The following is a 113829-nucleotide window of genomic DNA, read 5'->3' on the forward strand; positions in this document are numbered from 1 at the left end:
GGGTGAGTCGATGCGTAAACTGGCGCAAACCGATCAGACGAGTTAAAAACAAGAGTAAGAAATAAACAGCGCGAGAAGAGCGATCGGAATCGCCGGAATCACTGATCGAAATCATCGGAATACACAGTATTAGCTCCAAAATAATCCCCATAATGAATTAATTATCATGTACATACAGTGTGCAGCAATCATGCGCATGATAGCAAAACATTCATTATCTGGTGATGATTATTGGCTAAAACCCGGCCACTCATCGAGTGGAAGATATGAGAACGGCTGGTCGCCAAATATTATTGTCGCCCCTCGCGTCAAGGCTTTTAGCTCCCAGCGCTCGGCAGTAATGCCATGCTGCGCCAGCTCAAGCCGGATTTGCGGAATCCTTGCTCGTTCTGCCGGTGTCAGACGTGCCGATGGCGCATCGTTCCAAGATTTTTTCCGATTCCGGGCGATTTTTTGGTGATTATCCTTCGTTGACTGCCCCCTTATCGCGTCTCTAAGCGTCTTGGCGACGTCTGCGTCATCCCAGCTAACATCCCCGCTATCAATCAAATTCATCACCGCCGTGACGTACTCAGGCGGTGTATCTTGCATAACTGCGTCTGGCTCTCGCGGAGCCTCCCCACAGTTATTGACAGGACTCCGAGGCGCGCCAGAGGCGCTTTTTAAAGTCAAAGGATCAACGTCAAGGTCAACGGCCTTGCGGACAATGCGCCATTCTGTTGTCCGGGTTTCGTGAATATGACCCACGCCAAGGTGCGGCGCAAAAATGCCGACAACCTTTTGCACCTCTTCGTCATAAGCGTTCGGCTCATCAGCCACCTTGCGCGCAACTCGCACGGTCTGCACGTCGCGCGGGACGTTTGCGCCTCCCTGTCCAGCCATATAGGCGGCAAAATTTCCAGCACTGGCAGCCGCACGCACGGCCTCGACACGCTCGTCAAAAGTTTCAGCAAGGCTGATGTGGCGGAGGCAGGCGGCCCGGCATTCACGATAAGCGCCCATGGTAGGGATTCCGATAGCCTTGAACTGAGGGATGCGCCATGTTGACGCCCATGAGGTCACCGCAGCAGCCATATCGCGTAACGGTTTCCCGGTGTCGTGGTCAATCTGGCCGTCGAGCGCATAACCATCGATATTTTTAGCAATGTATTTAGCGATATACCCCGCCGCGCCGCCCTTATTCATATGCTTGGCTTCAAATCGGTTCTTTGCTGCACCGCGCTCATCGCCATCCTCTTTCAATGCATAGCGACGCATGATGTCGATGACGTCCTGACGTTGTTTGCGCTCGCAAAACAGCATCATATGCCAGTGCGGCGTCCCGTCATGGTGAGGTTCAACGACACGCATACCGTAAACGCTCAGGCCGTTATCTTTAAACGCGGTGCGCATTTTGCTCCAGATGCGCACCAGATAACGCTGGCCGTCTTTCGGTGAAAAAGCCTCTGAATCCCAATTGTGGTTAAACTGGACTTTTTCAGCCCCTTCTTTGCCAACAACGCGCGTCGGGTGATATTTAGACGGGGTGGTGATAGTGATAAACATGCCGACGTGCCTCTCGCTGGCAGCATATTTTTCTATCCCTGCGATGGTGCTCATCAGCTCCATGCGGCGGATTTCCGGATTAGAAATGCTCGCCATGACCTTATCAATCAGGTCGACACGTTCACCGGTGGCGACATTCTCCAGATCGCACCCTTTCAGATAATCCATATTGGCTAACCGCCGGGCCTGCACATCCCTAATCGCCTGCTTGCTCGCGTATGGATATTTCTTTAGGTTTACTTCACCGGCGGCAATCAGTAACGCCTCACGCCAGCGTGTGCGCTGCACTTTCAACTGGCGTTCCCACCACTCCGCGTTAGCCAGCCGTGACAAACTGGCAACAGCCGAAGACGCGTCCAGCTTACCTTTGCAGTATTTTCTCCAGTGCATTGGCGTGATATTAAAGGCTCGCGCCATGCGGGCGATGCGCCCATAAAACACAGCCTGTACGCCGTTACTCAGCAGTAAAGAATTATCCCCGTCATTGGCGGCGAGAAACTCCTCACAATAGCGGTCATAATTTTGCAGCAACTGCCCAGCGATACGGTCAGCAAAACGCCGCAACTCCTTATCTTCCATGCCCGGCAGACGTGCATAATTATCCACCTCAGCCATAAAGCATGGCGAGGCGTTAAGGTTCATCGCATTTTTCTCATTAACGATTTCAATGCGCGGCCAGATGCGGCGCTCAAACTGGAGCACAAGCCACTTATTAGCAGCGTGCAGCCCCTGCTCTTTCAGCAAGAAAGAATGACGCCCAAGAAAGATACTGCTGAGGAAATGCGGTAAGGCGTGAATTTTACGCAAAACGGCTTGCCCCTGAGCGTATTGCTCACGGGTAAGCGGTCTTTCTTTCCCAATAGCGGATTTTGGTGCGTTCCATGAATGAACGCCGACGAAGGGCTCGCCGGAAGTTGCTGCAAATGGCGGTGGTGGTGAGGGGGCTATGCGCCCCCGGGCTGATACAGTCATTTATCCTCTTTATTTATCGCGGAAAACGCCTCTTGGCACAGCTCGCCAATGCGGCCAATCTCAGCGGCCAAACCTGCGATACTGGTAACGGTTGAGTCACGGACGTGGTGATGCACCAACCCGGAAACCAACTGCGTGACCGTCGGGTAATAACCGACGGCGTCGAGCCACTCCTCGCCCGCCTTACCACCGGTTTTAACCAGCTTCTTTTTGTTCAAAATGAACTGATTGGCATCACTGGTGATAACCCAATCCTTACCGACAGGAATGCGCAGCATGATTACCCCCTGAAATGCTTGGTTTGTTGTTCGTGGATGGTCTGGCATGACACGCAACGGGTCACACCGGCAAAGGCTGCACGGCGTGCAGCGGGGATAGCTTGGTCACACTCTTCACAAATTGACGCAGACACCCCGCCCTTTATGCGCGCAGCATTAACTTGTGCGGCGAGAGTCTCCTGCTGGCGCTGCTGCACCAAGTCCATTAAATCCGGCATCGTTATTGCTCCGATTCACTATTCAGTTTATTGAGTACCTGCTGAGCTAATTCTGCGATGCGATGCGACTCCTTCATCAGCTCGCTAATACTGGTAATGGTTTTAAGAAAAACGCCGCGCTTTACCGACAAATTAATAAGGTCAGCAACCAGCTTTAACTCATTCGAGTAAATAGCTCTGGTCTGGTAATATTTTTCTTTTGTCTCTTTATCTGTTTTTACTTCGGCTAAAATAAAATCGCCCTCATCCATTTTCACGATGGCGAATACGTTATTAATTTCCACATACTCCCGCTCAACCATGCTTCAACTCCTGCTTGTGCGCCTGTCCTTCGTGGTCAAACTTCTCCGACTCCTGACGCAACAGCTCGATGATTTCCACACATGAGAGATGATTAACCGCCGCATGAGTCGCCAAACGGTCAAGGTGAGAGGAGAAACTAACGGCCGCATCTGCCTTTGCTTCCGCACGAGCGTTGTTCAGCATGAAGTTACGCAAATCTGCATCAGCCTTATTTCGCATTTCTTGGCCAACGGTTTTATACATGTGCATAGAGAACTCCAGATAAAAGGATGCCCGACGCAATCAAGCGCCTTTAAATTTAAAGCGAGTTAATTAATGAAAATACGCTTCAGGTTTAACTGACGTTAATATGGTTGGTGCATATTCGAATAAATTAAACAGCTCACGCAGCGCCCTGAATAACTCCTCGCGCCATTTACAGGACTCATCATCAATACGCCAGTACGGCTGATTAAACTCGACCTCAGTTAACCCGGCATGTAGGAATAAAGTGCGGCGCTGGCTTATGGTTAATCGGCCAATGAATCCAGATTTACTGATACCGTGCTTACGATAAGTAGCGAAAGCGCTGCGAAGTTCATCAATGGCGCACACAAGACGCTCGCGCTCGCTGTCATTCATTTCCTCTAATCGCATAACAGCATACCGCTGTTTTAACTGCGCATGGAAACAGATGGTCAGGCGCTCGCGCTCCATCATCTGATTATAAAAATCGCAGGTGCTTCTCCAGCGAGGGGCGGCGAGGCGCTCCCCAACCAAAGCACGCAGCCCGGCGGGCTGGTTGCGAACAATACCGGCGGTGATAGCTGTCATTTTGAAAAACCCCGCATTGCTGATTTGATGGAGGAGATCCAGCGGCTGGCCGAGCGTGTACGAATAACGATTCCTTTCCGGCCTTTACCGTGGGTGATGGTGATATCAAGCTTGCGCCCGGTTTGGTGGTTCCAGAGCAGCGAGGCGATTGATATAGGTTGCGGATTAGGCTGCATTATAGCTGCGCCCCCTACCCGGCTTACTGGTGCTGATACGGTCTTTCCACCCGTGCCATTCTTCTGCCGCATCTTCAACCAGCTGATCAGCGTACTTGTCCCACTCTTTGCGGTTAACCCACAACTCAGCTTTGCTACCCGGTTTCAACGGGTCAGCCATGTAAAACGCAGGGAGTTTCCCTGCTTTAGCCATCGCAACGATGGCCGCCGGAGTTTTTCCCACATAAAGAGCGAAACCCTCTTTCGATAAAAGTGCAGACGGTTGTGGAGAGAGGGAAATAGCTCGTTTTTTACCGCCTATATTCGTATCGGTTTCGTCTTCCTGAGTATTGGTTTTAGCTTCGTCACGCATTTGCTATCCTCCGCGTAGGTTTACATACTTTCTATGTAGAACCACTTAGAACCAGCCAAGTCACACATGGCTGCATTGAATTTACGCACAAGATAGTGAGATTAAATGCAAGTGTCAATATCGATAGCAGAGAAGATAAAACTCATCCGAGAATCAGAACGACTAACCCAACGCCAAATGGCTGAATTAATTGGAATTCCTCATGGTTCATTCTTTCAATACGAACAAGGACGCAGTAAACCCGGCTTAGAAGCCACTATAAAAATTTTCCAACATCCACAATTCCGTAAGTATCGAGACTGGTTCATGTTTGATGAGGTTAACCCCGAGGCCGGTCAAGTTGCACCGGCTCTCGCACACTTTGGGCAAGACTCAACAACATCACCCCAATCCGGCCAAAAGAGTGGCTAACTGTTTATAAAGAATACATTTTCACAATTTATTTCCAAGACGACGAATACGTCGGAGGGCTGTCTTATGTCGATTAAGAAGCTCGATGATGGTCGTTATGAAGTGGACGTTAGGCCGCAGGGTTCCGAAGGGAAACGGATCAGGCGGAAGTTCGACAGTAAGGGTGAGGCATCCGTTTTTGAGCGTCACATACTGGTCAACTATCACAAGAAGGATTGGCTGGAAAAACCAGCAGACCGTCGCAAGCTAACCGCCCTGCTCGATCTCTGGTGGGTGTTCCACGGTAAAAGCCATAACCGTGGTGAAATCGAGCGCGGCAGGCTTACCGCTATCATGGCCATACTGGCAGAAATGGGCGTGGTGCGAGCTGACCAACTGACCAAAAAAGCGATATTGAATTATCGCGTCCACATGCTCAATGAAGGGTTGAAAGCATCAAGTGTAAACCGCCACCACGCGATATTGAGCGGGATGTTTACTAAGCTGATTGAAGCGGAAGAGTATCATTCCGAACACCCGTTCAAAGGGATAAAGCAGCTTAAAGAGGCTCAAACCGAAATGGCGTTCCTCTCGATTGAGGAAATCAGCACTCTTATTGATCTGCTCGACGGTGACGATCGCAAAGCTGTATTAGTCTGTTTAGCTACTGGTGGACGTTGGGGTGAAGTTGCCACATTGAAGGGTGAACACATCATAAACAATATGCTGACGTTTATGAAAACGAAGAACGGCAAACGACGCACTATCCCAGTGTCGGACGAGTTAATACGTCAGGTGAAAGTAAAGACTACCGGTCCGCTTTACGCACCTAACTATGACAACGTCCGCAACGTCTTGAGAAAGATGAAACCGGATTTGCCAGAAGGTCAGGCCGTTCATGTGTTCCGGCATACTTTCGCCACACACTTTATGATGAATGGAGGAAACATAATCACTTTACAGCGGATTTTGGGGCATTCAAAAATACAGCAAACCATGATTTACGCACACTTTGCACCGGACTTCTTGCAGGATGCTGTAACACTAAATCCGCTCAATGGAGTGTCCATATAATGTCCACCAAACAGCACTAATTAGCACTATTTGAGACTATGCAGATATGACAACAGATTGTATTACAAAGAATTTCCCTGCTACCGAGGGGGAGCGAAAGTCAGTAACTGGTCGCATCCACTCCTTCGAATCCTGCGGCACCGTCGACGGGCCCGGGATCCGCTTTATCGTCTTCTTCCAGGGCTGCCTGATGCGCTGCCTCTATTGCCATAACCGCGACACCTGGGACACCCACGGCGGCAAGGAAGTGACCGTCGAAGAGCTGATGAAAGACGCGGTAGCCTATCGCCACTTCATGAACGCCTCCGGCGGCGGCGTGACGGCGTCCGGCGGCGAGGCGATCCTGCAGGCTGAATTCGTGCGCGACTGGTTCCGCGCCTGCCATGCCGAAGGCATCAATACCTGCCTGGACACCAATGGCTTCGTGCGCCGCTACGATCCGGTGATCGACGAGCTGCTGGACACCACCGATCTGGTGATGCTGGATCTGAAACAGATGAACGACGAGATCCACCAGAACCTGGTCGGCGTCTCCAACCACCGCACGCTGGAATTCGCTCGCTACCTGGCGAAGCGCAATCAACGCACCTGGATCCGCTATGTGGTAGTGCCGGGTTGGTCAGACGACGATAAGTCGGCGCACCTGCTGGGCGAGTTCACCCAAGACATGACCAACATCGAGAAAATCGAGCTGCTGCCCTACCACGAACTGGGCAAGCACAAATGGATAGCGATGGGGGAAGAGTACAAGCTGGACGGCGTACACCCGCCGAAGGCCGAGACCATGGATCGCGTCAAAGGCATCCTGGAAAGCTACGGCCACAAAGTCATTTACTGATTGGCGCAGCGCCAAAGAAAAACCGGCTCATGGCCGGTTTTTTTTATGCTCAGGCGGCGGCGAACGGCGTGTGATGGTGATCCGGCTTCTGCTTCTTCAGCAGCATCAGCAGGTAAACCAGCGCCACGGCGGCGATCATCACGAACAGCACGCGATCGGAGTAGTTTTGCATCAGCAGCGCCGTCATCGACGGGCCCAGCAGGCTGCCGATGGTGTAACTCATCAGGAGCGCCTGGTTCATCGCCACCAACTCGTGCGGCAGCGCCTTCTCACAGGCCCAGGACATCGCCACCGGGTACAGGGTAAAGCCGGCGCAGCCGAGGATGAACAGCGAAGGCGCCATGGCGTAGTTACCGAGCATCGCCACGCTGGCGAGGATCACCACGAACACCTGAATGCGCAGCACCAGCAGGCGCCCGTAGCGATCGGCCAGGCGACCGACCGGCCATTGGCCGACGATGCCGGAGCTGACCAACAGTGCCATCCAGTAACCGACGTTGGCATCGCTCATGCCCTGATGAGAGAGGTACAGCGGCATCAGGCCGTACAGCGAACCGAGCACGATGCCGGAGATGATGCAGCCATTGATGCCAAGGCGTGCGCTGCGGCGTCTCAGCATTGTCCACACCGCCGCCTGCTGCGGCTCGTCTTCATGGCGGTTGACCCGCGCAAACAGCATCGGCAACATCGCGCTGATCACAATGGCGGTCACCCACGGCACCACGTGTAGCAATTCCGTCGAGGTCATGCTCAACAGCAATTGGCCGGTCACCGTACCGAGGTAATAGACAATCATATAGGCCGCCAGCAGCTGGCCACGGTTGCTTAGATTGCCGCTGCGCAACAGCGCGCTTTCCACGATCACCCAGATCCAGGCGCAGCCGACGCCGGCGAAGAAGCGCCAGCCCAGCCAGCTCCAAAAATCGATCGACAGCACCATACCAGCGGTTGCGGCGGCGAACACCAGACAAGAAAGATGATAGCTGCGGGTAAAGCCGACGCGCTGGATCAGTTTGCCCGCCACCAGCGTGCCCAACAGGTTGCCGCTGAAATAAGAGGAGCTGACCATTCCCACCTGCCAGGTCGACAGCTGAGCATGGGTTAACCAAAGAGGCACGAGCGTATTCAAAACGGCAATAGATACCGTGAGCAGCAAGAGGCCGCAGAGCAATAAGAGCACCGGGCGGGAGTATGCGGACATAGTGAAATTGTGACCGAACGCGCAATGAGAGTGCGCGCATCATGCCACTGGCGATAAAAAAGTCAATCGCCTCTTATCATTCCAGCGCACGATTTGTTTCCAGCTAACCGGCTGACAGACCGTCATCATCAGCTCCAAGGCAGCGGCCAGTATCGGCGGCACATTCAGCTCCACTCACCCGCCGAGGTGAAAAACAAGCATCTGGTCGACTACATTCAACAGGCTTACACGCTGGCAACGGACTGAATTTTCGACATAAAAAAAGCGCCCGCAGGCGCTTTTTCTCGTGGTTTGCCGTTCAGCCGATGTATTCCAGGCCGCCCATATATGGACGCAGCACTTCAGGTACCTGAATGCGGCCGTCGGCCTGCTGGTAGTTTTCCAACACCGCCACCAGCGTGCGGCCGACTGCCAGGCCCGAGCCGTTCAGGGTGTGAACCAGACGCGGTTTCTTGTCGGCCTTGCTGCGGCAGCGCGCCTGCATGCGGCGCGCCTGGAAGTCCCACATGTTGGAGCAGGACGAGATCTCGCGGTAGGTATCCTGCGCCGGCAGCCACACTTCCAGATCGTAGGTTTTGCACGCGCCGAAGCCCATATCGCCGGTGCACAGCAGCACCTTGCGGTAAGGCAGGTTCAGCAGCTGCAGCACTTTTTCCGCGTGGCCGGTCAGCTCTTCCAGGGCATCCATCGAATCTTCCGGGCGAACGATCTGCACCATCTCGACCTTGTCGAACTGGTGCATGCGGATCAAACCACGGGTGTCGCGGCCGTAAGAGCCGGCTTCCGCACGGAAGCATGGCGTGTGCGCGGTCATCTTCAGCGGCAGAGATTCCTCTTCCACGATCTCGTCGCGCACCAGGTTGGTCAGCGGCACCTCCGCCGTTGGGATCAGCGCATAGTTGCTGCTGTCGGCTTCTTCTTCCAGCGGACGGGTATGGAACAGATCTTCGCCGAACTTCGGCAGTTGGCCGGTGCCGTACAGCGTGGCGTGGTTGACCAGGTAAGGCACGTAGGCCTCCAGGTAGCCGTGCTGCTCGGTGTGCAGATCCAGCATGAACTGGGACAGCGCGCGGTGCATGCGGGCGATTTGCCCTTTCATCACCACAAAGCGCGAACCGGTCAGCTTAACCGCAGCGGCAAAATCCAGCCCGCCGGCCATTTCACCCAGATCGACGTGATCGCGCACCGCGAAGTCGTACTGGCGCGGTTCGCCCCAGCGGGTCACTTCCAGGTTTTCGCTGTCGTCTTTACCATCCGGCACCGCGTCGTCCGGCAGGTTAGGCAGCGTCAGGGCGTAATCGCGGATCTCGCTTTGCAGCGCATCCAGCGCCGCCTTGGCGGCATCCAGCTTGTCACCCAGCTCGTTCACTTCGCGACGCAGTGGCTCGATGTCTTCCCCACGCGCTTTGGCCGCGCCGATGGATTTCGATCGGGAGTTGCGTTCCGCTTGCAGCGTTTCAGTTTCTACCTGCAGAACTTTGCGGCGTTCTTCCTGCGAACGCAGCAGATCCAGATCGAGTTTAAAGCCTCGGCGAGCCAGTTTGACGGCGACTGCGTCTAGCTCATTACGCAGCAGATTGGGATCGAGCATGCTAATCCTGTGCTTGTTGTTATTGAAAGAAGTGTTGTTGTTCTATGCGGCTGATTTATAGCCGCATAAAAGAAGAGTGATACCCGCTAACCTTACCGCAACGGCCTCGCTAGCGGTAGCGTTTTGTCGGGCTATTTTGATCCTGCTCAGCCAGCCATGCCAACTTTTCGCCGATTTTCCCTTCCAGCCCGCGCGAGGTCGGTTGATAGTAGCGCGTATGGGCCATTTCGGGCGGGAAATAGTTCTCGCCGGCGGCGTAGGCGTTGGGTTCATCGTGAGCGTAACGGTATTCCGCCCCCAGCCCCATCTCCTTCATCAGCTTGGTTGGCGCGTTGCGCAGGTGCTCCGGCACGTCATAATCGGCCTGCTCTTTGGCGTCGCGCATGGCGGCCTTGAATGCGGTGTAGACCGCGTTGCTCTTCGGCGCGCAGGCCAGATAGACGATCGCCTGCGCGATGGCGCGCTCGCCCTCTGCCGGCCCCACGCGGGTAAAGCAATCCCAGGCGGCGATCGCCACCTGCATGCCGCGCGGATCGGCGTTGCCCACGTCTTCAGAGGCGATCGCCAACAGACGGCGCGCCACGTAGAGTGGATCGCCGCCGGCGGTAATAATGCGCGCATACCAGTACAGCGCAGCGTCCGGCGCCGAGCCGCGCACCGATTTATGCAGCGCGGAAATCAGGTCGTAATAACGGTCGCCCTTGTTGTCGAAGCGCGCACTGCGTTCGCCCGACACCTCTTTCAGCAGCTCCGGCGTCAGCACCCGCACGCCTTTGGCGTCTAACTCCGCCATATCCGCCATCATCTCCAGGCTGTTCAGCGCCCGGCGCGCGTCGCCGCCCACCAGCTCCGACAGCAGGCGGCGCGTTTCCGCCGGCAATTCGACATTCTGGCCGCCAAAGCCGCGCGCCTTGTCGCCCATCGCCTGATCCAGCACCTGGCCGATGTCTTCGGCGGTCAGCGCCTTCAGCAGATAGACGCGGGCGCGAGACAGCAGCGCCGAGTTCAGCTCGAACGACGGGTTTTCGGTAGTGGCGCCGATAAAGGTGATGGTGCCGTCTTCAATGTGCGGCAGGAAAGCGTCCTGCTGGCTCTTATTAAAGCGGTGCACTTCGTCGACGAACAGGATGGTGCGGCGGCCAGCGTCGCGGTTTTGCCGCGCCCGCTCGATCGCCTCGCGGATCTCCTTGATACCGGAGGTCACGGCGGAGATCCGTTCGACATCCGCCTGACCGTAACGGCCGATCAGCTCTGCCAGCGTCGTCTTCCCGGTGCCCGGCGGCCCCCATAAAATCATCGAGTGCAGCTGCCCGGCCTCGATGGCGCGCGGCAGCGGCTTGCCGGCGGCCAGCAGGTGCTGCTGGCCGATATACTGCGCCAGCGTAGTCGGCCGCATACGCGCGGCCAACGGCTGGAACTCGTTTTGGGAAAAATCGAGCGACAGATTATTACTCACTTGCACCTCACTGGCGCTGGTCGTCCAGCGTCACCCCCTTCGGCGGGGTAAATTTGAATTTGGCCGGATCGGCAGCGACGTTCTGCTGGCTTTTCAGCGTGTAGGAACTGCGCTGGCCATCCTGCTCCACCGCAGCGAAGCTGCGAATGGTACCGCTGTTGGTCACGCTGATGGCGAACTGCTTCAGGTTGCCGCTGGCGGACTTCGGCGTCAGCTCGAAATCATCGCCCTTTTGCTTCACGTTGTACTGTTTCCAGTCGCTGGCATTATTGCGGGTGATCAGCATAAACGGCGTATTGCCGGTGGCGTTCTTCAGCCAGGTCGCCGTCACCTGCTCCACGAACGGGTTATAGAACCACAGGGTCTGGCCGTCGGAGACCAGCACGCTCTCATCGGGCGAGGTCATGTGCCAGTTGAACAGGTTTGGCCGCTTCACCCACAGCTCGCCTTCCCCCTGTTGCACCGCGGCGCCGTCGGCGCTGGTCACGGTTTGCGAGAAGCTGGCGTGGAAACTGTTCACCTTCGCCAGGCGACTTTGCAGATCCTGTGCGGCATCGGCCAGCACGGAGGTAGAAGCGAATCCCGAAAGCAGACAGCAGGCAACTAACAGTTTTTTCATTATTCCAGATACCTTATGAAATGCGTTAACCGCAGGGCGACGCCGTGCGGGTCAAATCAACCCTTTACCCGCTTACTTTACCCGAAGCCGGCGATCGGCCGGTAGGCCAATGTTCCGAGAAGAAACGGGTTTACGCTTCTTTGCACAAGGGCCGCTTAAGCGGCCCTTTCTTATTGAATTGCAATGGCTAAACGACCATCAATCGTGCCGCGGCGGCGCCAGCACCTCGCGGTTGCCGTTGTGCCCCTGCTCGCTGACGATGCCCTGCGCTTCCATCTGTTCGATGATGCGCGCCGCGCGGTTATAACCGATGCGGAACTGACGCTGCACGCCGGAGATGGAGGCGCGGCGTTTATCCACCACGAAATCCACCGCCTGGTCAAACAGCGGATCCAGCTCTTCGTCGCCGTCCATACCGCCGCCGGCACCGCCCTCGCCGTCTTCGCCGCCGCTGAGAATGCCCTCTTTATATTGGGGCCGCTCGCGCGCTTTCCAATCCTTGACCACCGCATGCACTTCCTGATCGCGCACGAATGCGCCATGTACGCGCACCGGGATCGAGGAGTTCGGCGCCAGGTAGAGCATGTCGCCCATGCCCAGCAAAGATTCGGCGCCGCCCTGATCGAGGATGGTGCGCGAGTCTATCTTGCTCGATACGGTAAAGGCGATCCGCGTCGGGATGTTGGCCTTGATAAGACCCGTGATCACATCCACCGACGGACGCTGGGTCGCCAGCACCAGGTGGATACCCGCCGCACGCGCTTTCTGCGCCAGGCGAGCGATCAGCTCCTCGACCTTCTTGCCCACCGTCATGATCAGATCGGCGAATTCGTCGACCATCACCACGATGTACGGCTCTTTCTCCAGCACCGGCGGCGTGATGTCCATGCTGTCGGTCGGCTTCCAGAACGGATCCGGGATCGGGCGCCCCATCGCTTCGGCCTGATCGACGCGCTCGTTGTAGCCGGCCAGGTTGCGCACACCCAGAGCAGACATCAGCTTGTAGCGGCGTTCCATTTCGCCCACGCACCAGCGCAGCGCGTTAGCGGCGTCTTTCATGTCGGTGACCACGTCGGTCAACAGGTGCGGAATGCCCTCATAAACCGACAGCTCCAGCATTTTCGGGTCGATCATGATAAAGCGCACTTCTTTCGGCGTGGCTTTATACAGGATGCTCAGGATCATGGCGTTGACCCCGACCGACTTACCGGAACCGGTAGTACCGGCAACCAGCAAGTGCGGCATTTTGCCCAGATCGGCCACCACCGGTTCGCCGGAGATATCTTTACCCAATACGATGGACAGCGGCGACGGGTTGTCACGGAAGGCCGGGCAATCCAGCACTTCGCGCAGATACACCGTTTGGCGCTTGGTGTTCGGCAGCTCCAGACCGACATAGGGCTTGCCGGGGATCACTTCCACCACGCGCACCGCCGACGTCGACAGCGAGCGCGCCAGATCGCGCGACAGGTTGGAAATGCGCGCCGCTTTAACGCCCGGCGCCAGATCCAGCTCGAAACGGGTGATCACCGGCCCCGGCAGGATGTCCACCACGTCGGCTTTCACGCGGTAATCGGCCAGGCTGGCCTCCACCAGACGCGCCTTCTGTTCCAGCGCGAAGGTATCGACCGGCTCCACTTCCCTCGGCGCTTCGGCCAGCAGATCCAGCGTCGGCAACGGCGTGGTCGGCTTTTGCAGCGGCTGATCGTTGCGCATCAGGAACGGGTGAATCAAGCTGTCCATCGCCGGATGTTGCTCGGCCTGAGTTTGCTGAGGCTGCTGCTGCACCGGTTGCTGCGGCGGCTGATATTGCGGCTGCGACGGCTGCTGATACGACTGCGGCGGCTGTTGGTATTGTTGAGGCTGCTGATTCTGTTGCGGTTGCTGATATTGCTGTTGAGGCTGGGCAACCGGCGCCGCAGGCTCAAACTGGCCGAACGGCACATCGTCCTCTTGCTCGCTTTGCTGTTCAATGCGCTCTTCAAGCTGCGGGGACAGCGTGAACATCGGCTCGCTCGGGCCATCGTCCACTAAATCCGCCATCGGCGAGAAGCTGAAAGCATTGCGGGTATCGACCGGGCTGGCCGCCGGCGCCTGCGGGGCCGGTTCTTGCTGGCCGTAGCGCGCCTGCTGCTGCTCGGCGAACGCCTGACGCAGCGCGGCCTCTTGCCGCGCTTCTTCGTCGTCCATCTGATGGCCTTCGCCGTAGCGTTGGCTCTGCTGCTCGGCGAACGCCTTGCTCAGTTCGGCTTCCTGCAAGGCGCTCTCATCATCCTGCTCCGGCGCGTAGCTTTCACCATAGCGCTGGCTTTGCTGCTCGGCGAATGCCTGGCGCAGCGCGGCTTCCTGCAGCGCCTCTTCGTCCTGCGGGCTCACCGCCGTCGGCTGCTGAGGCTCCGCCTCGGCCTGGCGCTGCTCCTGCTCGGCCGCACGCTGCGAAGGCAGCTTGATGCCGTAAGAAGCCAGCTCGCGACGGGTCGGAATACGTACCGGATTCGGCCGCGGCAGCTCAGGGCCGATGCCTTGTTTAACCTGCGGATTGCCGTCGCTGGTTGCCGTGAAAGCCGGCATGAAGGTGGCCGCTGCGGCGCCCGCAGCGGCAGCCGCTGCCGTATCCAGCTGTGGCTTGGCGCCGGTGGCGCTGAAACCACCCGCGCCGCTGACGTCGGCACTGTCGCGCTGCGCGGCGGTAAAATCAAAGGGAGAACGCGCCGGCGGCTGCGGCGCAGCCGGCTCTTGCCAATTGCCCAGGCGCGGTTCATCGTCTTCCTGATAAGGATCGACAGGGCGCGTCGCCTTCGGCGCAGGCGTTTCTTCCGGAATTTCGAACGAGTACAGCGGCGGCGTGGCGTCTTGCGCCGGGGCGCTTACCGGATGCTGATTGACCGAGGCCGGTGCGGCCGGCGCCACCGTTACCGACGGCGCCTGTGTGGCGATCGGTGCGGCAACGGGCTCGTGGATCGCTGCCGTCACCGCCGGTGCAGGCGAAGCCGCCGGCGCGATTGGCGCCGCTTCAGCTTCAACCTCGTCATCGGCAGCACGCAGGCCGCTGAGCAACGGATCGGCGGCGTCTTCCGCCGCCGCTTTGGCACTTTCTGTAACCGAAGGCGCGGAGAACAACACGTCGTCATCGGCGGCTGCGGCGCTGGTGGCAACCGCGGCGGCGGCCCCCTTCCCTGCCTGCTCAGGCTCGTCGTCAACGTAACGCTCGTCATCCTCGAAATAGCGCTCTTCGCGGCGTGAGCGATTGGTCATCACCGTCGCGACGCCCAGCACCGCCCCGCCGATCTTCTCGGCGATCACCAGCCAGGACCAGCCGGTAAACAGCGTCAGCCCCGCCGCCCACACGCACAGCAGCGCCAGCGTGGCGCCGATGCCGTTGAACCACGGCAACATGGCGTTGCTCAGCAGGCTGCCGATCACGCCGCCGGAAGCGAAGTAATAAAGATCGTCAACGTTCAGCGCCGCCAGCCCACAGGAGGTGAGCACCAGCGCCAGAGTGCCGATAAGGCGCAGTGAGAGCGCGAAATAGTCGACGTAGTCTCGGTTGCCGCGTTGGCGATAAGCCGCCCAGCACAGAACCAGCATGATCGGCGGGATCGCGTAGGCGAGCACCCCGAAGGTGAAGAACAGCGTGTCGGCCAACCAGGCCCCAACACCGCCGCCCAGGTTGTGAATCGGCTCATGCCACGCGGTCTGCGACCAGCTTGGGTCAGACGGATTGAAGCTGACCAACGCGGCCATGAGGTAAACGGCAAAAATCGCTACCACGATAAGCACAGCTTCCAGCAAACGCCGGCCACTGCTGAGTCTTTTCAGGGTAACTTCTTTATCTTCTGTATATTCCTGGCTCAAGAAAGGCTCTCCAGGTTCCTGTTAGCTGACATAGCAACAGCGCCGAGAAGCTTCCCCGGCGCCGAAACTGTATGAATAAACAGGAGTGTAACCAATTTAATCAGGTTTTGCACCTGCACCTTACCGTGTTTTGATAACCAGACGGTTACTCTGTTTCACTTCTTCCATCACTACGTAGGTACGGGTGTCGTTAACCCCCGGCAAACGCAGCAAGGTTTCGCCCAGCAGTTTGCGGTAAGCCGACATGTCCGGTACGCGGGTTTTCAACAGGTAGTCGAAATCGCCGGAAACCAGATGACACTCCTGAATCTCTTCAAGCTTCTGCACTGCCGAGTTGAATTGCTCGAACACATCCGGCGCGCCGCGGTTCAGCGTGATCTCCACGAAAACCAGCAGGGACGCATCCAGATAATGCGGGTTGAGCAATGCGGTATAGCCATGAATGAAACCCTGGCGCTCGAGACGGCGCACGCGTTCTAAACATGGTGTCGGGGATAACCCCACGCGCTTCGAAAGCTCGACGTTCGAAATACGCCCATCCTTCTGCAGCTCATTCAGGATGTTGCGGTCGATACGGTCAAGATCTTTACCCGGGCGTTTCTTGTTGTCTGCCATTATTATTGTCTCTCTTATTTTCTTCCGTGCACTTGCCACACCCTAGCCAACGTCAATGTGTAAGGGTTCGTTCCAAGCGAAGACCCGATGCCTGTCATATGCTTCTTCACTACCATCATTCCACGCCGCGCAGCCTGTCTGTCCAACCCCGCGCAGCGCCGGTAACGACGTTTCGGTCGAGAAAAAATCAGCAAACGCTTGCGCGCCCTGCTCCGCACACCTGGTGCGTATTGCCGCCTTACGGCGTAAATACGTACGATTTGCTGGTGTTACGGGGATAATTTCTTCTTCCTATGATGTTTTCGCAAATGCGCAGCGGATTGTCAAAGTAAAAGAAGCAAAATCAGAACAACGTACCGTCACGAAAAGTCTGCATCCCATTTTTGGTTATGAATCGCTGGCAGATAAACCCCGGCAGCGAGCGGCTGAAGTCGCAGAATGCGCCGTTTTTGCGCGGTTGGCGATTCGGCAACCGAAAGCGGCTTTGATAAGGTAAATTTCTGCGTTCGGCGTACGATTTGCCGGCAGCGGGTGCATTAATAGGCGACAACTATCATACAAATCGTTAACAACGTCGCCCGGCGCTTTTTTTACTGCGCCATTTTCCCTACAATCGGCTTCATTGTCCGCCATTGTGGAATAAAGAGGTTATTCATGGGCACGGCTAAACATAGCAAATTACTGATTCTGGGCTCCGGCCCGGCCGGTTACACCGCCGCCGTCTACGCGGCGCGCGCCAACCTGAACCCGGTGCTGATCACCGGTCTGGAGCAAGGCGGCCAGCTGACCACCACCACCGAAGTGGAAAACTGGCCGGGCGACGCCGAAGGCCTGACCGGCCCGGCGCTGATGGAGCGCATGCGCGAGCACGCGGAGAAGTTTCAGACTGAAATCGTCTTCGATCACATCAACAGCGTCGATCTGCAGCAGCGTCCGTTCCGCCTGTTCGGTGACAGCGGTGAATACAGCTGCGACGCGCTGATCATCGCGACCGGCGCCTCCGCCCGCTACCTTGGCCTGCCTTCCGAAGACGCTTTCAAGGGCAAAGGCGTTTCCGCCTGCGCGACCTGCGACGGTTTCTTCTACCGCAACCAGAAAGTCGCGGTGGTCGGCGGCGGCAACACCGCCGTTGAAGAAGCGCTGTACCTGTCCAACATCGCCGCCGAGGTTCACCTGATCCACCGCCGCGACAGCTTCCGTTCAGAGAAGATCCTGATCGACCGGCTGATGGAAAAAGTGAAAAGCGGCAACATCGTGCTGCACACCGACCATACGCTGGACGAAGTGCTGGGCGATGAAATGGGCGTGACCGGCGTGCGTATCCGCAGCACCAAAGCGGAAAACGAAACCCGTGAACTGGAACTGGCCGGCGTGTTCATCGCCATCGGCCACAGCCCGAACACCGGCATCTTCGGCGGCCAGCTGGAGCTGGAAAACGGCTACATCAAGGTGCAGTCCGGCATTCACGGCAACGCGACCCAAACCACCATTCCCGGCGTCTTCGCCGCAGGCGACGTGATGGATCACATCTACCGCCAGGCGATCACCTCCGCCGGCACCGGCTGTATGGCGGCGCTGGACGCAGAACGTTACCTGGACGGCATCGCCGGCGCAGAAGTCTGCTAAGGCTTTCTCGCCACCAGCAAAAAGCGGCTCTCGGGCCGCTTTTTTTGTCTCTTTCTTCAGCAGTCCCCTTCTCGCGTCTGTTATAGCCATATTTGGCCGCTTTATTCTTTTCAGTCTGCCGGGTGACGAGGTAACATGAGACCTCGCTTGTTTGTCGCCGATTGCGTCAAACACTATTATTTAACAGTACGTTAACCCAGCCTGTAACAAACGGGCGCCGGCGACGCAGACGCATATCTGATGAAAAAAACCAGACAGCAACAGTTAACCCGTTGGCTTAAAACCCAGAGTTCGTTAGCGCAGCGTTGGCTGCGCCTTTCCATGCTGTTGGGGCTGTTCAGCGGCCTGCTGATCGTGGCTCAGGCCTGGCTGCTGGCCAGCCTGCTGCACGCTCTGATCATCGAACATACCCCGCGCGAACAGCTGCTCCCTTCGTTTATCTGGCTGGCCGCCGCGTTCGCGCTGCGGGCGCTGTTGAGCTGGCTGCGGGAACGGATCGGTTTCCTGTGTGGCCAGGTGATCCGTCAGCGTATGCGCCAACAGGTGCTGGATAAGCTGCAACAGCTCGGTCCGGCCTGGATCCAGGGCAAACCGGCCGGCAGTTGGGCCAGCATCATCGTCGAGCAGATCGAGGATATGCAGGACTATTACTCGCGCTACCTGCCGCAGATGTATCTGGCGGTCTTCATCCCGCTGCTGATCCTGATCGCCGTTTTCCCGATCAACTGGGCCGCCGGCATCATTCTGCTGGCGACCGCGCCGCTGATCCCGCTGTTCATGGCGCTGGTCGGCATGGGGGCCGCCGATGCCAACCGCCGCAACTTCGTGGCGCTGGCGCGATTAAGCGGCAACTTCCTCGACCGCCTGCGCGGCCTGGACACCCTGCGGCTGTTCGACCGCGCGCAGGCCGAAACCGCGCAGATCGCCAAATCCTCCGAAGACTTCCGTAGCCGTACCATGGAAGTGCTGCGCATGGCCTTCCTCTCTTCCGGCGTGCTGGAGTTCTTCGCTTCGATTTCCATCGCCGTGGTGGCGGTGTACTTCGGCTTTTCTTACCTCGGCGAACTCAACTTCGGCAGTTACGGCCTTGGCGTCACGCTGTTTTCCGGTTTTCTGGTGTTGATTCTGGCGCCGGAGTTTTTCCAACCGCTGCGCGATCTCGGCACCTTCTACCATGCCAAGGCACAGGCGGTCGGCGCGGCGGAGGCGCTGGAAACCTTCCTCAGCGCCGAAGGCGAGCAGATGGGCAACGGCATGCGGCAACTGCCCGCCGGTCAACCGCTGACGCTCCAGGCGAACGAGCTGGAAATCCTGTCGCCGAACGGCGTGGTGCTGGCCGGGCCGCTGAGTTTCACCCTGCAACCGCAGCAGCGCGTGGCGCTGGTCGGGCTGAGCGGCGCCGGCAAAAGTTCGCTGCTCAACCTGCTGCTCGGCTTCCTGCCCTATCGCGGGTCATTGACCGTCAACGGCATCGAGCTGCGTGAACTGTCCGCCGAAACCTGGCGCCAGCAGCTGAGCTGGGTCGGCCAGAACCCGCATCTGCCGGCGCAAACCTTGCGCGCCAATATCCTGCTGGGGTGCCCGCAGGCCGACGAAGCGCAGCTGCAGCAGGCGGTGGAACACGCCTACGTCAGCGAACTGCTCCCCTATCTGCCGCAGGGGCTCGACACCGAAGTGGGCGACAACGCCGCCCGCCTGTCAGTCGGCCAGGCGCAGCGCGTGGCGGTTGCCCGGGCGCTGATCGGCCCGCGCCGCCTGCTGCTGCTGGATGAACCGGCTGCCAGCCTCGATGCCCACAGCGAACAGCGGGTGATGCAGGCGCTGAACGCGGCTTCGCATCAGCAAACCACCCTGCTGGTAACGCACCAGTTGGAAGATACCGAAGACTACGATCAGATTTGGGTGATGGATAACGGGCGCATCGTGCAACAGGGCGATTACGCCACCCTCAGCGCCCAGCCGGGCCTGTTTGCCACTCTGATCGCCCATCGCCGCGGGGAGCTTTGATCATGCGCGTTTTATTGCCGTTCTTGGCGTTGTACCGCCGCCATAGCCTGCTGATTGGCCTGGGCATCCTTTTGGCGATCGTCACCCTGCTGGCCAGCATCGGCCTGCTGACGCTCTCCGGCTGGTTCCTGGCCGCCTCGTCGCTGGCCGGATTGGCGGGCCTCCTGACCTTCAACTACATGCTGCCGGCCGCCGGCGTGCGCGGCGCGGCAATCTTCCGCACCGCCGGGCGCTATGCCGAGCGCGTAGTCAGCCACGACGCCACCTTCCGCGTGCTGTCGCACCTGCGGGTGTTCACCTTCAGCAAGATCCTGCCGCTCACGCCGGGCGGCATCGCCCGCTTCCGCCAGGCCGACCTGCTCAACCGCCTGGTGGCGGACGTAGACACGCTGGATCATCTTTATCTGCGGGTGATCTCGCCGTTGATCGGTGCGGCAGTGGTGATCCTGGTGGTCACCTACGGCCTGAGCTGGCTCGATCCTGCGCTCGCCCTGACGCTGGGCGGCATTCTGTTGCTGCTGTTGCTGCTGGTGCCGCCGGTATTCTATCGCGCCGGCAAACCGATCGGCGGCCAGCTCACCGCTCTGCGCGGCCAATACCGCACCGACCTGACCGCCTGGCTGCAGGGGCAGGCGGAGCTGGTGGTGTTCGGCGCCGTCAACGACTTCCGCCAGACGCTGAACGCCACCGAACAGCGGTGGCAACGCCGTCAGTGGCAGCAGGCTTCGCTGAGCGGCAAGGCGCAGGCGCTGATGATCTTCGCCAGCGGGCTGACGGTAACGCTGCTGCTGTGGCTGACCGCCGCCGGCGTCGGCGGCGATACCCAGCCCGGTGCGCTGATTGCGCTGTTTGTCTTCGCCGCGCTGGCGTCGTTCGAAGCGCTGATGCCGGTCGCCGGCGCCTTCCAGCACCTCGGCCAGGTGATCGCCTCCGCCACGCGGGTCAAACAGATCATCGATCGCCAGCCGGAAGTGACCTTCCCGGCCACCGGCCCGGCCGCTGCCGCCCGGGCTCAGCTTAGCCTGCAGCAGCTGAACTTCACCTACCCCGACCAGCCGCAGCCGGTGCTGCGCGACGTCACGCTCGAGGTCGCGGCCGGCGAACACATCGCCTTGCTCGGCCGCACCGGCTGCGGCAAGTCCACCCTGTTGCAGCTGCTGACCCGCGCCTGGCGCACCGACGGCGGAAAAATTCTGCTCAACGGCGAGCCCCTCGAGGATTATGATGAAACCACGCTGCGCCGGATGACCACGGTCGTCAGCCAGCGGGTGCATATCTTCAGCGATACGCTGCGGGAAAACCTGCGGCTGGCCGCGCCGGATGCCGACGACGCTCGCCTGCGCGAAGTGCTGCAGCAGGTCGGGCTGGGCAAGCTGCTGGACAGCGACGGCGGGCTGAACGCCTGGCTGGGCGAAGGCGGCCGCCAGTTGTCCGGCGGCGAGCAGCGCCGCCTGGGCATCGCCCGCGCGCTGTTGCACCCTGCCCCGCTGCTGCTGCTCGACGAACCCACCGAAGGGCTGGACGCCGAGACCGAACAGCAGATCCTGGCGCTGCTGCGCCGACATTGTCAGGGCAAGACGCTGATCCTGGTGACCCACCGCCTGTACGGCCTGGAGCATCTCGACCGCATTTGCGTGATGGACGACGGCCAGATTGTCGAACAGGGCGATCACGCCACCCTGATGCGCCGGCAGGGGCGCTATGCCCGCTTTCGCAACCGTATCAGCAACCTGGCGCCGTAATCGGCCCGTAGAGGACGCAGAGACCCTGTATGCGCATCGTTAAGCTCTCCCCACAGTCGTTGGCATTTCCCTCGCCTGAGGGCGCCCTGCGCGATCCCAACGGCCTGCTGGCGATCGGCGGCGACCTAACGGCGCCGCGGCTGCTGGCAGCCTACGAGCGCGGCATTTTCCCCTGGTATTCGCCAGGGGAAGCGATTCTGTGGTGGTCACCCGATCCGCGTGCGGTGCTGTTCCCGGCCGAGTTTCATCTCAACCGCAGCCTGAAACGCTTTTTGCGCCACGATCCGTTTCGCATCACGCTCAATCACGATTTCGCCGCGGTGATCGCCGCCTGCGCCCACCGGCCGGACGAAGGCACCTGGATCGGCCCGGAGGTGCAGCGCGCCTATCAGCATCTGCATCGTCTCGGTTACGCGCACTCGGTGGAGGTATGGCAGGAGGATCAGCTGGTTGGCGGCATGTATGGCGTGGCACAGGGCGCATTGTTCTGCGGCGAATCGATGTTCAGCCGCGTCGCCAACGCCTCCAAATGCGCATTGATGGCCTTTTGCCGCCATTTTGCCGCTTATGGCGGGGAATTGATTGACTGCCAGGTGCTGAACGCTCACACTGCCCGCCTTGGCGCGCGTGAAATTCCGCGCCGTCAATTTTTGCAGCAGCTCAGCACCCTTCAACGGCAGCCATTGGCGCCGGCGTGCTGGGAGCCGCAAGTCATATCCCCACAGCCGGTTGAACCGCCCTCCCCAGCAAACTAATTGGTGGAAACGGTGCAATGTTCACCGACACATCTTTACATAATGGGGGTTTTTCGGCATTATCTTGCCGGTTAAAAACTAAGGTAGTTAGACCTAGAGGATTCGATGGCCAAAGAAGACAATATTGAAATGCAGGGCACCGTTCTTGATACGCTGCCGAACACCATGTTCCGCGTTGAATTGGAAAACGGGCACGTGGTAACCGCACACATCTCCGGTAAAATGCGTAAAAACTATATCCGCATCCTGACGGGCGACAAAGTCACTGTAGAGCTGACCCCGTACGACCTGAGCAAAGGCCGCATTGTCTTCCGTAGCCGTTAATCGGCTCATCGCGCGCCACACGCTGGCGGCATCGAGGATGTAATCCCTCGGGAGCCCTTTCCGTTTACCCCCGCAGCGACGTTACACAACGGGTTGCAGGTGCGCAGGTAAACTGAGAGGGCTCACTCGTTTCTGTTGTACGGTGAATCTCACCCATAAAAAAAGCGATGCCGAAGCATCGCTTTTTCTTTGCCTGAAGCAGCCTTAGTGCACCGCGCCCTCGTCCGCCTTGCGCTTGGCGGCGCTGAGGAAGTGGTAGGTCAGCTGTTTCTTGTCCTTGTCCAGCTCGACCTTCACGGAACCGCCGTCCACCAGCGAACCGAACAGCAGTTCGTTGGCCAACGGTTTCTTCAGGTTTTCCTGCATGACGCGCGCCATCGGGCGAGCGCCCATCGCACGGTCGTAGCCCTTCACCGACAGCCAGTCGCGCGCTTCGTCGCTCACTTCCAGCGAGACGCCCTTCGCATCCAGCTGCGCCTGCAGTTCGACGATAAACTTGTCGACCACCTGCTGGATCACCTCGGTAGACAGATGGTTGAACCAGATGATGTTGTCCAGACGGTTGCGGAACTCCGGCGTAAACACCTTCTTGATCTCTTCCATCGCGTCGGTGCTGTTGTCCTGTTGCACCAGGCCGATCGATTTGCGTTCGGTTTCCCGCACCCCGGCGTTGGTGGTCATCACCAGGATCACGTTGCGGAAGTCCGCCTTGCGGCCGTTGTTGTCGGTCAGCGTCCCGTTGTCCATCACCTGCAGCAGCAGGTTGAACACGTCCGGGTGCGCCTTCTCGATCTCATCGAGCAGCACCACCGCATGCGGATGCTTGATTACCGCATCGGTCAACAGCCCGCCCTGATCGTAACCGACATAGCCCGGAGGCGCGCCGATCAGACGACTGACGGTATGCCGCTCCATGTACTCGGACATGTCGAAACGCAGCAGCTCGATATCCATCGCCTTGGCCAACTGTACGGTGACCTCGGTTTTCCCGACCCCGGTCGGCCCGGCGAACAGGAAGGAACCGACCGGCTTGCGCTCGTGCCCCAGACCGGCGCGGCTCATCTTGATAGCTTCTGTCAACGCTTCGATCGCCTGATCCTGGCCGAATACCAACATCTTCAAACGATCGCCCAGGTTTCTCAGCACGTCGCGATCGCTGGCCGACACAGTTTTCTCCGGGATGCGGGCGATGCGCGCCACCACGGATTCGATATCGGCCACGTTGACGGTTTTCTTGCGCTTGCTGGCCGGCATCAACCGGCTGCGGGCGCCCGCCTCGTCGATCACGTCGATCGCCTTGTCCGGCAGATGACGATCGTTGATGTATTTCACCGACAGGTCCACCGCGGCGCGGATCGCCTTGGCGGTATAACGCACGTCGTGGTGCGCTTCATACTTGGCCTTCAGGCCGTTGATGATCTGCACGGTCTCTTCCGCCGTCGGCTCGGTGATGTCGATCTTCTGGAAACGGCGCGCCAGGGCGCGATCCTTTTCGAAGATATTGCTGAACTCCTGGTAGGTGGTCGAGCCGATCACCCGGATCTTGCCGCTCGACAGCAGCGGCTTGATCAGGTTGGCGGCATCCACCTGCCCACCGGAAGCCGCGCCGGCGCCGATGATGGTGTGAATTTCATCGATGAACAGGATGCTGTTCTGATCCTGCTCCAGCTGTTTGAGCAGTGCCTTGAAGCGCTTCTCGAAGTCGCCGCGGTATTTGGTGCCGGCCAGCAGTGAACCGATATCCAGCGAATACAGCGTGCAGTCCGCCATCACTTCCGGCACGTCGCCCTGCACGATACGCCAGGCCAGGCCTTCGGCGATGGCGGTCTTGCCGACGCCGGATTCGCCGACCAGCAGCGGGTTGTTTTTACGACGGCGGCACAGCACCTGAATCGCGCGCTCCAGCTCACGATCGCGGCCGATCAACGGATCGATGCCGCCCACACGGGCCAACTGATTGAGGTTGGTGGTGAAGTTTTCCATACGGTCTTCCCCTCCGGACTGCTCTTCGTTCACCGGGTTTTCCGCATTCGGCGCTTGGCCCGGCTCGTCTTTACGCGTGCCATGTGAAATGAAGTTCACCACGTCGAGACGGCTGACGTCGTGTTTGCGCAGCAGATAGGCCGCCTGCGACTCCTGCTCGCTGAAGATGGCTACCAACACGTTGGCGCCGGACACTTCGCTGCGGCCGGAAGATTGCACATGGAAGACCGCGCGCTGCAACACGCGCTGGAAGCTGAGCGTCGGCTGAGTGTCGCGCTCTTCTTCGCCGGCGGGCAGCGTCGGTGTGGTTTGTTCGATGAAGGCTTCCAGCTCCTGGCGCAACGCGGCCAGATCCACCGTACATGCCTCAAGCGCTTCTCGCGCGGCAGGGTTGCTCAGCAATGCCAGCAACAGGTGCTCCACGGTCATAAACTCGTGTCTGTGCTCACGCGCCCTGGCGAAAGCCATGTTGAGACTGAGTTCCAGTTCTTGATTGAGCATAAGCACCTCCCCAATAGATTGCCTTATTCAGGCTTTTTCCAGCGTACAAAGCAACGGATGCTCGTTCTCCCTTGCGTACCGGTTCACATGGACGACTTTGGTTTCCGCCACCTCGGCGGTAAAAACACCACAGATCGCCTTGCCTTGATAGTGGACCGTGAGCATCAGTTGCGTTGCGCGTTCAATATCATAAGAAAAGAACTTTTGCAGAACGTCAATCACAAATTCCATCGGTGTGTAATCGTCGTTGTTAAGTATAACTTTATACATAGACGGCGGTTTTACCGCATCGATTTGTTTTTCTTCGGCCAAGTGTTCAAAGTTTAGCCAGTCGTTGTTATTGCCCATCGCTGCTCATCTTCTCTGCTCTGCCCTCTTATATGGGGGCAGGTTTCGGTTATTCAAAGTGGGGGATAGTTACTATTTTATCATCTTCGGCATCGTCCCGCCGCACTGTAACGTGCGCAAAAAAACGGGCCAATTGTGACTGAATCGTGGCAATAGCGTTACCTGCTTCAAACTTTGATGAACTGCCCCCCGCCGACAAAAGCCGATCCCTTGACGCCCCGATCATTTGCTCTAGAGTGTAAATTCGTGGCTGGTGGTCTTTTAACCACCCTTTGTCCACCCTGCTACCCGCCTCCCGGCGGGTGCGAAATCAGTTATTCATCTCACTTAAAATAGCGTTGCGAGGGATGTAAAAGCATGGAGACGGGTACTGTTAAATGGTTTAACAACGCCAAAGGTTTTGGTTTCATCTGCCCAGCCGGCGGTGGCGAAGATATTTTCGCGCATTATTCCACCATCAAAATGGATGGTTACAGAACGTTGAAGGCGGGTCAGCAGGTCAGCTTCGACGTGCATCAAGGGCCAAAAGGGAACCATGCCAGTCTTATTGTGCCGGTGGAAAGCGAGGCACTGTCCTAAACGCTTCCGGGAGCGTCACGCTGCACTGACCGTGACTGCGATAAAAATGCCAGCCGCCGTGTGACTGGCATTTTTTATGCCTGTGAGTTACTCGCGCGCCAACGCATCGATCGGATTCAGCCGCGCGGCATTGCGCGCCGGCAGATAGCCGAACACCACGCCGATACCGGTGGAACAGAGGAACGCGCTCAGCAACGCCGCCGGCGGGAAGCTGATCTGCCAGCCCGGCAATACCAGCTGCACCGCCAGGCCGATGGCAAACGACAGCGTAATCCCCAGCGCCCCCCCCACCAGGCAGACCAACACCGCCTCGATCAGGAACTGCTGCAACACGTCGCCGGAACGGGCGCCCACCGCCATGCGGATGCCGATCTCGCGCGTGCGTTCGGTCACCGACACCAGCATGATGTTCATCACGCCGATACCGCCGACCACCAGCGAAATCACCGCCACCAGCGTCAGGAACAGCTGCAGCGTGCGGGTGGTTTTCTCGGCGGTTTGCACCAGGCTGTCCATGTTATAGGTGAAGAAGTCCTTCTTGCCGTGGCGTAGCGTCAACAGGCGCGACAGCTGCTGTTCCGCTTCCTTGCTGTCGTAGCCGTCCCGGATGCGCACGGTGATCGAATCGAAATAATTGTTGCCCATCAGCCGGTTGGCCATGGTGCTGTAAGGCACCCACACGTTCAGCGTCTTGCTGCTGCCGAACATCGACTGCTTCTCCTTGGCCACGCCGACCACCGTCGCCGGCATGTTGCCCACCAGGATCACCTCGCCCACCACATTTTTCTGGTGCGGGAACAGCCGCCGCTGGGTATTGGCGTCGATCACCACCGTCTGCGCCTGCGACTGCACCTGCAGCGGATCGATGCCGACGCCCTGGGTAAAGCTCATGCCGTACACGCGGAAGAACTGCTCGCTGACGCCGTTGACGTTGGCCGCCGCGTCGACGTTGCCCAAGCGCAGCCGCATGCTGCTGCTGATGCTCGGCGACAGCGCGCTGATATACGGTTGTTCGCGCAGCGCATCGAGATCGCCGTATTTCAACGATTGCCGGTAGGTCGGATCGTCATCGCCGAAGTCCTTGCCGGGATAGATATCGACGGTGTTGGTGCCGATGGATTTGATGTCCGCCAGCACCATCTGCTTCGCGGCATCGCCGATCACCAGGATAGACACTACCGAGGCGATGCCGATAATGATGCCAAGCATGGTCAGCGCGGTGCGCATCTTGTTGGCCGCCATCGCGCGCCAGGCCATCACCAGCGCCTCGCGGAAGCGGCCGCCCATCTGCCGCCAGGAAGCCGCCGCGGCGGCCAGCGCCAGCGGCTTGGCCTGCGCATTCTCCTGTGGCGCCGGACGCGAGTCGGCGATGATCTCGCCGTCGCGGATCTCGATGATCCGCTCCGCCTGACGCGCCACCGCCGGATCGTGGGTCACCAGGATCACCGTGTGGCCCTGGGTGCACAGCTGTTTGAGGATCGCCATCACTTCTTCACCGGAATGGCTGTCGAGCGCGCCGGTCGGTTCATCCGCCAGGATCACCTGCCCGCCGTTCATCAGCGCGCGGGCAATGCTGACGCGCTGCTGCTGGCCACCGGAAAGCTGGCTCGGCCGGTAGTTAACGCGCTCCCCCAACCCCAGACGCCGCAACAGCGTCTCCGCCCGTTCGCGCCGCGCCGCTTTGCCCAGCCCGGCGTACACCGCCGGCACTTCGACGTTGTGCGCCGCGCTCAGGTGCGGCAGCAGATGATAGCGCTGAAAGATAAAGCCGAAATGCTCGCGCCGCAGCTGTGCCAGCGCATCGTCGCTCAGCGTCGCCACATCCTGCCCGGCCACCCGATACACGCCGGCGCTCGGCTTATCCAGACAGCCGAGAATGTTCATCAGCGTCGATTTCCCGGAGCCGGAGGCCCCCATGATCGCCACCATTTCACCGGCGTCAATGCTCAGGCTGATCCCCTTCAGCACCTCCACCGTCTGCTCGCCGGAACGGTAGCTGCGGCGAATGCCGCTCAGTTGCAACAGCGCCGCCATCAGCCGGCCTCCACGCCGCCGCGGCTGACGATCACCTCATCGCCCGCCTTAAGCCCGCTGAGGATCTGCACCTCGATATTATTGCGCAGGCCGATAGCCACCTCGCGCTTCTCTTCCTTGCCCTGTTTCAGCACCGAGACGTGGTAGCGATTGTCGGCAATCTGATCGCCCAGTGCCGCCAGCGGGATCACCAGCGCCTGCTCGACGCCGGCCAGCTGAATATGCACCTGCGCCGTCATTTGCAAGCGCAGCAGCCTTTCCGGGTTGGGCACTTCGAAGCGCGCGTAATAGAAGATGGCGTTGTTGACCTTTTCCGGCGTCGGCTGAATGTCTTTCAACACGCCGTCGAAGCGCCGGGTCGGATCGCCCAGCACCGTGAACCAGGCCTTCTGACCCGGTTTGAGGTTAATGACGTCGGCCTCCGATACCTGCGCCTTCACCAGCATGGTGCCAAGATCCGCCAACGTCAGAATGTTCGGCGCCTGCTGGGCTGCGATCACCGTCTGGCCCTGCAGCGTGGTGATCTGCACCACGTCGCCATCCATCGGCGCTTCAATACGGGTGTAGGCGAGGTTGATCTTGGCGGTATCCAGGCTGGCCTGGTTCCGCGCGATCTGCGCATTGATGGTGCCCACCTGCGCCTTCTTCACCGCCAGCTGCGTCGCCGCCTGATCCAGATCCTGGCGCGATACCGCCTGCAGCTTGGCCAGCGCCTGGTTGCGCTGCAGCGTGACCGTCGCCAGCTGCTGCTCGGCCTGCGCCTGCAGCAGTTGCGCATGCAGTTCGCGCAGCGTCGCCTCGCCTTCGCGAATGCTGTTCTGCGCCTGTTGCGGATCGATAACCCCCAGCAACTGGCCTTTCTTCACCTTGTCGCCGATCTCGACATACAGCTTCTCCAACTGCCCACTGACCTGCGCGCCGACGTCAACCTTACGCACCGCGTCCAGTTGGCCAGTCGCCAACACGTTCTGCTGCAGATCGCGCTTGCTGACTTTCACCGTTTTGAAATCGGTTGGCGCCGGATGGCGAAAGTGCCAAACGGCCGCGGCGGCAAGCGCCGCAATCACCGCCAGAGCGAGTATCCAGCGGCGTTTATGTCCTTTAAACCCTGTCAAAATTGACCTGCCTGTGCTTGTGAATATCGACCGCCCATTGCGGCGGCGGTGCTAAATTAGCACGCACCGCAGTGAATAACTAAACCTTAGCTCAACACAATGTGGAGACACGCTTGGTTACAGTTCGGCATTGAACTCCCGTTTAGTGAAGCCTTGATGAAATAGCGCCATTCAACATAGCCAAGGATTTCATCATGTCACAGCTCAGCTACCCACTCGCCTCCGCTCAGCCGCTTAACGGCTGGCAACTGATGACGGCGCTGATCAATGGCGAAACGGCGCCGAGCAATGCCTGGAAAAAGACCTCGTTTCGCCTGAAGTTTCTCGGCCGTTCGCTGCTCAACTGGCGCACCACTCACGGCCTGCTCAGCGCCCTGGCCAGCAACCCGCTGCGGGAGGAGATCCTGAGCGCGCAGCCGAACCTGCCGTGCAAACTGCATCGCCCGTACCTGGCGGCAAACATGAGCAAGATCGAAGGCCTGTTCGCCCTGCGCGATCATTACGATCTTATCGTGCAGCGCATGCCGCTGAAGATGCGTCTCGGCCACCTCGGCCCGCAGCCTTTCGTGCTGGCCAGCGCGATGGGCAAGAACGAAGCGCCGATCGCGCTGGAGCTGGCGGCGATCGACAAGCTGAATAAGGAAGGGGAAACCACGCTGCTGCTGCGCAACGCCAACGGCGTGATGCTGGCGGAGATCACCTTTGCGCTGATGCATTATCAGCAACAGCCGACGCTGTTCATCGGCGGCCTGCAGGGCGCGAACCACGACGTGCCGCACGCCGAGATCCAGCACACGACCAAAGAGTGTCACGGCCTGTTCCCCAAACGGCTGGTGCTGGAAGGCATCTGCACGCTGGCGCGGCACCTCGGCATCCGCCAGATCGTGGCGGTCGGCAACGCCACCCATATCTATCAGAACTGGCGTTACCAGAGTAAGAAGAAGGACAAGCTGCACGCCGATTACGATCAGTTCTGGCTGTCGATGGGCGCCGAACCACTCGACAGCGGCTATTTCCTGCTGCCCGAGCGCATCGCCCGCAAGCCGATCGAAGAGATTGCCAGCAAGAAGCGCGCCGAGTATCGCCGCCGCTATCAGTTGTTGGACGAGCTGGAACAGGGATTGGCGGCGCATTTCTGCGCCCGATAACGCCCGGCGGGCCGTCAGTCCGCCCGGCCGCGCGCCAGCCAGATCACCCGTGAGAACATTTTCTTCAACAGCGGCGGCACCGAATCCGTGCCCCATTCGCCGGCCTGCATCGCGACCTCGATCGCCAGATCCGGCTTCGACGAGTGGTGGACCGCTTTCAGGATCACCTTGCGCACCGGCATCTGCGCGTTGAGCGGCACCGACGCCATCCGGTGATAAACCGGGCCGAACCCTTCGCGGAACATGAAGTGCTCCATGTCCGGCGCCGGCAGCGCGGTCAGCCGGTCGCGTTCATTGTCTTCATGATTGTCCAGCAGGCTGCGCACGGTATTGGCGTACTTTTTGCCCGCCTCGTCGCCGTCCACCAGCGCATGCCACTCGATGCCCATGCGGCGGGCAAAGCGCAGCAGCGGCTTCAGGCCGCACTGGGCGAATTCGATGACCCTCACCCCTTCCGCCTCGAAATGGTAGCCGCATTGGCGCGCCAGCTCGTTCAGCAGCCACACTTCGGTCTCACCTTCTACCAGCAGCCAGCAGCGGGCGAACAGTGACGACGGCCGGTTGAAACGGATGTGAAACGCGATGCGCCGCCCGTCTTCAGCACTCAGCCCGCGCGGCCCGAGACGGAAGGTCGCGACCCGCCCCGACTCGCGCACCAGCCGGCAGACGTGCTCCACCGGCACCAGCGACACCAGTTCGCTGGAGTTGGTGGTGGTGATGCGCTGCAGCGGCAGCTGATTGAGCAGCCCCCAGGCCACCGACAGCATGATCGGATGCAGGCGAGTTTCCGGGTCTTCCACCAGCAGCAGCGGCCGGGCATGCGGATCCAGCTTGACGTCGCCCTTGGCCTGCAACAGGGTGGAAAACATCCCGAGCAGGATCAGGCGCATACTGCGGCTGTTCGGCTCAGCCACCATGCGGTTGATGCCGTCCAGCGCACGCCAGGCATCCTGCTCCGGTTCGCCGCCGCGGCGGCGCGGCCGCGCCACCTGCGAACTCTGTTCGGCGAAGTAGTGCTCCAGCAGCTGCTGCATGGCCGCCAGGCCCTGGCGCAGCTCACCGTTGGTCAGCTTCTGCGGATTGCGCACCAGCTCGCGCGTCAGCTGATCCAGCTGCTGCGCCAGCGCCTGGGTATCGGGTTTGCGCTCATCACCGAGGCTGCTGGGGCGCAGGCGGCGAATAAAGCGCGCGTCGCGCAGGCGCAACACCGGGTGGATGCGGATAATCGCGTGGGCCAACTGTTCGATATGGTGCAGCTGAAAGGCGTTGCCGTCGGCGTCGAGAAAACCGCGCCAGGTACACACCGTGCCATCGTCGGCCAGCTCGCCCTCGCAGCGGTAATGAATGCGGCTCAGGCCATCTTCGCCCTTGACCCACAGCGGCGTCAGGTGACGATAGCGCGGCAGGTGCGCGTGGCCGACGTCTTTTTCGCAGAAGGTGAACACCACCTGCAGGTGGCGCTCTTTGGCTGCCTCTTCACCAGGGGGGAAATGGAAGTCGTGCGCCTCAAACCGATACAGCTTCAGCTCCGGCGCCAGCAGCAGCGTCAGCGCATCCAGCAGGCTGGATTTACCCCAGGCGTTTTCGCCGAGCAACAGCGTGTTGTCGTCCAGCATCAGGGACAGCCGATTAATACCGCGAAAACCTACAATTTCGATACGCTCCAAGAACATCCGCCGCCTCCCGTGCGCGCCGTCGCCTCTTCAATGAGGTGACCTTCACAGAGCATGGTCAAAAAACCCCTTGCAGGTCAAGCGGCCAACGTTAAATCTGCCGCTTTACTCCGGCCGGGCTTTTGGTTAGCGTGTGCTCCTTGCCGCCGTTCGGCGCGCTTCAAAACTCAAGGACACAAGCTGCACCATGTACTCAGGACTGTTGATTATTCTGTTACCGCTGATTGTCGGTTACCTCATTCCCTTACGCCATCGCCCGCTGCTGGTGCTGATCAACCGGCTGCTGAGCTGGATGGTGTACGTGATCCTGTTTTTCATGGGCATCAGCCTGGCGTTTATGGAAAATCTCAGCAGCAACCTGGTGCTGATCTTCCAGTACAGCGCGGTGTTCTTCTTCTGCATTCTCTGCGCCAACCTGCTGTTGCTGGCGCTGCTGGAGCGGCGCATGCCGTGGCGCAGCAGCCATAAACAGGAAAAGCTGCCTTCGCGCGTGCACATGGCGCTGGAGTCGCTCAAGCTGTGCGGCGTGGTGCTCGGCGGCTTCCTGCTCGGCCTGACGCAGTGGCAATGGCTGCAGTTCGCCCATAAAGGCAGCGAATATGCGCTGATCTTCCTGCTGTTGCTGGTCGGTATTCAGCTGCGCAACAGCGGCATGACGCTGCGCCAGATCGTGCTCAACCGCCGCGGCACGCTGGTGGCGTTGGTGGTGACCGTCGCGTCGCTGGCCGGAGGCGCGCTGGCGGCGCAGCTGCTGGGGCTGCCGGTCAAGGCCGGGCTGGCGATGGCCTCCGGCTTCGGCTGGTATTCGCTGTCGGGCATTCTGATCACCGACGCCTACGGCCCGGTGATGGGCAGCGCCGCGTTCTTCAACGATCTGGCGCGCGAGCTGGTGGCGATCATGCTGATCCCGACGCTGGTGCGCCGCAGCCGCTCCACCGCCCTCGGCCTGTGCGGCGCCACCTCGATGGACTTCACCCTGCCGGTGCTGCAGCGCAGCGGCGGGCTGGACATGGTGCCCCCCGCCATCGTGCACGGCTTCCTGCTGAGCCTGCTGGCGCCGGTGCTGATCGCCCTGTTCTCCTGATCCTTTCCCCTGGGGGCCGCCCGGCCCCCAAAGCGTAATAATTCCCATCCGCACGGCAAAATTGCGCTAAATCAAACTTGCCCGCAGTAGTCGCACAAAAGCCTTTTGCAACCCCGATCGCCGATCTATGCTTTTAAACAAGCATTACAAATGCAACTTTAAAAATACAAGGAAGCGACTATGTTCTGTGTGCAATGTGAACAAACCATCCGTACCCCGGCAGGCAACGGCTGCGCGTATGCCCAGGGCATGTGCGGCAAAACGGCGGAAACCTCCGATCTGCAGGATCTGCTGGTGGCGGCGCTGCAGGGGCTCTCCGCCTGGGCGCTGCAGGCGCGTTCGCTGGGCATCGTCGACCACGAGATCGACAGCTTCGCCCCGCGCGCCTTCTTCTCCACCCTGACCAACGTTAACTTCGACTCTCAGCGCATCATCGGCTACGCGCGCGAAACCCTGCTGCTGCGCGATTCGCTGGCCGCCCGTTGCCGGCTGCTGGACGCCGGCGTACGCGTCGATCACCCGATGGCGGCGCTGCAGCTGGCCGGTGACGATATGCCTGCGCTGCTGCAACAGGCAGCGCAGTTTGCCCTCGACAGCGACAAGGCCGAGGTAGGCGACGACGTCCACGGGTTGCGCATGCTGTGCCTGTACGGCCTGAAAGGCGCGGCAGCCTATATGGAACACGCGCACGTGCTCGGCCAGTTCGACGAGCAACTCTATGCCGACTACCACGCCTTTATGGCCTGGCTCGGCACCCGGCCGCGCGACGTCGACACCCTGCTGAACAACGCCATGGGCATCGGCAAGATGAACTTCAACGTGATGGCGATCCTCGATCGCGGCGAAACCCAGGCCTACGGCGATCCGCAGCCCAACGCGGTCAACGTGCGCCCGGTGGCCGGGAAAGCCATTCTGATCTCCGGCCACGATCTGAAAGATCTGCGCATGCTGCTCGAGCAAACCGCAGGGCAAAACGTCAACGTCTACACCCACGGTGAAATGCTGCCGGCGCACGGCTATCCGGAGCTGAAAAAATTCAAGCATCTGGTGGGTAACTACGGCAGCGGCTGGCAGAACCAACAGACGGAATTCGCCAAATTCCCTGGCCCGATCGTGATGACCTCCAACTGCATCATCGATCCGAATGTCGGCAGCTACGGCGATCGCATCTGGACACGCAGCATCGTCGGCTGGCCGGGCGTCAACCATCTGGAAGGCGACGACTTCGGCGCCGTGATCCGCCAGGCGCAGGGCATGAACGGCTTCCCTTATACCGAGATCGAGCACCTGATCACCGTCGGCTTCGGCCGCCAGACGCTGCTGAACGCCGCCGACACGCTGATCGATCTGGTGTCGCAGAAAAAACTGCGCCACGTCTTCCTGGTCGGCGGCTGCGACGGTAGCCGCGACGAGCGCAGCTACTTCACCGACTTCGCCCGCAGCGTGCCGCAAGACTGCCTGATCATGACGCTGGCCTGCGGCAAGTACCGTTTCAACAAGCTGGACTTCGGCACGCTGGAAGGGCTGCCGCGCCTGCTGGACGTCGGCCAGTGCAACGATGCCTACTCCGCCATCATGCTGGCGGTCAAGCTGGCCGACACGCTCGGCTGCAGCGTCAACGAGCTGCCGCTCAGCCTGGTGCTGTCCTGGTTTGAACAGAAGGCGATCGTCATTCTGTTGACGCTGCTGTCGCTGGGGGTGAAAAACATCGTCACCGGCCCGACCGCGCCGGGCTTCCTGACCGACAACCTGATGGCGATCCTCAACGAGAAATTCGGCCTGCGTCCGATCACCACCGTCGAGCAGGATATAGAAGCGCTGCTCGCCTGATGCCGTTACGTTATGGGGCCGCCTGCGCCGGCCCCTTTGCTTTTTGAGGTGCCCCGATGACTCAACCCACCCCGCTTTGCCCGAACCGCATGCAGGTGCATTCCATCCGGCGTGAAACCGCCGACGTCTGGACGCTGAACCTGATCTGCGACGTTTTCTACCCCTATCAGGCGGGCCAGTTTGCGCTGGTCAGCATCCGCAACAGCGAGGAGACGCTGCGCGCCTATACGCTCTCCTCCTCGCCCGGCCAGAGCCGCTTTCTCAGCATCAGCGTGCGCTGCCTGCCGGACGGCGTCGGATCGCGTTGGCTGACGCAAGAGGTCAAGCCCGGCAACACGCTGTGGCTGTCCGACGCGCAGGGCGAGTTCAGCTGCGAGCGCCACCCGGCCGATCGTTATCTGATGCTGGCCGCCGGCTGCGGCGTGACGCCGATCGTCTCGATGTGCCGCTGGCTGACCGCCAACCGTCCGGCCTGCGATATCGCCGTGATCTTTAACGTGCGCACCCCCGCCGACACGATTTTCGCCGATCAATGGCGCGCGCTGTGCGCCGCCCATCCGCAGCTGCACCTGACGCTGATGGCCGAGCGGGATCTGCAACCCGGCTATCTCAGCGGCCGCATCGATGAACAGACGCTGCGGCAGGCGGCGCCGGATATCGCCGAACGCACGGTGATGACCTGCGGCCCTGCGCCCTACATGGAACAGGTGGAGCAGCTGTGCCGCCGGCTCGGCGTGCCGGCCGAGCGTTTCCATAAAGAGCAGTTCCACACGCCGGTGGCGCAGGCCGATGCCACCGAAGGGCTGACGCTGCGCGCCGCCCGCCCGCTGCGCGAATTCCGCGTGCCGGTCGGCAGCACGCTGCTGGCGGCGATGGAGGCCAATGCCCTGCCGGTCAACGCCGCCTGCCGCGCCGGGGTGTGCGGCTCGTGCAAAACCCGCATCCTCGAGGGCAACTACACCACCACCAGCACCATGACGCTGAGCGCGGAAGAGGTCGCGCAAGGCTACGTACTGGCCTGCAGTTGCCGGCTGCAGGGCGACGTCACATTGGCGTGATCCCCAGGCCCCATCGCCGCGATGGGGCATTTATCGGCAAGTTCCCCCATCCCCGCCCGGTTACACTTTCCTCCGTCCTACGCTCTTTACCCTTCCTGACCGCATCTCGTCCACAGCCGGTAAGCTATGCTTGCAGTTGTTCTGCTGCCACTCACCGGATCGAGTACACATCGTTTTTCAAACCATGTTTGGGGGAACCATGAAGCAAACCGTAGCCACACTGATCGCCAAAACGCTGGATCAAGCCGGCGTAAAACGCATTTGGGGCGTGACCGGCGATTCGCTTAACGGCCTGAGCGACAGCCTGCACCGCATGGGCACCATCGAATGGCTGGGCACCCGCCATGAAGAGGTGGCCGCCTTCGCCGCCGGCGCCGAAGCTCAGCTCACCGGCCAGCTGGCGGTGTGCGCCGGTTCCTGCGGCCCCGGCAACCTGCACCTGATCAACGGGCTGTTCGACTGCCACCGCAACCATGTGCCGGTGCTGGCGATCGCCGCACACATTCCTTCCAGCGAAATCGGCAGCGGCTACTTCCAGGAAACGCATCCGCAGGAGCTGTTCCGCGAATGCAGCCACTATTGCGAGCTGGTTTCCAACCCGGAGCAGCTGCCGCGCGTGCTGGAGATCGCCATGCGCAAGGCGATCCTCAACCGCGGCGTCTCGGTGGTGGTCTTGCCGGGCGACGTGGCGCTGCGCATGGCGCCGGAAGACGCGACCCTGACCTGGCATACCCCGGCGCTGCCGCTGGTGCAGCCGCCGATGAGCGAGCTGAACAAGCTGGCGGAGACGCTGAATCAGGCGAAGAACATCACCCTGATGTGCGGCAGCGGCTGCGCCGGCGCGCACGATGAGGTGGTCAAGCTGGCCGAACTGCTGCAGGCGCCGGTGGTGCACGCGCTGCGCGGCAAAGAGCATATCGAATGGGATAACCCGTACAGCGTCGGCATGACCGGGCTGATCGGCTTCGCCTCCGGCTACCACGCGATGATGAACGCCGACACGCTGGTGCTGCTCGGCACCCAGTTCCCCTACCGCGCGTTCTACCCCACCAACGCCAACATCATTCAGATCGACATCAACCCCGGCAGCATCGGCGCGCACTGCCCGGTCAACATGGCGCTGGTGGGCGATATCCACACCACCCTCACCGCCCTGCTGCCGCAGCTGGAGCCCAAGCGCGACCGGGCGTTCCTCGACAAGGCGCTGGAGCATTACCGCAACGCGCGCAAGGATCTCGACGGGCTGGCGACCGCCAACGACGACCAGCCGATCCACCCGCAGTATCTGGCGCAGCAGCTCAGCCAGTACGCCAGCGACGACGCCATCTTCACCTGCGACGTCGGCACGCCGACGGTGTGGGCCGCCCGCTACGTGAAAATGAACGGCAAGCGTCGCCTGCTTGGTTCGTTCAACCACGGCTCGATGGCCAACGCCATGCCGCAGGCGATCGGCGCCCAGGCCACCGCGCCGGATAAACAGGTGATCGCCATGTGCGGCGACGGCGGTTTCACCATGCTGATGGGGGATTTCCTGTCGTTGGCGCAGCTCAAGCTGCCGGTGAAGATCGTGGTGTTCAACAACAGCGTGTTGGGGTTCGTGGCGATGGAGATGAAGGCCGGCGGCTACCTGACCGACGGCACCGACCTGCATAACCCGGACTTCGCGGCGATCGCCAACGCCGCCGGCATCAAGGGCATCCGCGTGGAAAAAGCCTCGGATCTGGACGACGCGCTGCAGGAGATGTTGGCGCACCCCGGCCCGGCGCTGCTGGACGTGGTCACCGCCAAGCAAGAGCTGGCGATGCCGCCGCAGATCAAGTTCGAACAGGCGAAAGGCTTCAGCCTGTACATGCTGCGCGCCATCATCAACGGCCGCGGCGACGAAGTGGTCGAGCTGGCGAAAACCAACTGGCTTCGCTAAGCAAGCTGCCCCCGGTAAAATAAGGGTATATGATGCCATGTACCCTTTTCCTCTCCCTTACATTCCAGGAACCCTATGCTTATCGATCTACGCAGCGACACCGTCACCCGCCCCAGCGCCGCCATGCGCCAGGCGATGGCTCAGGCAGAGGTCGGCGACGACGTCTACGGCGATGACCCGACGGTCAACGCGCTGGAGGCCGAGGCGGTGCGCCTGTCGGGCAAAGAAGCGGCGCTGTTTTTGCCCAGCGGCACCCAGGCCAACCTGGTGGCGCTGCTGAGCCACTGCCAGCGCGGCGACGAGTATCTGGTCGGCCAACAGGCGCACAACTATAAATACGAGGCCGGCGGCGCGGCGGTGCTGGGCAGCATCCAGCCGCAGCCGATCGAGGCCGACGCGGACGGCACGCTGCCGCTGGACAAGCTCGCCGCCGCCATCAAACCCGACGATATCCACTTCGCCCGCACCCGGCTGCTAAGCCTGGAAAACACCATCAGCGGCCGAGTTCTGCCGCAGGCCTACCTGCAGCAGGCATGGCAGTTTACCCGCGAGCGGCAGCTGGCGCTGCATATCGACGGCGCGCGCATCTTCAACGCCGCCGTGGCGCTGAACCTGCCGTTGAAAGCGATCGTGCAATACTGCGACACCTTCACCCTTTGCCTGTCGAAAGGATTGGGCGCGCCGGTCGGATCGCTGCTGTGCGGCAGCGAGGCCTTCATTGGGCGCGCGCGGCGCTGGCGCAAGATGACCGGCGGCGGGCTGCGTCAGGCCGGCATCCTGGCGGCGGCCGGTCTTTACGCTTTGGAGCATAACGTCGCGCGGCTGCGCGAAGACCATGACAACGCGCTCTGGCTGGAGCAACAGCTGCGGCAGATCGGCGTGGAGATCGCCGAACCCGGTGCACAAACCAACGTGCTGTACCTGCGCCAATCACCGGCGCTGGCGGCCAAATTCGGCCCGTGGATGCACGAACGCGGCGTGCTGATCAGCAGCGGCCCGCTGACGCGCATTCTGACCCACCTCGACGTCAGCCGTCAGGATCTGCAGCGGGTGGTCGAGCTGTGGCGGGAGTTCCTCCAGCAGCACGCCTGATCGTCTGGGGCGCAGGCCGCGCCCCATCATCAGAAGATCCAGCGGCCATAGGCCCAGTACCACAGCCCCAGCACCACCGCCAGGTTGAGCGCCACGCTGAGGATAAACCAGGTTTTAAACGGCTGTTTCTGGGTCTTGTGGCGAAACAGCTGCTGCGCCGCCAGTGCGCCCAACCACCCGCCCAGCGCGCCGAACAGCAACAGCGTCGCCTCCGGCACCCGCCGCCAGGCCTTGCGTGCCGCCAGCTTATCGCCGCCGTAGATCAGAAACGTCAGCAGATTGGCCAACAGCAGCCACATCCACACCGGATGCAGCGAGAACAGGCTGGCGATCAACGCCAGGCCCAGCAGGGCGTAACAAATCACATTAAGCTTCATGACATCCGGTTTTTCGTGCGATAAGGGCCGCGTAGTGTGAACCTGCGCCACGGCGGATGCAACCGGCTTATACCCATACAAAAAGTGCATTTAACCCCTGGATTTGGCATCCTGTCGTTCTGCCAATCCTCTACCGCACAAGGCGGCCCGATGACACCCCAACGCGTACTGGTTCTTGGAGCCAGCGGCTACATAGGCCAGAACCTGATCCCGCACCTGATCGAACAGGGGCACCAGATTACCGCCGCCGCGCGGCGCATCGAGTGGCTGCAGGAGCAGAACTGGCCGCAGGTCAACTGCCTGTATGCCGATCTGTATCGCCCGGAGACCCTGAGCGCGGCGCTGTGGGAAATAGATACGCTTTACTATCTGGTGCACGCGATGGGCGACGGCGACGATTTTATCGAGAAGGAGCGCCAGGCGGCGCAAAACCTGCGTGACGCGCTGCGCAACGCCTGCGTCAAACAGGTGATCTTTCTCGGCGCGCTGCAGCCGAACGACGACGGTTCGCCGCACCTGGCGGCCCGCCGCCTGACCGGCGAGATCTTGCGCCAGAGCGGCGTGCCGGTGACCGAGCTGCGCGCCGGCATCGTCGTCGGCCCCGGCTCGGCGGCGTTCGAAGTGATGCGCGACATGGTCTATAACCTGCCGGTGCTGACGCCGCCGCGCTGGGTGCGTTCGAAATCGTCGCCGGTGGCGCTGGAGAACCTGCTGGTTTATCTGGCCGATCTGCTGGCGCACCCGGCGCAGGAACACCGCATCTTCGACGTTGCCGGGCCGGAATACCTCAGCTATCAGGATATGTTCAAACGCTTTATCGCCCTCAGCGGCAAACGGCGCTGGCTGATCCCGATCCCCTTGCCGACGCGGCTGATTTCGGTGTGGTTCATCAGCCTGATCACCTCGGTGCCGACGCCGATCGCCCGCGCGCTGATCCAGGGGCTGAAGCACGATCTGCCCGCCGACGGCCGGCCGCTGCAGGCCCTGATCCCACAGCGGCTCTACACCTTCAGCCAGGCGGTCACCGCCACGCTGCAGCGCGAACAGGAGGTGGTCGATTCCGCCGACTGGGGCTACGATCCGGCGGCACGGGCCCGCTGGCGCCCCGGCTACGGCTACTACCCGAAACAGGCCGGTTGTTCGCTGGACACCGCCGCCACCCGCGAGGCCCTGTGGCAAACGGTGCAGCAGCTGGGGGGCGAAGAAGGCTATTTCTACGCCAATATTCTGTGGCGCATCCGCGCCCGCATGGACGACATGGTCGGCAACGGCGTGGTCTACGGCCGCCCGGCGCGCGCGACCCTGGCGCTGGGCGACGAGATCGACGGCTGGAAAGTCATCACGCTGAAGCCGCTGCGGCAGCTGGCGCTGCTGTTCGGCATGAAGGCGCCGGGGCTGGGGCGGCTGAGCTTCAGCATCACCGATCACGGCGATCGCCGCACGCTGGACGTGCGCGCCTGGTGGCATCCGGCCGGCTTCAGTGGGCTGCTGTATTGGTTCGCCATGATGCCCGCGCATCTGTTCATTTTTCGCGGCATGGCGAAGCGCATCGCCGAGCTTGCCGAGACCCTGGACCGTCAACGGCGCTGAACGCCGTTCATTTGTCGATCAACCGCACAGTTTGCCGCTGTGCTTCGGGGCTTTCCGATTGCATAGCGCACGAAATCACGGAAGAATGGCATCTTATTTGCTGGGAGCGCCGCAAGCGCCCGCCGGTATTCCGATTTTGGGTGAGAATAGAGTCCGTTATGAAGGTATTGGTCACCGGTGCCACCAGTGGGTTAGGCCGTAACGCCGTTGAATATCTGCGCCGCCAGGGCATCAAAGTGCGCGCCACCGGGCGCAACCAGGCGATGGGCGGCCTGCTGGAAAAAATGGGCGCGGAGTTCATTCATGCCGATCTCACCAATCTGATCTCTTCGCAGGCCAAGGCGATGCTGGCGGACGTCGACGTGCTGTGGCACTGCTCCAGCTTTACTTCGCCCTGGGGCACCGAAGAGGCCTTCGAACTGGCCAACGTCCGCGCCACCCGCCGCCTCGGCGAATGGGCGGCGGCCTACGGCGTGGCGCAGTTCATTCACATCTCCTCCCCGGCGATCTATTTCGATTACCACCATCACCGCAACGTGACCGAAGACTTCCGCCCGCAGCGCTACGCCAACGAGTTCGCACGCAGCAAGGCCGCCGGCGAGCAGGTGATCCAGCAGTTGGCGCTGTCCAATCCGCAGACCCATTTCACCATTCTGCGCCCGCAGGGCTTGTTCGGGCCGCACGACAAGGTGATGCTGCCGCGGCTGCTGCAGATGATCAAACGCTACGGCAACCTGCTGCTGCCGCGCGGCGGCGCGGCGATGGTGGACATGACCTACCTGGAGAACGCGGTGCACGCCATGTGGCTGGCGACGCTAAAAGAAGATACGCCGTCCGGCCGCGCCTACAACATCACCAACCAGCAGCCGCGTCCGCTGCGCACCGTGGTGCAGCAGCTGATCGACGATTTGGGCATGAAATGCCGCATCCGCTCCGTCCCCTATCCGATGCTCGACATGATGGCGCGCGGCATGGAGCGCCTCGGCAGCAAAAGCGAAAAGGAGCCGGTGCTGACCCACTACGGCGTCGCCAAACTCAACTTCGATCTCACGCTCGATACCACCCGCGCGCAGCAAGAGCTGGGCTATCAGCCGATCGTCTCGTTGGAAGAAGGCATCGCGCGCACCGCCCGCTGGCTGAAAGATCACGGCAAGCTGCACGGCCTGTAATCAACGCGCCGCGCCGTACTTCACCAGCAGCGCATCGACAATCGCCTCACTCTCTGCATCCGGCTCGCCGCGAATATCGTCGGGCCGAAAGTGCATCTGAAACGCCGCCAGCACATTGCGCTGCTGGCGCGCATCCCATGACGGATCGATCGCATAGCCGTAACGCGCCAGCTTTTCGAGCAGCGGCGCCATCGGTACCGGCGCATGGCGATCGCGCCCCGCCAACAAACGCTGCACCTCCCGCTCATCCGGCCAGGCGCCGATGCCGGCCTGGGCCAGCTGCCGCCAGGGGAACAGCGGGCCGGGATCCTGCTTGCGCTGCGGCGCGATGTCGCTGTGCCCCACCACGTCCTGCGGCTGGATGCCATAGCGTTGGATGATGTCGCGGCTCAGCGGGATCAGCACGGCGATCTGTTCCGCCGTATAGGGCTGCCAGCGGGTGAACAGCATGCTGCGGGTAAAGCCTTTGTTGACGATTTCGATGCCGATCGAGGTGTCGTTGAGGTTGCTGCGGCCGCGCCAGGCGCTGGCACCGGCATGCCAGGCACGCATCGCTTCCGGCACCAGCCGGTACACGGTCGGTTTGCCGTGTTCGCGCTGTGGGTGCGCCGGCAACAAGTAATGTGCGCTGACGTGTTCGTCGGTCAGCGTTTTCAGCGATGAATGGAAGTCTTCCGCCGTGTAGTGCATCACCAGAAACCGAATGCGCTGATCGGCGCCCTGCGCCTGGTGCAACGTTTCGAGTTGGTAAGCGCCGCGATCGACGAGGGTGTCCTGCTGCGGATTTTGGCACCCCGTCAGCAGCGCAGCGGCGATGATCCCTGGCCAAATTTTCACTTATCCTCCTGATTGTCGTCCGTGAAAGCGGTAACGCGACGCGATTACCCCCCACGCTCCTCGAGAAATGATGACAGACAGCGCCGATATGCAAGCGAGTGTTTCTCCCGGCTGGCGCCCTGCGCACCCCATGATAGTCTCAAAGTATCATCTGCGCTGAAAGAGCGGAGTCGAACATGTTCACGCCACGCTATTTATCCTGGTTGCTCTGTGCCGCCATGTTGCCACTCAGCGGCTGCGATCGGCAAAAAGTCGCCGACGTGATGGGCGGGAGCGCCCCGCCCCCGGCGGCGCCCGCCAGCAGTGCGAGTGCGCCGGCCTATACGCCGCTGACTGCCGATCAGCTCTACCAGTTGGTCAGCCCGGTGGCGCTGTTCCCCGACAAACTGCTGGCGCAGGTGTTGGCCGGGGCGGGCTATCCCGACCAAATCAGCGCCGCGGATGCCTGGCTGGCGCAAAACCGCGGCTTGCAGCCGGCGGCGCTCAGCTCGGCGGCCGACGCCCAGCCCTGGGATCCCAGCGTGCGCGGCCTGGTGCAATTCCCCGACGTGCTCGATCAGATGGCGAAGAATATCCCCTGGACCACCGCCCTCGGCAGCGCCTACCTTAACGATCCTACTGACGTGATGAACGCCATTCAGGTGATGCGCCAACGGGCAGCCAATCAGGGTACGTTGAAAAACACCCCGCAGCAGCGCATCGTCAAAACGCCCACCACTCGCTACGTTGAGCAGCAGTCCTACCCTCAAAGCGTCGTGGCGGCGCCGGATGAAACCATCGTTATCGAGCCCAGCCAGCCGGATACGGTCTACGTTCCGTATTACGATCCCTGGGTAGCCTACGGCACGCCGATCCCGGCCTATCCGAGCTATCAGTATCAGCCTGCGGGCTACAGCGGCGGCGATATGCTGGCAGCCGGTGTGATCAGCTTCGGCATCGGCATCGCGGTCGCCTCATTGTTCAATCAGCACGACAGCGGCTGGCACAACTGGAATATGCGCTGGGACGATCGACGCCAGCCGGTGGTCTACCGCAATGCGCCCTACGTGTCGCATTCCACCACCGTGGTAAATCGCGTCACCAACATCAACCAGTATAACAACGTCAACAATGTCAATCGCAGCAGTACGGTGAACAATTACAATACGGCGGCGCCACCACAGCCGCGCGTCGCCCCGGCGGCCTCTGCCGCCCACGCGCCGATGACCCTGCCGAACTTTGCGCATACGCAGCCGGTGGCGGCCGCACCGCACGTGCAACAGCCGATGACCATGCCGACGTTCACGCATACCGCACCGGCGGCGCCTCAGGTTCAGCGGCCGATGGCCGTACATGCAGCGACGGCACAGACGCATTCGATGCCGGCCGCCGCGCCGGCGCATCAATCCGCTATGCGGCCACAGGCCCAGGTGGCACCGCACGCCGCGCCGCCGACGGTGCGCGAACCGGCAGCGCCGCAGCATCCGGCGATAGAACGCCCGCCGGCGGTGCCGCAAGAGCGCGTCATGTCGCACCCAATCCCGGCGCCGCACGTTCAGCAGATGCAGATACAGCATCGCCAGGAATCGGCGCCCGCCAAACCGCAGGAACACCGCCCGTTGGTCGAACAGCATAAGGAAGGATAACGTCGGATGTCACCCCGGCAGCGGCCGGGGTGAGGGAGATGGCGTCAGCGGCTGACTTTCACCGCGGTGCCGCTGACGGTGACCATCAGCATGCTGCCGTCTTTGCCGACGGTTTCATAATCGATATCAATGCCGACCACCGCGTTGGCGCCCAGCTCTTTCGCCTGATCTTCCAGCTCTTCGAACGCGATCAGCCGCGCCTTGCGCAACTCTTTCTCATAAGCGCCCGAACGGCCGCCGACGATATCGCGCACGCCGGCGAAGAAATCACGAAAAATATTGGCGCCGAGGATCGCTTCGCCAGTCACCACGCCGCAGTATTCGGTGATGGTGAACCCTTCCAGGGTCGGGGTAGTTGAAAGCTGCATCAGAATTCCTTGTTTGATTAATTCAACGTATCTATGACCAAAAGATTGACGTTATGTTCGCTTAATCAATGGCACGCAGTACGAATGCAAGGCCAAAAAACGCATTTATACTGTAAGCTATCGGTCTTCATGGTAGAGACTTTCACATAAGGTAATAAGATGAAAACAAAAACGATTGCGGCTGTTTTACCCTTAGCGCTGTTGCTGAGTGCCTGTACCACGGTGGAACCGGCATACAAGGATATCGGCACCCGCAGCGGCAGCTGTGTGGAAGGCGGCCCGGATACGGTCGCGCAAAAGTTCTATGACCTGCGCATCCAGCAGGGCGCCGGCCTGCCGGACAGCAACCGCCTGGCGCAGCTGCAGCCTTACCTGAGCAAAGTGCTGTATCAGGATCTGGTCAGCGCCGGCCAGAACCCAGGCAAGCAGCAGATTACCGGCGATCTGTTCTCCGGCAATGCGCAAGGGCCAAGCAGCGCGTCCGTCGCCAGCGCCTCGACCATTCCTAATACCGATGCGAAAAACATCCCGCTGCGCGTAGCGTTGAGCTACCAAAAAGACGCCAACAGCACCGTGAACTGGCAGGACGAAGTGCTGATGATACGCGAAGGCACCTGCTGGGTGGTTGATGATATTCGCTACCTGAATGTTCCAGCCCACGCCACCAACGGCAGCGTGCGTCAGGTGCTGGAAAACCAGTAACCCGCATGCCCCGGCCGACGCGGGCTTGCCGCGTCGGTCATGCCCCCCTCGCCCCTGCCGCTCAGATATTGTCCAATAGAAAAAATTTCGCTACCGATCTCACAGCCTGCACCACAAATCCCCTCCCTCGGCTTGAGTCGCGGTATCTTGTGCTAATCTTTTACTGTCCCGCCGCACACTCATAAATTTTAACGCACAAAGATTGCATAAGTATTCTGTGGAAGTTAACATTTGCGGCATCAATGTCTATTCAATTCTGGCGCATGAGTATTCAACTTAACGGTATCAATTGCTATTACGGCGCTCACCAGGCGCTGTTTGACATCACGCTGGATTGTCCAGCCGGGGAAACCCTGGTGCTGCTTGGCCCAAGCGGCGCCGGGAAAAGTTCATTGCTGCGGGTGCTGAACCTGCTGGAAATGCCGCGTTCGGGCCAACTGCAGATCGCCGGCAACCAATTCGACTTCAGGCAGGCGCCGGGCGAGAAAGCCATTCGCGAACTGCGTCAAAATGTCGGCATGGTGTTCCAGCAATACAACCTGTGGCCTCACCTCACCGTGGTTCAGAACCTGATCGAAGCGCCTTGCCGCGTGCTGGGTCTGACCAAGGCTCAGGCGATGGAGCGTGCCGACAAGCTGCTCAAGCGTCTGCGCCTGACCGACTTCGCCGATCGCTTCCCGCTGCACCTTTCCGGCGGCCAGCAGCAGCGCGTGGCGATCGCCCGCGCCCTGATGATGGAACCGCAGGTGCTGCTGTTCGATGAACCGACCGCGGCGCTGGATCCGGAAATCACCGCTCAGATCGTCAGCATCATTCGCGAACTGGCCGGCACCGGCATCACTCAGGTGATCGTCACCCACGAAGTGGAAGTGGCGCGCAAGACCGCCAGCCGCGTGGTGTACATGGAAAACGGCCACGTGGTGGAGCAAGGCGACAGCAGCCACTTCACGCAGCCGCAGACCACCGAGTTTGCCAACTACTTATCACACTAACAATTAACTTGCTGTAATTTGGGGAGTTTGCGATGAAAAAACTAATAATCGCCGCCGTTCTGGCCGGCATCAGCGTTTCCGCCTCCGCAGCCGAAACGATCCGTTTCGCTACCGAAGCCTCCTATCCTCCATTTGAATTTATTGACGCCGGCAACAAGATTCAGGGTTTTGATGTCGATCTGGCCAACGCCCTGTGCAAAGAAATGCAGGCCGAGTGCACCTTCACCAACCAGGCGTTCGACAGCCTGATCCCGAGCCTGAAGTTCAAGCGTTTCGATGCGGTCATGGCCGGTATGGACATCACGCCGGAGCGCGAAAAGCAGGTGCTGTTCACCAAGCCGTACTACGATAACTCGGCGCTGTTCATCGCGCAGAAAGGCAAAATCGCCGACGTGGCGGCGCTGAAAGGCAAGAAAGTGGGCGTGCAAAACGGCACCACCCACCAGAAATACCTGACTGACAAGCACCCGGAAATCACCACCGTGCCTTACGACAGCTACCAGAACGCCATTTTGGATCTGAAGAACGGCCGCGTGGATGCGGTGTTCGGCGATACCGCGGTGGTCAACGAGTGGCTGAAGCAGAATGACGCGCTGGCGGCAGTGGGCGCCAAAGTGACGGATAAAGACTACTTCGGCACCGGCCTCGGCATCGCGGTACGCCAGAAGAACACCGATCTGCAGGGCAAATTCAACGCCGCTCTGGACAAGATCAAGCAGGATGGGACCTATGAAACCATCTACAAAAAATGGTTCCAGCAGTAATACGCCCCGATGAATGAATTACAACCTTTAGCAAGCGCCGCCGGCATGACCGTCGGCCTTGCCGTTTGCGCCCTGATCCTCGGGCTGATTCTGGCGATGCTGTTCGCCGTCTGGGAATCGTCCCGCTGGAAAGCGGTCAGCTGGCTCGGCACCGCCTGGGTGACCGTGCTGCGCGGCCTGCCGGAAATCCTGGTGGTGCTGTTTATCTATTTCGGCTCGTCGCAGCTGCTGCTGATGCTCTCCGACGGCTTTACCCTCAACCTCGGTCTGTTCCAGCTGCCGATTCAGTTGGCGATCGACAATTTCGAAGTCAGTCCGTTCCTGTGCGGGGTGATCGCCCTGGCCCTGCTCTATTCCGCCTACGCCTCGCAGACGCTGCGCGGCGCGCTCAAAGCGGTGCCGCAAGGGCAGTGGGAATCCGGCCAGGCGCTGGGACTCGGCAAGGCGGCGATCTTCTTTCGCCTGATCATGCCGCAGATGTGGCGCCACGCCCTGCCCGGCCTCGGCAACCAGTGGCTGGTGCTGCTGAAAGACACCGCGCTGGTGTCGCTGATCAGCGTGAACGATCTGATGCTGCAAACCAAGAGCATCGCCACCCGCACCCAGGAGCCTTTTACCTGGTATGTGATCGCCGCGGCCATCTACCTGCTGGTGACGCTGTTCAGCCAATACGTCATCAAACGTATTGAGCTGCACGCCACGCGCTTTGAACGGGGGCCGGTCTGATGATTGAGTATTTACCGGAAATCCTCAAAGGGTTGCACACCAGCCTGACGCTGACCGTCGCCGCGCTGATCGTCGCGCTGGTGCTGTCGCTGCTGCTGACGGTGATCCTGACGCTGAAAACGCCGCTCCTGACGCCGCTGGTCAAGGCCTATGTCACGCTGTTCACCGGCACGCCGCTGCTGGTGCAGATCTTCCTGATCTACTACGGCCCCGGCCAGTTCCCGGCGATCCGCGACTACCCGTGGCTGTGGAACCTGCTGTCGCAGCCCTGGCTGTGCGCAATGATAGCGCTGGCGCTGAACAGCGCGGCCTACACCACACAGCTGTTCTACGGCGCGGTGCGCGCCATTCCCGCCGGGCAGTGGCAGTCGTGCGAAGCGCTGGGCATGTCGCGCCGGCAGACGCTGCGCATTTTGCTGCCGTTCGCCTTCAAACGCGCGCTGTCGTCTTATTCCAACGAAGTGGTGCTGGTGTTCAAAAGCACCTCGCTGGCTTACACCATCACGCTGATGGAGGTGATGGGCTACAGCCAGCTGATGTACGGCCGCACCTATGACGTTATGGTGTTCGGTGCTGCAGGCCTGGTATACCTGTGCGTCAACGGCCTGCTGACGCTGCTGATGCGCTTGGTGGAGCGCCGCGCGCTGGCGTTTGAACGCCGCAACTGAAGCCTTTCCCCCATAAGCCCCGCCATTGCGCGGGGCTTTTTTTATCCCCACAGCAATACTTAATCATTTATATTGCATTTTAATTCACTCAATGGCAGGGTTATCAGCAGGCATACACGCAAAAATCTCTGGCGATTACCAGTAAAAACAAACGATAGCGAATAATCACTTTCAGGATTCAAACAGGAGCTCTACGCATGAAAAAACTGCTGCTTGCCGCGACGATGTTGGCCGGGATCACCTTTAACGCCACCGCGGCCGAGACCATCCGCTTCGCCGCTTCTGCCACCTACCCGCCGTTCGAATCGCTCGACGCCAACAACCAGATCGTCGGCTTCGACATCGATCTGGCCAACGCGCTGTGCAAGCAGATGCAGGCGCAGTGCACCTTCACCAACCAGGCGTTCGACAGCCTGATCGCCGCGCTGAAATTCAAGAAATACGATGCGGTGATTTCCGGTATGGACATCACGCCGGAGCGCAGCAAACAGGTCGCTTTCACCCAGCCTTACTACGCCAACTCGGCGATCGTGATCGCGCAAAAAGGCAAGTTCAGCTCGCTGGCGGATCTGAAAGGCAAAAAGCTCGGCATGGAAAATGGCACCACCCACCAGAAATACATGCAGGACAAGCATCCGGAGATTAACACCGTCTCTTACGACAGCTACCAGAACGCCATTCTGGAGCTGAAAAACGGCCGTATCGACGGCGTGTTCGGCGACACCGCCGTGGTGAACGAGTGGCTGAAAACCAACCCGCAGCTGGCGCCGGTGGGCGAGCACATCACCGATGCGCAATACTTTGGCACCGGCCTCGGCATCGCGGTACGCCCCGACAACCAGGCGCTGCTGGCCAAGCTGAACGCCGCGCTGGACGCCATCAAGGCCGACGGCACCTACAAGGCCATCAACGACAAGTGGTTCCCGCAGTAAGCAATAAGGCCCGGTTATCCGGGCCTTATGTTTTATAAAATCCGCACCAACAGCGTCAGCACTTCGTAGTGCGCGGTATGCGGGAACATGTCAAACAGCTGCACCCGTTCGATGCGGTACCCCGGCAACATCTCGATATCTTTCGCCATGCTCTCGGCATTGCAGCTGGAATAAAGAATATAGTCCGGCGCCATCCGGCTCAGGTAGTCGCACAGCGCCTGGCCGATGCCGCGCCGCGGCGGATTGACCAGCACCAGCTGCGGCACCTGACCTTCGGCGGTGGCGAAGCGGGTGGAATCGAGCGCCTGAAAATCTACGTGTAGCAGCCCTAACCGCTGCGCCGACTGGCGGGCGCAGGCGATCGCTTCCGCGCTGATTTCGATGCCGGTCAGCCGCGTTTGCGGTTGCGCGCAGTGCAGGCCGAAACCGCCGACGCCGCAGAACAGATCCCACATGCTGTCGATACCCAGCGCGCGCACCCAGTCGCGGGCGGTGGCATACAGATCGGCGGCCACCTGCGGGTTGGTCTGGAAGAAGCTTTGCGGGCGGATGAACAGCGGCACCTGATTGAACCGCTCCTCCAGCGCCTGCTGTTCGGTCAGCGCAATCTCGCGCTCCCCTTCCATGATCGCCATGTGCACCGGCTGAATATTGGCGGAGATCACCTTGAGCTGCGGCAGCTGCTGCTGCAGCCACGGCAGCGCGGCGCGCAGCTGCGCCAGCTTGGTTTCCGAACGCAGCACGAAGCGCAGCATCACGCCGCCGTCGAGCGTGCTTTCGGTCAGCAGCAGGTACTTCAGCTCGCCGCGTTTGCGCGCTACGTTATACGGCGTCAGGCCCGCGCGGGCGATAAAGCTTTTCAGCACCGCAAACATCAGCGCAAAGCCGGCGGGATACAGCGGGCAGTCGCTCAGATCGACCGGCGTGCCGTCGCGGTGCAGCATGCCGAGCAGCGGGCGCTCCACGCTGCCGCTGACCACCATCTTGGCTTTATTGCGAAATGCGCTCAGCTCTCCCGCCACCGGCTGCAGCCACTGCGCGACGTCGCGCACGGCCAGCAACGATTGCAGGTGATGCTGTTTGTCGGCCAGTTGCTGCGGATAGGGCTTTTCCAGCCACTGACAGGAACGGCAGGTGCCCGCCGTATACAAAGCGCAATGCATGAAGATTACCGTGAAGTTCAGGATGACGAATTAAGGGCGCAGAGTTTACCACTCCGCGCGCCTAAAATCTCACTTGCGCGCGGCGAAGAAGCGGCGGCTGGCGGTAGGGACGAACAGCAACGCCAGGATCACCACGTCGGGGATCTTTTGCAGGATCAGAACGTGCAGGATTTGGCCGCTGGTTTCCCCTTCCACGGTGAACACCTCGGGGAAGACGCTGCCGATGGTGGCCAACAGCAGGTAAAGCACCACGATGCACTGGCAGGCCACATAGCCCCAGCGCCCCCAGTTGCGGCCGCGCATCACCGCAAAGCCGCAGCTGATTTGCAGGCACAGCAGCATCAGGCCGGCCAGAAAGATAAGGGTAGAATCCCACGCCTGCGCGCTGGTGTTGACGAACTCCTGCGCGCCGTCGACGCCCAGTTCGCCCAACAGCAGCACCACGCTGATACACTTGATCGCGACCATGGCGGTGCCCGCCACCATCACCGGCACCGGCGCATCCGCAGTCGATCCCATTCCCTGCCCGCTTTTCAGCATGTCTGACATATCCGTGTTCCGCTACGACGCGCCACCAATAAAGATGGCGCATGTAAAGTCAGGTAGTTAGTTGCAATACTTATTGATTGCAAAAATAGCAGGTTTGTTACGATTCAGCTACGGGCCGCCCGCTGTAATTCACGCGATCGTTGTTTTTCCGAGCGCGCCATAAACCACCAGGCGACCAGGCCGAGAATGCCCACCACCAGCAGGATCAGGCTGGCCAACGCGTTAATTTCCGGATTTACCCCCATGCGCACGCTGGAGAATACCAGCATCGGCAGCGTGGTGGCGCCCGGGCCGGAGACGAAGCTGGCGATCACCAGGTCGTCCAGCGACAGGGTGAACGCCAGCATCCAGCCGGAGATCAGCGCCGGCGCGATCATCGGCAAGGTGATGACGAAGAACACCTTCAGCGGCGGCGCCCCCAAATCCATCGCCGCTTCCTCGATCGAGCGATCCACCTCGCGCAGACGCGAGCTGATCACCACTGCCACGTAAGCGGTGCAGAAGGTGACATGCGCCAGCCAGATGGTGAACATGCCGCGCTCCGACGGCCAGCCAAAGGCGTGCCCCATCGCCACAAACAGCAGCAGCAGTGACAGGCCGGTGATCACGTCCGGCATCACCAGCGGCGCGGTCAACATAAACGCAAAACCGGTCGAACCGCGAAAACGGCCGAAGCGCACCATCACCACGGCGGCGATGGTGCCCAGTACCACTGCCGCGGTGGCGGCGGCGGCGGCGATGGTCAGGCTGAGCCCCACCGCGCCGATCATCGCCGAGTCGTGAAACAGTTCGCTATACCAGCGCGTGGACCAGCCGGCCCACACCGTCACCAGTTTGGAGCTGTTGAAGGAGTAGATCACCAGCATCAGCATCGGCGCATACAGGAAGGTAAAGCCGATCGTCAGGATGGCGATGCGCCACGGTGAGCGTACTACCGGCAAGTTGTTCATTCCTGCCCCCCCATTTCCTTGTTCTGGTGTTTGTGGAACCACAAAATTGGCACGATCAACAGCAGCAGCATGATGGTGGCGACCGCCGAGGCCACCGGCCAGTCGCGGTTATTGAAGAACTCCTGCCACAGCACGCGGCCGATCATGATGCTGTCCGGCCCGCCGAGCAGTTCCGGGATCACGAACTCGCCCACCGCCGGAATGAACACCAGCATCGAACCGGCGATGATGCCGCCGCGCGTCAGCGGCACGATCACGCTGAAGAAGGTTTTCAGCGGCCGGGCCCCCAGATCCAGCGACGCCTCCACCAGCGAGTAATCCAGCCGGATCAGCGCCGTGTAGATCGGCAGCACCATAAACGGCAGATAGGAATACACGATGCCGATATACACCGCCAGGTTGGTGTGCAGGATCACCAGCGGTTGATCGATCACCCCTAACCACAGCAAGAAATTATTCAGAATGCCGTTGTTTTTCAGAATGCCCATCCAGGCATAGACGCGGATCAGGAACGAGGTCCAGGAAGGCAGGATCACCAGCAGCAGCAGAATGTTGCGGGTTGACGCCTTGCTGTGGGCTACCGCCCAGGCCAGCGGATAGCCGATGATCAGGCAGCACAGCGTCGAGACCGCCGCCACGCGCAGCGACTGCAGATAGGCGTCGATATACAGCGGATCGTCGGTCAGCTGCAGGTAGTTGGCGAAGTTGAGCGCGATGTTGAGCTTGCCGTCCGCCCAGCTCAGCAGCTCGGTGTAGGGCGGCACCGCCAACGCCAGCTCCGCCAGGCTGATCTTGAACACGATCAGGAACGGCAGCATGAACAGCAGCGTCAGCCATAAATACGGCAGCGCGATCACCAGCTTGCGGCCGTGAGCCATCAGCAGGCGGTGGAACAGCGCCTTGAAGGTGCCGGGCGTTTTGGCCGGCGGCTCCGGCGTGCGTTCAGAAAGCAAGGTCATACGGGTTACTCCTCACCGGTTCCACTACACCGTCAACACGACGCAGCTGTCGGTTTCCCAGCACAGACGCACTTCATCGCCCCAGGTCGGCATCCCCTTGCGGAAACGGTGGCCGTTTTGCAGCTGGGCGCTGATAATCTGCCCGCTGTGCAGCTTCACGTGGTAGATGGACAGATCGCCCAGATAGGCAATGTGCGCCACTTCCCCCACCGCGAAGTTGCAGCCGTCTGCCGGCACCTGTTCGCACAGCAGGATCTTTTCCGGCCGCAGCGCCACCTGGATCGGCACGCCGTCCACCACCGAGGCGTCCGGATCGACCTTGATCGCATGGCGCAATCCGGGGCTTTGCAGGATCAGCGCGTCGTCGTGGCGCTCCTGCAATACGCAGTCGAAGACGTTGACCGAGCCAATAAATTCGGCGCTGAAGCGGCTGTTCGGATGCTCGTAGATCTCTTCCGGCTCGCCGATCTGCACGAACTTGCCGCGGTTCATGATGGCGATGCGCCCCGCCATGGTCATCGCCTCCTCCTGATCGTGCGTCACCATCACGCAGGTCACGCCGACGCGCTCGAGAATATCGGTCACTTCCAGCTGCATGCGATCGCGCAGCTTCTTGTCCAGCGCGCCCATCGGCTCATCCAGCAGCAGCAGCTTCGGCCGCTTGGCCAGGCTGCGCGCCAGCGCCACCCGCTGCCGCTGGCCGCCGGAAAGCTGGTGCGGCTTGCGTTTGGCATACTCTTGCATGTGCACCAGCGCCAGCATTTCCGCCACCCGCTCGACGATCTCCGCCCGCGGCATGTTGTCCTGCTTCAGGCCGAAGGCGATGTTTTGCTCTACCGTCATGTGCGGGAACAGCGCGTAAGACTGAAACATCATGTTTATCGGCCGCTGGTACGGCGGCACGTGCGACATATCCTGCCCATCGAGCACGATCTGCCCTTCCGAGGGCGGTTCGAAGCCGGCCAGCATGCGCAGCAAGGTGGATTTGCCGCAGCCGGACGGGCCGAGCAGCGCAAAGATTTCGCCCTTGTAGATGGTAAGGCTGACGTCTTCGACCGCGTTCTGCCCGTCGAAGGTTTTGGTGAGGTTACGGATTTCCAGCAGAGGGGTGAAAACCTTCTGCGACTTGGCTTGAGGACGAGGGATGGCGTCGTTCAATCGGGGTGCTCTCCGGCGTAAAGCGGCACAAAACCACGGCGAGCGCCGTGGCCCAAAACGGCAATGCAGGCGGGGGCCCCGCCTGCCGGTTTACCGACGATCGGGAGATATCTCCCCGATCATCACTTCCCGCTTTTAACTTTAGTCCATGCGCGGGTAATGACACGATCCAGCTTCGGCGACTGCACGTTGAGCGTGAACAGCTTGGCGCGAATGTCTGCCGGCGGATAGACGTTCGGGTTATCCCGCACTTCGGCGTTCACCAGCGGCGTGGAATCCTTCACCGCATTGGCGTAGTAAACGTGATTGCTGATGTCCGCCATCACGTCCGGCTTCAGCAGGAAGTTCAGGAACTGGTAGGCAGCGTCCTTGTTCTTGGCGTCCGCCGGCATGGCGAACATGTCGAAGTAGGTCAGCGCCCCCTCTTTCGGGATCGCATAGGCCACGTTCACGCCGTTTTTCGCCTCTTTGGCGCGGTTGGCCGCCTGCATCACGTCGCCGGACCAGCCGATCGCCACGCAGATATCGCCGTTCGCCAGATCGTTGATGTACTGGGAAGAGTGGAAATAGCGGATGTTCGGCCGCAGCTTCAGCAGCAGATCGTTGGCCGCGCCGGTGTAGTCCGCCGCGTTGGTGCTGTTGGGATCCTTACCCAGGTAGTGCAGCACGGTGGCGTAGACTTCGCTCGGCGCATCAAGGAAGGAGACGCCGCAGCTTTTCAGCTTCTCAAGGTTTTCCGGCTTGAAGATCAGGTCCCAGCTGTTGACCGGCGCGTCTTTCCCCAGCACCGCCTTCACCTTGTCGACGTTATAGCCGATGCCGGTAGTCACCATCATGTAAGGGATGCCGTATTTGTTGCCCTTGTCGTTATGCGCCACCAGCTGCAGCATCTCGGGATCGAGGTTTTTGTAATTGGGGATTTTGCTCTTGTCGAGCGGTTCGAAAATGCCGGCCTGCGACTGACGCTCAAGGAAGTTGGACGAAGGGACCACCAAATCGTAACCGGTGCTGCCCGCCATCAGTTTGCCTTCCAACACTTCGTTGGAGTCAAAGACGTCGTACACCACCTTGATACCGGTTTCTTTCTGGAATTTGGCCAGGGTATCCGGCGCGATATAGTCGGACCAGTTATACACGTGCAGCGTTTTCTCTTCGGCTGACGCCGTGACGGACGCGGCCATCAGCAGGCCGGCAACCACACCCGATAACCACTTTTTACGTTGGGTGACCATCCGTAACTTCCTCCAAAACAGGGTGAATCATAGAATTGAACTTGTATCTGCAGCGATACAAAACCTTTCCTGATTGAGCGCAATCGTTGCAACCGCGAACTGAATGGCTATGCATATGATTGCACGCGCCTTTTTTCACTGCCCTGCTCGCGTGGTCACAAGGGAAATCGCAAGCCCTTTGCAGAATCAGCAGCATAGCCGCTGGCGCAGGAACCCGCCAGCCCCCTGGGGAAAAAACGCCTTTTATCGATTTTTTATGCAGTTTTTCTCTATGTGATACGCCATTAACGGCACAAAAGGCGAGAAAGATCGGGCGGCAAAGGCCAAAGTGCAGAATATCTTATTGCGGAGGGAAATAACGGCGCATGCCGCCGGAACGACGGCATGCTTAAGGTGCGGCGAGGATCAGTGCAGCATCGGCTGGCGCACGGCGCCAGCGGGGATTTCTTCTTCGTCACCCATAAACAGCAGATCGTTCGCCCGCGCCTCGAGGATCACCATCGAGACCTGCTCTTCACCCTGCTGCATAAAGTGGGTGAACTGCTCGTAGGTGATGCCGACGGCTACGCTCAGCGACTGGCAGACGATCAGCTTCGGCAGGTTGTCGTCCTGAATATCGACAAAGGCTTTGATAGTCAGCGAACTGGCGTTGATCTGGCTCAGATCCGCCACCAGCGGGATCAGCGCGGTCGGTTTCACCTCGGCCAGCGCGGAGAACAGGATGACGTTATCCACCAGATCTATCTTGGCGTCGAACACGCCGTCGAAGTTCTGCATGTGCGGCAGGTGCAGTGCCTGGCAGGAATCGCACTCAAAGAAAGAAATGCCCGACTGATCCAGCCAGCGCCGCAACAGCGCCAAATCGGGGACAATGAGTGAATCCATAATAACCAGCCTCACAATATTCAATACGCGAAAAGGCGCATAGCTTACGGAATATTCACCCGATACGCCACGATCAATGCGGCTTAATTCACTAATTAAGATATTGCCCGGCGGGAAGAGCGCGCCGCCCGCCCCGTCAACCGCCGGATTTCAGGCGAAAGCCCGGCCGGCCGCGCTGCTCGATGTATTCGATCATCATGCCGGCGATGTCCAGCCCGGTGGTGGTTTCCACGCCTTCGAGCCCCGGCGACGCGTTGACCTCCATCACCAACGGGCCGCGCTCGGCGCGCAGGATATCCACCCCGGCGACGTCCAGCCCCAGCGTGCTCGCCGCTTTCACCGCGATCGCCCGCTCTCTGGCGGTGATGGTCACTTTGCGCGCGGTGCCGCCGCGGTGCAGGTTGGAGCGAAACTCGCCGGGCTTGGCCTGCCGCTCGATGGCGGCCACCACCCGGCCGCCCACCACCAGACAGCGCACGTCGCGCCCCTGCGCTTCGCGCACGTATTCCTGCACCAGAATGTGGGCATTCAGCCCGCGAAAGGCGTCGATCACGCTTTCCGCCGCCTGGCGGGTTTCCGCCAGCACCACGCCGATGCCCTGCGTGCCCTCCACCAGCTTGACCACCAGCGGCGCGCCGCCGACCAGTTCGATCAGGTCGCCGGTGTCGTCCGGCGAATGGGCAAAGCCGGTGATCGGCAGATCGATACCCTGCCGCGCCAGCAGCTGCAGCGAACGCAGCTTGTCGCGGGCGCGGGTAATCGCCACGGATTCGTTTAGCGGATAGCTGCCGAGCAGCTCGAACTGGCGCAGCACCGCCGTGCCGTAAAAGGTGATGGCAGAGCCGATACGCGGGATCACCGCATCGTAACGCTCCAGTTGGCGGCCGCGATAATGAATGGTCGGCGCCGCCGGATTGATGTTCATGTAGCAGGAGAGCGGATCGATGATATCGATGCTGTGCCCGCGATCTTCCGCCGCTTCACGCAGCCGCTTGCATGAGTAGAGCGTTCCGTCGCGAGAAAGAATGGCAATTTTCACTCGTCACCCCAAAAAGGCCAACGCCTGCGCGGCAGGCGGGTTAGCAGCCGCGGCGCTCAGGCGCGCGGATCGTTGTCCTGATGATTTTTCGATGCGTCCGTCTCCTGCGGCTTGCGGCGATCGTTTTCCGGCGGCAGGCCGCCGCGCATCAGCGGCCCGAAGCCCTGCACCACGCGCCACACCAGAAATGCCGCCGCCGGCACCATCAGCGCCACACCGAGAAAAATCATGCCGACCGCCGCCTGCTGCGACGCCAGCCAGCCCGGCAGCTGCAGGTGGCCGTGAATGCTGAGGTAGGCCAACACCAGCATCACGATGCCCAGCCCTTCCAACACCAGCACCGGGCGCGGTAAGTCACCGAATGAACGCATATTTTTCTTCTCCACAAGGTCTGCCCCCAGTGTAGTGAATTCCCGTCGACGACGACAGCCCCGGCAGACTAATTGGTTACATGAATCAGATTAACAGGTAATTCCTGCTTTTTTTTCACTGCCTCAACGGGCATAGTAGGCGCCATCTGACGCAGGTAATGACTTTTTCGGTGACGGGATGTCGTTGCGGTAGCGAACAATTTATTGAAAATCCAATTAAGGAGCGTTGCATGTTTGCAGTAATCTTCGGGCGTCCTGGCTGTCCTTATTGTGTCCGCGCTAAAGAACTGGCGGAAAAACTGACTGAAGAACGCGACGATTTCAACTTCCGTTACGTTGACATCCACGCGGAAGGCATCACCAAGGCCGATCTGGAAAAAACCGTCGGCAAACCGGTTGAAACCGTGCCGCAGATCTTCCTGGATGAGAAGCACATCGGCGGTTGCACCGATTTCGAAGCTTACGCCAAAGAACACCTGAACCTGTTCCAGTAAGTTTTGGAACGACGAAAAAGGCGCTTAACGCGCCTTTTTTTATTGCCGCTGCCGCCGGTGCAGCTGCTGCAGCGTCTGCAACAGGCCGAGGGCGAACAGCATCAGCATCGCGCCGAACACGCACCAGAACACCGCGCTGGTGGCGTAAGCCAGCTCCTGCCAGAACGAAGAGGACGGCGTCAGCCAGAAATGACGGATCAGCAGGCACAGCGGCAGCGCATACAGTGCCCCCAGCAATGGGCAAAGCAGCCGCTTGCGGCTCGACAGATAGCTGGCGATCGCACCGGGGACAACGAACAGCAACAGACCGGTTTCGCCGTGGTGCTCATGATCCGTGCTGCCGAACAGGCCGGTTTGCTGGCCGAGAAACACCAGGCTGAACAACAGAAAACAGCTGAGAATGCCCAGCCAATATCTATAACTCGTCATGCGAATTCTCCCCCGCCCAATTACTGTATCAATAGAAATCGGCCCGGCCACCCGCGCGGTGACGCTGAACCGAATTTTTTCCTTGGTCAAAAGAGAGTTAAATGCGCCCGGCGGCGCAGGAAATCAGCTTTCTGTGCTGGCTGTCATCGGTCATAGCGTCTAGAATGAACGCCGCCGAACGATGGTTCGCTTCGCCTTCCGCTGCTGGTGATTCATGAGGTCGTTTTAAGGCTGAATTTATCTCTTATAGTTATCTATATCAAGCACTTACTGGTAAACAATAAGTTATCCTCCGTGAACATAAACGTCGCTAGTTTGTTAAACGGTAACTACATTCTGTTACTGTTCGTGGTACTCGCACTGGGGCTGTGCCTCGGTAAACTCCGTCTGGGCTCTGTCCAACTCGGTAATTCCATTGGCGTTTTGGTGGTTTCGCTGCTGCTCGGCCAGCAACACTTCGCCATTAACACCGAGGCGCTGAATCTCGGCTTTATGCTGTTTATTTTCTGCGTTGGCGTGGAAGCCGGGCCTAACTTTTTCTCGATTTTCTTCCGCGACGGCAAAAATTACCTGATGCTGGCGCTGGTGATGGTCGGCTCGGCGATGGTGATCGCCATCGGTCTTGGCAAGCTGTTCCACTGGGACATCGGCCTGACCGCCGGCATGCTGGCCGGCTCGATGACCTCGACGCCGGTGCTGGTGGGCGCCGGCGACACGCTGCGCAACACCATCGTCAATGGCCCGGCGCTGCTGGCGGCGCAGGATCATCTGAGCCTCGGCTACGCCCTCACCTACCTGATCGGCTTGGTCAGCCTGATCTTCGGCGCGCGCTACCTGCCGAAGCTGCAGCACCAGGATCTGTCCACCTCCGCCCAGCAGATCGCCCGTGAACGCGGCCTGGACACCGACAGCCAGCGCAAGGTCTACCTGCCGGTGATCCGCGCCTACCGCGTCGGCCCCGAGCTGGTGGCCTGGGCCGACGGCAAGAACCTGCGCGAACTGGGCATCTATCGCCAAACCGGCTGTTACATCGAACGCATCCGCCGTAACGGCATTCTGGCCAACCCGGACGGTGACGCGGTGCTGCAGGTGGGCGACGAGATCTCGCTGGTCGGCTACCCGGACGCCCACGCACGGCTGGACCCGAGCTTCCGCAACGGTAAGGAAGTGTTCGATCGCGATCTGCTCGACATGCGCATCGTGACCGAAGAGATCGTGGTGAAGAACAGCAACGCGGTGAACAAGCGCCTGAGCCAGCTGAAGCTGACCGACCACGGCTGCTTCCTCAACCGCGTGATCCGTAGCCAAATTGAAATGCCGATCGACGACAGCATCGTGCTCAACAAAGGCGACGTGCTGCAGGTGAGCGGCGACGCGCGCCGGGTGAAGAGCGTGGCGGAGAAGATTGGCTTTATCTCGATCCACAGCCAGGTGACCGACCTGCTGGCGTTCTGCGCCTTCTTCATCATCGGCCTGCTGATCGGCCAGATCACCATTCAGTTCAGTAACTTCTCGTTCGGCATCGGCAACGCCGCCGGCCTGCTGATGTCCGGCATCATGCTCGGCTTCCTGCGCGCCAACCACCCGACCTTCGGCTACATTCCGCAGGGCGCGCTGAACATGGTGAAAGAGTTCGGCCTGATGGTATTTATGGCGGGCGTGGGCCTGAGCGCCGGTGCCGGCATCGGCCACAGCCTCGGGGCGGTCGGCGGCCAGATGCTGATCGCCGGGCTTATCGTCAGCCTGGTGCCGGTGGTTATCTGCTTCCTGTTCGGCGCCTACGTGCTGCGCATGAACCGCGCCCTGCTGTTCGGTGCGATTATGGGCGCCCGCACCTGCGCGCCGGCGATGGAGATCATCAGCGATACCGCACGCAGCAACATCCCGGCGCTGGGCTATGCCGGCACCTACGCCATCGCTAACGTGCTGTTAACGCTGGCGGGTTCACTCATCGTGGTGCTATGGCCGGGCATACTCGGCTGATCGATTAGCGGGAGAGATGAATCGGCGATAAAAATATTTTGATTTTTTTGTCGCCGGCCAGAACTTTCGTTGGGGGCCGCAGTCTGAATTAGTGCCACTGCTTTTCTTTGATGTCCCCATTTTGTGGAGCCCGATAATCCCGCCTTTTAGGTTCAAGATTATCGGGTTTTTTGTTGTCTTGAAAAAACACCCTTATAAAACAATGCAATGCACATAACTACCCTGTGGCGACAAAGTGGCGACAGCCATTTTACGGGCATAAAAAAACCTGCTTTCGCAGGCTTCTTGTTAAATCCAAAGTGTTCCCTGATTGCTTCGCGTTGGGTGTGGCGGAGCAATATCAACTTTGCCCGGTGATACGATCTGCCGCTGAATAGATTCCAACGTCACAAAAGTACAACTGCAATTTATGTTTTGGCATTGATGATAACGCTCTTTAGTGTTCTCACTTAGATACCGGCTTGTGCGGGCATGGGCGGCAGTTCGGCAAAGCGGGCAATGCATCATGTTGATATTCCCTTCTCAATCTCTCATTTGTCGCGATAATACTCCGCCCGATCGAGAACAAAACCACCTTTAAGTGAATTTACAAAGCATCAATTCACATTACGAGACTTCATAAATCACATCCGACAGCAAAACCTCAAACTCCAGCGCCGTCGTAAAGCCTCCGTTACTCAGATTATGAGTGACTTTGCTCACTATCCAGTCTTGCGCATCGATCGCCGCTTTAAACCCGCTGACGCGTACCGGCGTTTCCGGGGTGATGTTGGCCCGGCCCATCGCCAGCGACAGTGAGAACTCAGCCACACCGCGCTGAAGCTTTTCCCACTTGGCCTGTGCGGCGCGCATTGCGGCGGCCTTGGTGGCGTAAATTTTGGTGATCGCAAACACGTTATCGTCAGCCCCCACCAGATAATCGCCTTTCGCCGCCTCCACCGGTTTCCCCGTTTTTTTGCTGCTGCCCGGCTTCGCCTTCGGGTGTTGCAGCGCGCGCAAATGCTGCTCTTTTGGCTTGCGCTGCAGCTTCACTTTCTTCGGCTTCGGCTGTTTGGTATTGAGCCAGCTCGCCGTAGCCAGTAAGGCGCAGGCGCATGTATTCCGCAATTACATCATTGATTTTGCGCGGCTTGTCGAGGTTGACCTGAAAGGCGATCCGATGGTGCTGCCGAACGGCGCCCGCCTGATGTTCCTCGGCACCAACGTGCGCACCGCGCAGAGCTACACCGGCAATCTGTATCTTGATGAGTATTTCTGGATACCGAAGTTTCAGGAGCTGCGCAAAGTCGCCAGCGGGATGTCGCTGCACAAGAAATGGCGCACTACCTACTTTTCCACGCCGTCGAGTCTGGCGCACTCCGCTTATCCGTTCTGGTCGGGGGAACTGTTCAACAAAGGCCGCCGCAGCAAAGCCGATCACGTTCAGCTCGACCTCAGCCACAGCCACCTGTCAAAAGGCGTGCTGTGCGGCGATGGGCAATGGCGCCAGATTGTCACGGTTGAGGATGCGCTGACCGGCGGCTGTAACCTGTTCGACCTCGATCAGCTGTCGCTCGAATACAGCCCGGCTGAGTATCAGAACTTGCTGATGTGTGAATTTGTGGACGATACCGCGTCGGTATTCCCGTTCGCCGAGCTGCAAGGCTGCATGGTCGATACGCTGGAAGAGTGGGAAGACTTCAACCCTTACGCCGTGCGGCCGTTCGGTTATCGCCCGGTGTGGATCGGCTACGACCCATCGGAAGCCAACGGCGGCGACAGCGCCGGGTGCGCGGTGATCGCGCCGCCAATGGTGGCCGGGGGCAAGTTCCGCGTGCTCGAGCGCCACCAGTGGCAGGGCATGAACTTTGCCGCTCAGGCCCAGAAGATTAAAGACCTGACCGAAAAATATTGCGTGGAGTACATCGGCATCGATGCGACCACCGTCGGCCAAGGTGTTTTCCAGTTGGTGCGCGAGTTCTTCCCGGCCGCGCGGGAGATCAAATACACCCCGTAAATCAAAACCGCCATGGTGCTGAAGGCAAAAGACACCATCGGGCGCGGCTGTCTGGAATACGACACCAGCCACACCGACATCACCGCCGCCTTTATGGCGATCCGCAAAACCATGACCGCCAGCGGCGCGCGCTCCACCTACACCGCCAGCCGCAGCGAAGAAGCCAGCCACGCCGATGTCGCGTGGGCAATCATGCACGCCCTCTTAAACGAACCGCTGACCGCAGGCAGCGGCCACAGCAGCCCGAATATTTTGGAGTTTTACTGATGAGCAAGCGCAAAGGCCGCAAGGCATTTACCCCCCGGCACCAGCCCCTGCAACAAAGCAGGAACAGGATTTTGAGGCGTTTACCTTTGGCGAGCCGTCGGCTGTGCTGGATAAGCGGGAAATTCTGGATTACATCGAATGCACGACCAATGGGAAGTGGTACGAACCGCCAATCTCATTCGATGGGCTGGCACGTAGCGTGCGCGCCGCCGTGCATCACAGCTCGCCGATGTACGTTAAGCGCAACATTTTGGCGTCTACATTCATCCCACACCGGCTGTTAAGTCAGCAGGAATTTAGCCGCTATGCGCTGGATTATCTGGTGTTCGGCAACGCCTATTTAGAAGAGCACCAAAACAGGCTCGGCGCGCCGCTGCAGCTGCAGCTGCAGCTGAAATCCTCTCCTGCCAAGTACACGCGGTGCGGTGTGGAGCGCGGCGTTTACTGGTTTGTTCAGGACTGGAAAGGGGCGCACCAATTTGCGCCTGGGAGCGTTTTTCATCTGATTGAACCGGACATTAATCAGGAACTGTACGGCCTGCCGGAGTACCTCAGTGCGCTTAACTCCGCCTGGCTGAATGAGGCGGCGACGCTGTTTCGCCGTAAGTATTACCAGAACGGGGCGCACGCCGGTTACATCCTGTATATGACCGACGCCGCGCAAAGTACCAGCGACGTTGACAGAATGCGCCACGCCATGCGTGACACCAAGGGCTTGGGGAACTTCCGCAATCTGTTCATGTACGCCCCGAATGGCAAACCGGACGGCATTAAAATTTTGCCGCTGTCCGAGGTCGCCACCAAGGACGACTTTTTCAACATCAAGAACGCCAGCCGCGACGATCTGCTAAGCGCACACCGCGTACCGCCGCAGATGATGGGGATTATCCCGAACAATACCGGCGGCTTCGGGGACGTGAAAAAGGCCGCTCAGGTGTTTGTGCGCAACGAGCTAACGCCGCTGCAGGAACGTATGAAAGAGGTTAACGATTGGTTAGGAGAAAATGTGATCTGCTTCAAAGATTATGAATTGCCTTTTGAATGACGAGAGCCGCCTAACGGACGACTTAATTTGTATTGACTCTGACTTGATTTGGCAATGTTATGTGTTTGACCTAGCTCAAACCTGACTGTCAGCAACGGGTAAATAGCGGATAGGTTTTCACTTTTCTTCGTAACGTGGTCTGCCACCCACTACCATACTGTCGTTTTCCATCATCGCACCAGACGGCTAAGTCTGTACAAAACTGTAAATGCTTTATCAAATTTGTTCATTTGCAGGGATTATAGATTTTCTTGACAGTTAAACATTAATAATGCTAAACGTTAGTACGAAACGTCAAAAAATGACATTTCTATAACAAGTTCGTTTTGGTTTTCATAATACCTTCAACTATAAGTAGGGAGTTTTTATGAGCAAAATTAACGATGTTGCACGTCTTTACAAATCGCCTAAGTCTGCAAATGAAAAAAACGTGGAGGGTAACTCTTTCACCGACATGGTATTGCAAACTAAATCTGCAGCCACTGCCGCATTTGATAAACTTGCCTACTTGGCAGGCATAAAAAATGCGCCAGCGGATGACAAATACTCGCAGCTAAATACCAGTAGCCTTAGTGAACTTATGAAAAGCGCAAAAAGCGCCGGGTATGATGTCGAAGTGGTCAATATCTAAAGATCTAAGGCGGCCTTTTTGGCTGCCTTTTTTATGAGGCCATATTTATGAGTGATGTAATCGAACAGCTTAATAAAGAGATAACTATTGACGGGCTGAGCTGGGTTTCCCGTTGGAGAGTCAATAATGGAAAGTCAGACTCTTATGTTGTCCCATTTGTAACCACCCACCCGGTAAATATAGTTTATCACGGTGAACATGAATTTAAATATGGACAGTACGGTATTCACCTTGGGCAACAAGATACGCTAACTTTTCTTGGAAACGAAGACCAGATTATCCTCGCCAAATTTATTGACTGCCGTTCCAGCTCACCTACGTTCCGGACATCACTTGAGTTCAATATAACACCATCATCAGCCAGAACGTTGATTATACCTCCAGGCGTGGCGCACACCTTTCATAATCTGGAAAATATTTTCACCCTAAATTCTTATACTCTTTTCCTTCCAGATATTGATACTTTGTCACGGTCAGATTTGAAGTGGTCTCCGGGAAATGACGTGATAAACATCCCGGAAGATATTTCTCCCGATGACGTCATAGGTTACGCTCCCATGACGGAAGAAGCTGCAGATATTGTTTATCACCGAATTGGTGAATTCCAGCATGATAATCTTAAAAAATACAGATTTCAGCATTCTGAAACCAGAGAGTTCACGCTGGAAGATGGGAGTAAAATAAATCTACGGATCAGGGAAAAATTGAAAGACGAAGAGGTATTGGTTCTTCCTGAATCATCTGTAACAGGCGTTAAGTTTCGAGAGCTCCCATCTGTTAGAACAGGCGAGTACAGTTGTATTGTACCACTGACCAGAAAATCACCAATGTACATTGTTGAACATGGTAATAAACATTACGACTTTGACTCTTATGGGCTACACCTTGGTCAGGAAGATCACCTTACTTTTCTAGGTAAAAAAGATCATAAGATCACTCTGAAATTGGTTGATATGCGAGAAGGCTCTGATACACTTTTTACAGAAGAAGAGATCACTTTTACACCTCACCCTAACGTCGAATTGGTAATTCCCTGCGGCGTTGCTCACGCTCTGATAAATATGGCAGGGGTAATTACGGTTAACAGACCGGTTATTTACCTTAATGATGAAAAAGAATATATACCCGGTCATGACGTTATAGACTGGCCAATAAGCAACCGGAACTATCTGAGTTACAGAACAAACAAGAAGGAAGCAGATACCGATTACTATGCTTTTCTTGTCGCCAAACAGCAGGAGCTGGTCAGAGAAACGCCTACGCATAATACGCCTAAATCCGTGGTTGTGTTTGATGAAAGTTCGGGCAGGCATGTCAAAGTTCTTCTAAAAGAAAAGGTCGGATAATTATCTATGAGCGCCCTGTTTTTTTTTATGCTGTTCTGCGTCATGACTGCAGACGGACTAATGGTTTTTCTTACGCCAGTTCTGGTTTACCAACTCACCGGCAGCATTGAATATTCAGGTCTTTCCTATGCGTTGTGGTGGTTGCCCAGGATACTGATTATTCCTTTCATAGGAAAATACATTGACCAGCTTGGTGTCCGACCTCTTTCTATTTCTTCTGACTTGATAAAATCAGCAGGGTGTCTTTTTCTGGCATTTAGCAGTTTCTCATCCGATTTGAGTGTTGCCGTCGCGTTTGGCATTGTAGGCAGTATAATTTCGATTGGAAACTCTCAGACCATTATTTCATATGAAAAATTAGTTTCAACACTCAGTAACACCAAAGAACATCACGCTAATCTGATATCGCGGATGGATTTTTTTGGGATGGTTGCAGGTCCCCTTATCGGCATGGCATTAATTGAACATGGGTACCGAATGTTGCTGATTTTACCTTGCATTTTATATGTAACCAATGCATTATTTTTCATCTTGAAAAAGAAAGACCTGTGTTATACACATATCGAAAAAGATATTTTATCTGCAGATAAAGATGACGACATAGACAATAAATTCATACAGAATGCAAGGATTGTTATCCTGTCTCCGGTACTGGTGCTAAGTATATTTCTTGCAGCAGGGAATAATATGTTTGATGGACTGGTTGAGTCGAGCGGCACAGCTCTGATTGACAGGGTCATGGGTATGCACATAAAATACTTTGGTCTGATTGATGTGGCTGCAGGAATATTCGGCGTGGTGGGAACTTACCTGTACAGCTCACTGAATACGATGATATCCCGTAAAACTATGCTAATTCTCTCCGTTATAACTATTACGGCAAGTTCACTTTTCATGCTTGCTTACCCCTCACTATTTCCGATTTTTGTCGGGGGTTATGCGCTTTCCATTACAGGTAAGGTTTTTACCGGGAATATATGCAGAATGATCCGTATTGAAACGATTAATCCCTCTAACTTTGCTGGAGCATCTTCAATAATCGTATTACTAAATCAGTCAGTACTTCCTGTCATCGGACTTATTATCTATTTCTCAGGGGACTCAACTAGCCTAATTTATATCTTTATGCTTGTATCAGTAACTATTTCATTTGCAGCAGGAATGTTGCTATTCCGTAATATTATACCAGAGACTGAAAAGCCTGAAACATCTAGAATAACCTAGCCCTATAAGTCATAAATATTTCTTATTTTTTCTTTAGAGTTATTATCGTCGATTTTTAGTACTGCTCAGGGCACTGAGCAGCTACTAGCACATTATGTGTGCTCGAATTTCCCTTAACCTATGTTAGGTAAATGAACACTCCAAGACATCCACAACGTCCGTATCAACATTGAGCGGTAAACACATGCCGACATAAGGGCCTACAGCAGTTCTCCTTCCCACCGCCTGTCCCCCCCTTCAACCACTAAAAACGCCCTCAAGGTGCACTGTGCTCACAGGGTAAACCTTGACAATACCGCTTGCGCGCAATGCTATCCCCGCCTCGCCTGCGCGCTTCATGTGTCGCTTTTAATGCAGTTGCATGATCCGGCGCGATCCGCGCCAGTGCTGGCGCTACGGGGAGAAAAATAACACCGGATCATCATGCGATTTCATGCACTCAATGCATGCATGGGCCATCAGCAGAGAAAAAGGTATGTATTGTACTGATAACGCCCCTCGTCAATCAGCCTGAAAGCGTGGCCGGACTGGTGCTTGATGTAGTAATTCGCCTCTTCAGGCGTTAGGTATGTGCCGAGCCGGTTTGCGGCATGAATGAAATCAACGGTCTTTATGCGGCGGCCTTTGCGAGAGCGTTCCGATCAGTAAAGCATTGTGCAAGAAGTTGATAATGCGGGGCGATGATCGCCTATTCAGCGAATGCTATTTCCGATTCATGGCCGCACTCGAAAACACCAGCATTCAATTGCCCAAAGGCCAGCTAACCCATGTGCTACGCCATACTTTTGCGGCGCACTTTATGATGTCAGGCGGCAACATTCTGGTGTTGCAACGTATCCTCGGCCATCATGATATTAAGATGACGATGCGCTATGCTCACCTTGCGCCGGAACACCTCGAAACCACCCTGCAATTCAATCCGCTGGCGACGATGCCAAGTGGCGACAAAGTGGCGGCATAGGTTGGTAATGCCCGCATTTCCTCACCCTTAATCGGTATAAAAACCCCTTAATAAACAAATAACTTATTGATTTTATTATTGTAATGAGGAAATCGGTTTTTTTGTTGCCTTGAAAAAGCCGTCCGCTGCCCGCTACTGCTTTGTGCGAAGCCAGTTCGTAGCCAGACTCGCCAGAAAACCGGTGACCCAGGCCGCAGCCGCAACAACGAATAATTCGCCCTGTTTGTCACCTCCGAACAAGGCGCATGACGCCGCAAGAAAAAGGTCCGCCACGCCTGACTCAACCGCCTCGGCCGTTTGCCGACCGACAAATTTAATAAACGTCACAAGAAAGAATTTGAACCAGTTAATGATTAACGCCTGCACAAAACTGATGAGATGCATCGGTTGATGCAGAATCGGTGCCTGCTTGTCGATTGCCGAACGCGTCAATGACACGAAGCGTCCGGTTTCCCTAAAGTGACGTTCTTTACCCCCCAGGCCGGCGCCGCAACGCCCGTTTAGAACCGCTGTTTGATAGGTTCATCACTGTTCAGATTGCCGTTGGCCTGCGCTTCTCCGCAGGTGGTGGGGCCAAAGGCCACCACTTTGCCGTCGCTGTTTCTGAAGCCGACGTAGAACGGCGTCACGGTGCCGTTCGGCAATCGGTGGTGATAGTCGTGGCATACGCCCTGGCCGTTCAGCGTCGGCCGGGTGGCGATCGGCGCGCCGAAATCCCGGCTGACCGAGCGCTTGTCGGCGCCGACGTGAAAGGCCTCGGCGATCTTTTGATCGCGCAGCAGGCTGAAGGTATCGCAGCCGGTTAACAACAGGCTCACCGCCACAACGGCACTCCCTAACCCTTTACTCATTTTTCACTCCCTCTATATATATTGAACCTGCGGCAATTACGCTGTTTTGCCGGGTAAACGTCGGCGAGCGCCCAAGGGCGTGCCTGCTCGCTAGAGCATTAAAAAGAGAAGCCATACAAATTAATGATTCAACGAATGAGATAACCGCCCCATCGCCCTGGAAAGAACCGAATGGGAACGCGTTACAGTTTGCGGATCACATTGCCAATCAGGCATTTCACGGCGTTGACTTGCGCCGTCAGCCCCGGCTTGTCGGCGGGAAACACGCCGTCCAGCGCCGCGGTACCGACGGTGAAGCCAACCGCATTGCCCGTCACCACGGCGGCGATGCGATCTTCGCGGTCGATAGAGCCGGCGATATAAACCGGTTTGTCGACCGCATCGCGCACCCGCCGAATCAACGTCGGCACGTCGCCGGCAAAGCGGTAGGCCAGCAGATCCAGCCCTGTCACGCCCGGTAAAGCGGCGCGCTGGCGGGCGCTGGCGACAATATCGTCAATGTCACCTTCCAGCACGCTGGGGTGGCCGCTGATGCGGCCGGCGAACGGATAGTAGCGCAGGCCAGACTGACGAATGATCGGCAGCACGCTTTCCGGCCGCGTTCCCCCCATCAAGACATCAACGCCCAACGCCAGCGCCGCGCGCGCCGAATTCATCTCGCTGTCCTCATCCAGGCTAACCACTTCCAGATAAGCGGTGGCGCCACCGGCGTGGATCGCCTGCGCCAACTGTTTGAGTTGATCCAGCGGCAGGCCGATATCCTTAAAGCCGATATGCTTCACGCCGGCAGCCAGCACCTCGGGTAGCCGCGCTTGCGCATCGGGCACCGTGCTGTCGTTGCGCGTCAGCATGAAAATAAACTCGGGTGTGTGCATGGTGTTTCCTTATTGTCTTCAGGTGATATGAGTTATTGGGCGCGCAACATTTTTTCCGCCTGCCGGAAGGCGTACAGCAGGCTGGCGTGTTCCGCCCGTCCGCTGCCCGCGATATCGAACGCCGTACCGTGGTCGACCGAGGTGCGGATAAACGGCAGGCCGACGGTGACGTTAACGCCGTGATCCACCCCGAGATATTTCACCGGGATCAGGCCCTGGTCGTGATATTGGGCGACCACAATGTCGAACTCCCCGCGCCGGGCGCGCATGAAAACGGTATCGCCGGGCCAGGGGCCGCTGACGTCCACCCCCTGTTCCCGCGCCAGGGCGATGGCGGGCACGATGACGTCAAGATCTTCGCGGCCGAACAGGCCATTCTCCCCGGCGTGCGGATTCAGGCCGGCCACCGCAATGCGCGGTTTCGCTATGCCTAACGCCCGACAGGCCGTTTGCGCCAGATGAAACGCGCGCAGCTCGTTTTCCACGGTCGCCGCGTCGATGGCGTCCCGCAGCGAAACGTGAATGGAAACCAGGATCACCCGCAGCTCGTCGTTGGCCAGCATCATGGCGAAGTCCTGGGTGCCCGAGCGCGCCGCCAGGATCTCGGTGTGCCCCGGATAATCGATCCCCGCCAGGCGCATCGCCTCCTTGTTCAGCGGCGCGGTAACGATGCCGGCGATGCGCCCCGCCAATGCCAGATCGATGGCGGCAACCACCCAGGCATAAGACGCCGCGCCCGCGCGCTTATCGAGCCTGCCGAGGGGCAAGTCCGCCGGCAGCGTAACGCCGGCGGAATAGACGGCGGTTTCTCCTCGCGTCCAGGCGTCGTCCCATCCCGCCAGCGAGGCGGGCAGCTCACGGATGTGCAGCGTCAGCCCCAGACTGGCCGCCGCGCGCGCCAGGGCGCCGGCATCGCCGATCACCACATAAGGCGTGCTCAACCGCTCTTTGGCCGCCAGTTTGGCGATGATCTCCGGCCCGATACCGGCGGGATCGCCCATGGTTATCGCCAGCGGCAAGGTGGAAAGGGTCATCGTTCTTCTCCTTCTCGGTCAGCGCGCAACCGGGTTACGCAGTTCAACAACGTGGCAGCCCGGCCAAAACCGCCCGCCTTGGTGGCGAACGGCAGCCTGCGGCCCGGCAGATTTAACAACCCGAAAGGCACGCCGGGTTCCACCTCACCGAACAGCGTCAATGAGCCGGCCGCCATGGCGTCGACGATACGCCGCGCGGTATCGCCGCCGGTCGCCACCAGCCCGTCGAAGGCGGGCGTGCAACGGCTGACGACCGCGCCCAGCGCAGCGGCATGATCCGCCGCGGCCGCTCGCGACCGGGGCGACATCAGGCAAACCACATCGGCACGCGCAAACGCCGCTCGCACCTCTTGCGCTACCGCCTCGGGATCGGCCGCTTCAGGCAGCGTGACCAGCACGGCGCCCGCCTGCCGCAGGCTTGCCAACTGGGCGTCATTCGCCGGATGCAGGCTGCCGATCGCCACCAGCACCTTGCGGGCTCGCAGCGGCGGTTGAGCGGGCGGCGCGTTCTCCTCCGAGGACAACGCACGCGACAGCGCCGCCGCCAGGCCCGGCGATCCCACCCACACCACCGGTTCGGCAATGCCGATCCGCCTCACGACCTCATCCAACTCGCCGTTGTCTGCGGCGTCGAATACCTGAAAGCGCGTCGGCTCCAGCCCTGCCATGCGCTCCATGACGTAGCCGGTGACGATCGGGTTCTTCGGATCGCGCGCAAAGGCGGTCTGCTCCAGCGCGACGCCGTCGACGTATTGCCGGCCGCCCACCGTGGTGCGGCCGGCATCCGGGAAGGCCGGCGCGACGATGGCGAGACGGCGCCCGCTGCCCGTCAGCGCCCCGCGCGTTTCCGGCCCCAGATTGCCGCGCAGCGTGGAATCGACCGTTTTGTAGATGAGGTGCGCCGGTTTCACGCAGGCGGCGGCATGGCGAAAACGCCGCTCCGCCTGCTCCGGCGAAACGAAGCGGGAATCTAAATCGAAAGCGACGATCTCCGCGCCCTGCAACGTGGCATCGGGCAGGCGCAGCATGACGCAGGCATTCAGTCCGCGTGCGGCGAACGGGGCCGCACCGTCGAGCGCGCTGGTAAGATCATCGGCGAGAATGGCAATCATCGCAGTTACCGGTAAGTGGAAAGTGATGCACACTTTGGCGGATTTGGCTGGCAATAAAAAACGATTTGCGTAGTATCGATGATTGATAAAAACTCAATCAAAAGGGGGCGCAGTGCGTCAACGAAGATTGCCTAACCTGGCGGTATTGCGGGCTTTCGAAGCTACGGTGCGGTACGGCAGCGTGTCGAAAGCCGCCAAATCTCTCAACGTCACCGACGGCGCCGTCAGCCGCGCGGTGCGCGAATTCGAGCAGACCCTGGGATTCGCGCTGTTTCAACGCACCAGCCGCATGGTGCATCCGACGCCGCAGGCGCAAGAGTTGGCGAGCGAGATCGGCCGGGGGCTGGACAACCTGCAGTCGGCGATCGACCGCGCCTGTCGGCATCATCAGAATCGCCCGCTGGTGATCTCCTGCGAGCCGACCTTTCTGATCCGCTGGCTGATCCCGCGTCTGGCCGGCTTGCAGCAGGCGGTGGGGAAAGAACGCGATCTGCAGCTGGTCTCCGCCGGCGGCGCCGTCGCCTTCTCGCGTGAAGGCATCGATCTGGCGATCCGCCGCAACGATTTCCCAATCGCCGACGACGTGGTCGCCCGCCCGTTCCTCAAAGAACGGGTTGGCCCGGTATGCCGCCGGGAGCATGCCGCGGCGGAGCGTGAACTGCGCGGCACCCTGCTCCACACCGAGACACGCCCCAACGCCTGGCGCGACTGGTGCGCCCACAGCGGCATCGAGATCCGGCCGGGTAACGAGCTGCGTTTCGAACATTTCTATCTCAGCCTGCAGGCGGCGGTCGCCGGCGCCGGTATCGGCATCGGCATCGGCCCGATGGCGCTGGTGGCGGATGATATCGTCAACGGCGCGCTGGTAGCGCCTCACGGCTTTGCGCCTGACGGGACAGATTACGTGCTGATGACCCAGGCCGACGGCCAGGACGATGCGATATTCTCAACGGTGTTGGATTGGCTGATCGCCATGGGGGAAGAAACCGAACGGGCGGTGTTGGTGGGCGAAAAGAAAGCGTAACGGGGAAAAGTCTCCGCCTGCTGCGCAGGGCAAGCGGAGTGGCGTCAGGCGGCGATTACTTCTGTTCGGCCTGGCTTACGGTGTCTTCGGCTTTCCAGATGCGGTATTTCACTTCCGCGTCTTTCGGCGCGTACACCACGATCGGCAGGCGGCTGTTGTAGCGCTGCATCGCGGCATCACCCAGGTTGGCGGCGATGAATTGCTTGGTCTTGGTGTTGTCCGGGCAGCCCATCAGCGTGGAGGCCGGATCGGACAGCTTCTCCAGCACCAGGTAGTCATAGCCCCAGCCGGAGAGGGTTTTGGTTTCCAGCGTGCCGCCAATCATGTGGCGGTTGCAGTCCACTTCCAGCGTCTTGCCGATCAGCAGCTCCACCTTGTAGTTCTCTTCGTGCTCTTGCTTCGGCAGGTAGATCACCTGGCGGTTCATGCCCTTCTCGGCTTTCGGGTAAGGCGCGATCTTTTCCAGCGGCTGTTTGCTGATATCCGCATCATCGCCAGAGGTAGCCGCCATGGCGCCGGCGGAAACGGCCATCAGCAGGCCAGAAAATACAACGGATGCCTTGTTCATGTTTTATCCCTACACGTTGTCAAATAATCCGCCTATAAACTAATACACTACAGCCAAGCCCGCCACAGGTTTAATCTTCTTTACAATAGGCAATAAATAGTGATAATCGCCTGATAACATCGATTAGCCAGAGCAATGACTCAGCATTTCTTCAGATTGGCAACACAGGCCTTCACCACCTGATAGACATAATCCTGGCATGCCAGCCCGGTTTGCGGATCGTACTTGCCCTGATTGGTGATGTTGCTGGACAACACGCGAATGCCGACGAACGGCACCTTGAACTCGGCGGCGACTTGCTCCTCGCGCGGGTTCTCCAGCCGCTGGGCGAAACGTTCCGCCTCCACCGGCATAGCGCCCTGAACCACGATCGGCCCGGCGGCCGCCAACAGTAAGACACGTGCTTGATTCTTCATCGCCACACTCTCATCCCGAAAAAGCAAACGACCACCTTCGCCGGATAGGGTTTTCTTACCGGTGGACTAAGGTTTTCTTAAGACAGAATTATTACAGTGGCGTTATTCAATCCTGTCACCGAGCCTGCGCGTGGATCCAGAATCATCATTAAATCAATCCTCAACGGCACCGCAAATTAAGACAAGCGCCCTTTACTCCCTGCCGACATCCTTTTACCGTTGGCAGGTTTTGGGCCTGCTGATCAGCGGCCTGGTGTTCCTGTGGCTCTCCCGCAACGAACGGCTGGACTGGGCGATCAGCAACTTTTGGTACGATCCCGCCAGCGGGCATTTCCCATGGCAAAACAATGATTGGCTGGATCTGATCAACCACCGCTTGCTGAAACAGCTGGTGATCGTTGGGGCGGTACTGACGCTGTTTTACGGCATCTATCGCCGCAACGCGCGCCTGATATTGACCATGCTGTTGATCGGCATCGGCCCGTTGGTGGTGGGCATGCTCAAGGCCACCAGCGCGCACTCCTGCCCGTGGGATCTGATCGAGTACGGCGGCCGGGCGATGTCCTTCCCGCTGTTCGGCGCGGTACCGGCGCTGCCGGGCCCCGGCCGCTGTTTTCCCGGCGGGCACGCCTCGAGCGGTTTCGCGGTCATGGCGTTGTTTTTCCTGTTTTATCCGCAGCGTCCGCGCCTGGCCTGGTGGTGCTGGTGCGGCGGCATTGCGCTCGGCATGCTGATGGGCTTTGGCCAGATCATGCGCGGCGCCCATTTTCTTACCCATAACCTGTGGGCGGGTTGGTGGGTTTGGTTGAGCCAGTTGGCTATTTATTGGACGGTTAGCGGCTGTTGGCGCCGCAAGACGAGGTTACCATGATGGAACAGTTGAACGACTTTCTTTTCGCCTGGATCAATGCGACCCCGGCGTCCCCCGAGTGGACGATCGATTTCGCCACCTTTTTGGCGCGCGATCTTATCATCATCGTACCGCTGCTGATCGTCGGCCTGTGGCTGTGGGGGCCGCAGAACCAGCTGGTTTCACAGCGCCAGGTGGTGGCGAAAACCACTATCGCCCTGCTGTTCGCCATGCTTGCCGCCGCCACCATCGGCGCGTTGCTGCCACATGAGCGCCCGTTCGTCGCCGGCGTGGGTTACACCTTCCTGCCGCACGCCCCGGACAGCTCGTTCCCCAGCGATCACGGCACCGCCATCTTTACCTTTGCGCTGGCGTTCCTGTTCTGGCACCGCGTGTGGTCCGGCGTGCTGCTGATGATCGTCGCCGTCGGCATCGCCTGGTCACGCGTTTACCTCGGCGTGCACTGGCCGCTGGATATGGTTGGCGGTTTCCTGCTCGGCCTGGTCGGTTGCCTGTTCGCCCAGCTGGTGTGGAATCTGTTCGGCGATATCATCGCCGACAAGCTGTCGCGTCTTTACCGCTTCCTGTTCGCCTTCGCCATTCGCCGCGGTTGGGTGAAAGAGTAATCGCACAACATGACAGGGGCGTTACCGCCCCGTTATTTCACACCGCGCCGGTGGTCACGCAAAACGCCCGCGTTTTTCCCGCTCCCAGCATCACCTCGGCTTCTTCCTCCGGTGCATTCGGGCGGCAGTTCGCCGGCTGGATAAAAGCCAGCAACCGCCGGTTGCCCTGAACGGCGATGCGCCGGAGCGCATAATTGAATTGCCCGGTGGCGAAGCGCGTCACATAGCGCCGGCCTTGCGGCGCCAGCATAAAGAACTCGGCCTGATCCACGTAGCGCGACAGATCGTCGGAGCACAGCAGTTCCTGCCCGAGGGTATCCCCCAACAGAGCCGGCGTCGGCAGGTTCTGGCGGAATACCGCGTCGGGAATGCAATCGTAGTTGAGGCGGCATACGTAGCGCAGCGGCTGCGGCCGATCGGCCAGGTTGGTGACCTTCATCTCAATGGCGAATTGCGCACTCTGCGCCACCAGACGCAGCGCCGGGCCGATACGCCAGCGCTCACCCAACCGCACGCCCTCGCCGCGCAACGTCAGCTCGTCGCCCGCCAATTGCAGCCACACGCGCTGCATCTGCGGCAGCGCGCCGTCCTGATTCGGCCAGGCGGGACAGAAAGCGGCATCTTCAGCGCCCGTTTTTACGGTGCCCCGCATGCTGCGGCGGCCAGACTTCAGCGAGTAACCGTCAAACTCGGCGTCCCAGATCGCCAGGCCCTGATACGGCAAGACCGCCAGTGCACCGCGGCGATTCGCCAACGTCAGCATCGGCCCGCGTTCTGCGCAGCGATGCGCGCTCACCGCGAAATCCGCATTGCGGAACAGTTCCTGCCGTTGCGCCCCGAAAGCTTCAGGAGCCAGATCGATGTTGATCTTCATCTTTTTTCCCTCGACGTTTCGCCCGCGCAGGCCGCGAGCCAAAAATGTTATTTAAATAACAACCAACCTGCCTTTAAGTTATACGTATAACAGCCTGATAGCGACGATCGGATCGACATTTTTTAAACATCACTAGGTTTATCGGCATCTGAATGTTATTATTTTCACATTCCCATCCCGCTTACTGTCTTAACCTCACTAAGGAATCGCGATGACCACCGAAACCATCGACTACGCCAGCTATGTTGACCACACCCTGCTGGCGATGGACGCCACCGAACTGCAGATCGCCAAACTGTGCGAGGAAGCGCAGCAGCACAACTTCTATGCGGTATGCGTCAACTCCGGCTACGTGCCGCTGGCAGCCCAGCTGCTGCAGGAAAGCACCGTAAAAGTCTGCTCGGTGATCGGTTTCCCGCTGGGCGCCGGCCTGACCGTCGCCAAAGCCTTTGAAGCCAAAGCGGCGATCGCCGCCGGCGCGCAAGAGATCGATATGGTGATCAACGTCGGCTGGTTGAAAAGCGGCCTGCTGGACGAAGTGAAAGCCGACATCGCCGCCGTGCGCGAGGTTTGCGCGGCGATCCCGTTGAAGGTAATATTGGAAACCTGCCTGCTCAGCGATGCGCAGATCGTCCAGGTTTGTGAAATGTGTCGCGAACTCGATGTGGCCTTCGTGAAAACCTCCACCGGCTTCAGCACCGGCGGCGCTCGGGAAGAGCACGTCAAACTGATGCGTGAAACCGTGGGCAGCGAAATGGGCGTGAAAGCTTCCGGCGCCGTGCGCGATCGCGCCACCGCCGAGAAGATGATCAACGCCGGCGCCACGCGTATCGGCACCAGCTCCGGCGTCGCCATCGTATCCGGCGCTCAGCCGGCGGCGGGCAGCTACTGATCGTCGGCATGCCCTGACGGGCACAGCCAATACACTCCGATGCGGGACAATACGGGCGGCCAAGGCGGCCCGATATTGCCCCGCATTGTTGTGTTTAGCGCCGGGCACGCCGGCACGCCCCTTTACCTCTACTTACCAGTGGGAAGACGGACCTATGGAAACGCGGCGCGAAGAACGTATCAACCGGTTAGTTCAGGCGTTAAAACGCGCTGACAAGATCCACCTGAAAGAAGCCGCCGTGCTGCTTGGGGTCTCGGAGATGACCATTCGCCGCGATCTGAGCGCCGAACCGGCGGCCGTGGTGCTGCTCGGCGGCTATGTGGTGACCGCTCCGCGCAGCAACGGCGTGACCAACTACTTCGTTTCCGATCAAAAAGCCAAACAGGTGACGGAGAAACGGCGCATCGGCATGCTGGCGGCGCCGTTGATCAATGCAAACGACACGGTGTTTTTCGACTGCGGCACCACCACACCGGCTATCATCGACGCCATTGCCGACGAGCTGACCTTCACCGCCGTCTGTCATTCGCTGAACACCTTCCTGGCGCTGCAGGACAAACCGAACTGCAAAGTGGTCCTGTGCGGCGGTGAGTTCAAGCCGAACAACTACATCTTTTCCAGCGTCAGCGGCCGCAACGAGCTCGATCACATCTGCCCGAACATCGCCTTTATCTCCGCCGCCGGCCTCAGCCTGCAGCACGGCGCCACCTGCTTCAACTTCGACGAGCTGGAGATGAAGCATCGCGCCATGGCGATGGCGCAGCAAAAGATCCTGGTGGCAGACCACAGCAAGTTCGGCAAAACCAAACCGGCCTGCATCGGCCCCCTGACGCAGTTCGATCGGGTGATCACCGACCGCCAACCGGACGCCGACTTCATGGCGTTCTTCAACGACAACGCCATCGCTACCCGCTATTAATCCGCCTTCTGCGCCGTCGGAACCGGCGGCGCGCCGCTGCAATCCCCCTCTTTCCCCGCCCAAAGATGAACAAATAATGCGCAATCGATTCGCGCTTTTCGCTTATCCTCACGCAACATCAGGTTAATAAAATGCAACAGGTCACCCGAGTGATTATTTTCTCGCCGGATAAACCGGCTGTCGGCTGGGTGAATTAACGACTATTTATGGCTTTTATATGATAAATCGTGCCAAAGGCCGGGATGTTTAAATAAACGGCGGTTTACGCGATTGCAGCAAATATCGCCAAAACCTGTTAGCTATCTGTTATTTATATGATGAATGGTTACGCATTTTTATCCGCTAACCACGTAAGTAATTCCCCCTCGTTATTAGCAGTGCTTTTCAAATAAAAACAATTAAAAACAAATAGATAATTGACATTTAACTTAAAAACACAATGTGATCTACGTCACTAAAACTGCTTAATCCGGGTTTTTCGCTAGATCCAAAACCACGCATAAAATATATTGCTCGGCTTGTTGCTGAGCGCAGCGCTTTATCCGGCTGATTATTGTACAAACCGCATAATCGCAGAAATTTTTATGAGAGTGTTCTCAGCACAAAATCTTACACAAATGTGCAACAAATGCGCGAAAAATCGATAAAAAAGCATGTAACTGCACATATTGCGCATTTGAGAGCAGGATCACGGTTGTTTCTACTGTAAATCGTTATCTTGCCGCCAACAAAAATCGACAGGCAAAGACCTGTCGGCAGCGGTAACGACTTTTATCGCCCGTGACGGTGAAAAGTCTTTAGTGAATTACCCGGCGCTGTGCCTTGGTAATGAACACAATAAACAACCAGGGGGACGCCAAAACATCCCCGCAAGCAACACCTGATTCTTACCGCAAGCGTTGCCTGAATAGGACGTTTGACGGTTTAACCTTAAGTTTTGCCTTTTAATTTTAAATTCGTGTTCACTTCGGAGATATTTATGGACACTACACAGACCGGCACAATTGCCTCTGCGGCCTCGGGCTCCAGCAGTACCTGGCGTAAAACGGATACCATGTGGATGTTGGGCCTGTACGGCACCGCCATCGGCGCAGGCGTCCTGTTCTTGCCCATCAACGCCGGCATCGGCGGTTTGATTCCTCTGATCATCATGGCCATCATCGCATTCCCGATGACCTTTTTTGCCCACCGCGGCCTGTGCCGTTTCGTTCTGTCCGGCAAAAATCCCGGTGAAGACATCACCGCCGTGGTAGAAGAACACTTCGGCATCACCGCCGGTAAGCTGATTACCCTGCTGTACTTCTTCGCCATCTACCCGATTCTGTTGGTTTACAGCGTGGCGATCACCAACACCGTCGACAGCTTCATCACCCACCAGTTGGGCATGACATCACCACCGCGCGCCATCCTGTCGCTGATCCTGATCGTCGGCCTGATGACCATCGTGCGCTTCGGTGAGCAGGCCATCGTAAAAACCATGAGCATCCTGGTCTTCCCGTTCGTCGCGGTGCTGATGCTGCTGGCGGTGTATCTGATCCCTAACTGGACCGGCGCCATCTTCGAAAACGTGTCGCTGTCCGGCAGCGGTACCGGCATGGGGCACGGTCTGATCATGACCCTGTGGCTGGCGATCCCGGTCATGGTGTTCTCCTTCAACCACTCGCCGATCATCTCCGCCTTCGCCGTGGCCAAACGCGAAGAGTACGGCGCAGACGCCGAGAAGAAATGCTCCCGCATTCTGGCTTATGCGCACATCATGATGGTGCTGACCGTGATGTTCTTCGTGTTCAGCTGCGTGCTGAGCCTGACGCCGGAAAACCTGGCGGAAGCCAAGGCGCAGAACATCTCGATTCTGTCTTACCTGGCTAACCACTTTAACAACCCGATGATCGCGTACATCGCGCCGGTTATCGCCTTCGTCGCCATCACCAAATCGTTCCTGGGCCACTACCTGGGCGCGCGTGAAGGCTTCAACGGCCTGGTTGCCAAGTCGATGAAGAGCCGCGGCAAAACCGTCAGCACCGCCAAGCTGAACCGCATGACCGCTATCTTCATGCTGGTGACCACCTGGATCGTCGCCACCCTGAACCCAAGCATCCTCGGCATGATCGAAACCCTGGGTGGCCCAATCATCGCCATGCTGCTGTTCCTGATGCCGATGTATGCCATCCGTAAAGTGCCTGCCATGCGCAAGTACAGCGGCCACATCAGCAACGTGTTCGTGGTTGTGATGGGTCTGATTGCCATCTCTGCTATCGTGTTCAGCCTGCTCGGCTAATCACGTCCGGCCGGCGCCGCTGCGCGCCGGCCCTCCCGCACTCCCCCATTTCCCGTATTCACCGCCTGAAACCTGAAGAAGGAGGCGAGACCATGGTCAGCGTTTTCGATATTTTCAAAATTGGCATCGGCCCATCCAGTTCCCACACCGTTGGCCCGATGAAAGCCGGCAAACAGTTCGTCGACGATCTGATCGCCCACCAGCAGCTGCAGGACACCACCCGCGTGGTGGTCGACGTGTACGGTTCGCTGTCGTTGACCGGTAAAGGCCACCACACCGATATCGCCATCATCATGGGCCTGGCCGGCAACTTGCCGCACGACGTAGACATCGACAGCATTCCGGGCTTTATCCGCGACGTCGAACAGCGCGGCCGCCTGCCGCTGGCCAACGGCCATCACGAGGTGGATTTCCCGCTGCACGGCGGCATGAACTTCCACAGCGACAACCTGCCGCTGCACGAAAACGGCATGCGCATCCGCGCCTTCGCCGGTGAGCGCCTGCTGCACAGCAAAACCTATTACTCGATCGGTGGCGGTTTCATCGTCGACGAAGAGCACTTCGGCCAGTCCGCCGAAGGTGCCACGCCGGTGCCCTACCCGTTCAAATCGGCGCACGATCTGCAGCAGCATTGCAAAGACACCGGGCTGTCGTTGTCCGGCCTGGTGATGCAGAACGAGCTGGCGCTGCGCAGCAAGGCGGATATCGACGCGCACTTTGCCGACGTCTGGCAGGTGATGAGCGCCGGTATCGAACGCGGCATCAACACCGAAGGCTTGCTGCCCGGCCCGATGAAAGTGCCGCGCCGCGCCGCCGCGCTGCGCCGCATTCTGGTGACCGGCGACAAGAACAATATCGACCCGATGAACGTGGTCGATTGGATCAACATGTTCGCGCTGGCGGTCAACGAAGAGAACGCCGCCGGTGGCCGCGTGGTCACCGCGCCGACCAACGGCGCCTGCGGCATCATCCCAGCGGTGCTGGCTTACTACGACAAGTTCATCCGCCCGGTAAACGCCAATTCCTACACCCGCTACTTCCTGGCGTCCGGCGTGATTGGCGCGCTGTACAAGATGAACGCCTCGATCTCCGGTGCCGAAGTGGGTTGCCAGGGAGAAGTGGGCGTAGCCTGTTCGATGGCGGCGGCCGGGTTGACCGAGCTGCTGGGCGGCAGCCCGGCGCAGGTGTGCATCGCGGCGGAGATCGCCATGGAGCACCATTTGGGGCTGACCTGCGATCCGCTCGCCGGCCAGGTTCAGGTGCCCTGCATCGAACGCAATGCCATTTCCGCCGTCAAGGCGGTCAACGCCGCACGCATGGCGATGCGCCGCACCAGCGAACCGCGAGTTTGTCTGGATAAGGTGATCGAAACCATGTACGAAACCGGCAAAGACATGAACGCCAAATACCGCGAAACCTCCCAGGGTGGGCTGGCGATCAAGGTCGTGGCCTGTAACTGATAAACCAAGGGCGCCGAATGGCGCCCTTGGACCGCTGACAAAGAAAGGAGAAAAAACGTGTTTTTTCCTCCTTTGTGATCATCAGCCTAAAATCAACAAATTGATTTTCCTTATTTTTTAATCTTGCCTTCCGTAAGGCCGGCAACATCATCAGGTTTATCATTTATCTCAAGGGCGCCAAACGGCGCCCTTGTCATTAGATGAGGCTGAACAGAATATTCAGCCAAAGATCCCGCCGAACCACTGGCTCAGCTTCATCATCACCATATCCCAAATGCGGCTGAAGAAGTTGCCCTCTTTCACCTCTTGCATCACCACCAGCGGGTGCTGTTCGATGGTCTTGCCGTCCAGCTGGAAATCGATGGTGCCGACCACCTGGTTTTTCGCCAGCGGCGCTTCCAGCGTCGGCTGGGTCAGCTTGTAGCTGGCCTTCAGGTTTTTCATCTGCCCTTTCGGAATGGTGACCGAGGCGTCTTTCGCTACGCCGAGCGGCACTTCGCTGACGTCGCCGAACCACACTTTCTGGGTGACGAACGGCTTATCGGCCTTGATCGGCGTCGCGGTTTCATAGAAGCGGAAGCCCCAGGTCAGCAGCTTTTCGCTTTCGCTAAAGCGCACGCGATCGCTCGGCGCGCCCAGCACCACCGAGATCAGGCGCATCGGGCCGTCTGAAGCCGACGCCACCAGGTTATGGCCGGCGCCGCTGGTGTAACCGGTCTTGATGCCGTCGACGCTCAGGTTGCTGCTCCACAGCAGGCGGTTGCGGTTAATCTGGCGGATCTTGTTAAAGGTGAATTCTTTTTCTTTATGCAGCGCGTATTCGTCCGGCACGTCGCGGATCAGCGCCTGGCTCAGCAGCGCCATGTCGCGCGCGGTGCTGTACTGCCCTTCCGCATCCAGACCGTGCACCGTCAGGAAGTGAGTATTCTGCAAGCCCAGGGATTTGGCGTAGTTGTTCATCAGGCCGACGAACGAATCCTGGCTGCCCGCCACGTAGTCCGCCAGCGCGATGCTGGCGTCGTTGCCCGACTGGATCACGATGCCCTTATTCAGCTCCAGCACCGGCACCTGATCGCCCGGCTTGATGAACATCAGCGAAGAACCGCGCAGCGCCGGATTACCGGGCGCCCAGGCGTCTTTGCCGACGGTGACCATGTCTTCCGGCTTGATCTTGCCGGCCTTGATCGCCTGGCCGATCACGTAGCTGGACATGATCTTGGTCAGGCTGGCGGGATCGAGACGGGTGTCGGCATTGCCTTCGGTCAGCACCTTGCCGTTGTTGTAATCCATCAGAATGTAGGCCTTGGCGTCTACCTGCGGCGGCGCTGGCGGCTCGGCCGCATGCACAGCCGGTGCGGCCAGCAACAGGATGCCTACGCTGAAGGTCAGTTTTTTCAGGGAAGTGGATAAGTTTTTTTTCATCATGACGTCGCCAGAGTGTCCATTCAAACCATTGAAATAGCGTTAACTTTCAAACATGTTCACGTTTTAAGCCAACCAGCGAGAGTGGCCCGGTGCGCGTGTGCCGGCCGCAACCCCCTGCGGCGCCCGTAGCGGGTCACACAACGCTCCGAAAATGCCCTTGCTGTGAGTTTATGTGATTTATCTTATTTTTGCAGGGTTTAGCGTGAATTTTCAGCATTTTTACATAACTGTACGCAGGCCCCCGGCTATCGTTCAAAAAAACGCCGCAACGCCGGTTTTTACGCCCACTAACGGCTACACGGCCAAGCATCTGCACCGCTAAACATCTGAGCCTCTATACGTCTAAAAAAGATTAATATATTCCATAATGGCATATGGAACCGTTATTTGTTCTTTTTAAAGCGCTTATCCTCAGCGCTATCATCCGCACAAAGACTTTTATACCGAATAATCCTGGAGATGAGTCATGGCGATACCCCATTCCGTCATCGAGATGATTGGCAATACCCCGATGCTGGAACTGACCCAGTTCGATACCGGCCCGTGCCGGCTGTTCGTCAAGCTGGAGAACCAAAATCCCGGCGGCTCGATCAAAGACCGCGTGGCGCTGTCGATGATCGAACAGGCCGAGCGCGACGGCAAGCTGCATCCGGGTGGCACCATCATCGAAGCCACCGCCGGCAATACCGGCCTGGGGTTGGCGCTGGTGGCGGCGCTGAAAGGTTATAAGCTGCTGCTGGTGGTGCCGGACAAGATGAGCCGCGAGAAGATCTTCCACCTGCGCGCGCTGGGCGTGGAAGTGCTGCTGACCCGCTCGGACGTCGGCAAGGGGCATCCGGCTTACTATCAGGATTACGCCAAACGCCTGGCCGAAGAGATCCCCGGCGCCTTTTATATCGATCAGTTCAACAACCCGGCCAACCCGGCGGCCCATACCACCACCACCGCCCCTGAACTGTGGCGGCAGATGGAACATGAGGTGGACGCTATCGTGGTTGGCGTCGGCTCCGGCGGCACGCTGGGCGGGCTGAGCCGCTATTTCGCCGACGTGTCGCCGCAGACGGAATTCGTGCTGGCCGACCCTGCGGGTTCAATACTGGCCGACTATCTCGACAGCGGCCACATCGGCGAAGCGGGCAGCTGGCTGGTGGAAGGCATCGGCGAAGACTTCGTCCCGCCGCTCAGCGACTTTGACCAGGTTCGCCACGCTTACCGCATCGGCGACGCAGAAGCCTTCACCACCGCGCGCGATCTGCTGCGCAAGGAAGGCGTGCTGGCGGGATCGTCCACCGGCACCCTGCTGGCCGCCGCACTGCGTTACTGCCGCGCACAGACCGAACCCAAGCGGGTAGTGACCTTTGTCTGCGACAGCGGCAACAAATACCTGTCTAAAATGTATAACGATCACTGGATGCTGGAACAGGGCCTGCTGAGCAAACCGCAGCACGGCGATCTGCGCGATCTGATCGCCTACCGCCACGACGAAGGCGCCGCCGTTTCCGCCGCGCCGGACGACACCTTGGCGATCGTGCACGCCCGCATGCGGCTGTATGACATCTCGCAGCTGCCGGTGCTGGAAGGCGATCGGGTGGTCGGCCTGATCGATGAGTGGGATCTGCTGAACGCCGTGCAGGCCGACGCCGCCCACTTCAGCCTGCCGGCCAGCAGCGCCATGACCAAGCGCGTCCATACGCTGCAAAAAGAAGCCGGCTACGACGAATTACAGGCCACCTTCAACCATGGCCACGTCGCGGTGGTGCTCGACGGCGAGCGCTTCCTCGGCCTGATTACCCGCACAGACGTGCTTAACGCCTGGCGCCAAAAATTACGTTAATAAGGACCCATTATGGCCAAGTTTGATACGTTGACCGTTCACGCCGGTTACACCCCGGACGCCACCGGCGCCGTGATGCCGGCAATTTACGCCACCTCCACCTACGCCCAACCGGCGCCGGGCGAGCATACCGGCTACGAATACTCCCGCAGCGCCAACCCGACGCGCACCGCGCTGGAAAGCGCCATCGCCGAACTGGAGGGCGGCAGCCGCGGCTACGCCTTCGCCTCCGGCCTGGCGGCCTGCTCCACGGTGCTGGAGCTGCTCGATAAAGACAGCCACCTGATCGCGGTGGACGACCTGTACGGCGGCACCTATCGCCTGCTGGAAAAGGTGCGCAGCCGTACCGCCGGCCTGCGCGTCACCTACGTATCACCGGCGGATCTCGCCGGGCTGGAACAGGCGATCGAGCCGGATACCAAAATGATCTGGGTGGAAACCCCGACCAACCCCTTGCTGAAACTGGCGGATCTGAGCGCCATCGCCGCGATCGCCAAAAAGCATCAGCTTATCAGCGTGGCGGATAACACCTTCGCTTCGCCGTATCTGCAGCGTCCGCTGGATCTGGGCTTTGACGTGGTGGTGCACTCCGCCACCAAATACCTCAACGGCCACTCCGACGTGGTGGCCGGCGTCGCGGCGGTGGGGGCTAACCCGGCGCTGGCGGAACAGCTCGGTTTCCTGCAAAACGCGGTCGGCGGCATTCTCGATCCGTTCAGCAGCTTCCTGACGCTGCGCGGTATCCGCACCCTGGCCCTGCGCATGCAGCGCCACAGCGACAGCGCGCTGCGCATCGCCCAGTGGCTGGAGAGCCAGCCGCAGGTGGAAAACGTCTACTACCCCGGCCTGCCGAGCCACCCGCAGCACGCGCTGGCGGCGCGACAGATGACGCGCTTCGGCGGCATGATCTCGGTGCGGTTGAAAGGCGACGACGCCTATGCGCGCCGGGTCATCAAACGTTCGCGTCTATTCACCCTGGCGGAAAGCCTGGGCGGTGTGGAGAGCCTGATCAGCCAGCCGTTCAGCATGACGCACGCCTCCATTCCGTTGGAACAGCGCCTGGCAACCGGCATCACGCCGCAGCTGGTCCGCCTGTCGGTGGGGATTGAGGATGTGGAAGATCTGATCGCCGACCTGCAGCAGGCGCTGGCGGAATAATCGCCCGAATCAATCGCCATCAGCCCGGCCGGTGCGCCGGGCTTTTTTGTGCCTGATGTTCAGACGCCGATGACGTCCCGATAAAAGCGCTGTGCCACATCGGGGTGGGAACGGATGCGGCCTTTCAGGTAGTTATACCCTACGTCGCGCAGCAGCGGGTTGAGCGGATCGCTGGCCGGGCCGCGCGCCTGCGCCGCCAGCGACGGCGGCAGTTGATACAACGGCACCACCGCGTCCAATCGCGCACCGAGGAAGAAAGCGATCGACAGCCTGTCGCGCCCCGCCGGCGGCGTTTCCACCCGATGCACCGTGGCGCGCAGATAGCCGTTGGTCGCCAGTTCCAGCAGCTCGCCGATATTCACCACGAAGGTGTCCTCACGCGGCAGGGCGTCAATCCACCGCCCTTCGCTCACCTCCACCTGCAGCCCTTTTTGCTCGTCCTGCAGCAAGAAGCTGAGAAAGCCGGAGTCCTTGTGCGCACCGACGCCCTGTGCGCTGCCCGTAGCGTCCCGCCCCGGGTAGCGAATCAGTTTGATGTGTTCGTTGGGCTTCTCGCCGTACAAGCGATCGAAAGCCTGCTCCGGCAGCGACAGCGCCAAAGCGAAAGCGCGCAGCAGCCGCAGCGACATGGCGGTCATCGCCTGTTGCCACTGCAGCAACAGCGGTTTCAGCGTCGGCAGCGCCGCCGGCCACTGGTTTGGCCCCTGCAGACGCGCCCAGCGCGGGGTGTCGTCAGACAGCGTCAGCGCCGGGCGTTCGGTGCCGATATCGAACTGCTCGCGCCAGTCCGGCTGGCCACGCGTCAGCTCCGCCGCCGCCCGGTTGTAACCACGAAAGTGCGGCGAATGCACCATCTGCACCGCCAATTTGTCGGCTTCCGGCAGCGCGAAAAATTGCCGCGCGCCCTGCTGCAGCCGCGCATTCAGCGCACTGTCCACGCCGTGCCCGCGCAGATAGAAAAAGCCGACGTCGCGGGCCGCCGCGCGCAAATCGTCAAGAAAGGCGCGCCGCCGGCGCGCATCGCCGTCAAGCTGCGAAAGATCCAGCAGCGGCAGCGTCTTCAGCGTCGTCAGGTGCGTCATCATGCGGTTCCTCTTCTTCTTCCCCGATCGCTATCGGGCTGCCGTACAGGCGAATAATCAACATTGTCTCTCCCCGGCGGGTGGCTGCGTTTGCCTCATAGTTATCACCGCGCTGGCCGGGGCGGCCAATATTGTTGCGTTCTAAGTTATGCAAACGTTCAACAAACTGTCGCAAAAGCGTCATCATTGTTTCTTATGCTCTGCGCAATTTCGCCGACGCCGCTGGCTGGCGATGGGCGCTATCCGCTATCCTGTAAACGACCTCATACCCTGCCTGCCGGAGAAATACTGATGGATTTAGCCTTATTCGACCTGGATGAAACCCTGATTGACGATGACAGCGCCAGCCTGTGGATCCGCTGGCTGGTCGGCCAGGGCTTCGCGCCGGCGGAGCTGGAACTGCAGGAGCAGCAGCTGATGCAGCTCTATTATCAGGGCAAGCTGTCGATGGAGGACTACATGCAGGCCACGCTGGCGCCGCTGACCGGCCTGAGCGTGCAAACCGTGGCCGGCTGGGTGCAACGCTACATTCGCCGCGATATCCTGCCGCGCGTCTACCCCGCCGCCCGTGAACGCCTGCAGTGGCACCGCGAGCGCGGCGACTGCATCCTGGTGATCTCCGCCACCGGCGAGCACCTGGTGGCGCCGATCGCCGAACAGCTCGGCGCCGACGATGCGCTGGCGATCGGCGTGGAAATCAGCGACGGCCGCTTCACCGGCAACACCTACGGCACCATGACCTACCAACAGGGCAAGGTGATCCGCCTGCAACACTGGCTGGCGCAGCACCCGCACCTGACATTCGAACACAGCCACGGCTACAGCGACTCCCTCAACGATAAGGCGATGCTGCAATTCGTCGACAGCGCTACGGTGATCAATCCCGACAGCGAGTTGAGCGCGCTGGCGGCGGAGCACGGCTGGGAAGTGTGCCGCTGGGAGCGTTGATCGGCAGGCAAAAAATGCCCTGCGGTGTGACAAAAAGCGCATTGTGGCGTAGGTATTAAGGGTCTTTAATCCGCTAACGGAGTTATCCCATGCTGACCATTTGGGGTCGTGAGAATTCGAACAACGTCAGGAAGGTGCTGTGGTGCGCCGCCGAACTGGGGCTAAGCTACACCCACATCAACGCCGGCGGCGCGTTCGGCAAGGTGAACGAAGAGAGCTACCGCGCGCTGAACCCGAACGGCCTGGTGCCGCTGCTGCAGGACGATGACTTCGTGCTGTGGGAATCCAACACCATCGTGCGTTACCTGGCGGCGAAATTCGGCGACGCGACGTTCTATCCGCAAGATCTGCAGGCGCGCGCCGCCGCCGAGAAGTGGATGGACTGGACCACCTCGACCATCGTCCCATCCTTCACCATCGTCTTTTGGGGCCTGATACGCACCGCGCCGGAATTGCGCGACATGGCGAAAATCGACGCGGCGATCGCCACGCTGGAAAAACACTTCGACGTCATCGAACAGACGCTGGCGCGCCAGCCTTACCTCTCCGGCGACGCGTTCGGCTTCGGCGATATTCCGCTCGGCAGCTTTGCCTACGCCTGGTTCGAAATGCCGATCGCCCGCCGCCCACGGCCGAACATGGCGCGCTGGTATCAGCAGCTGCGCGCTCGCCCGGCCTATCAGCGCGGCGTGATGAGCGAACTCACCTGATCGCTGCGGGGCGTTACGACGCCCCGACCTTCAACAGCTTGCCGTCCCGCTCGTCCGTCAGCAGATACAGGTAGCCATCCGGCCCGCTGCGCACCTCGCGAATGCGCTCGCCGCGATCGCCCAGCAGCCGCTCCTCCGCCACCACCTTGTCGCCTTCCAACGTCAGGCGAATCAGCTCTTTTTGCGCCAGCGCGCCGATGAACAGCGAGTGCCGCCAGGCGGGGAAGCGCTGCCCGTCATAGAACGCCATGCCGCTGAGGCCGGGCGAAACCCGCCAATAGTGCAGCGGCTGTTCGGTGCCGGGCACCCGTTCCCCCTTGGCCTCGGGGATCGGCTGGCCGGAATAATTGATGCCATAGGTGGCCAGCGGCCAGCCGTAGTTTTTACCCGGCAGCGGGATGTTGAGCTCATCGCCGCCGCGCGGGCCGTGTTCGTGTTCCCAGATCGCACCGCTCCACGGGTTCAGCGCCAGCCCTTGCGGATTGCGGTGGCCATAGGACCAAACTTCCGGCCGTTTGCCGGCCTGGCCGACCCAGGGGTTATCCGGCGGCACTGCCCCTTCGGCGGTCAGCCGCACCAGCTTGCCCTGCAGCTTGTCGGTCTCCTGCGCCGTCGGCCGCTGGTTGTTTTCGCCCAGCGCGATAAACAGGTAGCCCTGCCGGTCGAACGCCAGCTTGCCGCCGAAGTGATTGCCGACCGACAGCTTGGGCAACTGGCGGAAGATCACCTTGAAGTTTTCCAGCCGCGCACCGTCTTCGCTCAAACGGCCGTAGCCGACCGCCGTGCCGGCTTTGCCGCCGTCACCCGGTTCGGCAAAGCTGAGGTACACCCGGCGGCTGGCGGCGAAGTCGGGCGCCGGCAACACTTCCAGCAGGCCGCCCTGCCCCTCGGCGTAAACCTGCGGCACACCGGCGATCGGCGGCGACAGGCCTTTGCCCTGCTGCCACAGCCGCAGCCGGCCGGGCCGCTCGGTGATAAGCAGGCCCTGTTCCGCCGGCAAAAAGGCCAGCGACCACGGGTGTTGCAGGCCGTCCTGCAGTTGGCTGACCGTCGGCGCAGCGTGCAGCAGGCCGCTGCACAGCAGCAAACCGGCCAGCAAAGTCAATCGGGGCATGGCATCCTCCTGAGGGGTGAAATGACCCGTTTAGTGTAGCCCACTCAGCGGGCGCGGTCGTTTGCATTACATTTCAACAGGTTGCCTTTTGGCCGCAGTGTGCTTAAGTTAACGCATCACCCAGGAGGAATCATGGACATTACCGTTACCGACGCGATTGACGAACACACCCTCGATGCGATCAGGCAAGGCCTGCGCGCTTACAACCTGCCGCATATCGACGCCCGTCACCGCAAGCCGCTCAGCGTCTATGCGCGCGACGAGGCCGGCACGGTGATCGGCGGGCTGACCGCCGAAACCTGGGGTAACTGGCTGAGCGTCGAGTGGCTGTGGGTGGCGGACTCCCAGCGCGGCAGCGGCCTCGGCGGCCGGCTGATGCGCGCCGCCGAACGCGAGGCGCAGGCGCGCGGCTGCCGCTACGCTCGCCTGGATACCTTCAGCTTCCAGGCGCGGCCGTTCTACGAAAAACTCGGCTATCAGCTGCAAATGACGCTGAAAGAGTATCCGGTGGAACATGAGTGTTATTTTCTCACCAAAACCCTGACTGATTAATGGATGGACGGATGGACAGCAAAAGCATGGTGGTGAACTGTGTGGCGTACAAAGCCGGCCAACGGCTGGGCGAAGTGACCATCGACGATATCAGCGAAGTGGTCAAACAGCCGGACACCTTCGTCTGGCTGGGATTAAGACAGCCGGAACCGGCGTTTATGCGCAAGGTGCAGGAGGAGTTCGGGCTGCACGATCTGGCGATCGAAGACGCGCTGTGCGCACACCAGCGGCCGAAGCTGGAGACCTACGGCGACTCGCTGTTCATCGTGGTGAAAACCGCGCAGTGGGGCGAACACGACGAAATCGAATACGGTGAGACCCACTTCTTCGTCGGCAAAAATTTTCTGGTGACGGTGCGCCACGGCGCCTCGCCCAGCTACGCGCCGATCCGCGCCAAGGCGGAAGAGAACCGCAAGCAGATGTGCCGCGGGCCGGGCTTCGCCCTCTATTCGGTGCTGGACTTCGTGGTGGACAACTACCGCAGCGTGGTGGCGCGCTTCGAGAGCACCATCGAGAATATCGAAGCCAACATGTTCCAGTCGGAGTTCGATCAGGCGGCGATCGAGAACGTCTATACCCTGCGCCGCCATCTGCTGGCGCTGCGCAACGCCGCGCTGCCGATGGATGAAATCTGCAACCAGCTGATCCGCCTGCACGAAGAGGTGATCCCGAAAGAGCTGCGCGCCTACGTACGCGACGTGCAGGATCACGCGCATCAGGTGGTCAGCAATATCGACGACATGCGTGAAATGCTGACCAACGCCATGCACGTCAACCTGGCGCTGGTGACGGTCAAACAGAACGAAGTGGTGAAACGGCTGGCGGGCTGGGGGGCGATTTTGGCCATTCCGACGGTGGTCTTCAGCCTGTACGGCATGAACTTCGCCGACATGCCGGAGCTGAAGTTCCCGTGGGCCTATCATGCTACGCTGGGGGTGACCGCCGTCGGCTGCATTTTCCTGTATCAGAAGCTGAAGAAATCGGGCTGGCTGTAAGCGCCAAAACGGCGGCTGTTCCCTACCGGGCAGCCCGCCCCGCCGCTTCAATACAGCATCGGCCGCCGATCGCGATGCACGTGATTGTGGCGGCCGATGCGCTTGTCATCGGCCGTACTGATATCCATTTCCGCCAGCACCATGCCTTCGCCCGCCAGGCTCTGCGTCAATGGATAGCCGTCTGCGTCGACGATCGCCGAGCCGCCGATCCACGCAACGCCGCGCTCCGTTTCGCAACGATCGCACACCGCGATGAACAGCCGATTGACGGCGGCGTTGGCCTGCGCCTTCACCATCTCCGCCGGCCGTTCGCCCTGCGGGCGCGGCGCCAGCGGCCAGTTGACCGGCGCGCACAGCAGCTGAGCGCCGGCCAGCGCCGGCAGCCGCACCCACTCAGGGAACTCGAGATCGTAGCAGATCATCACCGCCAACCGACCAAAGCGGGTCTCGATGACCGGCGGCGGCCGATCGCCGGCGGTAAAAATGGTGCTCTCTTCGTGCCACAGGTGCGCTTTGCGATAAATCGCCCTCACCCCCTGCGCATCGATCAATGCCGCACTGTTGGCCACCTCACCATCGGGCAGGCGCTCGCAGAAACCGGCGACGATCGCCACATCCCACTCGCGCGCCAGCGCTCCCCACAGGCTGAGGCTAGGCCCGTCTTCGGTCTCGGCCAACGCCCGCGCCTCCGCCTTATCGCGCAGCACATAGCCGCTGTTCACCAACTCCGGCAATACGATAACGTTGGCACCGCGCTGCGCCGCCCGGCGGATCGCTTGGGCGGACAGCGCCCGATTGTGTTCCGCTTCCCCCACCCGCAACGCTAACTGGCAGCATGCGACGCTGATTTTACCCATGACTTACGTTCTCCTTACCCACACCGTTAAACCGACTGGGCGGTGATGCGCCCAGTTCTCCAGTAAATCAGTAAAGACGCCGTGATAAAAGCCTGGATCGCGCCTCAGCGCTCGGTTTGAGCCTGCAGCTGAGCTGCCGGGCGGCTCAACAGGCTGCCCAGCACGAAGGCGACGCCGCCACCCAGCAGGCCGCCGTAGATTGGGCTGTTGGCGTCGATGCCGTGCCAGGCCATCAGCCCCACCACGCACAGGCTGCCGGTCAACATGCTGGCAATGGCGCCGGCGCTGGTGGCGCGCGGCCAGAAGATCGCCCCCACCAACGGGATCAGCATGCCGCCCACCAGCAGGTTATAGGCCAGGGTCAGCGCCGCCAGTACGTCGCGCACCACAAACGCCAGCCCCAGCATCACCACGCCCATGAAAAGCGTGGTGAAGCGCCCGGCGGCCAACCCGCCGGAAGGTTTGCGCCGGATGGCCGGCAGTACATCCTCCAGCGCGATGGTGGAAGAGGCCAGCAGGCAGGCGCTGGCGGTAGACATCAGCGCCGCCAACGCCGCGGCGGCCACCAGCCCGCTGACGCCGGCCGGCAACACCGCCTGCGCGATGGCGGCGAAGGCGCCGTCGGTGTTGCTGAGCGACGGCAGCACGATCTTGCCGGCCATGCCGATCAGCGCGCCGGTCACGCCGTACAGCACGCAATAGACGCCCGCCCCCAGCCCGGCGAAGCGCGCCACGTTGGCGCTGCGGGCGGTAAACACCCGCTGCCAGATGTCCTGGCCGATCAGAATGCCGAAGAAGTAGATCAGGAAGAACACCAGAATGGTGTCCAGCCCAATCGACGACAGCCGGTAGTAACCGGCGGGCAGCAGGCTGGTGAAGGCTTCCCAGCCGCCGGCCTTGACGATGCTCATCGGCATCAGCACCAGCATCATACCGACGGTCATGATAATGAACTGGATGATGTCGGTCAGCGTCAGCGACCACATGCCCCCCAGCGTCGAATACAGCACCACCAGCCCGCCGCCGAGCAGGATAGACGCGGCGAACGACAGGCCAAACATCACCTGCATCACGCTGCCGATGGCGATGATCGAGGTCACCGCCACCATCAGGTCATACGCCAGCATGATCGCGCCGCTGGTGACCCGCGCCGCCGGATGATAGCGCCGCGACAGCACCTGGCTGACGGTATACAGCTTCAGCTTGAGCAGCGGCTTGGCCAGCACCAGGCTCAGCACCACGATGCCCAGCCCGAGTGCGCCGCACAGCCAGACGCCGGAGATGCCGTAGGTGTAGCCGAGTTTGACGCTGCCGATGGTCGACGCGCCGCCGAGCACCACCGCCGACAACGTGCCCAGATACAGCCCCGGCCCCAGATTGCGCCCGGCGACCAGATACGCCTCTTTGGAATTGGCGCGGCGAATGCCCATCCACCCCACCGCGCCTATCACCAGAAAGTAAAACACCACGACCAGCAGATCGAGATTCATGGGTACCTCCACTCCGTTGTTATTGTTATCAGGGGCCCCGACGCAACCGCTCCGTCGGTAGGGTCAGCGCACCGGCCTCAGCGGGCCGGCAGCACGCACAGCATTTCAAACAGCAGGTTGGCGGCCAGCAGCGCCGTGTTGCCGGAACGATCGTAAGGCGGCGATACCTCCACCACGTCGCCGCCCACCAGGTTCAGCCCGTGGCAGCCGCGCACGATCTCCAGCCCCTGCCAGACCGACAGCCCGCCGACCTCCGGCGTGCCGGTACCCGGCGCGAAGGCCGGATCCAGCCCGTCGATATCGAAACTCAGGTAAACCGGCACATCGCCCATCTGTTCGCGGATCTCCGCCATCAGCGGCGCCAGCGACCGATGCCAGCAGGCCTCGGCCGGCACTACGCGGAAGCCCTGGCGGCGTGACCAGTCGAAGTCGTCCGCCGCATAGCCGCTACCGCGCAGGCCAATCTGCACCACCTTTTCCGGCGCCAGCAGCCCCTCTTCGAACGCGCGGCGGAAGGTGGTGCCGTGCGCCAGCCGTTCGCCGAACATCTCTTCGTTGGTGTCGGAATGCGCATCGACGTGGATCAGCCCGACCGGACCATGCCGACGGGCGACGGCGCGCAGCACCGGCAGCGTCAGCGTGTGGTCGCCGCCGAGCGTCAACGGCATGCAGCCGTGCGCCAGGATCTCGTGATAAGCCGCTTCGATGCGCTGCACGCTGTCCGCCAGGCTGTAAGGGTTGATGGCGATATCCCCCAGATCGGCCACCTGCAGCCGTTCAAACGGGGCGGAGCCGGTGCCCATGTTGTAGGGGCGGATCATCACCGACTCCTGGCGGATCTGGCGCGGGCCATAGCGGGTGCCGCTGCGGTTGGAGGTGCCGATATCCAGCGGAATGCCGACAAAGGCGGCGTCCAGACCGCGCGCCTGGTCGGCGGCGGGCAGGCGCATCATGGTGGGGATGCCGGCAAAGCGCGGCATATCGTTGCCACTTTGGGGTTGGTTCAGCATGGCGTTTCCTTGTCTTTATCTATCTGCGATGAATTGAAACATTTAAGCAACATTCGCAGACTACCCCGTTGGCCATCCCGGCTACCATTCCCGCTTTTGCATGTAAACATCGAAAAACGCGATGCAACTAACTTATTGAAGTATTGATTTTTATTTCATCCTCATGCCATAAGGAAGGCCATAGCTTCAGCGCCGCCCCTATTTCTTCGATGTTAAAAATGGGTTAACCGGCCAACGTTCTGCGGAGGGGGAAATGCTCACCAACCTAAGCGATATCGATCTGAAACTGCTGCGGGTGTTCGTCGCGGTGGCGGAAGCCCAGGGCGTCAGCGCCGCGCAGGAAGCGCTGCTGATGAATCAGTCCACCATCAGCACTCACCTGGCCTCGCTGGAAACCCGGCTGGGCTTTCGCCTGTGCCAGCGCGGGCGTTCCGGCTTTCGGCTAACGCCCAAGGGCGAACGCATGCTGATCGCCTGCCGCTCGCTGTTCAACGCCGCCCGCGACTTCACCCGGGTCAGCCAGTCGCTGAACGGCCTGCTGACCGGCGACCTGCAAATCGGGCTGGTGGATAATCTGGTTTCGCTGCCGGGCAACCCGTTCAGCCAGGCCATCAAACACTTCCAGCGCCGACATCAGGACGTGCAATTGCAGTGCCGCATCTGTTCGCCGAACGAGATTGAGCAAGGGCTGCTGCACCGGCAGCTCGATCTGGGCATCGGCTACTTTGGCCAACGGTTGGAGGCACTGCATTATCAACCGTGGCTGGAGGAGACGCAGGCGATCTACTGCAGCGCGGATCACCCGCTGTTCGCGGTGGAAGCCCCCGATCGCGAGCAGATTGAAAACGCGCGCTGGGTCAAGCGCGGCTACCTGCTGGCGCAGCAGCTATGCCCGATCGCGCCGCCTCATCTGGCCGCGGTGGCCCACCATATGGAAAGCGTCGCCCATTTGGTGCTGAGCGGCACCTGTCTCGGCTATCTGCCCACCCACTACGCGGCGCGCTGGGTGAAACAGGGGCTGCTGCGGCAGCTGGGCGGCGCGGCGCTCTCTTACCGCGCCACGCTCAGCCTGGTCAGCCGCCCCGTCCAGCCCGACGCGGCGTTGAACGCGTTGCTGGAGGATTTGGCGCGCGCCGCGCGCCAATCGCCTCATCGCTGAGAGGCCAGAGCCCGATTCATGGCAAACAACGTGCCGGTTAAAGACAGGATCAGGAACCCGATGATGGCCCAGGCAAAAGAGGCCGCTCCGCCCTTGTCGAGCAGCATGCCGCCTATCGCGCCACCGGCGGCCACGGCGATATTCCAGCCCGTCGTATACATGGACTGCGCCACGTCGGCCGCGCGGCCGGAAAGGCGTGATAATGCCGTCTGCGTGAGGGTGGCGAAACCGCCGAAAGCCGCGCCCCACAATGCGACCGCGAGATAAACCATCGGGGCTATCCGTCCCCCACTCCCCAGCAGCACGGCGGCGAGGGCAAAGATGACGATACTCATCACCGTCAGAGATTGGACTCGTCGATCGACCAGCACCCCGGCGACGCCCAATCCGGCAATCGCCCCCAGCCCGAAGATAAACAGCACGATATCGACCCGCTCGGATAACCCCGACGGCGTGAGGAAAGGCTCCAGGTAGATATACAGGATGTTGTGGGCAACGATGAAGGTGAACACCACGAACAGCACGGCGCGGATCCCGCATTGCAAGAATACGCCGCTCAGAGAGGGGCGATGCGCCTTAGCCTGGCCGGGGAAATCCGGCACGATGGCGATGATCCACACCACGAGTACCAGCGCCAGCAACGTCATCAGGCCAAAGGCGCCTTGCCAGCCGATGGCTCGGCCAAGCAACGTGCCGAGCGGTACGCCGAGCACCAGCGCCAGGGTGGCGCCGGCGCCGGAGATCGCAATGGCGCGGCCACCAAGATGGGCCGGTGACATGCGCACGGCGTAACCGGCCAGCAAAGACCAAACGATACCGCCGAAAACGCCGGCGAAGAAACGCGTCGCCAATGAGACGTGGTAATCATGCGACAGCGCCGTGACGAGGTTGACGACGGCAAAACCGCCGATCGCGCTCAAGAGCAAGGGGCGCCGCCGCATGCCCTGCGTCAATGCGGTCAGCGGAATGGCGGCGACCAACGCGCCCACCGCATAGGCGGTGATGAATTGCCCCGCCAGGCTTTCAGACACGTTCAAATCGCCCGCGATCGAAGAAAGCACGCCCGCCGGCATGATCTCGGTCAGCAGCGTGATAAAAGCGGCCATCGCCAACGCCAGCAGGCCCCCCAGCGGCAACCGTTCGCTGCTTCCGGCAGGCGCAGATATCGTCGTTTGATTCATCAATCACTCCCCATTCAAAGATGTTTCCGCCCATTGCGGATGACGTTTGCATCATGCTGCCCACTCGCCGATAAAAGAAAAACAGGCTAAAGTGAACAACACTCATGACATAAAGGTCATCAATAGAATGGAAGCCTATGGAAAGCTTGGGTTCTCTCGACGTTTTCGTGCGGGTCAGTGAAAGCCGCAGCTTCACGGCGGCCGGGCAACAGTTGGGGATCTCCGCGTCGGCGGTCAGCAAAACCATCGCCCGGCTGGAGGAACGGCTCAGCGTGCGGTTGTTTCACCGCTCCACCCGCACGGTCAACCTGACGCCGGAAGGCGCTTTGTTCCTGGAAAGGTGCCGACGCATTTTGAGCGAGGTGAAAGACGCGGAAGCCGAACTGTTACAAACGCGAGGAGCGCCCCAGGGTAAGCTGCGCATCAGTCTCCCGTCGCTGGGCACGCTCTTCATGCCAAAACTGGGGGACTTCAAGCGCCGCTATCCTGAGATCGAGCTGGATATTGATTATTCGGATCGGCTGGTTGACGTGATTGAAGAGGGTTTCGATGCCGTTATCCGCAGCGGCACCCCGAGCGATTCACGGCTGGTTGCCCGCCGGTTGGGGACCTGCCGCAAGGTTTTCGTTGGCGCGCCGGGCTATTTCAGCCAAGCGGGTATGCCGCGCCAGCCCGAGGATCTGACGAGCCATGCCCGTTTGCATTATCGCTTTCCCAGCACCGGCAAACTGGATGTCTGGCCGCTGGGAGACAAGACGGAGATGATCCCCGAACGGCCGGCCAGCATGGTGACAAATACTCTCGATCCGCAGGTGTGCTTCGCGGAACAAGGGCTCGGCATCGCTTATTTGCCGGAGATCGCCGTGCGCAGACAGCTGGAACAGGGCAGCCTGGTGACGATTCTGGATGAATATGACCGCGAGAACATGGTTTTTCATGTCCTTTGGCCGTCGGGCCGCCATCTGTCAGCCAAAATCAGGCTGTTCGTCGACTTTGTGACGAGCCACCTTTTCCCGCTTTGAACGACCTATGCCGCCTTAACTGACGGGCATGCGAGCCGGATCGGGATACTGATACTCGAAGCCCAGCTCGTTGCAGATGCGGTTGCCGTCCACCAGCCGCTCATCCTGCTCCGCTTCGTCGGCGAACTGCGGCGGCGCCAGGTGCAGCTGCTCGGCCAGCGCCGGATAAAATTCGCGCTTGGCTGGATGACGCGGCGCGCACAGGTTGTATACGTGGCCGCCCTTCGGCAGCTTCAGCAGCAGTTGGATGGCGGCGATCACGTCGTCCTGATGCACCAGATTCACCCCCTGCGAACCGCCCTTCACGTCGAGTTTGCCCGCCAGAAAACGGCCGGGATGACGATCGACGCCCACCAGCCCCGCCAACCGCAGAACGTCCACCGAGGTGTTCGGCAATTCATGCAGCCAGCGCTCCAGCTCGGCCAGCACCCGGCCCGACGGCGAGACCGGCCGCAGCGGCGACTCTTCGCGCAGCGTGCCAGCGGTTTCGCCGTACACCGAGGTGGAACTGGTGAAGATCACCCGCGGCACGCCGAAGGCCATCGCGCTGTCTACCAGCATGCGTACCGCATTGAAGTAGTTCTCGCTGCCTTCGACGGTGCGGCGCGCGGGCAGCGTCACCACCAGCGCATCCACGCGCAGCAGCGATTCCAGATCGTCCGGATCGCAGAGCAGCTCCGGCGTCAGCTCCAGTTGATAGCATTCGATGCCGCTCATGCGCGCGGCCTCGACGCCGTCCGGCGTGGTTTTGCTGCCGACTACGTCATACCCGCGGCCCATCAGCGACAGCGCCAATGGCATGCCCAGCCAACCCAAACCAATTATGGCTACCTTTTTCATCCTCTTCCTCTCCTGAAGATCGCAGCACCCTGCCCCTAAGGCTACGCCACTGCGCACGGCGATACAATCTGCCCGGCTTAAGGTTAGGTAAAGCCGTCTGCGGCTAATAACCTAACCTGTTTCAATAAATTAAATTTATGACGATAAAAAAGGGTTGCGCGGTGGACGGCGGATAGTTTAGCTTAATTGGCATACGGTTTTTACCGGCTTTTGATTAGAGAAAAACACCATGACACGCGTTCAGTTCAACCACCATCATCACCATCACCCTGACTAGTCTTTCAGGCGATGAGTGCTGGAAGACGGTTTGTTAATCTTCCAGTGGCGCGCAGAACGCAAGAGAGAGCCCTCGGAAGATTTCTTCCGAGGGTTTTTTTTTGGCTCCGGACAGACAGAAAAGAATAGTTTCTACAATAAATTCATAAAATTACAGATTAAACAGAGGTTACCATGCTGGACAAGACACGTTTACGGATCGCAATGCAGAAATCGGGCCGCCTGAGCGATGAATCCCAGGAACTGCTGGCGCGCTGCGGCATCAAGATCAACCTGCAGCAGCAGCGTCTGATCGCCTTCGCGGAAAACATGCCGATCGATATCCTGCGCGTGCGCGACGACGATATTCCGGGCCTGGTGATGGACGGCGTGGTCGATCTGGGCATCATCGGCGAGAACGTGCTGGAAGAAGAGCTGCTCAGCCGCCGCGCTCAGGGCGAAGATCCGCGTTACTTCACCCTGCGCCGTCTCGATTTCGGCGGCTGCCGCCTGTCGCTGGCCACCCCGCTCGACGCCGAATACAGCGGCCCGCAAAGCCTGCAGGACGCCCGCATCGCCACCTCTTACCCGCACCTGCTGAAGCAATACCTCGACAAGCAGGGCGTGCGCTTTAAATCTTGCCTGTTGAACGGTTCGGTGGAAGTGGCGCCGCGCGCCGGCCTGGCCGACGCCATCTGCGATCTGGTCTCTACCGGCGCCACGTTGGAGGCCAACGGCCTGCGCGAAGTGGAAGTGATCTACCGCTCCAAGGCCTGCCTGATTCAGCGCGACGGCGAAATGCCGGAAGCCAAACAGCAGCTGATCGACCGCCTGATGACCCGCATTCAGGGCGTGATCCAGGCGCGTGAATCCAAATACATCATGCTGCACGCGCCGAGCGAGAAGCTGGACGAGATCGTCGCGCTGCTGCCGGGCGCCGAGCGCCCGACCATTCTGCCGCTGGCCGGCGCGCAGAACCGCGTGGCGATGCACATGGTGAGCAGCGAAACCCTGTTCTGGGAAACCATGGAAAAACTGAAAGCGCTCGGTGCCAGCTCGATTCTGGTGCTGCCGATTGAAAAGATGATGGAGTAACGCCATGTCGACCTTCAACACGCCGATCGATTGGGCAACGTGCAGCGCCGAACGCCAGGCTGAGCTGCTGATGCGCCCGGCCATCGCCGCTTCCGACAGCATCACCCGCACGGTGAGCGAGATCCTCGACAACGTGAAGGCCAACGGCGATCGGGCGCTGCGCGACTACAGCGCCCGTTTCGACAAGGCGGAAGTCGCCGCGCTGCGCGTCAGCGCCGAGCAGACAGCCGCCGCCTGCGCCCGGCTGGGCGATGACATCAAACAGGCGATGGCGGTGGCCGTCGCCAACGTGGAAACCTTCCACAACGCGCAGCGACTGCCGCCGGTGGACGTCGAAACGCAGCCGGGCGTGCGCTGCCAGCAGGTGACCCGCCCAATCGACTCGGTGGGCCTGTATATTCCCGGTGGGTCGGCGCCGCTGTTCTCCACCGTGCTGATGCTGGCGACGCCGGCGCGCATCGCCGGTTGCCGCCGGGTGGTGCTGTGCTCGCCGCCGCCGATCGCCGATGAGATCCTGTATGCGGCGCAGCTGTGCGGCGTGCAGGAAGTGTTTCAGGTCGGGGGCGCGCAGGCGATCGCCGCCCTGGCGTTCGGCACCGAAAGCGTGCCGCGCGTGGCGAAAATCTTCGGGCCGGGCAACGCCTTCGTGACCGAAGCCAAGCGGCAGGTCAGCCAGCGTCTCGACGGCGCGGCGATCGACATGCCGGCCGGCCCTTCGGAGGTGCTGGTGATCGCCGACGCCGGCGCCACCCCGGCGTTCGTCGCTTCCGATCTGCTGTCGCAGGCCGAACACGGCCCGGATTCGCAGGTGATCCTGCTGACGCCGGACGCGGCGATGGCGCAGGCAGTGGCCGACGCGGTAGAAAGCCAGCTGGCCGAGCTGCCGCGCGCCGAGACCGCCCGCCAGGCGCTGGCGAGCAGCCGCCTGATCGTGGCGCGCGATCTGCCAGAGTGCGTGGCCATCAGCAATCGCTACGGCCCGGAGCACCTGATCATTCAGACCCGCAATGCGCGCGAGCTGGTGGACGGCATCACCAGCGCCGGTTCGGTGTTCCTCGGCGACTGGTCGCCGGAGTCCGCCGGCGATTACGCCTCCGGCACCAACCACGTGCTGCCGACCTACGGCTACACCGCCACCTGCTCCAGCCTGGGGCTGGCCGATTTTCAAAAACGCATGACGGTGCAGGAGCTGACGCCGCAGGGCTTCAGCAACCTGGCCGCCACCATCGAGACGCTGGCTGCCGCCGAGCAGCTGATCGCCCACAAGAACGCCGTGACCCTGCGCGTCGCCGCCCTGAAGGAGCAAGCATGAGCATCGAAAAACTGGCGCGCGCCAACGTTCGCGAGCTGACCCCTTATCAATCGGCGCGCCGCCTCGGCGGTAAGGGCGACGTGTGGTTGAACGCCAACGAATACCCGATCGCGCCCGAGTTCCAGCTGACCGCGCAAACCTTCAACCGCTATCCGGAGTGCCAGCCGGCGTTGGTGATCGAACGCTATGCCGCCTACGCCGGGGTGAAGAAAGAGCAGGTGCTGGTCAGCCGCGGCGCCGATGAAGGCATCGAGCTGTTGATCCGCGCCTTCTGCGAGCCGGGTAAAGACGCCATTCTGTTCTGCCCGCCGACCTACGGCATGTACGCCGTCAGCGCCGAAACCTTCGGCGTGGAGCGCCGCACCGTGGCCGCCAAAGAAGACTGGCAGCTGGATCTGCCGGCCATCGCAGACAGCCTGGACAACGTGAAGCTGATCTACGTCTGCAGCCCGAACAACCCGACCGGCAACCTGATCGATCCGGACTCTCTGCGCAACCTGCTGGAGCTGGCCAAAGGCAAGGCGATCGTCGCGGTGGACGAAGCCTATATCGAGTTTTGCCCGCAGGCCTCGGTGGCCGGGTGGCTGAGCGACTATCCGCATCTGGCTATCCTGCGCACGCTGTCGAAGGCCTTTGCGCTGGCCGGCCTGCGCTGCGGCTTCACGCTCGCCAACGAAGATCTGATCGCCCTGCTGCTGAAAGTGATCGCGCCTTACCCGCTTTCGACGCCGGTGGCGGATATCGCCGCGCAGGCGCTGAGCGAAGAAGGTATCCGCACCATGCGCCAACGCGTCACCGACATCGCCGCCACCCGCAGCTGGCTGCAGCAACAGCTGGAAAAATGCGCCTGCGTCGAGCAGGTTTTCGCCAGCGACAGCAATTACCTGCTGGCCCGCTTCACCGCCTCAAGTAATGTGTTTAAAAGCTTGTGGGATCAGGGCATTATCTTACGAGACCAAAACAAACAGCCCGGGTTGTCCGGCTGCCTGCGCATCACCATAGGCACCCGCGACGAATGTCAACGCGTGGTGGACGCCTTGTCCGCCCTGCCCGGCGCCAACCAGACTCGCCAGGAGCCAATGTGAGCCAAAAAATCCTCTTTATCGATCGTGACGGCACGCTGATCGCCGAGCCACCGGAAGATTTCCAGGTTGACCGCCTGGACAAGCTGGCGCTCGAGCCGGACGTGATCCCTTCCCTGCTGGCGCTGCAACAGGCGGGGTATCAGCTGGTGATGATCACCAATCAGGATGGGCTCGGCACCGCCAGTTTCCCGCAGGAAACCTTCGATCCGCCGCACAACCTGATGATGCAGATCCTCAGCTCGCAGGGCATTCAGTTCGCCGATGTGCTGATCTGCCCGCACCTGCCGGCGGACAACTGCGACTGCCGCAAGCCGAAAACCGCGCTGGTGAAGGGTTACCTCGAACCCGGCGTGCTGAATGCCGCCCACAGCTACGTGATCGGCGATCGGCCAACCGACGTGCAGCTGGCGGAAAACATGGGCATCCAGGGGCTGCGCTACCAGCGCGGCGTGCTGGGCTGGAAAGAGATCGTGCGCCAGCTGACCCTGCGCGACCGCCACGCGCGGGTTAACCGCGTGACCAAAGAGACGCAGATCGACGTCAACGTCTGGCTGGATCGCGAAGGCGGCAGCAAGATCAAAACCGGCGTCGGCTTCTTCGATCACATGCTGGATCAGATCGCCACCCACGGCGGCTTCCGCATGGAGATCGACGTCAAAGGCGATCTGTATATCGACGATCACCACACGGTGGAAGACACCGGCCTGGCGCTCGGTGAAGCGCTGAACAAGGCGCTGGGCGACAAGCGCGGCATCGCCCGCTTCGGCTTCGTGCTGCCGATGGACGAATGCCTGGCGCGCTGCGCGCTGGATATCTCCGGCCGCCCGCACCTGGAGTACAAGGCCGAGTTCAACTATCAACGCGTCGGCGATCTCAGCACCGAAATGGTCGAGCACTTCTTCCGCTCGCTCTCTTACACCATGGGCTGCACGCTGCACCTGAAGACCAAGGGCAAAAACGACCACCACCGGGTCGAGAGCCTGTTCAAAGTGTTTGGCCGCACGCTGCGCCAGGCGATCCGCGTCGAAGGCAATACCCTGCCGAGCTCGAAAGGAGTGCTGTGATGAACGTGGTGATTTTGGATACCGGCTGCGCCAACCTGGCCTCCGTCACCTACGCGGTGCGGCGCCTGGGTTATCAGCCGGAGGTGAGCCGCGATCCGGAGATCGTGCTGCGCGCCGACAAGCTGTTCCTGCCAGGCGTCGGCACCGCACAGGCGGCGATGGAACAACTGCGCGAACGGGATTTGATCGGGCTGATCAAGGCCTGCACACAGCCGGTGTTGGGCATTTGCCTCGGCATGCAGCTGCTGGCGGCCAGCAGCGAAGAGAACGGCGGCGTGACCACGCTCGGCCTCATCGATACGCCGGTGAAGCAGATGACCGACTTCGGCCTGCCGCTGCCGCACATGGGCTGGAACCGGGTGTCCGCGCAAGCGGGCCACCATCTGTTCCGCGGCATCGATGACGGCGCCTACTTCTATTTCGTCCACAGCTATGCGATGCCGATATGCCCCAGCACCATCGCCCAGGCGAACTACGGCGAGCCCTTCACCGCCGCCGTGCAAAAAGACAACTTCTTCGGCGTGCAGTTTCATCCAGAACGTTCTGGAGCGGCCGGCGCACAACTGTTGAAAAACTTTCTGGAGATGTAGGCAGCATGATTATTCCGGCTTTGGATTTGATCGACGGCAACGTGGTGCGTTTGCATCAGGGCGATTACGGCCAACAGCGCGACTACGGCAACGATCCGCTGCTGCGCCTGCAGGACTATCAACGGCAGGGGGCGCAGGTGCTGCACCTGGTCGATCTGACCGGCGCCAAAGATCCGGCGGCGCGCCAGATCCCGCTGCTGCGCAAGCTGCTGGCGGGGATTGACGTGCCGGTGCAGGTCGGTGGCGGTATCCGCAATGAGCAGGACGTCAGCGCCCTGCTGGAAGCCGGCGCCACGCGCGTGGTGATCGGCTCCACCGCGGTGAAACAGCCGCAGTTGGTGCAGAGCTGGTTCGAGCGCTACGGCGCCGACGCGCTGGTGCTGGCGCTGGACGTGCGCATCGACGTGCAGGGCGTGAAACGCGTGGCCATCAGCGGCTGGCAGGAGGATTCCGACGCCACGCTGGAACAGGTGGTGGAGCAGTTCCTGCCCTACGGGCTCAAGCACGTGCTATGCACCGACATTTCGCGCGACGGTACGCTGGCCGGTTCCAACGTGGCGCTGTATCAGGAGATCGGCCGCCGCTATCCGCAGGTGGCTTTCCAGGCCTCGGGCGGTATCGGCAGCCTGGACGACATCGCCCAGCTGCGTGGCAGCGGCGTTGCCGGCGTGATCGTGGGGCGCGCCCTGCTGGAAGGTAAATTTAGCGTTGAGGAGGCGATCGCATGCTGGCAAAACGGATAATCCCGTGCCTGGATGTTAAAGACGGGCAAGTGGTGAAAGGCGTGCAGTTCCGCAACCACGAAATCATCGGCGACATCGTGCCGCTGGCGCAGCGCTATGCGCAAGAAGGTGCGGACGAGCTGGTGTTTTATGACATCACCGCCTCGAGCGACGGCCGGGTGGTGGATAAAAGCTGGGTATCGCGCGTGGCGGAAGTGATTGATATTCCGTTCTGCGTCGCCGGCGGCATTAAAAGTGCCGAGGACGCCAGCCAGATCCTGTCTTTCGGCGCCGACAAGATTTCGATCAACTCGCCGGCGCTGGCCGATCCTGAGCTGATTAGCCGCCTGGCGGAACGCTTTGGCGTGCAGTGCATCGTGGTGGGCATCGACACCTGGTTCGACAGTGAAACCGGCAAGTATCACGTCAACCAATATACCGGCGATGAGAGCCGCACCCGCATTACCCAGTGGGAAACCCTCGACTGGGTGCAGGAAGTGCAGCGCCGCGGCGCCGGTGAGATCGTGCTGAACATGATGAACCAGGACGGCGTGCGCAACGGTTACGATTTGCAGCAGCTGCGCCGGGTGCGCGAGGCCTGCAAGGTGCCGCTGATCGCCTCCGGCGGTGCGGGCACCATGGCGCACTTCCTGGAAGCGTTCCGCGATGCGGACGTCGACGGCGCGCTGGCGGCGTCGGTGTTCCACAAACAAATCATCAATATCGGCGAACTGAAAAGGTTCCTGGTTGAACAAGGCGTGGAGATTCGCGTGTGCTGACAGAACAACAGAGAAACCAGCTGGACTGGGAAAAAACCGACGGCCTGATGCCGGCCATCGTGCAACACGCCGTTTCCGGCGAAGTGCTGATGCTGGGTTACATGACGCCGGAAGCGCTGGCGGCCACCGAGCAGAGCGGCAACGTCACCTTCTTCTCGCGCACCAAGCAGCGCCTGTGGACCAAGGGTGAAAGCTCCGGCCACTTCCTCAAGGTGGTCAGCATCACGCCGGACTGCGATAACGACACGCTGCTGGTATTGGCCAACCCGATCGGCCCGACCTGCCACCTCGGCAACAGCAGCTGCTTCCACCCGGCCGCCAGCGACTGGGCGTTCCTCTATCAGCTGGAACAGCTGTTGGCGGAGCGCAAGCACGCCAGCCCGGACAGCTCGTACACCGCCAGCCTGTACGCCAGCGGCACCAAGCGCATCGCGCAGAAGGTCGGGGAAGAAGGCGTGGAAACCGCGCTGGCCGCCACGGTCAACGATCGCGAAGAGCTGACCAACGAAGCCTCGGACCTGATCTATCACCTGCTGGTGCTGCTGCAGGACCAGGATCTGGATCTGAGTGCGGTGATCGGCCAGCTGCGCGAGCGGCATCAGAAAAAAGCGTAACCTTAACTCGCGCGCAATAAAAAAGCCGCCGGGCGTTAACCTCGGCGGCTTTTTTTATCGCTCAACGGGCGGGATTATTCCATCCATTCGGTATGGAACACGCCTTCCTTGTCGATGCGTTTGTAGGTGTGCGCGCCGAAGTAGTCACGCTGCGCCTGGATCAGGTTCGCCGGCAGCACCGCAGAGCGGTAGCTGTCGTAGTAGGCGATCGCCGCAGAGAAGGTTGGCGTAGGGATACCGTTCTGCACGGCGTAGGCCACCACGTCACGCAGCGCCTGTTGGTACTCGTCGGCGATTTGCTTGAAGTACGGTGCCAGCAACAGGTTGGCGATATCGGCGTCCGCCGCGTAAGCGTCGGTGATCTTTTGCAGGAACTGGGCGCGGATGATGCAGCCGGCGCGGAAGATCTTGGCGATTTCGCCGTAGTGCAGATCCCAGTTGTTTTCTTTAGACGCGGCTTTCAGCTGAGAGAAGCCCTGCGCGTAGGACACGATCTTGCCCAGATACAGCGCGCGACGAACTTTCTCGATGAACTCGGCCTTGTCGCCGGTGAACGGCGCCACTTTCGGGCCGGTCAGCACTTTAGAGGCGGCAACGCGCTGATCTTTCAGCGAGGACAGGTAGCGTGCGAACACCGACTCGGTGATCAGCGACAGCGGTTCGCCCAGATCCAGCGAGCTCTGGCTGGTCCACTTACCGGTGCCCTTGTTGGCGGCTTCGTCCAGGATCACATCGACCAGGTATTTACCCTCTTCGTCTTTCTTGGTGAAGATGTCTTTGGTGATGTCGATCAGGTAGCTGTTCAGTTCGCCCTTGTTCCACTCGGCGAAGGTTTCGGCCAGCTGCTCGTTGCTCAGATTCAGCGCCTGCTTCAGCAGGGAATAGGCTTCGGCAATCAGCTGCATGTCGCCGTATTCGATGCCGTTGTGCACCATCTTCACATAGTGGCCGGCACCGTCTGCGCCGATGTAGGTCACGCAAGGCTCGCCTTCCGCAACCGCAGCGATTTTCTTCAGGATTGGCGCCACCAGTTCGTAAGCTTCTTTCTGGCCGCCAGGCATGATGGAAGGCCCTTTCAGCGCGCCCTCTTCACCGCCGGAAACGCCGGTGCCGATGAAGTTGAAGCCCTGGTCGGACAGTTCACGGTTACGACGGATGGTGTCCTGATAGTAGGTGTTGCCGCCGTCGATCAGGATATCGCCCTTGTCCAGGTGCGGAGTCAGCGAGGCAATGGTTTTGTCCGTTGCTTCACCCGCTTTCACCATCAGCAGAATGCGGCGCGGTTTTTCCAACGATTCAACAAATTCTTCAACGGTGTAATACGGCGCCAGGTTTTTGCCCGGGTTCTCAGCGATCACTTCGTCAGTCTTGTCGCCAGAACGGTTGAAAATGGAAACGGTGTAACCACGGCTCTCGATGTTCAGCGCGAGGTTGCGGCCCATTACCGCCATGCCGACAACGCCGATTTGTTGCTTGGACATTTAGGAACTCCTGTCTGAGGATGACCCTGCTGGCAACGTCGGCCAACAGGTTTTGTGATGTGGCACACATGTTAACTCAGGATTGAACCGGGTGGGTAGTGATTGGTGCGATAGGTCACATCACCTGACATTAAAGGTTGATTTTTAGACAAAATGGAAGCTGTTACACGAATTAACTCCCGACCAGAGCTGTCTATCACCTGCGGCCCTGCAGCAACACGGTTACCTATCGCTGATTAAACTTCCCGAGGCTGCGTATTAGGAACCGTTTTTTTTGATATGAAGCGCTTTCCGAGCCTTATACCTGGTTCTTCAATATATTTATAGGTAAAGAAGGAAACGGCGATCGTCAAGCAAGCAGTAATAAAGATAGAAATAAGAAACTTAACGGGGCCGCTGACCGCAATAGTATCTACCCACTGGTATACGCCAAAAGCCTTCAGCAGGTAAAGAACAATACCATGCATTAAGTAAATGCTATAGCTGACCTTTCCAAGAAATCACGTGAATCCGTTATTAATTAATTTAGGAATGCCTACAATGGAAGAAGATATCATCCCAATCCAAATTAAAGAGTAAAGAATATAAATATTAAAGGGATAGCCATCCTGAGCAAAAGCATAAAGCAACAACGCCATTAGCGCAGAAATGATCAAGCCAGAAACAAAACCAGCATACTGCCCAAGATTTTGTCCAATTGTCTGCAGTCCCTTAAGATGCAAATAGACAAAGATCCCCGAGATAAGAAAACCATATGACTTAGAATATTCACATAGATCTCTATTGGCTCAGCTTGCACCTTAGCAAGGCTCGATGAAATAAAGACACAAAGCATCCACAACAAAACAATAGTTTTCTTATTATTGCTGAATACAAATATTATCGGATAAAGAAGGTAAACACCCACTCCATACTCAACGACCACCCAGCCCACACAATGCCATCCTGCATTTTAGGGACTAAATTAAAGAGAAATGCTCCTGACATCAAGACTTCAAAAGCAGAAGGCGTATGTTGAAATGCATAAAAGATAATAATACCTTCAACAACCATCGCAATATAAAACAGAGGAGCCAACAGGAAGAATCGTTTAATATAAAAATTTTTTAAAATCGGCTCTATTGATAAACTCATCATTATACGCATACGCAATAGAAAACGCGCTTATTGCGAAGAATAAGGTTACACTGGCCGTAAACTTACCGCAATCAAGTTAATCGCGTGACCAAAATCTATTTCTGAGGACGCAATCAGATGAACGATAATAACTGATATCGCAGCAACCCCCTCAAAATATCATGCCCATCAATTCTCTCTCTTTTAATGCTAGACATAAATCCTCATCAAGAAAAAACCATCACAAAAAGACACGACTTGAGTTAAAAACGTTCTTAATTACGCCATAAACGCAACAATGCATCGACGTAATCCTGAATTGATTTTATTTTTATTGCATTCTTGCTGAGATCAGCAACCCCGTTCCTCAACAAGTAGGATACTTGCGCAACCAGATCCGACACATTACCAGCTTCAAATAACAGACCATTACTTTCATGTACGATAACCTCCGCAATACCCGGCAGGTCAGACCCTATCACCGGGCATTTCGCCGCCTGCGCTGAGTAAATAACCAATGGTGTATTTTCATACCATATTGACGGCACAATTAATGCATCAATGCCATCCATCACAGAATCAATCGCCTCGTTAGGAAATGTACCACAAAAACGGATAGCGTCATTATCTCCAACCAGTGCCAATAGCCTGGAATAATACTCTGGAAAATCCCGTACATTTCCGTATATCTTTAATGTTGCACTGTTCTTCGGTAATCGTTTGACTGCTTCTATCGCGATATGACACCCTTTATGGGGGGCAAGAGTCCCAATAAATCCCAGTGACAATGGCCTGTCATCAGAGTTGCGTTTGGGCTCTACATTGCGCTTCGGCATGTCGATACCAAAAGGATGGTCATGAATTATGTCAGCGTTAACACCATAGCGAATAAACAAGTCTTTCATAAACTTGTTTGGTGCCACAATACCATCCAGTTTGTTCAGCGATGCTATCGTTTTTTCTAAACGCATAGCCATTGCACGAACTTCGTTACTCATAGGATAATGAATTAGCTGGTTATTTTTGGTCAATTTTGCCAGTTTATCAAAAAGAAACGTTGGCGCATGATCAAACACACTGCCGAGCACTCCCCCCTTTGAATCACGCGCAAAATGCTTGATACAGTTGCCGGACGCCTTACTCGGGCCGTTACAATATCGGCCCTCTCCAAGCATTAACTGTGCAGTGGGACACACCATCCAAAAATCTGTTGGCGTGAAAAACTGGGCGATTTCTTGCTGCGCTACATGCTCAATGCACCCAATACCCAACCGATTTAGATGAAAATGATGAACAATATCCGGGCAGAAGGTTTGAACAATTCTTTTAAAATGCTTAACCGCCAGCTGATTATTGTATCCAATCTCGATCATCGACGTCTGATTAGACATGGGTACATAAGCATGATGAAAACGATAAACATGAATCCCTTCGTAATCATACTCATCAAACCGTTCATCATCCTTAAGAGAGGCTTCTCCCGGATGCCCTGTGTATACATGCACCTGGTGGCCTGCCCGCATCAATTCTTTAGCAACCGATAATGTAAGCACCTCCGTTCCAGCTTTATACTCCGGAAAGAATTGATGAACAGTAAGAAGAACGCGCATTTAAATTACTCAATCATGTTTTTTTAAGGAATTTCTCACCCAGTCGGCAGCCCTCTTGAGCCCTTCCGGCATGCTTAATTTGGGTTCCCAATCTAATTCCCGGCGAGCTAAATCGTTGCTCAATACGCTTATGTCTATATCGAATGTCCTGGCAGGCTTATAATTGACCTGGAGCTCTTCAGGCAATATGTCTTGCAACATGGCGATGAGGTCATTGAGACTCGTCCCTCTCCCCGAGCTGATATTAAAGCACTCTTCCTTTCCATCATAAACAACCGCTTTGGCAAATGCTTCTGCAACATCGCTGACATGTATATAGTCACGTTGCACACTGCCGTCGCCCCAAATCTCAATGGGTTTATTTTTCAGCGCATTATGCAAAAACACGCCAACCGCCCCCTGCGCCGTCTCAACGCGTTGGCGCTCACCGTATGGATTGGCCACACGCAATGTCACCGCCTTAATGCCATACAGCTGGCTGAACATATGCAGGTATTTTTCGATAGCCAGCTTGGTGATGCCATACGAGACGACCGGGTCGGTCGGGTGTTTCTCATCGATGGGGGTATATTGCGGTTTGCCATATACCGTTCCGCCAGAAGAGATAAAGACAATGCGAGAAACGCCCTGACTCACCATAGCATTAAGCATATGCAAGCTCGGTATCACGTTGGTCTGAACGTCGTACACAGGATCTTCGTTCGAGCTTTTCGGTAGCGTTGTGGAAACAAGATGCAAGACGCCATCCATACCTTGGATGGCATCATTCAGGTCATGGGTGCTGCTCAAATCGCCGGTCACCCACTCCACACTTTCGTCTGACGTAAACTCTCGATAAGGAGGAACCCGCGGGCGCTCGAAAATTCTCAACTGATGACCATCTTTCAGCAGACGATCGCAAATTGCCGACCCCAGGAAACCACCACCGCCAAAAACAACAATTTTCATTTTTTCTCCGTAAACCTGGTCGGTGCTAAAATAGAAAGAAATATTCAGAAACAGACGAAGCGTTTTTCGACGCATCGTCTATATGTTATCAACTAATTACATTGATAGATTTCGAACGTTTCCTTTGCCATGACTTCTGTCGTTCTTGCATATTCTGTCGTCAAGGATAGTTTATGCAGTAACTGAGGTGTTTGTAGGATATACGAAAGCTTCTTGGCTAAGTCGTCGGCCTCTCCGCGTTTGAAGCTGTACCCATTGATCCCTTCCGTCAGGAACTCTGTCATCCCTTCTACATCAGAGACCAATACGGGCGTGTGTGTTGCCAACGAGTTCAACAATACCAAAGGGCTATTTTCATACCATCTCGAGGGGATCACAAACAGATCAATCTCACTGAAAATATCAGCCATTTGTGCTTGGTCAAACGTCCCCATGAACTCGATGCCATCAACACCTTCGCTCATTTTTCTCAATGTATCCATATAGCTTACCGACTGTTCGGTAGGACCATAAATTTTTAACCTGGCACTGTTCTTTGGTTGCTGCTTAAAGGCTTCAATCAGGAGATCCGTACCTTTATGTGGAGCGATTTGACCAATAAAACCAATCACTGGGATATGATTTTCATCGCGAACAGGCTTAGCTGTGCGATCAATATCTATACCGAACCAAATCTTGCGCATTGGGGCTTTGATATGGTTAGCCATATAAGCTTTCTGCAAGAATGCCGTAGGGGCAACGGCGCCTTTATAATACGTATTATAAAGGTATGACAACGTATCTGGGCGAGTTACCAAATCCTCCACCAGCCCTTGCGTCGAACCTGATTTTAAGACCCCCATTTTACGCGATGCCACCAGGCCTTTGGCCAGTAGATTGGCCATCGCCGGAACCGCAGCCTTCTTCATCCATCCCGTCGCATGACCGCCCTGGGCAGCTTCTTTGAGATAACATGCGACACAGTTGGCTCGAGACTGGGACGGACCTGCACACAGGCCACCGTCAGCAGCTTCGAGTTTATTGTTGGCGCAAAAACCGAAGAAATCAGTGAAAGTAGTATAAGTTGGGATATTAAGCTTACCTGCGACCTCGAGCAGAACTGACGTATGATTAATCAAATGTGTAACATGTATAACATCAGGTTTTAGCTCTAAGAGTATCTCTTCAAGCACATCTCGCATTTCGGGCTGATAATAAGTTTCCTTTACACGGCTGTGCGGAATAACATTCTTATCAATCGCTATAACAGGAATGTCTTGGTAAGAATAACGGTTAATCAAGGATGGCTGCTTGGCCTCCCCTTGAAATACCGCAGAAACGACGGAAACATCATGCCCCCAAGAGCGATAATGATTTGCTAATCCAAGTGTATAAGTTTCTGTTCCATAAAAATGATCGGGGAAGAAACAGTGAACAAAGAAAACAATTTTCATAAATTAATCACTTTATTTTTT

General features: G+C 59.3%; 109 protein-coding genes, 5 pseudogenes and 1 other annotated feature (1 of these 115 only partly in view). Of the genes and pseudogenes, 57 read left to right on the forward strand and 57 right to left on the reverse strand.

Annotation, left to right across the window (positions count from 1 at the left end; genetic code table 11):
• Positions 1 to 228: 228 nt before the first annotated feature.
• The 8 genes from M6G53_RS05545 to M6G53_RS05580 form a co-directional block, all read right to left on the reverse strand.
• Positions 229 to 2517: a replication endonuclease gene (locus M6G53_RS05545; protein WP_253329629.1), complete on the reverse strand. Its 2289-nt coding sequence runs from the start codon at positions 2515 to 2517 to the stop codon at positions 229 to 231.
• A complete protein-coding gene (locus tag M6G53_RS05550; protein WP_253329867.1) occupies positions 2514 to 2798 on the reverse strand; it encodes a DUF5405 family protein in 285 nt (94 codons plus the stop codon). Before M6G53_RS05550 ends, M6G53_RS05545 begins: the two co-directional genes overlap by 4 nt.
• Positions 2798 to 3013 carry a TraR/DksA C4-type zinc finger protein gene (locus M6G53_RS05555; RefSeq protein ID WP_021504068.1) on the reverse strand — a complete coding sequence of 72 codons (216 nt, stop codon included), beginning with the start codon at positions 3011 to 3013 and terminating at the stop codon, positions 2798 to 2800. The genes M6G53_RS05550 and M6G53_RS05555 overlap by 1 nt, the downstream gene beginning before the upstream one ends.
• 2 nt (positions 3014 to 3015) lie before the next feature.
• A complete protein-coding gene (locus M6G53_RS05560; RefSeq protein ID WP_253329631.1) occupies positions 3016 to 3315 on the reverse strand; it encodes a DUF5405 family protein in 300 nt (99 codons plus the stop codon).
• Positions 3308 to 3565 carry a DUF2732 family protein gene (locus tag M6G53_RS05565; protein WP_253329633.1) on the reverse strand — a complete coding sequence of 86 codons (258 nt, stop codon included), beginning with the start codon at positions 3563 to 3565 and terminating at the stop codon, positions 3308 to 3310. Before M6G53_RS05565 ends, M6G53_RS05560 begins: the two co-directional genes overlap by 8 nt.
• Positions 3566 to 3628: 63 nt before the next feature.
• The gene (gene repB, locus M6G53_RS05570) at positions 3629 to 4129 is read right to left on the reverse strand and encodes a phage replication protein B (protein ID WP_253329634.1); all 501 of its coding nucleotides are present in this window, start codon (positions 4127 to 4129) and stop codon (positions 3629 to 3631) included.
• Positions 4126 to 4305 (reverse strand): hypothetical protein, encoded by a 180-nt coding sequence (locus M6G53_RS05575; protein ID WP_253329636.1) that lies wholly within the window; start codon positions 4303 to 4305, stop codon positions 4126 to 4128. The genes repB and M6G53_RS05575 overlap by 4 nt, the downstream gene beginning before the upstream one ends.
• Positions 4295 to 4657, reverse strand: coding sequence for a Cox family DNA-binding protein (locus M6G53_RS05580; protein ID WP_102779549.1), 363 nt, complete (start codon positions 4655 to 4657; stop codon positions 4295 to 4297). The genes M6G53_RS05575 and M6G53_RS05580 overlap by 11 nt, the downstream gene beginning before the upstream one ends.
• A gap of 111 nt (positions 4658 to 4768) precedes the next feature.
• On the opposite strand from M6G53_RS05580, the gene M6G53_RS05585 reads away from it, so the two are divergent.
• The 3 genes from M6G53_RS05585 (at position 4769) to pflA (ending at position 6959) form a co-directional block, all read left to right on the forward strand.
• Entirely contained in the window at positions 4769 to 5068 is a 300-nt protein-coding gene (locus tag M6G53_RS05585; protein WP_253329869.1) for a helix-turn-helix transcriptional regulator, read from the forward strand.
• A 66-nt stretch (positions 5069 to 5134) separates the two neighbouring features.
• On the forward strand, positions 5135 to 6121 hold the full coding sequence (locus tag M6G53_RS05590; RefSeq protein WP_253329638.1) for a phage integrase: 987 nt from the start codon (positions 5135 to 5137) through the stop codon (positions 6119 to 6121).
• 46 nt (positions 6122 to 6167) lie between these two features.
• Positions 6168 to 6959: a pyruvate formate lyase 1-activating protein gene (gene pflA / locus M6G53_RS05595; protein ID WP_253329640.1), complete on the forward strand. Its 792-nt coding sequence runs from the start codon at positions 6168 to 6170 to the stop codon at positions 6957 to 6959.
• A gap of 49 nt (positions 6960 to 7008) precedes the next feature.
• On the opposite strand, the gene M6G53_RS05600 is transcribed toward pflA, so the two are convergent.
• From M6G53_RS05600 to lrp, 6 genes are all read right to left on the reverse strand, one after another.
• On the reverse strand, positions 7009 to 8160 hold the full coding sequence (locus tag M6G53_RS05600) for an MFS transporter (protein ID WP_033637849.1): 1152 nt from the start codon (positions 8158 to 8160) through the stop codon (positions 7009 to 7011).
• 298 nt (positions 8161 to 8458) lie between these two features.
• A complete protein-coding gene (serS, locus tag M6G53_RS05605) occupies positions 8459 to 9751 on the reverse strand; it encodes a serine--tRNA ligase (RefSeq protein ID WP_038880767.1) in 1293 nt (430 codons plus the stop codon).
• 109 nt (positions 9752 to 9860) lie between these two features.
• Complete coding sequence (locus tag M6G53_RS05610; RefSeq protein ID WP_253329871.1) at positions 9861 to 11147, reverse strand: replication-associated recombination protein A; 1287 nt, start codon at positions 11145 to 11147, stop codon at positions 9861 to 9863.
• Between the two features lie 67 nt (positions 11148 to 11214).
• A complete protein-coding gene (lolA, locus tag M6G53_RS05615; protein ID WP_019454555.1) occupies positions 11215 to 11826 on the reverse strand; it encodes an outer membrane lipoprotein periplasmic chaperone LolA in 612 nt (203 codons plus the stop codon).
• A gap of 198 nt (positions 11827 to 12024) precedes the next feature.
• Positions 12025 to 15681 (reverse strand): DNA translocase FtsK 4TM domain-containing protein, encoded by a 3657-nt coding sequence (locus M6G53_RS05620; RefSeq protein ID WP_253329642.1) that lies wholly within the window; start codon positions 15679 to 15681, stop codon positions 12025 to 12027.
• A 120-nt stretch (positions 15682 to 15801) separates the two neighbouring features.
• Entirely contained in the window at positions 15802 to 16296 is a 495-nt protein-coding gene (gene lrp / locus M6G53_RS05625) for a leucine-responsive transcriptional regulator Lrp (protein ID WP_004928318.1), read from the reverse strand.
• Positions 16297 to 16519: 223 nt separating this feature from the next.
• Between lrp and M6G53_RS05630 the strand changes: the two genes are divergently transcribed.
• The 6 genes from M6G53_RS05630 (at position 16520) to infA (ending at position 22750) form a co-directional block, all read left to right on the forward strand.
• Positions 16520 to 16792 carry a hypothetical protein gene (locus tag M6G53_RS05630; protein ID WP_253329644.1) on the forward strand — a complete coding sequence of 91 codons (273 nt, stop codon included), beginning with the start codon at positions 16520 to 16522 and terminating at the stop codon, positions 16790 to 16792.
• Positions 16793 to 16950: 158 nt separating this feature from the next.
• Complete coding sequence (gene trxB, locus M6G53_RS05635) at positions 16951 to 17922, forward strand: thioredoxin-disulfide reductase (RefSeq protein ID WP_019454557.1); 972 nt, start codon at positions 16951 to 16953, stop codon at positions 17920 to 17922.
• Positions 17923 to 18162: 240 nt separating this feature from the next.
• Positions 18163 to 19929 carry a heme ABC transporter permease/ATP-binding protein CydD gene (gene cydD, locus M6G53_RS05640; RefSeq protein WP_253329646.1) on the forward strand — a complete coding sequence of 589 codons (1767 nt, stop codon included), beginning with the start codon at positions 18163 to 18165 and terminating at the stop codon, positions 19927 to 19929.
• A 2-nt stretch (positions 19930 to 19931) separates the two neighbouring features.
• A complete protein-coding gene (gene cydC, locus M6G53_RS05645; protein WP_253329648.1) occupies positions 19932 to 21671 on the forward strand; it encodes a heme ABC transporter ATP-binding protein/permease CydC in 1740 nt (579 codons plus the stop codon).
• Between the two features lie 29 nt (positions 21672 to 21700).
• Positions 21701 to 22426 (forward strand): leucyl/phenylalanyl-tRNA--protein transferase, encoded by a 726-nt coding sequence (gene aat, locus M6G53_RS05650; protein ID WP_253329650.1) that lies wholly within the window; start codon positions 21701 to 21703, stop codon positions 22424 to 22426.
• A 105-nt stretch (positions 22427 to 22531) separates the two neighbouring features.
• Positions 22532 to 22750, forward strand: coding sequence for a translation initiation factor IF-1 (infA, locus tag M6G53_RS05655; RefSeq protein ID WP_002211347.1), 219 nt, complete (start codon positions 22532 to 22534; stop codon positions 22748 to 22750).
• 204 nt (positions 22751 to 22954) lie between these two features.
• Here the strand turns inward: infA and clpA are convergent, their stop codons facing one another.
• Together clpA and clpS are read right to left on the reverse strand one after the other, a co-directional pair.
• Positions 22955 to 25234 (reverse strand): ATP-dependent Clp protease ATP-binding subunit ClpA, encoded by a 2280-nt coding sequence (gene clpA, locus M6G53_RS05660; protein ID WP_253329652.1) that lies wholly within the window; start codon positions 25232 to 25234, stop codon positions 22955 to 22957.
• Positions 25235 to 25261: 27 nt separating this feature from the next.
• Complete coding sequence (gene clpS / locus M6G53_RS05665; RefSeq protein ID WP_004928347.1) at positions 25262 to 25582, reverse strand: ATP-dependent Clp protease adapter ClpS; 321 nt, start codon at positions 25580 to 25582, stop codon at positions 25262 to 25264.
• A 357-nt stretch (positions 25583 to 25939) separates the two neighbouring features.
• Between clpS and cspD the strand changes: the two genes are divergently transcribed.
• The gene (gene cspD / locus M6G53_RS05670; protein WP_004928349.1) at positions 25940 to 26161 is read left to right on the forward strand and encodes a cold shock-like protein CspD; all 222 of its coding nucleotides are present in this window, start codon (positions 25940 to 25942) and stop codon (positions 26159 to 26161) included.
• Between the two features lie 87 nt (positions 26162 to 26248).
• On the opposite strand, the gene macB is transcribed toward cspD, so the two are convergent.
• Both macB and macA read right to left on the reverse strand, forming a co-directional pair.
• A complete protein-coding gene (macB, locus tag M6G53_RS05675; RefSeq protein WP_253329655.1) occupies positions 26249 to 28195 on the reverse strand; it encodes a macrolide ABC transporter ATP-binding protein/permease MacB in 1947 nt (648 codons plus the stop codon).
• Positions 28195 to 29310, reverse strand: coding sequence for a macrolide transporter subunit MacA (macA, locus tag M6G53_RS05680; protein WP_301286137.1), 1116 nt, complete (start codon positions 29308 to 29310; stop codon positions 28195 to 28197). Before macA ends, macB begins: the two co-directional genes overlap by 1 nt.
• Before the next feature lie 194 nt (positions 29311 to 29504).
• Here macA and M6G53_RS05685 point away from each other — a divergent pair, with 194 nt between their 5' ends.
• Positions 29505 to 30458 carry a VirK/YbjX family protein gene (locus M6G53_RS05685; RefSeq protein WP_253329657.1) on the forward strand — a complete coding sequence of 318 codons (954 nt, stop codon included), beginning with the start codon at positions 29505 to 29507 and terminating at the stop codon, positions 30456 to 30458.
• A 14-nt stretch (positions 30459 to 30472) separates the two neighbouring features.
• Here M6G53_RS05685 and M6G53_RS05690 read toward each other — a convergent pair whose 3' ends face one another.
• Complete coding sequence (locus M6G53_RS05690) at positions 30473 to 32131, reverse strand: ATP-dependent endonuclease (RefSeq protein WP_253329659.1); 1659 nt, start codon at positions 32129 to 32131, stop codon at positions 30473 to 30475.
• A gap of 187 nt (positions 32132 to 32318) precedes the next feature.
• Between M6G53_RS05690 and M6G53_RS05695 the strand changes: the two genes are divergently transcribed.
• From M6G53_RS05695 to ltaE, 5 genes are all read left to right on the forward strand, one after another.
• Positions 32319 to 33215 (forward strand): LysO family transporter, encoded by an 897-nt coding sequence (locus tag M6G53_RS05695; protein WP_253329661.1) that lies wholly within the window; start codon positions 32319 to 32321, stop codon positions 33213 to 33215.
• Between the two features lie 180 nt (positions 33216 to 33395).
• Entirely contained in the window at positions 33396 to 35045 is a 1650-nt protein-coding gene (gene hcp, locus M6G53_RS05700; protein WP_253329663.1) for a hydroxylamine reductase, read from the forward strand.
• 56 nt (positions 35046 to 35101) lie between these two features.
• Entirely contained in the window at positions 35102 to 36103 is a 1002-nt protein-coding gene (gene hcr / locus M6G53_RS05705; protein ID WP_253329665.1) for an NADH oxidoreductase, read from the forward strand.
• A 199-nt stretch (positions 36104 to 36302) separates the two neighbouring features.
• Positions 36303 to 38024, forward strand: coding sequence for a ubiquinone-dependent pyruvate dehydrogenase (gene poxB / locus M6G53_RS05710; RefSeq protein WP_253329667.1), 1722 nt, complete (start codon positions 36303 to 36305; stop codon positions 38022 to 38024).
• Positions 38025 to 38099: 75 nt separating this feature from the next.
• Positions 38100 to 39116 carry a low-specificity L-threonine aldolase gene (ltaE, locus tag M6G53_RS05715; protein WP_253329669.1) on the forward strand — a complete coding sequence of 339 codons (1017 nt, stop codon included), beginning with the start codon at positions 38100 to 38102 and terminating at the stop codon, positions 39114 to 39116.
• A gap of 29 nt (positions 39117 to 39145) precedes the next feature.
• Here the strand turns inward: ltaE and M6G53_RS05720 are convergent, their stop codons facing one another.
• On the reverse strand, positions 39146 to 39493 hold the full coding sequence (locus M6G53_RS05720) for a DUF1294 domain-containing protein (protein WP_253329671.1): 348 nt from the start codon (positions 39491 to 39493) through the stop codon (positions 39146 to 39148).
• 150 nt (positions 39494 to 39643) lie between these two features.
• On the opposite strand from M6G53_RS05720, the gene M6G53_RS05725 reads away from it, so the two are divergent.
• Positions 39644 to 41083: a DUF2867 domain-containing protein gene (locus tag M6G53_RS05725; RefSeq protein ID WP_253329673.1), complete on the forward strand. Its 1440-nt coding sequence runs from the start codon at positions 39644 to 39646 to the stop codon at positions 41081 to 41083.
• Positions 41084 to 41241: 158 nt separating this feature from the next.
• Complete coding sequence (locus tag M6G53_RS05730; RefSeq protein ID WP_004928393.1) at positions 41242 to 42252, forward strand: 3-beta-hydroxysteroid dehydrogenase; 1011 nt, start codon at positions 41242 to 41244, stop codon at positions 42250 to 42252.
• Here the strand turns inward: M6G53_RS05730 and M6G53_RS05735 are convergent, their stop codons facing one another.
• A complete protein-coding gene (locus tag M6G53_RS05735; protein ID WP_253329675.1) occupies positions 42253 to 43089 on the reverse strand; it encodes an N-acetylmuramoyl-L-alanine amidase in 837 nt (278 codons plus the stop codon). It lies immediately after the preceding gene.
• A 176-nt stretch (positions 43090 to 43265) separates the two neighbouring features.
• On the opposite strand from M6G53_RS05735, the gene M6G53_RS05740 reads away from it, so the two are divergent.
• Positions 43266 to 44714: a DUF3300 domain-containing protein gene (locus tag M6G53_RS05740; RefSeq protein WP_253329677.1), complete on the forward strand. Its 1449-nt coding sequence runs from the start codon at positions 43266 to 43268 to the stop codon at positions 44712 to 44714.
• Between the two features lie 44 nt (positions 44715 to 44758).
• On the opposite strand, the gene M6G53_RS05745 is transcribed toward M6G53_RS05740, so the two are convergent.
• The gene (locus M6G53_RS05745) at positions 44759 to 45082 is read right to left on the reverse strand and encodes a heavy metal-binding domain-containing protein (RefSeq protein ID WP_004928400.1); all 324 of its coding nucleotides are present in this window, start codon (positions 45080 to 45082) and stop codon (positions 44759 to 44761) included.
• Between the two features lie 159 nt (positions 45083 to 45241).
• On the opposite strand from M6G53_RS05745, the gene M6G53_RS05750 reads away from it, so the two are divergent.
• The 6 genes from M6G53_RS05750 to artJ (M6G53_RS05775) all read left to right on the forward strand — a co-directional run bounded on the left by M6G53_RS05750 (position 45242) and on the right by artJ (M6G53_RS05775) (position 49866).
• Complete coding sequence (locus M6G53_RS05750) at positions 45242 to 45784, forward strand: lipoprotein (RefSeq protein WP_253329679.1); 543 nt, start codon at positions 45242 to 45244, stop codon at positions 45782 to 45784.
• Between the two features lie 263 nt (positions 45785 to 46047).
• On the forward strand, positions 46048 to 46776 hold the full coding sequence (gene artP, locus M6G53_RS05755) for an arginine ABC transporter ATP-binding protein ArtP (protein ID WP_253329878.1): 729 nt from the start codon (positions 46048 to 46050) through the stop codon (positions 46774 to 46776).
• 32 nt (positions 46777 to 46808) lie between these two features.
• Positions 46809 to 47540, forward strand: coding sequence for an arginine ABC transporter substrate-binding protein (gene artJ, locus M6G53_RS05760; protein ID WP_004928409.1), 732 nt, complete (start codon positions 46809 to 46811; stop codon positions 47538 to 47540).
• Between the two features lie 9 nt (positions 47541 to 47549).
• Complete coding sequence (gene artQ / locus M6G53_RS05765) at positions 47550 to 48266, forward strand: arginine ABC transporter permease ArtQ (RefSeq protein ID WP_253329681.1); 717 nt, start codon at positions 47550 to 47552, stop codon at positions 48264 to 48266.
• Positions 48266 to 48934, forward strand: coding sequence for an arginine ABC transporter permease ArtM (gene artM, locus M6G53_RS05770; protein WP_253329683.1), 669 nt, complete (start codon positions 48266 to 48268; stop codon positions 48932 to 48934). Before artQ ends, artM begins: the two co-directional genes overlap by 1 nt.
• Before the next feature lie 197 nt (positions 48935 to 49131).
• A complete protein-coding gene (gene artJ / locus M6G53_RS05775) occupies positions 49132 to 49866 on the forward strand; it encodes an arginine ABC transporter substrate-binding protein (protein ID WP_033637816.1) in 735 nt (244 codons plus the stop codon).
• 32 nt (positions 49867 to 49898) lie between these two features.
• Here the strand turns inward: artJ (M6G53_RS05775) and rlmC are convergent, their stop codons facing one another.
• The 9 genes from rlmC to M6G53_RS05820 all read right to left on the reverse strand — a co-directional run bounded on the left by rlmC (position 49899) and on the right by M6G53_RS05820 (position 58172).
• Positions 49899 to 51029: a 23S rRNA (uracil(747)-C(5))-methyltransferase RlmC gene (gene rlmC, locus M6G53_RS05780; protein WP_253329685.1), complete on the reverse strand. Its 1131-nt coding sequence runs from the start codon at positions 51027 to 51029 to the stop codon at positions 49899 to 49901.
• A 69-nt stretch (positions 51030 to 51098) separates the two neighbouring features.
• Complete coding sequence (locus M6G53_RS05785) at positions 51099 to 51578, reverse strand: YbjO family protein (protein ID WP_253329688.1); 480 nt, start codon at positions 51576 to 51578, stop codon at positions 51099 to 51101.
• 104 nt (positions 51579 to 51682) lie between these two features.
• Positions 51683 to 52528, reverse strand: a complete 846-nt coding sequence (gene potI, locus M6G53_RS05790) for a putrescine ABC transporter permease PotI (RefSeq protein ID WP_253329690.1) — start codon at positions 52526 to 52528, stop codon at positions 51683 to 51685.
• A complete protein-coding gene (gene potH, locus M6G53_RS05795; protein ID WP_253329692.1) occupies positions 52525 to 53487 on the reverse strand; it encodes a putrescine ABC transporter permease PotH in 963 nt (320 codons plus the stop codon). The genes potI and potH overlap by 4 nt, the downstream gene beginning before the upstream one ends.
• 24 nt (positions 53488 to 53511) lie before the next feature.
• A complete protein-coding gene (gene potG, locus M6G53_RS05800) occupies positions 53512 to 54645 on the reverse strand; it encodes a putrescine ABC transporter ATP-binding subunit PotG (RefSeq protein ID WP_253329694.1) in 1134 nt (377 codons plus the stop codon).
• Between the two features lie 122 nt (positions 54646 to 54767).
• Positions 54768 to 55877 carry a spermidine/putrescine ABC transporter substrate-binding protein PotF gene (potF, locus tag M6G53_RS05805; protein WP_253329696.1) on the reverse strand — a complete coding sequence of 370 codons (1110 nt, stop codon included), beginning with the start codon at positions 55875 to 55877 and terminating at the stop codon, positions 54768 to 54770.
• A 405-nt stretch (positions 55878 to 56282) separates the two neighbouring features.
• A complete protein-coding gene (locus tag M6G53_RS05810) occupies positions 56283 to 56762 on the reverse strand; it encodes a type III secretion system chaperone family protein (protein WP_004938666.1) in 480 nt (159 codons plus the stop codon).
• 136 nt (positions 56763 to 56898) lie between these two features.
• Entirely contained in the window at positions 56899 to 57801 is a 903-nt protein-coding gene (gene rimK, locus M6G53_RS05815; RefSeq protein WP_033637810.1) for a 30S ribosomal protein S6--L-glutamate ligase, read from the reverse strand.
• Positions 57802 to 57857: 56 nt separating this feature from the next.
• Complete coding sequence (locus M6G53_RS05820) at positions 57858 to 58172, reverse strand: YbjC family protein (protein WP_253329698.1); 315 nt, start codon at positions 58170 to 58172, stop codon at positions 57858 to 57860.
• 230 nt (positions 58173 to 58402) lie between these two features.
• On the opposite strand from M6G53_RS05820, the gene M6G53_RS05825 reads away from it, so the two are divergent.
• Positions 58403 to 58666: a GrxA family glutaredoxin gene (locus M6G53_RS05825; protein ID WP_004938676.1), complete on the forward strand. Its 264-nt coding sequence runs from the start codon at positions 58403 to 58405 to the stop codon at positions 58664 to 58666.
• Positions 58667 to 58705: 39 nt separating this feature from the next.
• Here M6G53_RS05825 and M6G53_RS05830 read toward each other — a convergent pair whose 3' ends face one another.
• On the reverse strand, positions 58706 to 59095 hold the full coding sequence (locus M6G53_RS05830; protein WP_086579328.1) for an inner membrane protein YbjM: 390 nt from the start codon (positions 59093 to 59095) through the stop codon (positions 58706 to 58708).
• Positions 59096 to 59389: 294 nt separating this feature from the next.
• Between M6G53_RS05830 and M6G53_RS05835 the strand changes: the two genes are divergently transcribed.
• Positions 59390 to 61078, forward strand: coding sequence for an aspartate:alanine antiporter (locus M6G53_RS05835; RefSeq protein WP_072008430.1), 1689 nt, complete (start codon positions 59390 to 59392; stop codon positions 61076 to 61078).
• A 288-nt stretch (positions 61079 to 61366) separates the two neighbouring features.
• On the opposite strand, the gene M6G53_RS05840 is transcribed toward M6G53_RS05835, so the two are convergent.
• Together M6G53_RS05840 and M6G53_RS05845 are read right to left on the reverse strand one after the other, a co-directional pair.
• On the reverse strand, positions 61367 to 61585 hold the full coding sequence (locus M6G53_RS05840) for a DNA-binding transcriptional regulator (RefSeq protein ID WP_072265518.1): 219 nt from the start codon (positions 61583 to 61585) through the stop codon (positions 61367 to 61369).
• Between the two features lie 99 nt (positions 61586 to 61684).
• Positions 61685 to 62152 (reverse strand): annotated as a pseudogene (locus M6G53_RS05845) (phage late control D family protein); the annotation flags it as partial.
• 1 nt (position 62153) lies between these two features.
• On the opposite strand from M6G53_RS05845, the pseudogene M6G53_RS05850 reads away from it, so the two are divergent.
• From M6G53_RS05850 to M6G53_RS05875, 6 genes and pseudogenes are all read left to right on the forward strand, one after another.
• A pseudogene (locus M6G53_RS05850) lies at positions 62154 to 63341 on the forward strand (terminase large subunit domain-containing protein); the annotation flags it as partial.
• Positions 63341 to 64386, forward strand: a pseudogene (locus M6G53_RS05855) (phage portal protein). The pseudogenes M6G53_RS05850 and M6G53_RS05855, both read left to right, overlap by 1 nt.
• Before the next feature lie 367 nt (positions 64387 to 64753).
• Positions 64754 to 65017, forward strand: coding sequence for an XRE family transcriptional regulator (locus M6G53_RS05860; protein ID WP_253329700.1), 264 nt, complete (start codon positions 64754 to 64756; stop codon positions 65015 to 65017).
• Between the two features lie 47 nt (positions 65018 to 65064).
• The gene (locus M6G53_RS05865) at positions 65065 to 66363 is read left to right on the forward strand and encodes a dTDP-4-dehydrorhamnose 3,5-epimerase family protein (RefSeq protein WP_253329702.1); all 1299 of its coding nucleotides are present in this window, start codon (positions 65065 to 65067) and stop codon (positions 66361 to 66363) included.
• A gap of 6 nt (positions 66364 to 66369) precedes the next feature.
• Positions 66370 to 67587, forward strand: coding sequence for an MFS transporter (locus M6G53_RS05870; protein WP_253329704.1), 1218 nt, complete (start codon positions 66370 to 66372; stop codon positions 67585 to 67587).
• 631 nt (positions 67588 to 68218) lie between these two features.
• Positions 68219 to 68548: pseudogene (locus M6G53_RS05875) on the forward strand (tyrosine-type recombinase/integrase); the annotation flags it as partial.
• A 132-nt stretch (positions 68549 to 68680) separates the two neighbouring features.
• Here M6G53_RS05875 and M6G53_RS05880 read toward each other — a convergent pair.
• From M6G53_RS05880 to M6G53_RS05900, 5 genes are all read right to left on the reverse strand, one after another.
• On the reverse strand, positions 68681 to 68986 hold the full coding sequence (locus M6G53_RS05880) for a hypothetical protein (protein WP_253329705.1): 306 nt from the start codon (positions 68984 to 68986) through the stop codon (positions 68681 to 68683).
• 62 nt (positions 68987 to 69048) lie between these two features.
• Complete coding sequence (locus M6G53_RS05885) at positions 69049 to 69399, reverse strand: hypothetical protein (protein WP_253329707.1); 351 nt, start codon at positions 69397 to 69399, stop codon at positions 69049 to 69051.
• 182 nt (positions 69400 to 69581) lie between these two features.
• Positions 69582 to 70274, reverse strand: coding sequence for a beta/alpha barrel domain-containing protein (locus M6G53_RS05890; protein ID WP_253329709.1), 693 nt, complete (start codon positions 70272 to 70274; stop codon positions 69582 to 69584).
• A 32-nt stretch (positions 70275 to 70306) separates the two neighbouring features.
• Positions 70307 to 71308: a 4-hydroxythreonine-4-phosphate dehydrogenase PdxA gene (pdxA, locus tag M6G53_RS05895; protein ID WP_253329711.1), complete on the reverse strand. Its 1002-nt coding sequence runs from the start codon at positions 71306 to 71308 to the stop codon at positions 70307 to 70309.
• Entirely contained in the window at positions 71305 to 72474 is a 1170-nt protein-coding gene (locus M6G53_RS05900; RefSeq protein ID WP_253329713.1) for a four-carbon acid sugar kinase family protein, read from the reverse strand. The genes pdxA and M6G53_RS05900 overlap by 4 nt, the downstream gene beginning before the upstream one ends.
• Positions 72475 to 72532: 58 nt before the next feature.
• On the opposite strand from M6G53_RS05900, the gene M6G53_RS05905 reads away from it, so the two are divergent.
• Positions 72533 to 73444 carry a LysR family transcriptional regulator gene (locus M6G53_RS05905; RefSeq protein WP_253329715.1) on the forward strand — a complete coding sequence of 304 codons (912 nt, stop codon included), beginning with the start codon at positions 72533 to 72535 and terminating at the stop codon, positions 73442 to 73444.
• A gap of 55 nt (positions 73445 to 73499) precedes the next feature.
• On the opposite strand, the gene eco is transcribed toward M6G53_RS05905, so the two are convergent.
• Both eco and M6G53_RS25660 read right to left on the reverse strand, forming a co-directional pair.
• Positions 73500 to 74012 (reverse strand): serine protease inhibitor ecotin, encoded by a 513-nt coding sequence (eco, locus tag M6G53_RS05910; protein ID WP_049202226.1) that lies wholly within the window; start codon positions 74010 to 74012, stop codon positions 73500 to 73502.
• Between the two features lie 140 nt (positions 74013 to 74152).
• Positions 74153 to 74311: pseudogene (locus tag M6G53_RS25660) on the reverse strand (5'-methylthioadenosine nucleosidase); the annotation flags it as partial.
• 247 nt (positions 74312 to 74558) lie between these two features.
• Here M6G53_RS25660 and M6G53_RS05920 point away from each other — a divergent pair.
• Positions 74559 to 75299: a phosphatase PAP2 family protein gene (locus tag M6G53_RS05920; protein ID WP_253329719.1), complete on the forward strand. Its 741-nt coding sequence runs from the start codon at positions 74559 to 74561 to the stop codon at positions 75297 to 75299.
• Complete coding sequence (gene ybjG / locus M6G53_RS05925; RefSeq protein WP_253329879.1) at positions 75299 to 75904, forward strand: undecaprenyl-diphosphate phosphatase; 606 nt, start codon at positions 75299 to 75301, stop codon at positions 75902 to 75904. Before M6G53_RS05920 ends, ybjG begins: the two co-directional genes overlap by 1 nt.
• A gap of 37 nt (positions 75905 to 75941) precedes the next feature.
• Here ybjG and M6G53_RS05930 read toward each other — a convergent pair whose 3' ends face one another.
• Entirely contained in the window at positions 75942 to 76778 is an 837-nt protein-coding gene (locus M6G53_RS05930; RefSeq protein WP_253329721.1) for an aldose epimerase family protein, read from the reverse strand.
• A 211-nt stretch (positions 76779 to 76989) separates the two neighbouring features.
• On the opposite strand from M6G53_RS05930, the gene deoC reads away from it, so the two are divergent.
• The 4 genes from deoC (at position 76990) to M6G53_RS05950 (ending at position 82327) form a co-directional block, all read left to right on the forward strand.
• Positions 76990 to 77670 carry a deoxyribose-phosphate aldolase gene (deoC, locus tag M6G53_RS05935; RefSeq protein ID WP_038881133.1) on the forward strand — a complete coding sequence of 227 codons (681 nt, stop codon included), beginning with the start codon at positions 76990 to 76992 and terminating at the stop codon, positions 77668 to 77670.
• 154 nt (positions 77671 to 77824) lie between these two features.
• Complete coding sequence (gene deoR / locus M6G53_RS05940) at positions 77825 to 78589, forward strand: DNA-binding transcriptional repressor DeoR (protein WP_253329723.1); 765 nt, start codon at positions 77825 to 77827, stop codon at positions 78587 to 78589.
• Positions 78590 to 79568: 979 nt separating this feature from the next.
• Positions 79569 to 80867 (forward strand): HAAAP family serine/threonine permease, encoded by a 1299-nt coding sequence (locus M6G53_RS05945; protein WP_038881129.1) that lies wholly within the window; start codon positions 79569 to 79571, stop codon positions 80865 to 80867.
• Positions 80868 to 80959: 92 nt separating this feature from the next.
• The gene (locus tag M6G53_RS05950) at positions 80960 to 82327 is read left to right on the forward strand and encodes an L-serine ammonia-lyase (RefSeq protein WP_025302221.1); all 1368 of its coding nucleotides are present in this window, start codon (positions 80960 to 80962) and stop codon (positions 82325 to 82327) included.
• 219 nt (positions 82328 to 82546) lie between these two features.
• Here the strand turns inward: M6G53_RS05950 and M6G53_RS05955 are convergent, their stop codons facing one another.
• Positions 82547 to 83752, reverse strand: coding sequence for a serine hydrolase (locus tag M6G53_RS05955; protein ID WP_253329725.1), 1206 nt, complete (start codon positions 83750 to 83752; stop codon positions 82547 to 82549).
• A gap of 466 nt (positions 83753 to 84218) precedes the next feature.
• Between M6G53_RS05955 and M6G53_RS05960 the strand changes: the two genes are divergently transcribed.
• Positions 84219 to 85586: a pyridoxal-phosphate dependent enzyme gene (locus tag M6G53_RS05960; RefSeq protein ID WP_253329727.1), complete on the forward strand. Its 1368-nt coding sequence runs from the start codon at positions 84219 to 84221 to the stop codon at positions 85584 to 85586.
• Positions 85587 to 85598: 12 nt separating this feature from the next.
• Complete coding sequence (locus M6G53_RS05965) at positions 85599 to 86744, forward strand: trans-sulfuration enzyme family protein (protein ID WP_253329729.1); 1146 nt, start codon at positions 85599 to 85601, stop codon at positions 86742 to 86744.
• 59 nt (positions 86745 to 86803) lie between these two features.
• Here M6G53_RS05965 and M6G53_RS05970 read toward each other — a convergent pair whose 3' ends face one another.
• Entirely contained in the window at positions 86804 to 87826 is a 1023-nt protein-coding gene (locus M6G53_RS05970) for an isopenicillin N synthase family dioxygenase (protein ID WP_253329881.1), read from the reverse strand.
• The gene (locus M6G53_RS05975; protein WP_253329731.1) at positions 87771 to 88013 is read right to left on the reverse strand and encodes a hypothetical protein; all 243 of its coding nucleotides are present in this window, start codon (positions 88011 to 88013) and stop codon (positions 87771 to 87773) included. The genes M6G53_RS05970 and M6G53_RS05975 overlap by 56 nt, the downstream gene beginning before the upstream one ends.
• Before the next feature lie 104 nt (positions 88014 to 88117).
• Here M6G53_RS05975 and M6G53_RS05980 point away from each other — a divergent pair, with 104 nt between their 5' ends.
• Together M6G53_RS05980 and M6G53_RS05985 are read left to right on the forward strand one after the other, a co-directional pair.
• Positions 88118 to 88774, forward strand: coding sequence for an HAD family hydrolase (locus tag M6G53_RS05980; protein ID WP_253329733.1), 657 nt, complete (start codon positions 88118 to 88120; stop codon positions 88772 to 88774).
• A gap of 89 nt (positions 88775 to 88863) precedes the next feature.
• Positions 88864 to 89484, forward strand: a complete 621-nt coding sequence (locus M6G53_RS05985) for a glutathione S-transferase family protein (RefSeq protein WP_253329735.1) — start codon at positions 88864 to 88866, stop codon at positions 89482 to 89484.
• Positions 89485 to 89497: 13 nt separating this feature from the next.
• Here the strand turns inward: M6G53_RS05985 and M6G53_RS05990 are convergent, their stop codons facing one another.
• Positions 89498 to 90598, reverse strand: coding sequence for a PQQ-dependent sugar dehydrogenase (locus tag M6G53_RS05990; RefSeq protein ID WP_253329737.1), 1101 nt, complete (start codon positions 90596 to 90598; stop codon positions 89498 to 89500).
• A 132-nt stretch (positions 90599 to 90730) separates the two neighbouring features.
• Between M6G53_RS05990 and M6G53_RS05995 the strand changes: the two genes are divergently transcribed.
• A complete protein-coding gene (locus M6G53_RS05995; protein ID WP_041034264.1) occupies positions 90731 to 91150 on the forward strand; it encodes a GNAT family N-acetyltransferase in 420 nt (139 codons plus the stop codon).
• An 11-nt stretch (positions 91151 to 91161) separates the two neighbouring features.
• On the forward strand, positions 91162 to 92145 hold the full coding sequence (locus M6G53_RS06000) for a magnesium and cobalt transport protein CorA (RefSeq protein WP_055312326.1): 984 nt from the start codon (positions 91162 to 91164) through the stop codon (positions 92143 to 92145).
• Between the two features lie 47 nt (positions 92146 to 92192).
• Here M6G53_RS06000 and M6G53_RS06005 read toward each other — a convergent pair whose 3' ends face one another.
• The 3 genes from M6G53_RS06005 to speB form a co-directional block, all read right to left on the reverse strand.
• Positions 92193 to 93002 (reverse strand): nitrilase family protein, encoded by an 810-nt coding sequence (locus tag M6G53_RS06005; RefSeq protein ID WP_253329739.1) that lies wholly within the window; start codon positions 93000 to 93002, stop codon positions 92193 to 92195.
• A 104-nt stretch (positions 93003 to 93106) separates the two neighbouring features.
• Positions 93107 to 94492: a sodium:solute symporter family protein gene (locus M6G53_RS06010; protein WP_253329741.1), complete on the reverse strand. Its 1386-nt coding sequence runs from the start codon at positions 94490 to 94492 to the stop codon at positions 93107 to 93109.
• A gap of 77 nt (positions 94493 to 94569) precedes the next feature.
• Positions 94570 to 95502 (reverse strand): agmatinase, encoded by a 933-nt coding sequence (gene speB / locus M6G53_RS06015; RefSeq protein ID WP_253329744.1) that lies wholly within the window; start codon positions 95500 to 95502, stop codon positions 94570 to 94572.
• A 253-nt stretch (positions 95503 to 95755) separates the two neighbouring features.
• On the opposite strand from speB, the gene M6G53_RS06020 reads away from it, so the two are divergent.
• Positions 95756 to 96661 carry a LysR family transcriptional regulator gene (locus tag M6G53_RS06020; protein WP_253329753.1) on the forward strand — a complete coding sequence of 302 codons (906 nt, stop codon included), beginning with the start codon at positions 95756 to 95758 and terminating at the stop codon, positions 96659 to 96661.
• Here M6G53_RS06020 and M6G53_RS06025 read toward each other — a convergent pair.
• A complete protein-coding gene (locus M6G53_RS06025) occupies positions 96652 to 97842 on the reverse strand; it encodes an MFS transporter (protein WP_253329755.1) in 1191 nt (396 codons plus the stop codon). The two genes, M6G53_RS06020 and M6G53_RS06025, sit on opposite strands and share 10 nt — an antisense overlap.
• Positions 97843 to 97979: 137 nt before the next feature.
• On the opposite strand from M6G53_RS06025, the gene M6G53_RS06030 reads away from it, so the two are divergent.
• On the forward strand, positions 97980 to 98864 hold the full coding sequence (locus tag M6G53_RS06030; RefSeq protein WP_253329757.1) for a LysR family transcriptional regulator: 885 nt from the start codon (positions 97980 to 97982) through the stop codon (positions 98862 to 98864).
• Between the two features lie 15 nt (positions 98865 to 98879).
• On the opposite strand, the gene M6G53_RS06035 is transcribed toward M6G53_RS06030, so the two are convergent.
• Positions 98880 to 99704 (reverse strand): SDR family oxidoreductase, encoded by an 825-nt coding sequence (locus M6G53_RS06035; RefSeq protein WP_253329759.1) that lies wholly within the window; start codon positions 99702 to 99704, stop codon positions 98880 to 98882.
• A gap of 229 nt (positions 99705 to 99933) precedes the next feature.
• Here M6G53_RS06035 and hisL point away from each other — a divergent pair, with 229 nt between their 5' ends.
• From hisL to hisIE, 9 genes are all read left to right on the forward strand, one after another.
• A complete protein-coding gene (hisL, locus tag M6G53_RS06040) occupies positions 99934 to 99981 on the forward strand; it encodes a his operon leader peptide (protein WP_100396937.1) in 48 nt (15 codons plus the stop codon).
• Positions 99957 to 100083: a sequence feature (His leader region), on the forward strand. Its footprint overlaps the gene before it by 25 nt.
• A 71-nt stretch (positions 100084 to 100154) precedes the next feature.
• Positions 100155 to 101054, forward strand: a complete 900-nt coding sequence (gene hisG, locus M6G53_RS06045; RefSeq protein ID WP_253329761.1) for an ATP phosphoribosyltransferase — start codon at positions 100155 to 100157, stop codon at positions 101052 to 101054.
• A gap of 4 nt (positions 101055 to 101058) precedes the next feature.
• Positions 101059 to 102366, forward strand: coding sequence for a histidinol dehydrogenase (gene hisD, locus M6G53_RS06050; protein WP_253329763.1), 1308 nt, complete (start codon positions 101059 to 101061; stop codon positions 102364 to 102366).
• On the forward strand, positions 102363 to 103451 hold the full coding sequence (gene hisC / locus M6G53_RS06055; protein ID WP_253329765.1) for a histidinol-phosphate transaminase: 1089 nt from the start codon (positions 102363 to 102365) through the stop codon (positions 103449 to 103451). Before hisD ends, hisC begins: the two co-directional genes overlap by 4 nt.
• Positions 103448 to 104515 (forward strand): bifunctional histidinol-phosphatase/imidazoleglycerol-phosphate dehydratase HisB, encoded by a 1068-nt coding sequence (hisB, locus tag M6G53_RS06060; protein WP_033637767.1) that lies wholly within the window; start codon positions 103448 to 103450, stop codon positions 104513 to 104515. Before hisC ends, hisB begins: the two co-directional genes overlap by 4 nt.
• On the forward strand, positions 104515 to 105105 hold the full coding sequence (hisH, locus tag M6G53_RS06065; protein ID WP_253329767.1) for an imidazole glycerol phosphate synthase subunit HisH: 591 nt from the start codon (positions 104515 to 104517) through the stop codon (positions 105103 to 105105). The genes hisB and hisH overlap by 1 nt, the downstream gene beginning before the upstream one ends.
• Before the next feature lie 5 nt (positions 105106 to 105110).
• Positions 105111 to 105848, forward strand: a complete 738-nt coding sequence (gene hisA, locus M6G53_RS06070) for a 1-(5-phosphoribosyl)-5-[(5-phosphoribosylamino)methylideneamino]imidazole-4-carboxamide isomerase (protein ID WP_253329769.1) — start codon at positions 105111 to 105113, stop codon at positions 105846 to 105848.
• The gene (gene hisF, locus M6G53_RS06075; protein ID WP_016928406.1) at positions 105830 to 106606 is read left to right on the forward strand and encodes an imidazole glycerol phosphate synthase subunit HisF; all 777 of its coding nucleotides are present in this window, start codon (positions 105830 to 105832) and stop codon (positions 106604 to 106606) included. The genes hisA and hisF overlap by 19 nt, the downstream gene beginning before the upstream one ends.
• Positions 106600 to 107220 carry a bifunctional phosphoribosyl-AMP cyclohydrolase/phosphoribosyl-ATP diphosphatase HisIE gene (gene hisIE, locus M6G53_RS06080; RefSeq protein ID WP_253329771.1) on the forward strand — a complete coding sequence of 207 codons (621 nt, stop codon included), beginning with the start codon at positions 106600 to 106602 and terminating at the stop codon, positions 107218 to 107220. Before hisF ends, hisIE begins: the two co-directional genes overlap by 7 nt.
• 74 nt (positions 107221 to 107294) lie before the next feature.
• Here hisIE and gnd read toward each other — a convergent pair whose 3' ends face one another.
• The 6 genes from gnd to M6G53_RS06110 all read right to left on the reverse strand — a co-directional run.
• A complete protein-coding gene (gene gnd / locus M6G53_RS06085; RefSeq protein ID WP_060440334.1) occupies positions 107295 to 108701 on the reverse strand; it encodes an NADP-dependent phosphogluconate dehydrogenase in 1407 nt (468 codons plus the stop codon).
• 879 nt (positions 108702 to 109580) lie between these two features.
• Complete coding sequence (locus M6G53_RS06090; protein ID WP_253329773.1) at positions 109581 to 109838, reverse strand: hypothetical protein; 258 nt, start codon at positions 109836 to 109838, stop codon at positions 109581 to 109583.
• Positions 109839 to 110092: 254 nt separating this feature from the next.
• Positions 110093 to 111427, reverse strand: coding sequence for a glycosyltransferase (locus M6G53_RS06095; RefSeq protein ID WP_253329775.1), 1335 nt, complete (start codon positions 111425 to 111427; stop codon positions 110093 to 110095).
• Between the two features lie 9 nt (positions 111428 to 111436).
• A complete protein-coding gene (locus tag M6G53_RS06100) occupies positions 111437 to 112375 on the reverse strand; it encodes an NAD-dependent epimerase/dehydratase family protein (RefSeq protein WP_253329777.1) in 939 nt (312 codons plus the stop codon).
• Between the two features lie 92 nt (positions 112376 to 112467).
• A complete protein-coding gene (locus M6G53_RS06105; RefSeq protein WP_253329779.1) occupies positions 112468 to 113808 on the reverse strand; it encodes a glycosyltransferase family 4 protein in 1341 nt (446 codons plus the stop codon).
• A gap of 12 nt (positions 113809 to 113820) precedes the next feature.
• Positions 113821 to 113829 carry the end of a methyltransferase domain-containing protein gene (locus tag M6G53_RS06110; protein WP_253329782.1) on the reverse strand. 3915 nt of this gene lie beyond the right edge of the window, so only the last 9 of its 3924 coding nucleotides appear in the window; the start codon falls outside the window, past its right edge — the gene reads right to left on this strand; the stop codon is at positions 113821 to 113823.

The sequence above is a fragment of the Serratia nevei genome, assembly GCF_024160145.1.
Classification (GTDB): Bacteria; Pseudomonadota; Gammaproteobacteria; order Enterobacterales; family Enterobacteriaceae; genus Serratia; species Serratia nevei_A.

What these genes read in the sequence shown, in the direction of transcription:
- M6G53_RS05545 (WP_253329629.1), bottom strand. Translation starts at nt 2,517, where the DNA reads ATGACTGTATCAGCCCGGGGGCGCATAGCCCCCTCACCACCACCGCCA.
- M6G53_RS05555 (WP_021504068.1), bottom strand. Translation starts at nt 3,013, where the DNA reads ATGCCGGATTTAATGGACTTGGTGCAGCAGCGCCAGCAGGAGACTCTC.
- M6G53_RS05560 (WP_253329631.1), bottom strand. Translation starts at nt 3,315, where the DNA reads ATGGTTGAGCGGGAGTATGTGGAAATTAATAACGTATTCGCCATCGTG.
- M6G53_RS05565 (WP_253329633.1), bottom strand. Translation starts at nt 3,565, where the DNA reads ATGCACATGTATAAAACCGTTGGCCAAGAAATGCGAAATAAGGCTGAT.
- repB (WP_253329634.1), bottom strand. Translation starts at nt 4,129, where the DNA reads ATGACAGCTATCACCGCCGGTATTGTTCGCAACCAGCCCGCCGGGCTG.
- M6G53_RS05575 (WP_253329636.1), bottom strand. Translation starts at nt 4,305, where the DNA reads ATGCAGCCTAATCCGCAACCTATATCAATCGCCTCGCTGCTCTGGAAC.
- M6G53_RS05580 (WP_102779549.1), bottom strand. Translation starts at nt 4,657, where the DNA reads ATGCGTGACGAAGCTAAAACCAATACTCAGGAAGACGAAACCGATACG.
- M6G53_RS05590 (WP_253329638.1), top strand. Translation starts at nt 5,135, where the DNA reads ATGTCGATTAAGAAGCTCGATGATGGTCGTTATGAAGTGGACGTTAGG.
- pflA (WP_253329640.1), top strand. Translation starts at nt 6,168, where the DNA reads ATGACAACAGATTGTATTACAAAGAATTTCCCTGCTACCGAGGGGGAG.
- M6G53_RS05600 (WP_033637849.1), bottom strand. Translation starts at nt 8,160, where the DNA reads ATGTCCGCATACTCCCGCCCGGTGCTCTTATTGCTCTGCGGCCTCTTG.
- serS (WP_038880767.1), bottom strand. Translation starts at nt 9,751, where the DNA reads ATGCTCGATCCCAATCTGCTGCGTAATGAGCTAGACGCAGTCGCCGTC.
- M6G53_RS05610 (WP_253329871.1), bottom strand. Translation starts at nt 11,147, where the DNA reads ATGCGGCCGACTACGCTGGCGCAGTATATCGGCCAGCAGCACCTGCTG.
- lolA (WP_019454555.1), bottom strand. Translation starts at nt 11,826, where the DNA reads ATGAAAAAACTGTTAGTTGCCTGCTGTCTGCTTTCGGGATTCGCTTCT.
- lrp (WP_004928318.1), bottom strand. Translation starts at nt 16,296, where the DNA reads ATGGCAGACAACAAGAAACGCCCGGGTAAAGATCTTGACCGTATCGAC.
- trxB (WP_019454557.1), top strand. Translation starts at nt 16,951, where the DNA reads ATGGGCACGGCTAAACATAGCAAATTACTGATTCTGGGCTCCGGCCCG.
- cydD (WP_253329646.1), top strand. Translation starts at nt 18,163, where the DNA reads ATGAAAAAAACCAGACAGCAACAGTTAACCCGTTGGCTTAAAACCCAG.
- cydC (WP_253329648.1), top strand. Translation starts at nt 19,932, where the DNA reads ATGCGCGTTTTATTGCCGTTCTTGGCGTTGTACCGCCGCCATAGCCTG.
- aat (WP_253329650.1), top strand. Translation starts at nt 21,701, where the DNA reads ATGCGCATCGTTAAGCTCTCCCCACAGTCGTTGGCATTTCCCTCGCCT.
- infA (WP_002211347.1), top strand. Translation starts at nt 22,532, where the DNA reads ATGGCCAAAGAAGACAATATTGAAATGCAGGGCACCGTTCTTGATACG.
- clpA (WP_253329652.1), bottom strand. Translation starts at nt 25,234, where the DNA reads ATGCTCAATCAAGAACTGGAACTCAGTCTCAACATGGCTTTCGCCAGG.
- clpS (WP_004928347.1), bottom strand. Translation starts at nt 25,582, where the DNA reads ATGGGCAATAACAACGACTGGCTAAACTTTGAACACTTGGCCGAAGAA.
- cspD (WP_004928349.1), top strand. Translation starts at nt 25,940, where the DNA reads ATGGAGACGGGTACTGTTAAATGGTTTAACAACGCCAAAGGTTTTGGT.
- macB (WP_253329655.1), bottom strand. Translation starts at nt 28,195, where the DNA reads ATGGCGGCGCTGTTGCAACTGAGCGGCATTCGCCGCAGCTACCGTTCC.
- M6G53_RS05685 (WP_253329657.1), top strand. Translation starts at nt 29,505, where the DNA reads ATGTCACAGCTCAGCTACCCACTCGCCTCCGCTCAGCCGCTTAACGGC.
- M6G53_RS05690 (WP_253329659.1), bottom strand. Translation starts at nt 32,131, where the DNA reads ATGTTCTTGGAGCGTATCGAAATTGTAGGTTTTCGCGGTATTAATCGG.
- M6G53_RS05695 (WP_253329661.1), top strand. Translation starts at nt 32,319, where the DNA reads ATGTACTCAGGACTGTTGATTATTCTGTTACCGCTGATTGTCGGTTAC.
- hcp (WP_253329663.1), top strand. Translation starts at nt 33,396, where the DNA reads ATGTTCTGTGTGCAATGTGAACAAACCATCCGTACCCCGGCAGGCAAC.
- hcr (WP_253329665.1), top strand. Translation starts at nt 35,102, where the DNA reads ATGACTCAACCCACCCCGCTTTGCCCGAACCGCATGCAGGTGCATTCC.
- poxB (WP_253329667.1), top strand. Translation starts at nt 36,303, where the DNA reads ATGAAGCAAACCGTAGCCACACTGATCGCCAAAACGCTGGATCAAGCC.
- ltaE (WP_253329669.1), top strand. Translation starts at nt 38,100, where the DNA reads ATGCTTATCGATCTACGCAGCGACACCGTCACCCGCCCCAGCGCCGCC.
- M6G53_RS05720 (WP_253329671.1), bottom strand. Translation starts at nt 39,493, where the DNA reads ATGAAGCTTAATGTGATTTGTTACGCCCTGCTGGGCCTGGCGTTGATC.
- M6G53_RS05725 (WP_253329673.1), top strand. Translation starts at nt 39,644, where the DNA reads ATGACACCCCAACGCGTACTGGTTCTTGGAGCCAGCGGCTACATAGGC.
- M6G53_RS05730 (WP_004928393.1), top strand. Translation starts at nt 41,242, where the DNA reads ATGAAGGTATTGGTCACCGGTGCCACCAGTGGGTTAGGCCGTAACGCC.
- M6G53_RS05740 (WP_253329677.1), top strand. Translation starts at nt 43,266, where the DNA reads ATGTTCACGCCACGCTATTTATCCTGGTTGCTCTGTGCCGCCATGTTG.
- M6G53_RS05745 (WP_004928400.1), bottom strand. Translation starts at nt 45,082, where the DNA reads ATGCAGCTTTCAACTACCCCGACCCTGGAAGGGTTCACCATCACCGAA.
- M6G53_RS05750 (WP_253329679.1), top strand. Translation starts at nt 45,242, where the DNA reads ATGAAAACAAAAACGATTGCGGCTGTTTTACCCTTAGCGCTGTTGCTG.
- artP (WP_253329878.1), top strand. Translation starts at nt 46,048, where the DNA reads ATGAGTATTCAACTTAACGGTATCAATTGCTATTACGGCGCTCACCAG.
- artJ (WP_004928409.1), top strand. Translation starts at nt 46,809, where the DNA reads ATGAAAAAACTAATAATCGCCGCCGTTCTGGCCGGCATCAGCGTTTCC.
- artQ (WP_253329681.1), top strand. Translation starts at nt 47,550, where the DNA reads ATGAATGAATTACAACCTTTAGCAAGCGCCGCCGGCATGACCGTCGGC.
- artM (WP_253329683.1), top strand. Translation starts at nt 48,266, where the DNA reads ATGATTGAGTATTTACCGGAAATCCTCAAAGGGTTGCACACCAGCCTG.
- artJ (WP_033637816.1), top strand. Translation starts at nt 49,132, where the DNA reads ATGAAAAAACTGCTGCTTGCCGCGACGATGTTGGCCGGGATCACCTTT.
- rlmC (WP_253329685.1), bottom strand. Translation starts at nt 51,029, where the DNA reads ATGCATTGCGCTTTGTATACGGCGGGCACCTGCCGTTCCTGTCAGTGG.
- M6G53_RS05785 (WP_253329688.1), bottom strand. Translation starts at nt 51,578, where the DNA reads ATGTCAGACATGCTGAAAAGCGGGCAGGGAATGGGATCGACTGCGGAT.
- potI (WP_253329690.1), bottom strand. Translation starts at nt 52,528, where the DNA reads ATGAACAACTTGCCGGTAGTACGCTCACCGTGGCGCATCGCCATCCTG.
- potH (WP_253329692.1), bottom strand. Translation starts at nt 53,487, where the DNA reads ATGACCTTGCTTTCTGAACGCACGCCGGAGCCGCCGGCCAAAACGCCC.
- potF (WP_253329696.1), bottom strand. Translation starts at nt 55,877, where the DNA reads ATGGTCACCCAACGTAAAAAGTGGTTATCGGGTGTGGTTGCCGGCCTG.
- M6G53_RS05810 (WP_004938666.1), bottom strand. Translation starts at nt 56,762, where the DNA reads ATGGATTCACTCATTGTCCCCGATTTGGCGCTGTTGCGGCGCTGGCTG.
- M6G53_RS05820 (WP_253329698.1), bottom strand. Translation starts at nt 58,172, where the DNA reads ATGCGTTCATTCGGTGACTTACCGCGCCCGGTGCTGGTGTTGGAAGGG.
- M6G53_RS05825 (WP_004938676.1), top strand. Translation starts at nt 58,403, where the DNA reads ATGTTTGCAGTAATCTTCGGGCGTCCTGGCTGTCCTTATTGTGTCCGC.
- M6G53_RS05830 (WP_086579328.1), bottom strand. Translation starts at nt 59,095, where the DNA reads ATGACGAGTTATAGATATTGGCTGGGCATTCTCAGCTGTTTTCTGTTG.
- M6G53_RS05840 (WP_072265518.1), bottom strand. Translation starts at nt 61,585, where the DNA reads ATGATGCATTGCCCGCTTTGCCGAACTGCCGCCCATGCCCGCACAAGC.
- M6G53_RS05860 (WP_253329700.1), top strand. Translation starts at nt 64,754, where the DNA reads ATGAGCAAAATTAACGATGTTGCACGTCTTTACAAATCGCCTAAGTCT.
- M6G53_RS05865 (WP_253329702.1), top strand. Translation starts at nt 65,065, where the DNA reads ATGAGTGATGTAATCGAACAGCTTAATAAAGAGATAACTATTGACGGG.
- M6G53_RS05870 (WP_253329704.1), top strand. Translation starts at nt 66,370, where the DNA reads ATGAGCGCCCTGTTTTTTTTTATGCTGTTCTGCGTCATGACTGCAGAC.
- M6G53_RS05885 (WP_253329707.1), bottom strand. Translation starts at nt 69,399, where the DNA reads ATGAGTAAAGGGTTAGGGAGTGCCGTTGTGGCGGTGAGCCTGTTGTTA.
- M6G53_RS05890 (WP_253329709.1), bottom strand. Translation starts at nt 70,274, where the DNA reads ATGCACACACCCGAGTTTATTTTCATGCTGACGCGCAACGACAGCACG.
- pdxA (WP_253329711.1), bottom strand. Translation starts at nt 71,308, where the DNA reads ATGACCCTTTCCACCTTGCCGCTGGCGATAACCATGGGCGATCCCGCC.
- eco (WP_049202226.1), bottom strand. Translation starts at nt 74,012, where the DNA reads ATGAACAAGGCATCCGTTGTATTTTCTGGCCTGCTGATGGCCGTTTCC.
- ybjG (WP_253329879.1), top strand. Translation starts at nt 75,299, where the DNA reads ATGGAACAGTTGAACGACTTTCTTTTCGCCTGGATCAATGCGACCCCG.
- M6G53_RS05930 (WP_253329721.1), bottom strand. Translation starts at nt 76,778, where the DNA reads ATGAAGATCAACATCGATCTGGCTCCTGAAGCTTTCGGGGCGCAACGG.
- deoC (WP_038881133.1), top strand. Translation starts at nt 76,990, where the DNA reads ATGACCACCGAAACCATCGACTACGCCAGCTATGTTGACCACACCCTG.
- deoR (WP_253329723.1), top strand. Translation starts at nt 77,825, where the DNA reads ATGGAAACGCGGCGCGAAGAACGTATCAACCGGTTAGTTCAGGCGTTA.
- M6G53_RS05945 (WP_038881129.1), top strand. Translation starts at nt 79,569, where the DNA reads ATGGACACTACACAGACCGGCACAATTGCCTCTGCGGCCTCGGGCTCC.
- M6G53_RS05950 (WP_025302221.1), top strand. Translation starts at nt 80,960, where the DNA reads ATGGTCAGCGTTTTCGATATTTTCAAAATTGGCATCGGCCCATCCAGT.
- M6G53_RS05955 (WP_253329725.1), bottom strand. Translation starts at nt 83,752, where the DNA reads ATGATGAAAAAAAACTTATCCACTTCCCTGAAAAAACTGACCTTCAGC.
- M6G53_RS05960 (WP_253329727.1), top strand. Translation starts at nt 84,219, where the DNA reads ATGGCGATACCCCATTCCGTCATCGAGATGATTGGCAATACCCCGATG.
- M6G53_RS05965 (WP_253329729.1), top strand. Translation starts at nt 85,599, where the DNA reads ATGGCCAAGTTTGATACGTTGACCGTTCACGCCGGTTACACCCCGGAC.
- M6G53_RS05970 (WP_253329881.1), bottom strand. Translation starts at nt 87,826, where the DNA reads ATGACGCACCTGACGACGCTGAAGACGCTGCCGCTGCTGGATCTTTCG.
- M6G53_RS05975 (WP_253329731.1), bottom strand. Translation starts at nt 88,013, where the DNA reads ATGATGACGCTTTTGCGACAGTTTGTTGAACGTTTGCATAACTTAGAA.
- M6G53_RS05980 (WP_253329733.1), top strand. Translation starts at nt 88,118, where the DNA reads ATGGATTTAGCCTTATTCGACCTGGATGAAACCCTGATTGACGATGAC.
- M6G53_RS05985 (WP_253329735.1), top strand. Translation starts at nt 88,864, where the DNA reads ATGCTGACCATTTGGGGTCGTGAGAATTCGAACAACGTCAGGAAGGTG.
- M6G53_RS05990 (WP_253329737.1), bottom strand. Translation starts at nt 90,598, where the DNA reads ATGCCCCGATTGACTTTGCTGGCCGGTTTGCTGCTGTGCAGCGGCCTG.
- M6G53_RS05995 (WP_041034264.1), top strand. Translation starts at nt 90,731, where the DNA reads ATGGACATTACCGTTACCGACGCGATTGACGAACACACCCTCGATGCG.
- M6G53_RS06000 (WP_055312326.1), top strand. Translation starts at nt 91,162, where the DNA reads ATGGACAGCAAAAGCATGGTGGTGAACTGTGTGGCGTACAAAGCCGGC.
- M6G53_RS06005 (WP_253329739.1), bottom strand. Translation starts at nt 93,002, where the DNA reads ATGGGTAAAATCAGCGTCGCATGCTGCCAGTTAGCGTTGCGGGTGGGG.
- M6G53_RS06010 (WP_253329741.1), bottom strand. Translation starts at nt 94,492, where the DNA reads ATGAATCTCGATCTGCTGGTCGTGGTGTTTTACTTTCTGGTGATAGGC.
- speB (WP_253329744.1), bottom strand. Translation starts at nt 95,502, where the DNA reads ATGCTGAACCAACCCCAAAGTGGCAACGATATGCCGCGCTTTGCCGGC.
- M6G53_RS06020 (WP_253329753.1), top strand. Translation starts at nt 95,756, where the DNA reads ATGCTCACCAACCTAAGCGATATCGATCTGAAACTGCTGCGGGTGTTC.
- M6G53_RS06025 (WP_253329755.1), bottom strand. Translation starts at nt 97,842, where the DNA reads ATGAATCAAACGACGATATCTGCGCCTGCCGGAAGCAGCGAACGGTTG.
- M6G53_RS06030 (WP_253329757.1), top strand. Translation starts at nt 97,980, where the DNA reads ATGGAAAGCTTGGGTTCTCTCGACGTTTTCGTGCGGGTCAGTGAAAGC.
- M6G53_RS06035 (WP_253329759.1), bottom strand. Translation starts at nt 99,704, where the DNA reads ATGAAAAAGGTAGCCATAATTGGTTTGGGTTGGCTGGGCATGCCATTG.
- hisG (WP_253329761.1), top strand. Translation starts at nt 100,155, where the DNA reads ATGCTGGACAAGACACGTTTACGGATCGCAATGCAGAAATCGGGCCGC.
- hisD (WP_253329763.1), top strand. Translation starts at nt 101,059, where the DNA reads ATGTCGACCTTCAACACGCCGATCGATTGGGCAACGTGCAGCGCCGAA.
- hisC (WP_253329765.1), top strand. Translation starts at nt 102,363, where the DNA reads ATGAGCATCGAAAAACTGGCGCGCGCCAACGTTCGCGAGCTGACCCCT.
- hisH (WP_253329767.1), top strand. Translation starts at nt 104,515, where the DNA reads ATGAACGTGGTGATTTTGGATACCGGCTGCGCCAACCTGGCCTCCGTC.
- hisA (WP_253329769.1), top strand. Translation starts at nt 105,111, where the DNA reads ATGATTATTCCGGCTTTGGATTTGATCGACGGCAACGTGGTGCGTTTG.
- hisF (WP_016928406.1), top strand. Translation starts at nt 105,830, where the DNA reads ATGCTGGCAAAACGGATAATCCCGTGCCTGGATGTTAAAGACGGGCAA.
- gnd (WP_060440334.1), bottom strand. Translation starts at nt 108,701, where the DNA reads ATGTCCAAGCAACAAATCGGCGTTGTCGGCATGGCGGTAATGGGCCGC.
- M6G53_RS06090 (WP_253329773.1), bottom strand. Translation starts at nt 109,838, where the DNA reads ATGATGAGTTTATCAATAGAGCCGATTTTAAAAAATTTTTATATTAAA.
- M6G53_RS06095 (WP_253329775.1), bottom strand. Translation starts at nt 111,427, where the DNA reads ATGCGCGTTCTTCTTACTGTTCATCAATTCTTTCCGGAGTATAAAGCT.
- M6G53_RS06100 (WP_253329777.1), bottom strand. Translation starts at nt 112,375, where the DNA reads ATGAAAATTGTTGTTTTTGGCGGTGGTGGTTTCCTGGGGTCGGCAATT.
- M6G53_RS06105 (WP_253329779.1), bottom strand. Translation starts at nt 113,808, where the DNA reads ATGAAAATTGTTTTCTTTGTTCACTGTTTCTTCCCCGATCATTTTTAT.